Annotated in this window: 88 protein-coding genes and 2 pseudogenes (1 of these 90 running past the window's edge); 27 read left to right on the top strand and 63 right to left on the bottom strand. The window is 70.3% G+C overall.

Features of this window, described 5'->3' with window-relative positions; all coding sequences use genetic code 11:
* Positions 1–153: 153 nt before the first annotated feature.
* From ACZ5CR_RS29615 to ACZ5CR_RS29650, 8 genes and pseudogenes are all read right to left on the bottom strand, one after another.
* Entirely contained in the window at positions 154–606 is a 453-nt protein-coding gene (locus tag ACZ5CR_RS29615; RefSeq protein WP_356253883.1) for a cupin domain-containing protein, read from the bottom strand.
* Positions 607–711: 105 nt separating this feature from the next.
* Positions 712–1,977 carry an MFS transporter gene (locus tag ACZ5CR_RS29620; RefSeq protein ID WP_468862899.1) on the bottom strand — a complete coding sequence of 422 codons (1,266 nt, stop codon included), beginning with the start codon at positions 1,975–1,977 and terminating at the stop codon, positions 712–714.
* A gap of 8 nt (positions 1,978–1,985) precedes the next feature.
* A complete protein-coding gene (locus tag ACZ5CR_RS29625; protein ID WP_468862901.1) occupies positions 1,986–3,338 on the bottom strand; it encodes an ATP-grasp domain-containing protein in 1,353 nt (450 codons plus the stop codon).
* Positions 3,335–4,708 (bottom strand): ATP-grasp domain-containing protein, encoded by a 1,374-nt coding sequence (locus tag ACZ5CR_RS29630; RefSeq protein WP_468862902.1) that lies wholly within the window; start codon positions 4,706–4,708, stop codon positions 3,335–3,337. Before ACZ5CR_RS29630 ends, ACZ5CR_RS29625 begins: the two co-directional genes overlap by 4 nt.
* Positions 4,705–6,000, bottom strand: a complete 1,296-nt coding sequence (locus ACZ5CR_RS29635; protein ID WP_468863208.1) for a cysteine synthase — start codon at positions 5,998–6,000, stop codon at positions 4,705–4,707. Before ACZ5CR_RS29635 ends, ACZ5CR_RS29630 begins: the two co-directional genes overlap by 4 nt.
* 54 nt (positions 6,001–6,054) lie before the next feature.
* A pseudogene (locus ACZ5CR_RS29640) lies at positions 6,055–6,942 on the bottom strand (ATP-grasp domain-containing protein); the annotation flags it as partial.
* Between the two features lie 109 nt (positions 6,943–7,051).
* Positions 7,052–7,660, bottom strand: coding sequence for a serine O-acetyltransferase EpsC (gene epsC / locus ACZ5CR_RS29645; RefSeq protein WP_468862904.1), 609 nt, complete (start codon positions 7,658–7,660; stop codon positions 7,052–7,054).
* Positions 7,661–7,673: 13 nt separating this feature from the next.
* Positions 7,674–11,714 (bottom strand): amino acid adenylation domain-containing protein, encoded by a 4,041-nt coding sequence (locus ACZ5CR_RS29650; protein ID WP_468862906.1) that lies wholly within the window; start codon positions 11,712–11,714, stop codon positions 7,674–7,676.
* Positions 11,715–12,928: 1,214 nt separating this feature from the next.
* On the opposite strand from ACZ5CR_RS29650, the gene ACZ5CR_RS29655 reads away from it, so the two are divergent.
* Positions 12,929–13,591: a phosphatase PAP2 family protein gene (locus ACZ5CR_RS29655; RefSeq protein WP_468862908.1), complete on the top strand. Its 663-nt coding sequence runs from the start codon at positions 12,929–12,931 to the stop codon at positions 13,589–13,591.
* Positions 13,592–13,628: 37 nt separating this feature from the next.
* Here the strand turns inward: ACZ5CR_RS29655 and ACZ5CR_RS29660 are convergent, their stop codons facing one another.
* The 22 genes from ACZ5CR_RS29660 to ACZ5CR_RS29765 form a co-directional block, all read right to left on the bottom strand.
* Complete coding sequence (locus ACZ5CR_RS29660) at positions 13,629–14,933, bottom strand: glutamate-1-semialdehyde 2,1-aminomutase (RefSeq protein WP_468863210.1); 1,305 nt, start codon at positions 14,931–14,933, stop codon at positions 13,629–13,631.
* 46 nt (positions 14,934–14,979) lie between these two features.
* Positions 14,980–15,531 (bottom strand): dTDP-4-dehydrorhamnose 3,5-epimerase, encoded by a 552-nt coding sequence (gene rfbC, locus ACZ5CR_RS29665; protein WP_468862911.1) that lies wholly within the window; start codon positions 15,529–15,531, stop codon positions 14,980–14,982.
* Positions 15,528–16,784, bottom strand: coding sequence for a polysaccharide pyruvyl transferase family protein (locus ACZ5CR_RS29670; RefSeq protein WP_468862912.1), 1,257 nt, complete (start codon positions 16,782–16,784; stop codon positions 15,528–15,530). The genes rfbC and ACZ5CR_RS29670 overlap by 4 nt, the downstream gene beginning before the upstream one ends.
* The gene (locus ACZ5CR_RS29675; protein ID WP_468862914.1) at positions 16,781–17,764 is read right to left on the bottom strand and encodes a glycosyltransferase family 2 protein; all 984 of its coding nucleotides are present in this window, start codon (positions 17,762–17,764) and stop codon (positions 16,781–16,783) included. Before ACZ5CR_RS29675 ends, ACZ5CR_RS29670 begins: the two co-directional genes overlap by 4 nt.
* Positions 17,761–19,044, bottom strand: coding sequence for a hypothetical protein (locus ACZ5CR_RS29680; RefSeq protein WP_468862917.1), 1,284 nt, complete (start codon positions 19,042–19,044; stop codon positions 17,761–17,763). The genes ACZ5CR_RS29675 and ACZ5CR_RS29680 overlap by 4 nt, the downstream gene beginning before the upstream one ends.
* Positions 19,041–20,315 (bottom strand): DUF4910 domain-containing protein, encoded by a 1,275-nt coding sequence (locus tag ACZ5CR_RS29685; protein WP_468862919.1) that lies wholly within the window; start codon positions 20,313–20,315, stop codon positions 19,041–19,043. Before ACZ5CR_RS29685 ends, ACZ5CR_RS29680 begins: the two co-directional genes overlap by 4 nt.
* Positions 20,312–21,337 carry an NAD-dependent epimerase/dehydratase family protein gene (locus ACZ5CR_RS29690; RefSeq protein ID WP_468862921.1) on the bottom strand — a complete coding sequence of 342 codons (1,026 nt, stop codon included), beginning with the start codon at positions 21,335–21,337 and terminating at the stop codon, positions 20,312–20,314. Before ACZ5CR_RS29690 ends, ACZ5CR_RS29685 begins: the two co-directional genes overlap by 4 nt.
* 3 nt (positions 21,338–21,340) lie before the next feature.
* Positions 21,341–22,003, bottom strand: a complete 663-nt coding sequence (locus ACZ5CR_RS29695; RefSeq protein WP_468862924.1) for a PIG-L deacetylase family protein — start codon at positions 22,001–22,003, stop codon at positions 21,341–21,343.
* Positions 22,000–22,794, bottom strand: coding sequence for a sugar phosphate nucleotidyltransferase (locus ACZ5CR_RS29700; RefSeq protein ID WP_468862926.1), 795 nt, complete (start codon positions 22,792–22,794; stop codon positions 22,000–22,002). Before ACZ5CR_RS29700 ends, ACZ5CR_RS29695 begins: the two co-directional genes overlap by 4 nt.
* Positions 22,791–24,041 (bottom strand): class I SAM-dependent methyltransferase, encoded by a 1,251-nt coding sequence (locus tag ACZ5CR_RS29705; protein WP_468862929.1) that lies wholly within the window; start codon positions 24,039–24,041, stop codon positions 22,791–22,793. Before ACZ5CR_RS29705 ends, ACZ5CR_RS29700 begins: the two co-directional genes overlap by 4 nt.
* Positions 24,038–25,315, bottom strand: coding sequence for a glycosyltransferase (locus ACZ5CR_RS29710; protein WP_468862932.1), 1,278 nt, complete (start codon positions 25,313–25,315; stop codon positions 24,038–24,040). Before ACZ5CR_RS29710 ends, ACZ5CR_RS29705 begins: the two co-directional genes overlap by 4 nt.
* A 7-nt stretch (positions 25,316–25,322) precedes the next feature.
* The gene (locus ACZ5CR_RS29715; protein WP_468862934.1) at positions 25,323–26,624 is read right to left on the bottom strand and encodes an O-antigen ligase family protein; all 1,302 of its coding nucleotides are present in this window, start codon (positions 26,622–26,624) and stop codon (positions 25,323–25,325) included.
* 1 nt (position 26,625) lies between these two features.
* Complete coding sequence (locus ACZ5CR_RS29720) at positions 26,626–28,149, bottom strand: right-handed parallel beta-helix repeat-containing protein (protein WP_468862936.1); 1,524 nt, start codon at positions 28,147–28,149, stop codon at positions 26,626–26,628.
* 11 nt (positions 28,150–28,160) lie between these two features.
* The gene (locus ACZ5CR_RS29725) at positions 28,161–30,131 is read right to left on the bottom strand and encodes an alginate lyase family protein (RefSeq protein ID WP_468862939.1); all 1,971 of its coding nucleotides are present in this window, start codon (positions 30,129–30,131) and stop codon (positions 28,161–28,163) included.
* A complete protein-coding gene (locus ACZ5CR_RS29730; protein WP_468862942.1) occupies positions 30,131–32,335 on the bottom strand; it encodes a bi-domain-containing oxidoreductase in 2,205 nt (734 codons plus the stop codon). Before ACZ5CR_RS29730 ends, ACZ5CR_RS29725 begins: the two co-directional genes overlap by 1 nt.
* A gap of 58 nt (positions 32,336–32,393) precedes the next feature.
* Positions 32,394–34,322, bottom strand: a complete 1,929-nt coding sequence (asnB, locus tag ACZ5CR_RS29735; protein WP_468862944.1) for an asparagine synthase (glutamine-hydrolyzing) — start codon at positions 34,320–34,322, stop codon at positions 32,394–32,396.
* 3 nt (positions 34,323–34,325) lie between these two features.
* Positions 34,326–35,852 carry a Wzz/FepE/Etk N-terminal domain-containing protein gene (locus ACZ5CR_RS29740; protein WP_468862947.1) on the bottom strand — a complete coding sequence of 509 codons (1,527 nt, stop codon included), beginning with the start codon at positions 35,850–35,852 and terminating at the stop codon, positions 34,326–34,328.
* Complete coding sequence (locus ACZ5CR_RS29745; RefSeq protein WP_468862950.1) at positions 35,849–37,243, bottom strand: YveK family protein; 1,395 nt, start codon at positions 37,241–37,243, stop codon at positions 35,849–35,851. The genes ACZ5CR_RS29740 and ACZ5CR_RS29745 overlap by 4 nt, the downstream gene beginning before the upstream one ends.
* Positions 37,240–38,505, bottom strand: a complete 1,266-nt coding sequence (locus ACZ5CR_RS29750) for a glycosyltransferase family 4 protein (RefSeq protein ID WP_468862953.1) — start codon at positions 38,503–38,505, stop codon at positions 37,240–37,242. Before ACZ5CR_RS29750 ends, ACZ5CR_RS29745 begins: the two co-directional genes overlap by 4 nt.
* Entirely contained in the window at positions 38,495–39,811 is a 1,317-nt protein-coding gene (locus ACZ5CR_RS29755; protein ID WP_468862955.1) for a nucleotide sugar dehydrogenase, read from the bottom strand. The genes ACZ5CR_RS29750 and ACZ5CR_RS29755 overlap by 11 nt, the downstream gene beginning before the upstream one ends.
* Positions 39,812–39,884: 73 nt before the next feature.
* On the bottom strand, positions 39,885–41,357 hold the full coding sequence (locus tag ACZ5CR_RS29760) for a sugar transferase (protein ID WP_468862957.1): 1,473 nt from the start codon (positions 41,355–41,357) through the stop codon (positions 39,885–39,887).
* A gap of 676 nt (positions 41,358–42,033) precedes the next feature.
* Positions 42,034–43,563, bottom strand: a complete 1,530-nt coding sequence (locus ACZ5CR_RS29765) for a CoA transferase (protein WP_468862960.1) — start codon at positions 43,561–43,563, stop codon at positions 42,034–42,036.
* Between the two features lie 861 nt (positions 43,564–44,424).
* On the opposite strand from ACZ5CR_RS29765, the gene ACZ5CR_RS29770 reads away from it, so the two are divergent.
* Positions 44,425–45,489, top strand: coding sequence for an LLM class flavin-dependent oxidoreductase (locus ACZ5CR_RS29770; RefSeq protein WP_468862962.1), 1,065 nt, complete (start codon positions 44,425–44,427; stop codon positions 45,487–45,489).
* Positions 45,490–45,523: 34 nt separating this feature from the next.
* Here ACZ5CR_RS29770 and ACZ5CR_RS29775 read toward each other — a convergent pair whose 3' ends face one another.
* Entirely contained in the window at positions 45,524–46,714 is a 1,191-nt protein-coding gene (locus ACZ5CR_RS29775) for an MFS transporter (protein ID WP_468862965.1), read from the bottom strand.
* A 176-nt stretch (positions 46,715–46,890) separates the two neighbouring features.
* Here ACZ5CR_RS29775 and ACZ5CR_RS29780 point away from each other — a divergent pair, with 176 nt between their 5' ends.
* On the top strand, positions 46,891–48,123 hold the full coding sequence (locus tag ACZ5CR_RS29780) for an ROK family protein (protein ID WP_468862967.1): 1,233 nt from the start codon (positions 46,891–46,893) through the stop codon (positions 48,121–48,123).
* Here the strand turns inward: ACZ5CR_RS29780 and ACZ5CR_RS29785 are convergent.
* Together ACZ5CR_RS29785 and ACZ5CR_RS29790 are read right to left on the bottom strand one after the other, a co-directional pair.
* Positions 48,120–49,364, bottom strand: coding sequence for an MFS transporter (locus ACZ5CR_RS29785; RefSeq protein WP_468862969.1), 1,245 nt, complete (start codon positions 49,362–49,364; stop codon positions 48,120–48,122). The two genes, ACZ5CR_RS29780 and ACZ5CR_RS29785, sit on opposite strands and share 4 nt — an antisense overlap.
* 271 nt (positions 49,365–49,635) lie before the next feature.
* On the bottom strand, positions 49,636–50,232 hold the full coding sequence (locus ACZ5CR_RS29790; RefSeq protein ID WP_468862971.1) for a TetR/AcrR family transcriptional regulator: 597 nt from the start codon (positions 50,230–50,232) through the stop codon (positions 49,636–49,638).
* Between the two features lie 227 nt (positions 50,233–50,459).
* Between ACZ5CR_RS29790 and ACZ5CR_RS29795 the strand changes: the two genes are divergently transcribed.
* Entirely contained in the window at positions 50,460–50,729 is a 270-nt protein-coding gene (locus ACZ5CR_RS29795) for an alpha/beta fold hydrolase (RefSeq protein WP_468862973.1), read from the top strand.
* 82 nt (positions 50,730–50,811) lie between these two features.
* On the opposite strand, the gene ACZ5CR_RS29800 is transcribed toward ACZ5CR_RS29795, so the two are convergent.
* From ACZ5CR_RS29800 to ACZ5CR_RS29815, 4 genes are all read right to left on the bottom strand, one after another.
* Positions 50,812–51,768, bottom strand: coding sequence for a phosphotriesterase family protein (locus ACZ5CR_RS29800; RefSeq protein ID WP_468862975.1), 957 nt, complete (start codon positions 51,766–51,768; stop codon positions 50,812–50,814).
* Entirely contained in the window at positions 51,765–52,367 is a 603-nt protein-coding gene (locus ACZ5CR_RS29805; RefSeq protein ID WP_468862977.1) for a DUF4865 family protein, read from the bottom strand. Before ACZ5CR_RS29805 ends, ACZ5CR_RS29800 begins: the two co-directional genes overlap by 4 nt.
* 19 nt (positions 52,368–52,386) lie before the next feature.
* Positions 52,387–52,785: a (R)-mandelonitrile lyase gene (locus ACZ5CR_RS29810; protein ID WP_468862979.1), complete on the bottom strand. Its 399-nt coding sequence runs from the start codon at positions 52,783–52,785 to the stop codon at positions 52,387–52,389.
* A 68-nt stretch (positions 52,786–52,853) separates the two neighbouring features.
* Positions 52,854–53,426, bottom strand: a complete 573-nt coding sequence (locus ACZ5CR_RS29815) for a TetR/AcrR family transcriptional regulator (protein ID WP_468862982.1) — start codon at positions 53,424–53,426, stop codon at positions 52,854–52,856.
* Positions 53,427–53,693: 267 nt separating this feature from the next.
* Here ACZ5CR_RS29815 and ACZ5CR_RS29820 point away from each other — a divergent pair, with 267 nt between their 5' ends.
* From ACZ5CR_RS29820 to ACZ5CR_RS29830, 3 genes are read left to right on the top strand one after another with little or no spacing between them, the layout of a single operon-like run.
* Complete coding sequence (locus ACZ5CR_RS29820; RefSeq protein WP_468862984.1) at positions 53,694–54,002, top strand: SHOCT domain-containing protein; 309 nt, start codon at positions 53,694–53,696, stop codon at positions 54,000–54,002.
* Complete coding sequence (locus ACZ5CR_RS29825; RefSeq protein ID WP_468862987.1) at positions 53,999–54,811, top strand: ABC transporter ATP-binding protein; 813 nt, start codon at positions 53,999–54,001, stop codon at positions 54,809–54,811. The genes ACZ5CR_RS29820 and ACZ5CR_RS29825 overlap by 4 nt, the downstream gene beginning before the upstream one ends.
* 5 nt (positions 54,812–54,816) lie before the next feature.
* Positions 54,817–57,378 carry an ABC transporter permease gene (locus ACZ5CR_RS29830; RefSeq protein WP_468863213.1) on the top strand — a complete coding sequence of 854 codons (2,562 nt, stop codon included), beginning with the start codon at positions 54,817–54,819 and terminating at the stop codon, positions 57,376–57,378.
* A gap of 38 nt (positions 57,379–57,416) precedes the next feature.
* On the opposite strand, the gene ACZ5CR_RS29835 is transcribed toward ACZ5CR_RS29830, so the two are convergent.
* Together ACZ5CR_RS29835 and ACZ5CR_RS29840 are read right to left on the bottom strand one after the other, a co-directional pair.
* Positions 57,417–57,956, bottom strand: coding sequence for an ATP-binding protein (locus tag ACZ5CR_RS29835; RefSeq protein ID WP_468862989.1), 540 nt, complete (start codon positions 57,954–57,956; stop codon positions 57,417–57,419).
* Positions 57,957–58,158: 202 nt separating this feature from the next.
* On the bottom strand, positions 58,159–58,488 hold the full coding sequence (locus ACZ5CR_RS29840; protein WP_468862991.1) for a hypothetical protein: 330 nt from the start codon (positions 58,486–58,488) through the stop codon (positions 58,159–58,161).
* 330 nt (positions 58,489–58,818) lie between these two features.
* On the opposite strand from ACZ5CR_RS29840, the gene cds1 reads away from it, so the two are divergent.
* Positions 58,819–59,913, top strand: coding sequence for an L-cysteine desulfhydrase Cds1 (gene cds1, locus ACZ5CR_RS29845; RefSeq protein WP_468863215.1), 1,095 nt, complete (start codon positions 58,819–58,821; stop codon positions 59,911–59,913).
* Between the two features lie 24 nt (positions 59,914–59,937).
* Here the strand turns inward: cds1 and ACZ5CR_RS29850 are convergent, their stop codons facing one another.
* Positions 59,938–60,417: an SRPBCC family protein gene (locus ACZ5CR_RS29850; RefSeq protein WP_468862993.1), complete on the bottom strand. Its 480-nt coding sequence runs from the start codon at positions 60,415–60,417 to the stop codon at positions 59,938–59,940.
* Between the two features lie 64 nt (positions 60,418–60,481).
* Positions 60,482–61,375, bottom strand: a complete 894-nt coding sequence (locus ACZ5CR_RS29855) for a DeoR/GlpR family DNA-binding transcription regulator (protein ID WP_468862994.1) — start codon at positions 61,373–61,375, stop codon at positions 60,482–60,484.
* 227 nt (positions 61,376–61,602) lie between these two features.
* Between ACZ5CR_RS29855 and ACZ5CR_RS29860 the strand changes: the two genes are divergently transcribed.
* Entirely contained in the window at positions 61,603–64,002 is a 2,400-nt protein-coding gene (locus ACZ5CR_RS29860) for a hypothetical protein (RefSeq protein WP_468862996.1), read from the top strand.
* Here the strand turns inward: ACZ5CR_RS29860 and ACZ5CR_RS29865 are convergent.
* From ACZ5CR_RS29865 to ACZ5CR_RS29880, 4 genes are all read right to left on the bottom strand, one after another.
* Positions 63,962–66,379: a right-handed parallel beta-helix repeat-containing protein gene (locus ACZ5CR_RS29865; RefSeq protein ID WP_468862998.1), complete on the bottom strand. Its 2,418-nt coding sequence runs from the start codon at positions 66,377–66,379 to the stop codon at positions 63,962–63,964. The two genes, ACZ5CR_RS29860 and ACZ5CR_RS29865, sit on opposite strands and share 41 nt — an antisense overlap.
* Positions 66,380–66,553: 174 nt before the next feature.
* Complete coding sequence (locus ACZ5CR_RS29870) at positions 66,554–67,159, bottom strand: Rv1733c family protein (RefSeq protein WP_468863001.1); 606 nt, start codon at positions 67,157–67,159, stop codon at positions 66,554–66,556.
* Between the two features lie 151 nt (positions 67,160–67,310).
* A complete protein-coding gene (locus tag ACZ5CR_RS29875) occupies positions 67,311–68,135 on the bottom strand; it encodes an MOSC domain-containing protein (protein WP_468863004.1) in 825 nt (274 codons plus the stop codon).
* 46 nt (positions 68,136–68,181) lie between these two features.
* Complete coding sequence (locus ACZ5CR_RS29880; protein WP_468863007.1) at positions 68,182–68,613, bottom strand: DUF6643 family protein; 432 nt, start codon at positions 68,611–68,613, stop codon at positions 68,182–68,184.
* 306 nt (positions 68,614–68,919) lie between these two features.
* On the opposite strand from ACZ5CR_RS29880, the gene ACZ5CR_RS29885 reads away from it, so the two are divergent.
* Positions 68,920–70,242: a TerD family protein gene (locus ACZ5CR_RS29885; protein WP_468863009.1), complete on the top strand. Its 1,323-nt coding sequence runs from the start codon at positions 68,920–68,922 to the stop codon at positions 70,240–70,242.
* Between the two features lies 1 nt (position 70,243).
* Here the strand turns inward: ACZ5CR_RS29885 and ACZ5CR_RS29890 are convergent, their stop codons facing one another.
* Entirely contained in the window at positions 70,244–71,419 is a 1,176-nt protein-coding gene (locus tag ACZ5CR_RS29890; RefSeq protein WP_468863011.1) for a glycosyltransferase, read from the bottom strand.
* A 58-nt stretch (positions 71,420–71,477) separates the two neighbouring features.
* Between ACZ5CR_RS29890 and ACZ5CR_RS29895 the strand changes: the two genes are divergently transcribed.
* Together ACZ5CR_RS29895 and ACZ5CR_RS29900 are read left to right on the top strand one after the other, a co-directional pair.
* A complete protein-coding gene (locus tag ACZ5CR_RS29895) occupies positions 71,478–72,263 on the top strand; it encodes a glutamate racemase (RefSeq protein ID WP_468863014.1) in 786 nt (261 codons plus the stop codon).
* Positions 72,264–72,343: 80 nt separating this feature from the next.
* On the top strand, positions 72,344–72,898 hold the full coding sequence (locus ACZ5CR_RS29900) for a hypothetical protein (RefSeq protein ID WP_453523392.1): 555 nt from the start codon (positions 72,344–72,346) through the stop codon (positions 72,896–72,898).
* Here the strand turns inward: ACZ5CR_RS29900 and ACZ5CR_RS29905 are convergent.
* Positions 72,855–73,922 carry an O-antigen ligase family protein gene (locus tag ACZ5CR_RS29905; protein ID WP_468863017.1) on the bottom strand — a complete coding sequence of 356 codons (1,068 nt, stop codon included), beginning with the start codon at positions 73,920–73,922 and terminating at the stop codon, positions 72,855–72,857. The genes ACZ5CR_RS29900 and ACZ5CR_RS29905 overlap by 44 nt on opposite strands.
* A gap of 256 nt (positions 73,923–74,178) precedes the next feature.
* Here ACZ5CR_RS29905 and lnt point away from each other — a divergent pair, with 256 nt between their 5' ends.
* A complete protein-coding gene (lnt, locus tag ACZ5CR_RS29910; protein WP_468863019.1) occupies positions 74,179–75,786 on the top strand; it encodes an apolipoprotein N-acyltransferase in 1,608 nt (535 codons plus the stop codon).
* Positions 75,787–75,796: 10 nt separating this feature from the next.
* Positions 75,797–76,270, top strand: coding sequence for an NUDIX hydrolase (locus ACZ5CR_RS29915; RefSeq protein WP_468863021.1), 474 nt, complete (start codon positions 75,797–75,799; stop codon positions 76,268–76,270).
* A 9-nt stretch (positions 76,271–76,279) separates the two neighbouring features.
* Here ACZ5CR_RS29915 and ACZ5CR_RS29920 read toward each other — a convergent pair whose 3' ends face one another.
* Genes ACZ5CR_RS29920 through ACZ5CR_RS29930 form a run of 3 tightly spaced genes read right to left on the bottom strand, consistent with a single transcriptional unit; the run spans position 76,280 to position 80,920 of the window.
* Positions 76,280–77,842 carry a GMC family oxidoreductase gene (locus tag ACZ5CR_RS29920; RefSeq protein WP_468863024.1) on the bottom strand — a complete coding sequence of 521 codons (1,563 nt, stop codon included), beginning with the start codon at positions 77,840–77,842 and terminating at the stop codon, positions 76,280–76,282.
* A gap of 22 nt (positions 77,843–77,864) precedes the next feature.
* On the bottom strand, positions 77,865–79,454 hold the full coding sequence (locus tag ACZ5CR_RS29925; protein ID WP_468863027.1) for an APC family permease: 1,590 nt from the start codon (positions 79,452–79,454) through the stop codon (positions 77,865–77,867).
* A complete protein-coding gene (locus tag ACZ5CR_RS29930) occupies positions 79,451–80,920 on the bottom strand; it encodes an aldehyde dehydrogenase family protein (RefSeq protein ID WP_468863030.1) in 1,470 nt (489 codons plus the stop codon). Before ACZ5CR_RS29930 ends, ACZ5CR_RS29925 begins: the two co-directional genes overlap by 4 nt.
* 182 nt (positions 80,921–81,102) lie before the next feature.
* Between ACZ5CR_RS29930 and ACZ5CR_RS29935 the strand changes: the two genes are divergently transcribed.
* Positions 81,103–82,290, top strand: a complete 1,188-nt coding sequence (locus ACZ5CR_RS29935; RefSeq protein WP_468863033.1) for a methyltransferase — start codon at positions 81,103–81,105, stop codon at positions 82,288–82,290.
* Between the two features lie 31 nt (positions 82,291–82,321).
* Here the strand turns inward: ACZ5CR_RS29935 and ACZ5CR_RS29940 are convergent, their stop codons facing one another.
* Entirely contained in the window at positions 82,322–83,152 is an 831-nt protein-coding gene (locus ACZ5CR_RS29940; RefSeq protein ID WP_468863036.1) for an oxidoreductase, read from the bottom strand.
* A 108-nt stretch (positions 83,153–83,260) separates the two neighbouring features.
* On the opposite strand from ACZ5CR_RS29940, the gene ACZ5CR_RS29945 reads away from it, so the two are divergent.
* Together ACZ5CR_RS29945 and ACZ5CR_RS29950 are read left to right on the top strand one after the other, a co-directional pair.
* Complete coding sequence (locus ACZ5CR_RS29945) at positions 83,261–84,202, top strand: LysR family transcriptional regulator (RefSeq protein ID WP_468863038.1); 942 nt, start codon at positions 83,261–83,263, stop codon at positions 84,200–84,202.
* Positions 84,203–84,413: 211 nt separating this feature from the next.
* The gene (locus tag ACZ5CR_RS29950) at positions 84,414–85,514 is read left to right on the top strand and encodes a glycoside hydrolase family 43 protein (RefSeq protein WP_468863040.1); all 1,101 of its coding nucleotides are present in this window, start codon (positions 84,414–84,416) and stop codon (positions 85,512–85,514) included.
* Position 85,515: 1 nt separating this feature from the next.
* On the opposite strand, the gene ACZ5CR_RS29955 is transcribed toward ACZ5CR_RS29950, so the two are convergent.
* The 5 genes from ACZ5CR_RS29955 to ACZ5CR_RS29975 all read right to left on the bottom strand — a co-directional run bounded on the left by ACZ5CR_RS29955 (position 85,516) and on the right by ACZ5CR_RS29975 (position 91,083).
* Positions 85,516–86,817 carry an FAD-binding protein gene (locus ACZ5CR_RS29955; protein ID WP_468863042.1) on the bottom strand — a complete coding sequence of 434 codons (1,302 nt, stop codon included), beginning with the start codon at positions 86,815–86,817 and terminating at the stop codon, positions 85,516–85,518.
* A gap of 87 nt (positions 86,818–86,904) precedes the next feature.
* Positions 86,905–87,936 (bottom strand): LacI family DNA-binding transcriptional regulator, encoded by a 1,032-nt coding sequence (locus tag ACZ5CR_RS29960; RefSeq protein WP_468863044.1) that lies wholly within the window; start codon positions 87,934–87,936, stop codon positions 86,905–86,907.
* Positions 87,933–88,838 (bottom strand): carbohydrate ABC transporter permease, encoded by a 906-nt coding sequence (locus tag ACZ5CR_RS29965; protein WP_468863046.1) that lies wholly within the window; start codon positions 88,836–88,838, stop codon positions 87,933–87,935. Before ACZ5CR_RS29965 ends, ACZ5CR_RS29960 begins: the two co-directional genes overlap by 4 nt.
* Positions 88,835–89,767, bottom strand: coding sequence for a carbohydrate ABC transporter permease (locus ACZ5CR_RS29970; RefSeq protein ID WP_468863048.1), 933 nt, complete (start codon positions 89,765–89,767; stop codon positions 88,835–88,837). The genes ACZ5CR_RS29965 and ACZ5CR_RS29970 overlap by 4 nt, the downstream gene beginning before the upstream one ends.
* On the bottom strand, positions 89,764–91,083 hold the full coding sequence (locus tag ACZ5CR_RS29975; protein ID WP_468863051.1) for an ABC transporter substrate-binding protein: 1,320 nt from the start codon (positions 91,081–91,083) through the stop codon (positions 89,764–89,766). The genes ACZ5CR_RS29970 and ACZ5CR_RS29975 overlap by 4 nt, the downstream gene beginning before the upstream one ends.
* Before the next feature lie 188 nt (positions 91,084–91,271).
* On the opposite strand from ACZ5CR_RS29975, the gene ACZ5CR_RS29980 reads away from it, so the two are divergent.
* Together ACZ5CR_RS29980 and ACZ5CR_RS29985 are read left to right on the top strand one after the other, a co-directional pair.
* A complete protein-coding gene (locus ACZ5CR_RS29980; RefSeq protein ID WP_468863054.1) occupies positions 91,272–93,293 on the top strand; it encodes a beta-galactosidase in 2,022 nt (673 codons plus the stop codon).
* A gap of 252 nt (positions 93,294–93,545) precedes the next feature.
* Positions 93,546–95,123 carry a glycosyl hydrolase 53 family protein gene (locus ACZ5CR_RS29985; RefSeq protein ID WP_468863056.1) on the top strand — a complete coding sequence of 526 codons (1,578 nt, stop codon included), beginning with the start codon at positions 93,546–93,548 and terminating at the stop codon, positions 95,121–95,123.
* 34 nt (positions 95,124–95,157) lie between these two features.
* Here ACZ5CR_RS29985 and ACZ5CR_RS29990 read toward each other — a convergent pair whose 3' ends face one another.
* Positions 95,158–96,351: a pyridoxal phosphate-dependent aminotransferase gene (locus ACZ5CR_RS29990; protein ID WP_468863058.1), complete on the bottom strand. Its 1,194-nt coding sequence runs from the start codon at positions 96,349–96,351 to the stop codon at positions 95,158–95,160.
* A 144-nt stretch (positions 96,352–96,495) separates the two neighbouring features.
* On the opposite strand from ACZ5CR_RS29990, the gene ACZ5CR_RS29995 reads away from it, so the two are divergent.
* Positions 96,496–97,152: a ThuA domain-containing protein gene (locus ACZ5CR_RS29995; RefSeq protein ID WP_468863060.1), complete on the top strand. Its 657-nt coding sequence runs from the start codon at positions 96,496–96,498 to the stop codon at positions 97,150–97,152.
* Between the two features lie 74 nt (positions 97,153–97,226).
* On the opposite strand, the gene ACZ5CR_RS30000 is transcribed toward ACZ5CR_RS29995, so the two are convergent.
* From ACZ5CR_RS30000 to ACZ5CR_RS30010, 3 genes are all read right to left on the bottom strand, one after another.
* The gene (locus ACZ5CR_RS30000) at positions 97,227–97,724 is read right to left on the bottom strand and encodes a peptidylprolyl isomerase (RefSeq protein ID WP_468863062.1); all 498 of its coding nucleotides are present in this window, start codon (positions 97,722–97,724) and stop codon (positions 97,227–97,229) included.
* Positions 97,725–97,841: 117 nt separating this feature from the next.
* Positions 97,842–98,996, bottom strand: a complete 1,155-nt coding sequence (locus ACZ5CR_RS30005; RefSeq protein WP_468863064.1) for a right-handed parallel beta-helix repeat-containing protein — start codon at positions 98,994–98,996, stop codon at positions 97,842–97,844.
* Between the two features lie 189 nt (positions 98,997–99,185).
* A complete protein-coding gene (locus ACZ5CR_RS30010; protein ID WP_468863066.1) occupies positions 99,186–101,669 on the bottom strand; it encodes an alpha-L-arabinofuranosidase C-terminal domain-containing protein in 2,484 nt (827 codons plus the stop codon).
* Positions 101,670–101,933: 264 nt separating this feature from the next.
* Between ACZ5CR_RS30010 and ACZ5CR_RS30015 the strand changes: the two genes are divergently transcribed.
* From ACZ5CR_RS30015 to arfA, 4 genes are read left to right on the top strand one after another with little or no spacing between them, the layout of a single operon-like run.
* Positions 101,934–103,286: an extracellular solute-binding protein gene (locus ACZ5CR_RS30015; RefSeq protein WP_468863069.1), complete on the top strand. Its 1,353-nt coding sequence runs from the start codon at positions 101,934–101,936 to the stop codon at positions 103,284–103,286.
* Positions 103,287–103,291: 5 nt separating this feature from the next.
* Complete coding sequence (locus tag ACZ5CR_RS30020) at positions 103,292–104,230, top strand: carbohydrate ABC transporter permease (protein WP_468863218.1); 939 nt, start codon at positions 103,292–103,294, stop codon at positions 104,228–104,230.
* Positions 104,227–105,099: a carbohydrate ABC transporter permease gene (locus ACZ5CR_RS30025; protein WP_468863071.1), complete on the top strand. Its 873-nt coding sequence runs from the start codon at positions 104,227–104,229 to the stop codon at positions 105,097–105,099. Before ACZ5CR_RS30020 ends, ACZ5CR_RS30025 begins: the two co-directional genes overlap by 4 nt.
* A gap of 35 nt (positions 105,100–105,134) precedes the next feature.
* Positions 105,135–106,652: an arabinosylfuranosidase ArfA gene (gene arfA / locus ACZ5CR_RS30030; protein WP_468863074.1), complete on the top strand. Its 1,518-nt coding sequence runs from the start codon at positions 105,135–105,137 to the stop codon at positions 106,650–106,652.
* Between the two features lie 17 nt (positions 106,653–106,669).
* On the opposite strand, the gene ACZ5CR_RS30035 is transcribed toward arfA, so the two are convergent.
* The 3 genes from ACZ5CR_RS30035 to ACZ5CR_RS30045 all read right to left on the bottom strand — a co-directional run bounded on the left by ACZ5CR_RS30035 (position 106,670) and on the right by ACZ5CR_RS30045 (position 110,350).
* Positions 106,670–107,665, bottom strand: coding sequence for an arabinan endo-1,5-alpha-L-arabinosidase (locus ACZ5CR_RS30035; protein WP_468863076.1), 996 nt, complete (start codon positions 107,663–107,665; stop codon positions 106,670–106,672).
* Between the two features lie 111 nt (positions 107,666–107,776).
* The gene (locus ACZ5CR_RS30040) at positions 107,777–109,156 is read right to left on the bottom strand and encodes a glycoside hydrolase family 6 protein (protein WP_468863078.1); all 1,380 of its coding nucleotides are present in this window, start codon (positions 109,154–109,156) and stop codon (positions 107,777–107,779) included.
* A 57-nt stretch (positions 109,157–109,213) separates the two neighbouring features.
* Positions 109,214–110,350 carry a glycoside hydrolase family 5 protein gene (locus ACZ5CR_RS30045; protein ID WP_468863081.1) on the bottom strand — a complete coding sequence of 379 codons (1,137 nt, stop codon included), beginning with the start codon at positions 110,348–110,350 and terminating at the stop codon, positions 109,214–109,216.
* A 488-nt stretch (positions 110,351–110,838) separates the two neighbouring features.
* Here ACZ5CR_RS30045 and ACZ5CR_RS30050 point away from each other — a divergent pair.
* The 3 genes and pseudogenes from ACZ5CR_RS30050 to ACZ5CR_RS30060 form a co-directional block, all read left to right on the top strand.
* Positions 110,839–112,722 (top strand): annotated as a pseudogene (locus ACZ5CR_RS30050) (glycoside hydrolase family 48 protein); the annotation flags it as partial.
* The gene (locus ACZ5CR_RS30055) at positions 112,719–115,049 is read left to right on the top strand and encodes a xyloglucanase (protein WP_468863083.1); all 2,331 of its coding nucleotides are present in this window, start codon (positions 112,719–112,721) and stop codon (positions 115,047–115,049) included. The pseudogene ACZ5CR_RS30050 and the gene ACZ5CR_RS30055, both read left to right, overlap by 4 nt.
* A 128-nt stretch (positions 115,050–115,177) precedes the next feature.
* A protein-coding gene (locus tag ACZ5CR_RS30060; protein WP_468863085.1) for a LacI family DNA-binding transcriptional regulator crosses the window boundary here: on the top strand, positions 115,178–115,343 show its 5' end (the start). Its footprint extends 848 nt past the window's final position; the window shows 166 of its 1,014 coding nt (coding positions 1–166); the start codon lies at positions 115,178–115,180; its stop codon lies beyond the right edge, outside the window.

A 115,343-nucleotide genomic window follows, 5' to 3' on the forward strand; every position in this document is an offset into this window, starting at 1 on the left:
TCCATTCCCCCGCCCACCCAGCCGCGGTGGGCGCGGAGTTTTCGTGGCCCTCCATGCACCGAAAAAGACCCGCACCCCCCCCCCCCCCCCCCTCCCGCCCCCCCCCCCCCCCCCCCCCCCCCCCCCCCACCACCGCCGCGTAGGCTCGCGGCGTCAGACCATGAACTGGTCGTACTTCGCCATGTGCTCCCGCAGTTCCTCCATGCTGGGGTTGCGCCCGTTCGCCGTCAGGCGTCCCAGGCCGCGGAAGTAGTCCTCGCGGTCGTAGATCGGGTAGAACATGATCAGCAGGGTGGCGTCCTCGGTGCCCCGGTTGGTGAAGCCGTGCGGCTCACCCTTGGGGACGTACGCGAACGCGCCCGGCTCACCGACCACCTTGCGGTCGCCGATGGTGAACTCGATCTCGCCCTTGACCACGTAGAACATCTCGGTGGACTGCTTGTGTATGTGAGGGGCTGCGCCCTTCGCCTCCGGAGCCATGTGGTGCTCGAAGAAGCCGAACTCCCCGTTGGAGTCGGGCGTGGTGAGCTTCAGGTACGTCCTCTTCGTGTCGCGGATGTCGACGTACTCGCCTTCACCGGCGGGGACGTACAGCGGAACGGACATTTTTCTCTCCTCGGATGAAGTTCAAAGGGTGATGTTCAAGAGGCGAAGTTTGAGAGGTGATGTTCGAGTGGACGACCCGCCCACCGGTCAGGTGGACGGGGGCGATCACGCGGCCTCGGCCAGGGCCGGGTCCTGCTGCGGGCGGCTGTTCGCCCGTGACTGCGCCCACCGGCCGATGACGGGCGCCGCGAGACCGCAGACGGCGAACAGGGCGGCCAGGACGACCCATCCGGTGGTGCCGGTCGTCACGACCACGCCGATCAGGACCGGCGCCGCGATCTGCTGGACGGCCACGCCGAGCCAGAAGACCGAGAGATAGACGCCCTCCTGGCCGGGCGCGGCGAGCAGATACGACCCGCCCCAGCCGCCCGCCGACTGGAACAGTTCCCCGCCGGTCAGCGCGACCATGGCGAGCAGCAGTACGACGACGCCCAGCACGACGGGCGGCTTCGGCGCCGCGACGAGCAGCAGGCAGCAGGCCGCGAGGGAGATGCCCGCCCGCACAAGCCCCCGCGCCGAGCCTGCGATGGTGTCGGTCCCCCGACTCGCGCGTACCTGCAGGGCCACCGCGAGCACGGTGTTGACCGCCACCAGCGGCGAGATCACCGCGGCCGGGACCTCGGTGTGCTCGACGATCCACAGCGGGATGCCGATGCTCAGCAGCGTCATGTGCATGGTGAGCACCGCGTTGATCCCGGTGAACGACAGGAACGGGCCGTCCCGCAGCGCGTCGACCGAGAAGCGGCGCCGCAGGCTCTTCGCCGGGGTGCTGAGCACCGGCAGCCGGTGGGCCAGGGTCGCGAGCACGGCGAACGAGGCGGCGTTGAGCAGCAGTATCGCCCCGTAACCGACCCGGGTGTCGATCAGCAGACCGACACCGCCAAGCAGGGCGCCGACGGTGAAGCCGACGTTGCGCAGCGACCGCAGGACCGCGACCACCCTGACCCGGTCGTCGGTCGCCGTCACCTGCCCGACCAGGGCCTGTTCCATCGGTGCCGCCGCCTTGTCGACCAGGCCGAGCAGGCACACCACCGTCAGGAACTGCCACAGATTCTGGACGAACGGGTAGAGCACGAAGCAGGCGCAGCGCCACAGGCTCACCCCGACGAGGACCTTCTTCGGGCCGATCCGGTCGGCGAGGACGCCGATCGGGACCGCCGTGATCAGCGCGATCGCGGCGGACAGGGCCAGGCCGAGACCGAGAGCGCCCACCGACAGATGGACGGACCGGGTGATGAAGGGCACGGAGACGGCCAGGAAGGCACCGGTGCCGACGGCGTCGATCATCGCCATCACGGACAGTCGTATGCCGACCGGCCCTCCGGGGACGGACCCGCGCCAGCCGCGGACGCGCTGCCACAGAACAGACATCAGCTTCCTCAATCCGTGGTGGGGCGAGACTCTGTGGTGGGGCGAGACTCTGTGGTGGGACGGGCAGCCGTGGTGGGGCGGGGACCCGTGGTGATGCGGATGGCGGCGTCCGCGTCCAGGACGCGTCGGCTCGCGGTCTCTGCGTCAGGACCGGTCGCGATGACGTGCCCGGCGCGGTCCCAGGAGGACGCCCAGGGCCGGACCTCCTGGCCGGTCTCGACATCGACCTCCACGGCCCGGACACCGGGCAGGGCCCCCGCCGTGTCCGTCCCGGCGACCTCCGTCACGGTGCCCGGCTCGGCGGCCAGGAACCGGATCGCCGAGGTCAGCCGTGCGGTACGGGGCAGGCTGACCGGACGGTCGGCCAGCAGGTCGATGAGGGTCAGCCTGATCCGCGTGCCGTAGGCGAGGTCGTTCAGGTCGATCAAGTAGTCACCTGGGCAGCGTCCCGCGCATTCCACGAGGGCGGGACCGGACTCGGTCAGGATCCACTCGGCGTGCAGGATCCCGGTGCGGTAGCCGGTCGCCGCGACGAGCGCCCGCATCGCCGTCTCGAACGCGGCCCGCGTCTCCTGGCCGAGCGGAGCGGGCAGCAGATGACCCACCTCCACCGGGTACGGCCCGGGTATCACCGTCTTGGCCGTGATGTTGTGGAAGATGATCTCGCCTTGTCGCACAAGCGCTTCGACGCTGTACTCGGGCCCCCGCAGGCGCTCCTCGGCCAGGAAGCGCCACGTGAGGCGCCGGTCGGGCACCTGCTCGTACTCGGCGGCGCAGGAGGTGCGCTCCCACGCCCGCGCCGCGGTGACCGCGTCGACCGAGTCGAGGAGCTGTACGCCCACGCTGGCCTGGCGGTTGGCCGGCTTGACCACGACGGGGCCGTCACCGGCGAAGTCGAGGATGTCCCCGGGCCCGTGCACCTCGCGCCAGCGCGGTCCGCGTACGCCACCGGCGTCGCAGACCTCACGTAGCCGCACCTTGTCCCGCAGCGCCTGCGCGGCCTGTTCGGTCGCGCCCGGAAGGCCGAGCTTCTCGGCAAGGGCGGCCGCCGCCGGCACCGCGTACTCCAGGCCGGGTACGACCGCGGCCACCGGGCGCTCGGCCTCCAGCTCGGCCGCGAGATCGAGGGCCCCGGCCGACTGCTGGTAGTGCGCGGGGACGATCCGGTCCAGGCAGCCGAAGCGTCCCGCCGCGTCCCGCAGTTCCCGCTTGCGGATGATGTCGGGCTCCTCGATCACCACGACGGACCTCTCTGGAACACTCCCGTCGATGGCGCGCAAGTAGGCCGCGTTGTAGCCGACGAACACCACCTGCGCGTCCGTGCCGGGGGCGGCCGTGGCGGCCACCTCTTGGTGTGTCATGGCGACCTCCTGGCCGTCGGTGAGGAGTACTGCACGGTCGGTGCCTCTCTGCGAGGCGGTGGAGTCGTAACGGACTGCACTGGCAACGGGGTGGGCGGCATCCCGGCCCGGCCGTCCGCTCGTACGGGCGTCCCGTCGATGACGAGCTCGATGGCGGCGAGCGCCTCGGCGCACCGGCTCCGGGCCTGATCGGGCGTGGCGCCGGAGACGATGACGTGCCCGTGCCTGCCCTTGGAGTCGCGGACCTCCGGCACGGTGTCACCGGGACGAAGACGCAGGGTCAACTCGTCGACGTACGACAGCCTTTGCGCCTTCTCCAGGCCACGGCAGCCGTCGACGCGGCCGGGCGGGAAGGTGAAGAAGCGCACGGCCGCCGTCGCCGTCGGCTCGGGCAGATCGACCGGTGCGCCCGCCAGGCCTGCGAAGATCGCCTGCTCGATGTCGAGGCCGCAGGCCAGCTCGACGAGCCGCGGTATCCGGTCGCCGCCGAGCCTGGCCTGCGACTCGACGATGCGCGGGCCGCGCGCCGTCCAGATCACCTCGGTGTGCGCGGGGCCGAAGCGGTACCCGCACAAGGTGAGGAACCGGACGGTCAGTTCCTCGATGGCGTGCCTACGGTCCTGGGGCAGTGGCGCCGGGTGGACGTGCCCCACCTCCACGAACAGCGGCGGTGCTCCCAGCAACTTCTCGGTGATGCCGACGACTTGGTGCCTGCCGCCCCGGCTCAGCGTCTCCACGCTGTACTCGGGACCGCGCAGATACTCCTCGACCAGGAACGGGCCGTCATAGCCGTACCCGTCGACGAGCTCCGTCCAGGCCGCCCGGTCCTGCGCCTCCTGCCACAGGAACACGCCCCGGCTGCCGGCGAGCGCGACCGGCTTGACGACGGCAGGGCGGCCGATCCGCTCGACCGCGGCCGGTACTTCGAGCCGGGTCGGTGCCGCTTCGAAGGCCACCGGGGAGAGCCCGTGCCGTGCGAGCAGGTCCCGCATCGCGTGCTTGTCGGCGAGGAGACGGATCGCCGCCGCCGGGTTGACCTCGGCGCGCAGGTCCTCGGCGACCTCGTGGGCGGCGACCATCGTCTCCTCCCTGCCGATGTGGTAGATCACCGAGGCGCGGTGCTCCAGGGCCACCTCGCGGATGGTGCGCCGCAGCAGCTCCGGCTCCTGGAAGTCCGCCGTCACGAACAGATCCGCCAGGTCGCGTACGTCGTCGAGATAGTCCGGCGTCTCCAGGCGCGGATCCCAGATCGCGCCGACCCAGAACCCCTCGGCCTGCGCCTTCTGTACGAACTGGCGGTAGGGCATCACCATCAGCAGGCGCGGCCGGTCGTCGGCGGGCAGCTCAGCGGCGGGCGCGGGCGCCGTCATCGGGCACCGCCCGACACCACTGGCTCAGGCTCCGGCGCGGTCTCGCGGCCGAGCAGGCTCAGATACCGCTCGCCGGTGTCGGGCAGCAGGGTCACGATGCGTCGGCCCCGGTACTGCGGACGGGCGGCCAGGACGGCGGACGCGTGGACGACCGCGCCGCCCGAGACACCGGCCATCAGACCGACGTTCCGCGCGAGCCGCCGGGTGGTGTCCATGGCATCCGTGTCGGAGACGGTGATCACCTCGTCGATGAGGCTCTGTTGTGTGGTCGGCGCGATGAAGCCGCCGTTGAAGCCCGGGATGCCGTGCGTGCCGGGTTTGCCGCCGGACAGCAGTGGCGAGCCCGCCGGTTCCACCGCCACGATCCGCACGGCGGGGTGGCTCTCGCGCAGATAGCGCCCCGCGCCACTGAGCGTTCCGCCGGTTCCCACTCCGCAGACGAACACGTCGATCCGCCCACCGGCGTCGTTCCAGATCTCGGGTCCCGTCGTCTCGTAGTGAGCCCGCGTGTTGTCCGGGTTGTCGTGCTGGCGGCAGAACCACGACCCGGGGGTCCGCCGGTGGAGTTCCTCGGCCTTGTCGACCGCCGCCTGATAGCCGCCGGAGTGCGGGGTCCGCACCACTTCGGCGCCGAGCGAGCGCAGCATCGCCACCCGTTCCCGGGTCGCGTTGTCCGGCAGCACGATGACGCAGCGGTAGCCGCGGTTCGCGGCAAGGGCGGCAAGGGAGATTCCGGTGTTGCCCGAGGTCGCCTCGATCACGGTGCCGTCACCCGGGGCGAGAAGCCCCTGCTGCTCGGCGCCGCGCAGCATCGTCAGGGCGGCCCGGTCCTTGCTGCTGGACCAGGGGTTGAACAGCTCGAGCTTCGCCAGTACGTCGGCGTCGGCGGGGGCGCCGTCCACGATCCGGTCCATCGGCAGCCTCAGGAGCGGTGTACCGCCGATCAGATCGGCGAGCGAGTCCGCGACAGGACGCCGGGAGACCGGCTCGGTGCGGATGCCGATCTCCTGGACGGCGGCCTCCGCGGTGCGCGCCGCGAGCTCGGCGGTCTCGGCCACCACGAGCACATGACCGGCGCGGTCGCCGTTGCGGCGCAACTCCCGCACCACGGAACCCGGCTTGGGCTTGACGACGACCTCCTCGACGCCGGGCAGCGCGGCGGCCCGCTGACGGCCGGTGACCGACACCACCCGGCCGGGCCGCGCGGTCAGATAGCGGATGGCGGCGCCGCTGACCGGCCGCTGCGGCAGCACGGGGACCGGCAGCGGCTGGCCGAGGTACTGACGGGCCACCAGTTCGAGGGACTTGATGCCAAGGGCCCGGTCGACCAGGTGGGTGATCTTTCCCCCCGCGGGCCTCGGGTTGATCTCGATGAGCTTGGGCCCTGACGCGGTCACCTTGACCTCGACGTGGGCCATGCCCAGGTCGAACCCGACGGCGCGCAGCGCCTCCACGGCCAGATCACCGCAGGCCCGGACGAGCGGCTCGGGCAGGCTCGAGGGGAAGGTGTGGGCCAGCTCGACGAAGTAGCCGAGGCCGACGACCGACTTGTCGGTCACCCCGAACACCTCGTACCGGTCGCCGTCGGCAAGCACCTCCACACTGACCTCGGGGCCGCTCAGATACTCCTCGACCATCAGCTCGTGGTAGCGGGCCTGGCCACGGGTGTTCTGTGTACGGGACCGGATCAGGGCGACGTGCTCGGCGGCCTGCTCCGCGGTGTCCACCAGGCGGACGTCGGCACTGCTGGTCTCGTCGGCGGGCTTCACCACACAGGGCAGGCCGACCTCCGCCGCGGCCGTCGCCGCTTCCGTCGGCGTGCTCACCGTGCGGAACGCCGGTATGGGGACCCCGAGTTCGGCGCAGCGGCGGCGCATCAGCGCCTTGTTGCGTGCTGTGGCGGCTCCGTCGACGCTGACGGTGGGGAGTCCGAGGTGGACCGCGACCTCGGCGGCCACGACCACGTCGTACTCGGCCAGGGTGAGGAACGCGTCGAAGGGATGCTCGGCTCCGGCCTCGTGCACGTACGGCAGGAGCTCATCGAAGACGTTCGTCTCGCACCGGACGATCTCGTCGACGTAGCGGTCGAAGTAGTCAGGACCGCCGGGTACTTCGAGGTAGCGGTCCAGGTCGCGGGTGAAGAAGGTCACGCGGCAGTCGAGTTCCTTGATGATCTGCAGGCCCTCGAAGCCGGAACCGGAGAGATTGCTCTCCAGGACTCCGACGTGAATCATGTGTTCCTCCGTTGAGGTTCCGGCTCGTGGCCGGGTCGATGGTCAGCGGGATGTGAGTGCACTGCGGGCGGGCGGGCGAGCCGTCGACGGCACCGTTCACCCGCCCCGTTCACCAGCACCCGGAGGTGGCCAGGGTGCGAAGGAGTTGCTCCGACTCCGCGCGCTCCGCGGCCGACAGCGGTACGACGACACCGGCCGCGGGAGCCGTCACGCGGGCCCGGGGCGGCACATCGCCCAGGACGAGCGAACCGGCGCCGATCAGCGCGTCGTCGCCGACGGTGACCGGACCGAGGACGATCGCGTTGGTGCCGAGCACCACCCGGTCGCCGACGACCGGGTGCCGCCGGGCGCCGGGCTCGCGCCGCCCGTCCCGCCACCAGCCGACCGCGCCGAGAGTGACCTGGTGGAAGATCGTGACGTCGTCGCCGATCTCGGCGGTCTCCCCGATGACCACGGCGGCTCCGTGGTCGATGAACACGCGCCGGCCGAGTCGCGCACCCGGGTGGATCTCGATGCCGCCCGTCACCGCGCGCGCCAAGTAGGCGATGAGCCGGGCAAGTTGACGGTGTCCGTGGGTGTAGAGGACGTGTGCCGTGCGGTGGGCCCACAGGGCCGGCAGGGCGGGGTGGAGCAGCGCCTCCGAGCGGGTGTGGATCGACGGGTCCCTCTCGACGATCATGGCGAGGTCCTGACGCACCCTGGTGATCATCTTGCGCATGAGGTACTCCGCCTCAGTAGTTCGGGGTCTTGACGAGATGTCCGGGATCTTCGACGATCTCCGGGATGTAGACCCGCTCGTTCCACACGTCCTGGGTCACGGGTTCGAGGGCGATCGAGACAGCGCCCTCGTCGACCGAGAAAGCGGTCCTGACCGCGCTGGTGATCGCGTCCACCAGGGCCGATATCTGGGTCTCTTCGAGGTTGTCCGGGAAATGCTTGATGTTGACGTGGGGCACTTGGATGACCTTTCGGGTGAGTCGTGCGGCCCGAACGGCGGTGACGAGTTCGTCCACCCCGTTCGCACGCAGCAGCGCGTAGTGGTCGGCCCGCAGCCTGCTGATCCTGGGAGGCGTGCTCGACAGTGCGTGGCCGTGGCCGTGGCCGTGGTCGTGATCGATGAAGGAGTCCTGGTCGCCCGCGGCCCGGAGCACCGTGACCGGCGCGGTGACCCTGTTCCCGGCCAGTTCATGAGGGGCGTACTCGAACAGGAACGTCTGCCGCACCACGCCGACGATCCGGCGCACGAGATCGCGTTCCAGATACTCGAACCGGCCGCGGACGAACGCGATGAAGGACTCCTCGTCGTGCGTCGACGCCAGGCATGCGGCGACCGCCGACGGCTCCAGGTTTCCGGCGAACACGGAGTAGAGGATCGAGACGAAGGTGGGGTCGGTGAAGCCGACCGTCGCCTCGGTGGGCGCTCCCTCACCGGCTTCCACGGGTGGCTTGCCGGGCGCCAGGAGGATCACCTCGTCGACCTGTTCCCCGGCCTGTTCCAGCTGCCGGGCCGCGGCGAAGGCGACCCGGGCCCCGAAGGAGTAGCCCCACAGCGTGTACGGCCCGGTCGGCTGGGCCTGCCGGACGAGCTCGATGTCCTTGGCGACCATTTCGTCGAACGTCGGGTACGCGCTCTCGTCCGGATTGATGCCGTAGGCCTGGACGCCGAGGAACGGCCGGTCAAGGTCGAGTCGACCGGCGAGCAGCCGCAGGCTCATGGGGTAGCCGCCAAGGCCCGGCCAGCAGAAGACCGGCCGACCGCGGTCCGTCCCGCGCAGCCGCACCAGGCGGGAGAGCGCGGTGGTGGGCGCACGGTCGACGAGCCGGGCGAGACCGGCGACGGTCGGCGCGTCGAAGAGCACCTGGAGCGGCAGGGAACTGCCCAGCTCCCGGTTGATCCTGCCGACCAGGTTGACCGCGGTCAGCGAGTGGCCACCGACGGCGAAGAAGTTGTCCCGGATCGAGACCCGCTCCTGACGGAGGACCTTGCGCCACAGGGCGGCGATCGCCTCCTCGGTGGGCGTGCGCGGCGGGACGACCGGCGCGTCGGCGTCGTCCACGGCAGCCTTGTCGAGGTCGCGCAGGGCCTGATGGTCGATCTTGCCGTTGGGCGTGAGGGGGAAGGAGTTCAGGACGGTGACCCGGTTGGGCACCATGTACGGCGGCAGGGATTCGGCGAGGTTGTCCTTGATGATCTCGGCAGGACCCCGCATGTGGACGGAGTCCTCCTTCATGCCTTCACTGAGCCGTTGCTCCGCGCTGACCCGGCCGCCGACGGCGAAGTAGGAGGCCGGGTCCGGGCCACCGGCCGTGTCCGGGCCGGAGCCCAGGATGTCCGCGATGCGCCGGGCCGACGACAGGGGATGGCCCGTCTGTGAGCTGTAGCCGGAGGACATGAGGCCCAGACCGAGGTCGTTCATCTGGAGGCGCTGCAGCTCCCGGCCGAGGTCGACGTAGCGCTGCCACGGATCGGGCGCGCTGCCGATCATGCTGATCCCGAAGCTCGAACGTGCGTAGACCTCCTGGTTGATGGCGATGACGTCCTGCTTGCGGATCAGGCCGTCGGACACCCGCACCAGGTCCCCGTCGTGGTACCGGTACTGGCCCTCGGCCAGATCGGCGATCCGGCCGGGATGAGCCTGCACGTACAGCTCGACCGGGTCGGGCGCGGCCGGGGCGGCGGCCGTCTCCACCTCGTACGTGGCCAGGTGGAAGTCCTCGTCCGGGCAGCGCAGGGCGTGCTTGGTCCCGGGCTCGTCAGCGCGGGCGCCGACGCGGAGCCCGTACTGGGGGAGCACGTGGTCGAACAGGCCCACCATGTGTCCGGATTCGAACCGGAGGACCTCCTGGATGTTGTTCTGGTAGACGGGTTCGATGGCCGACCGGCGCCCGATGAAGTGGACCCGGAGCCTGGGCCCGCCGACGGGCGCGCGGCTGATCAGCGTGAGCCGGTGGTCGATCGGGTGGTAGTAGTAGTGGCCCGCCTCCAGTCCCGCTGTGCCGGACAGTTCCAGGTACAGCTGGGTGGCGTACAGAGAGCCGGGTGAGGCGTACCCGTACTTGGGCAGCAGCCGTTCGGCGCTGGGGAACTGGCCGAAGTGGCGCAGCAGGGAGCCGAGTTCGTCCAGGGTGAGGGTGTCCGGGTCGCGCGGCGCGGCCGATCGCTGTGCCGGTCGGGCGAGCAGGGCCAGGATGTCGTCCCGGGTGACGTGGCCGCCTTCGTAGAACCGGTACGTCTTACGGGCGAACACCGTGCGCCGCTGCCGGGCCGTCGCCGTCCGTCCGGGCAGCTCGACGGAGGAGAGCCCCTCGTCCTGGCGGGTCCCCAGGTTGCCCAACTGCGCTTTGAGCTGGAGCTTGCTCTGCTTGGACTGGTGGTGGGCGCCGTGATTGCCTTGGTCCATCAACGCGGCCCGTTCGGGGTCGAGTTCGACGAAGGCGACGAGATTGGCGCCGGTCCGCGGATCGTCGCGGACCAGTACGGCGGCGGACTTGACCCACTCGTGCTTCTCGACGGATACCTTGACCTCGTCCAGCTCGACGCGGAAGCCGCGCAGTTTGACCTGGCTGTCGGTACGGCCGAGGAACTGCACGGTGCCGTCGTCGTTCCACCGGGCCAGGTCGCCGGTGCGGTAGAGGCGGGTGGAGCGGGAACCGCCGGAGGACGGGCCTGTGACGAACCGTTCGGCGGTCAGTTCGGGGTTGTTCAGGTAGCCGCGGGCCAACTGAGGCCCTGCTATGTACAGTTCCCCGGACTCGCCCTGCGTGACGGCCTGCCGGGCGGTGTCGAGGATGTGGAAGCTCATGCCGCGCACGGGTCGGCCGATGGGGATGTGGTCCGGACCGTGCTGGACGGCCTCGGGGTCCACGAGGTGGGACGAGGCGTTGATGGTGCACTCGCTCGGGCCGTACAGGTTGGTCAGTTCGCAGTCCGGCAGCGCGTCGAGCAGTTCGATCGCCAGGCTCTTGGTGAGCGCTTCACCGCCGCTGAAGACCTGGGTGAGCGAGGTGCAGTCGGAGAGACGTCCGGTGTCGGCGAGCGCCTGCAGCAGGGTCGGCACGCCCTGGAGGGTGGTCACCCGGTTCGCCAGGATCAGGTCGACGAGCCCGCCGGGGTCGGCGTAGACCCCCGGTTCGCTCATCACCACACCGGCGCCACAGGCCGGTGCGAGGATCTCCCACTGGGCCGCGTCGAAACTCAGCGGCGTCTTCTGCAGCACCGTCCTCGTCGGATCGAGACCCTGTTCGTCGGCCAGCCAGCGCATCTGATGGACGATGCTGTGGTGCTCGATCCCGATGCCCTTGGGGTTGCCCGTACTGCCGGAGGTGTAGATGACGTAGGCGAGGTCGTCGCCCTTTACACGCGTCGGGGCTGCCGGTGAACGGGAGCTGCCGATAAGGGTGTTGGACGGGTCGACAGTGACGATCTTCGTCTCCGGTGGTGTCATCGCGGCCAGCCGGGAGGCCAGGGACTCGTCCGTCAGAATGACCTTGGTCTGTGAGTCGGCGACCATGTAGCGCACGCGCTCGTCCGGATACTCGGGCGACAGCGGCAGATAGGCCGCGCCCGCGTGCAGGACTCCCCAGACGCTCACCATGAGGTCGACGGAAGGCGGCATGAAGATGCCGACAGGTTCACCCGTCGCCGTACCGAGGAGCCGCAGGCGGTCCGCCATATTTCCGCTCAGCTCATCGAGCTCCTTAAAGGTCAGTCTCTCCGCGCCGCAGGAGACAGCCGTCCGGTCGGGCTGGGCGAGTACGGCCGCGCGCAGCATGTCTGACAGGGATAATTCCTTGGGCCCCGTGGGTTTCGTCATCATTCTCTGACCTAGAGTCCGTAACCTTTTGAGTGCGTCATTGGAAATGCTTTACTGGAGCATGGCGAAGCCGGTTCGGAAGGGGGTATGCCGAATTGGCAGCCAGGCATCGACCGTCAGACGTCAGCCGTCGACCTAGGCATGGAAATGGCCAGGGAGGGCTGGAAGTGAAAAGGGCGCGACGAAGCAAGGTGCCCGTGTTCCGTCCCGTCCGGGAGCGCTCAGGCTCGTCCGGAAGCGGTCAGGCGCGCATGGCGTACGTGCCACGGATGGCCGTGTCGTACATGTGGTGCGTGACATGCAGGCGAGCGGCCGCCTGCGGCGAAGGGGAATTCGCGACGGTGCGCGATGCCCCCGTCAGTGCTCGGAAGACCTCAGCACCGCGGAACGATGAGCTGGGTCACCTCAAGGAATTTCTCGAACATGCCTTTACAGAACATGCCTTTACACTCTCCCCGTTTTGACTGGCCGGTCTGTGGTCGAACGGTACGGGCCCAAGGGGCCGACCGTGAATGTCTGATACCGGCGAGTCGTCTTTAGTAGGCGCTCACTGTAAATCCTGAGAACGCTCCTTGTAAAACCTCAATTTCGTTGCAGAACTCAGGAGATGGCCTGACTGCATGGTTATGAATGGCCGATCGGCGTCCGGTTTGCGCTCTTTTGGCGAGTGCCGGACGTGCGAGTGCAGGCGAAACGGTCCGCCGTCTTTACAGATGTCAGGTTCCGGAAAGTGGCGGTCATTTGGCTGGAAATAGGGGTTGACTCTTCACCTGGCGCCGTTCTCTCCGGTCACTCTTCACTCAGTACACGCATCAACTACAGGCCTCCCGGGCCCTGTCCGCGGCGAGCGGCGAGCGTTCCCGACACGGCAGCCCGGACGTGCGGTTGGCTGACGGATGGGTGAAGTCCCTGGTGGACGGGCTGTCGGTCAACGAGATGGCTGCCGACCGGGATGAACCCGTGCTCACCCTCAAGTCCCGGCGGTTCCTGCCCAGTTTGCGCCGCCCGGCCACTCACATCGCGCACCTCGTTCAAGCCGACCGGTTAGGGTGGCGGCGGGTGGTATGGCGTCAACGAATCTGACGGGAGGGGTAGGTGCATCGCATCTGCCGGATCGTCCGCGACGGTGTGCGGCGGTCGGCGCACGAGCTCATCGGCCCGGGCGGTGGCGTGTGACCGGTCGGCCGGAGCCCCCGGTGCTGCCCCCGGCGCTGCGCGCGCCGCTCGCGCTGATCGCGGCCCTCGCCACGCTGACGGTCGTCGTGCTCGGGGTCCTGTACGCCGGACACAGCCAGTCCGGCAGGGTGGACAGGTGGGTCGTCCAGCCGACGGCGGACAGTGTGCGGCCGCCGTGGCGGCGCGTGGCTCTTGCCACGGACTTCCTGGGGGAGCCAGCCGGAGCGGCGATTTTGATCCTGGTCGCCGTGGCGGTCTGCCTGTCGCTTCGGCGACCTCGCGCGGCGGTGTTCGTCGTTGCCGGGGTCGGCGTCACCTTGGTGACGGGAACGCTGCTCAAGTCCCTGGTGGGACGCACCATCCACGGCGCCGACAACCTGTCCTACCCGAGCGGGCACACCGCCTTCTTCACCGCGCTCGCCCTCGCGGTGGCCCTGCTCGCAAGCGGCAGGTCCGGCCTCGGCAGGGCGGCCGGTACGTCACTCGTGCTCGGCGCGGCGCTGGTTGCCGGTGCCGCCATGGGATGGGCACAGGTCGCCCTGAGCGCGCACTACCCGACCGACGTCCTCGGCGGCTGGTGCACCGCCCTTGTGGTGGTACCGGCCACCGCGTGGCTGGTCGACCGGGTGGCTGACCCCGGCCGCCGAGAGCGCCACTGACGCGACATCACCTCACCTCACGTCACGTCACCTCACGTCATGCCAAGCGGCGGAACACGGGCTTCACCGGCCGCCCGGCCATCCAGGGAGTGGGGTCACCGGCGTCAAGTGCCTTCCGGTACACGGCACATGCCTGGGACACCACGTCGACGGTGCGGTCGATGTCGGTGTCGTCGAGCGCGCTGCTCACCACGAACGACGGGGCGAGCACCCCGCCGGCGATGAGCTGGCGCAGGAACAGGGTCCGGTACTCCTGCGACGGCTGCCCGTTCTCGTCGAGGGTGGCGAAGACCAGGTTGCTGGCCCGGCCCCGGACGACGATGTGATCGCCGACGCCCATACCGCCCGCGGCCGCACGGACACCGGCGGCCAACCGCTCGCCCAGGGCGTGCAGCCGTGCGGTGACGCCCTCCTCCACATAGGTGGCCTGCACGGCCATCGCGGCTGCCAGGCAATGTGTTTCCGCACCGTGTGTGGTGGACAACAGGAACACCCGGTCGCCGGAGTGCCGAAGCCCGCCCCACTCCATCAGGTCGCGGCGCCCGGCAAGCGCGGAGACGGCGAAGCCGTTGCCCAGCGCCTTGCCGAACGTGGAGAGGTCGGGGACGACGCCGTACAGGCCCTGGGCGCCCGCCTCGGACCAGCGCAGGCCCGTGATCATCTCATCGAAGATCAGTACGCAGCCGTGCCGGTCGGCAAGATCGCGCAGCCCGCTGAGGTAGCCGGGCGGCGGCTCGGTGTGACCGGCGGGTTCGAGGATCAGGCAGGCGACCTCACCCGCGTACCGGGTGAGCAGTTCCTCCGTGGCAGCCAGATCCCCGTAAGGGAACGCCACGGTGAGTTCGGTGGTCGCCGTCGGGATACCGGCGGACATCGGCGTGGTGCCGATGAACCAGTCGTCGACGGAGAAGAAGGGATGGTCGCCGCAGATGGCCACCCGCGGGCGCCCGGTGACGGCGCGGGCGAGTCGTACCGCGGCGGTGGTGACGTCGGAGCCGTTCTTCGCGAACTTCACCATCTCGGCGGTCGGCACCGTGGCCAGGAAGCGTTCGGCGGCCTGGACCTCCACGATGGACGGCCGCACGAAGTTGCTGCCGCGGTCGATTTCCCGCCGCACCGCCTCGACCACGCGGGGGTGGGCGTGGCCGAGGCTCACCGACCGCAGCCCTGACCCGTACTCGATGTAGCGGTTGTCGTCGATGTCCCACACATGGGCACCGCGGCCGTGACTGATGACCGGGGCCAGGTCCTCGGGGTACTGGTCGTCGCCCTTGGCGTACGTGTGCGCGCCCCCGGGGATCATGGCGTGCAGCCGCTCGTTCGCCTTCCGCGACCGGGGCATGAGGAACTCTTCGGTCTCTTCCGTCTCTTCGGTGTCCACGCTGACGTCAGCTCTCTTTCTGCTTCAGGACCTCGGCGAGGCTCGGCGCCTTCCGGTCCCGCTCGGACATCGACATGACCGGCAGCGGCCACGGAATGGCGAGCTCCGGGTCGTCGAAGGCGATCGTCACGTCCTCGGCCGGATCGTGCGGCCGGTCGATGCGGTACGAGGTGTCTGCGGTCTCGGTCAGCGCCTGGAAGCCGTGCGCGCACCCCGCCGGGATGTACAGGGTCACCTGCGTCTCGCCGGACAGCTCGAAGGAGGCCACGTTGCGGTAGGTCGGCGAGTTGGGCCGCAGGTCCACGACGACGTCGAAGACCTTCCCGTACGAGCACCGCACCAGCTTGGCCTCACCGGCTCCGGAGCGCAGGTGCAGGCCGCGCAGCACGCCCCGGGCGGAGCGGGACAGGCTGTCCTGGATGAAGGCGTCCGGGTCGAGGCCCACCGAGCGGACCACGTCGGCGTCGAAGGTGCGGCAGAAGAAGCCGCGTTCGTCGGCGTACGGCGTCGGTTCGAACAGGTACGCCCCGTCGATCGCCGGGACTTCGGTGGCCTTCATCGTGTCTCCCGCAGGGCGTGGGCGTGGGTGGGGTTGCTCGCGGGGACCGCCGGGAACAGAGCCGCGGTCAAGGCGGTGAACTGGTGCTCGAGGCGCCGGACGGCGTCCAGGTTCCGCTCGGCGAGAGTCCGCCGTAACTCCGCCGATCGCTCCTCCAGTTCCCGGAACTGTTCGAGCAGCCGGTCGGCGTCGACCTCGCGGGCCGGGTGGCAGTAGGCGGCAAGACCCATCTGATTCATGAGCGCGTCGCTCTTGGCCGCGTAGCTGAGTGCGAGCGTCGGCGTGCCGACCTTCAGCGCGCAGATCAGGTTGTGATAGCGGGTCGCCACCACGGTGTCGGCGGCCGCCGTCTCCTTCATCAGGTCGGCGAGCGAGGACGCCTCGGCGGCGGTGACCAGCGGCGAGTCCACCGCGTCGAGGATCGCGGCGACCACCGGCGCGTCGCATGCGTCGCCGGTGAGCAGCCGGACCGGCCTGCCGTCCTCGACGAGGGCCCGGACGAAGCGGGTCGTCCCGTCGAGGTAGCGCCGGTGGATCTCCTCGGCCCGGGCGCGGTCGTCGTTGTTGCCGTGGAAGTCCATGACGCCGACGCAGACCGGGCCCGGCGAATCCGAGGGCGTGCTCGCAGTCGGAGGCGGCAGCGTCGGCAGGGCGAAGGCGAGGTCCGGGTAGACCTCGTCGCGCGCGGTGTCCACGCCCATCGCCCGCATCGCGTCGCGGGACAGGGTGTCCCGGTACGACCGGTAGGTGGCGAGCCGCGCCGACCAGCGCACCAGGGCCCGCGTCGGCCGGTCGCTGATCGCGGCGGCGCCGACGCCGACGAGCGCCACCCGGGTGCCGACCAGGCGCCCTGACGCGCAGAGCAGGAACAGCGAGTACGGGAAGCCCCACGGCCGCAGCGGCAGCGTGGCCTCGAGGACGCCCATGCCCGGCACGATCACCACGTCGTGCCGGCGCACCCAGGCAGCGGTGCGGAAGACGTCGATGAGTTTGCCGAGTCCCTTCGCCGCGACCGCTCCTGCCCGCGACGCGGTCCGGTACTCGCCGCGATACCAGTGCAGCCGCGTCGCGGGGATCCGGTACCGGGTCGCGACGGCCTCGGGCCCGCCGCACAGCGCGTCCACGACCGCCTCCGGGTGCGCGGCGCGGAGGTAGCCGAGCACGGCTTCGAGCGACCCGTCATTGCCGAGGTTGCCGGAGCCGAGCAGGCCGAACACGCCGACGCGCACCGGGGTCGCGTCCGCGGACTTCATGCCTGCCTCCCTTCACGGCCCTCATGACCCTCACGGCCCTCACGACCTTCACGTCCGGCGACGAGGGCGTCGACGGAGACAGTGAGCTGGGCCGGGTCGACCGGGGCGCGGTCCTCGACCCGCTCTCCGGCGCCCGGCCGGACCCGGCTGGTCATCCACGCGGCCAGGTGGAGGTAGCACGCGCGCCGGTCGGCCGCGGACAACGGCGCCCGCCGGATCGCCGAGACGAAGCCCAGGACGTACTCGGCGAGCAGCCGGGGCGTCGGGTGCAGCGGGCCCGCCCGGCGCGGGTCCAGGTTGACGGACCGGGAACGCTTGGACGGGTTCGCCCGCTCGGCGCGGGTGGGGTGGTCGCGGCGGAAGTACAGCAGCTCCGGCACCTGGTGGAAGGGCCCGTGCAGACCGATCTCGGCGACGAACGTGCGGTCCGCGTGGTGATAGCTGTCGTGCGGCTTCACCCGGCGCAGCACGTCGGCCCGCATCACCCCGTAGAAGTCGTCGCCGCCGGGCTCGAACAGCATGCTGCGGAAGCGCTTCGGCGCGTGTGGCGAGTCGGTGGTGAGCGTGTACTCGTAAGGGACCGTCACCTTGCCGTCGCCGTCGATGACCGCCTGGTCGGCGTGCGCGAGGATCACCTCCGGACGCTCGTCCAAGGCCTCCACGCAGCGTCGCAGCAGGTCCCGGGCGTACAGGTCGTCGTGCGACGCCCACTTGAACAGCTCGCCGCGGCACTGGGTGAACACGTAGTTGTGGTTCGGCGCGGCGCCGATGTTCCGGGGCAGCCGGATGTACCGGATGCGTGAGTCCCGCGCGGCGTACTTGCGGCAGATCTCCTGGGTCCCGTCGGTCGAGGCGTTGTCGGAGATGACCAGCTCGAAGTCCTCGTACGTCTGGCCGAGCAGGGCGTCGAGCGCCTCGGCGAGGTACTCCTCGCCGTTGTAGACGGGCAGGCCGATGCTCAGCCGGGGTTGGGCGGTCATTGCGTCCTCACTTCGGGGATGGGGTGGTGGTGGCGCTCGCGCAGGGCGGACCGCAGCTGCTGCCACCACACGGCCGAGCTGCAAACGGTCGCGGCGGCGACGCCCCAGGCCGATCCGGCCGTGCCGGCCAGGGCCGCACCGCCGAGCCCGCCGCCGACATAGCAGGCGGAGGCGAACAGTTGACAGCGCAGGCTGCGCCGGGCCGCGGCGAGCGCGCGCAGCCCGGCCGCCGCGCCGGTGCCGAGACCGGCGCCCACGACGCCGAGCGTGGCGGGCAGGATGAGCGCCGAGGCGGAGGGCCAGACGCCGCCGAGCACGAACTCGCCCGCCTGGTCCGGCACGAGGAGCAGCGCCGCGCCCCAGAGCAGGGCGGCGGCGGCCTGTCCGCCGCCAAGGACGAGGCAGAACGTGCCGAGGCGGTGCGGGGCCTGCCGCAGCACCCGTGCCGCCTCCGCGACGGTGACCAGTGAAAGCCCCATCAGTACGGCGAGGAACGGGCCGAGCAGGAGCTCGGCACCCCGCACCGCACCCACCGCACCGACCCCGACGATCGCGCCGAGCCCGTACGCCCGCAGCTGGCTCGCGCCACTGTTGCTGACGTTCTCGACCAGGTACCGGTAGCTGAGGTCGCGGTGCTCGCGAAGCCACGCGCGCGCCCCGCTCAGCTGGGGCCGGATAGCGGACTGGAAGCAGCCGTACACCGCGGCCACCGCGGCGGACGCGCCCCAGGCGAGCACGAACGCGGCCACGCTGCCCACGCGGGCCGCCACCACCATGGCAGGGACGAGCGCGACGCCCCACACGAGGTCGTTGACGAACGCCTTCTTGCCGGTGCCCGCGGCGAAGAACGCGAACCGCCAGGCGTCCTGCAGCAGCAGCGCGGGCAGTACCACGCCGAGGCAGGCGAACGCGGGCCCCACGCGGCCGCCGAGGCCGAGCCCGACCAGCAGACACAGTGCGCCGAGTGCGACACCCACGCCGAGCGCGGCACCCGACGACCGGGCCACCGCCGCGCGCCAGGGCGCGGTCGGTGCGCCGCTGAAGCGCACCACGAGCGGGTCGGTGGCGAGGCCGCGGGAGACGTTGAGCACCACGCCGTAGGTCACCCAGGCCAGGCTGAACACACCGAACGCGGTCACGCCGAGGGAGCGTGCCACGTAGATGCCCACCGCGAAGTTGGTCATGCTGGAGGCCGCCTGGTCGGCAAGGCCCCAGGAGAGGCGGCCGACCATGGCCCGCTTGGCGGTCCGCTTCTCCCCCTCGGCGGCCATCGGCGTCATGCCTTGATCAGTCCGGCGCCCTGCAGGGCGCCGGCCGCGACGGCGACGGTGTCGAAGGGCAGCCCGGACCGCTCGGCGACGTCGAGCAGACTGTGCTTGCCGTCGGAGAGATTGAGCACCCAGAGCATGGCCATCTGCGCCTGCTTCGCGTCGCTGCGTCCGCCGACCGCGTCGTACAACCCGCGTCGCCCCAGCTGTGGTTCGCCGTAGGGACTGAGGTTGAGATAGCTCCGGTTGCGGTCCAGGACGTCGAATGCCTCGCGGCAGACGGCGAGCGTGTCCGCCATCGCCTTAGGGGAGACGAAGTCCGGGTTGTCCGCCGAGGTGTGGTACTCCGGATAGTCGGCGTACGGGGTCCGGCTGAGCGAGCCCACACCGAGATCGAACCCGGGCGAGCAGAACTGCCGCTCGTCGTAGCCGTACGGAGTGAACTCCTTTACGCGGTGCGGGCGTTCGGACGCGGTGAGCACATGCCGCATCACCCGGTCGATCTCCGCGTCGCCGCGCCCGCTCTGTTTGTACGTCAGCTGGCCCGAGTCGCCGGCGCAGGCCAGCACGATGCCGTGCTTGACCTGCTCCACCCGCTCCCTGTTGCGCGCAAGCCAGGTGATCGCCCCGATGGTGCCGGGCGCGAAGATGAACCGGTAGGTGTAGTACGGCGTCTTCTCGGCCAGCTCCCGGGCCAGGAACGTCGCCACCGCGATACCGGCCAGATTGTCGTTGGCCAGCGACGGGTGGCAGACGTGGCAGGAGACGATCACCTCGTCGGGGACCTGCCCGGGGACCACGTGCTCGGCGTAGGTGAGGTGGCCGTCGGCGAGTGTGGAGTCGATACGCACCTCGTACTCGCCGTCCGGCAGCCCGTCCAAGGTCTCCTGGGCCAGGCAGAACCCCCAGTCCGGCTTGTAGTAACTGGTGCGGTACGGCACCCAACTCGGGTGCTCCGGCAGGGTGTACAGGTGATCGCGCAGCTCGGCGAGCGGCATGGTCCGCGACACCGGCACGCTGTAGCCGAGCACGTGCAGGCTGGACGCGGCGAAGTCGACGACACGGTTGCCGTCGGCGTCGGCGACGTACGCGTCACGGATGTTCCACTCCTGCGGCACCGTCCAGTCGAGCACCTGCGTCCCGGTCGGCACCTCGTGCATCCGCAGCGGGACGTACTCGTCGACGATCTTCAGGGTGGCGCGCACACCGTCCCCCGTGATGCTCCGGCACAGCGGGTAGAGACGCTCCACCAGCGCGTGCATCTCCTCGCCCGCCGTGGTCATCGGCGCCACCGCAGGGTGTCGTCGACGGCACCGGCTTCGGACGCCGAACGCAGCACGGCGAGGCGGGTGAAGCGCTGCTCGAAGTCCTCCCGGGTCAGCCCGTGCCTGCGGTAGGCGTCGGCGAGTTCGAGCGCGCCCTGCTTGACCGTCCACTCGCAGTCGAAGCCGGGGATCGCGGCGCGGAACCGGGCGAAGTCCACCCGGTACGACCGTGGGTCGGCGCCGTTCTCCCCGGTGATCCGCACCTTCGCGCCGGACACCGCCTCGGCGACCTGCTCGGCGATCTCGGCGACCGTGACGTTGTTGATCTCGCTGCCGATGTTGAACGCCCGGTCGTGCACGGCTTCGCGCGGCGCGGTCAGCGCGGCGGTGAAGGCCTGTGCGATGTCGGCGGCGTGCACCAGCGGGCGCCAGGGGGTGCCGTCGGAGAGTACGAGCACCTCGCCGGACAGGAGCGCGTGGCCCACCAGGTTGTTCAGGACGATGTCGGCGCGCAGCCGGGGCGAGTAGCCGAAGGCGGTGGCGTTGCGCATGAACACCGGGCTGAAGTCGCCGTCGGCGAGCGCGTGCAGGTCGTCCTCGACCCGCACCTTGGACTCCGCGTACGGAGTCACCGGGCGCAGCGGGGCGTCCTCGGTCACCAGGTCGTCACCGCCGGCGGCCCCGTAGACCGAGCAGGTCGACGCGTACAGGAAGCGCCGTACTCCCGCGTCGTGGGCGAGGCGGGCAAGCCGTACGGACGCGTGGTGGTTGATGTCGTAGGTGAGGTCCGGCGCAAGCGATCCCAGTGGGTCGTTGGAGAGCGCGGCCAGGTGGATCACGGCGTCCACCCCGGCCACGTGTTCGGCCGTGACGTCGCGAAGGTCCACCCGGTGTCCGGACGGGTCCGCGGGCTGCGGGCCAAGGACGCAGTCCGCGAACAGACCGGCGTCGAGACCGACGACTTCGTGCCCGGCGGCGGCGAGGACCGGGGCCATCACGGTGCCCAGATACCCCTGGTGTCCGGTGAGCAGTACGCGCAAGGTTCATTCCCCCAGGTTGGAAGTGTCGAGATTGAGCGTGAGCTTGGTGACGGCGAACGCCTCGGCGTAGCGCGCGTGGCATTCGATCCCGCGGATGCGTGCGAGACCGAGGAAGGCCTCCCGGTCGTACCAGGGCCGGTGCCGCTGCGAGGGGTAGTGCTCCTGCAACAGCCGCACCTTCTGTTCGGCGATCTGAGGCGACAGCGGCTGGTACGACGTCGGACGGCCGAGATCGCCGTCCCACTTGACGATCTCGTAGCCGAGCACGAGGTGGTCGCGGAACGCGGTGGGGATCAGCCGCGCCAGGCCGCGGTGGTCCTGATGCGCGTCATCGGTGCGCGGAGCGAGCACGAGATCCGGGTCGGTCCGAGCACGCAGCTCCTCGACCGCGGCCTTGGCCTCCTCCCACTGCGCGGGCAGTCGGCCGTCCGCCAGCTTGAGGACGGTCAGGCGCAGATCGGCGCCCGGGCAGAAGGCGGTGAGCGCGGCCTGCTCCTCCTGCTCCCGGTCGCTGCCACCGCCGGAGAGCACGAGGGCGTCGACGCGGATGCCCGGGTGCGCCAGGCACATCGTCAGGAGTGTGCCACCCGCACCGATGGCGATGTCGTCGCAGTGGGCGCCCACCGCGACGATCCGTCTCAGGGGTCCGGCCCCGAGCCGGATCACGCCCGCACGCCCACGGTGTCGCGTTCCCACACGGCCCACGGGCGGTCGCCCCGGGTGTAGGCGTCGTCGAGCGCGGCCCGCTCCTTCACGGTGTCGGTCGGCTTCCAGAAACCGCGGTGCTGGTGCGCCACGAGACGGCCCTGCTTGGCCAGTTGGCCGCATCCGTCGGCGACCAGGTCCCCGTTCTCCGGTATGTGGTCGAAGACCTCCTGGCGGAGCACGAAGTAGCCGCCGTTCTCCCACATCGGCAGTTCGCTCACCGGGGTGATGCCGTCCACCAGGCCGTCCTCGCCCAACTCCACGCAGTGGAAGGAGGACTGCGGCGGCACCACCATCATCGACGCGCCGGCATCACGCAGGGCGAACCGGTCGATCATCTGGGGCAGCGGGGCGTCGGTGAGCACGTCGGCGTAGTTGGCGAGGAACATCTCGTCGCCGTCCAGGTGGTGGCGCACCCGGCGCAGCCGCTCCCCGATGGGAGACTCGATGCCGGTCTGCGCGAACGTGATCGTCCAGTCCGAGATGTCGGTGGAGAGCAGCTCGGGCCGCCCGCCCCGCAGCACGAAGTCGTTGGACGTCGTCTCCTCGTAGTTGAGGAAGAAGTCCTTGATGTGATGGGCGCCGTACCCCAGGCACAGGATGAACTCCGTGTGCCCGAAGTGCGCGTAGTAGCGCATGACATGCCAGATCAGCGGACGCGGGCCGACCATCGCCATCGGCTTGGGCACGTCGTCGGCGGCGCCGCTGCGCATCCGCATCCCGTAACCGCCGCAGAACAGTACGACCTTCATGCTGTGCCCTCTCCAGACGTGGCCTCGACAATGCTCAGTTCCGGGATGGGAAAGACAAGACGGCCGCCCCAGTCGTGCACGAAGGACAGCTGCTCGACCAGTTCGGCCCGCAGGTTCCACGGGAGGACGAGGACGTAGTCCGGTCGGTCGGCGGCTATCTGCTCGGGCGGCAGGATCGGGATGCGGGTGCCCGGGGTGAACCTGCCGTGCTTGTAGGGGTTGCGGTCGACCGTGTACGGGAGCAGGTCGGGCCGGATGCCGCAGTGGTTGAGCAGGGTGTTGCCCTTGCCCGGGGCGCCGTAGCCGACGACCGTCTCGCCGCGCTCGGCCGCCTCGATGAGGAACTTGAGGAGGTCCCGGCGCACCTTGGCAACCCGGGCGGAGAACTCGGTGTACCCGGAAAGGTCCTGAAGCCCGGCGGCCTTCTCCCGGTCGAGCACCTCGGCCACCCGCTGGGACGGCTCGCCGGCCACCTCGGCCGGCCGGGCCCACAGCCGGATGGAGCCGCCGTGCGTGGGCAGCAACTCGACGTCCACGAGGGCGAGTCCGCCGCTCGCGAGCGCTCGGGCCGCGGACGCGACCGTGTAGTACTGGAAGTGCTCGTGGTAGATCGTGTCGTACTGGTTCTCCTCGATCAGGGTCAGCAGGTGCTGCACCTCGATGGAGACCCAGCCGTCGTCGGCGACCAGGGCGCGAAGACCCTGGGTGAACCCGACCACGTCGGGGATGTGCGCGTACACGTTGTTGGCCACGACCAGGTCGGCCGGGCCGTGCTCGGCGCGGACGGCCGAGCCGGTGTCGGGGGACAGGAACTCCGTGAGTGTCGGCACACCCGCGTCCCGCGCCGCCGCGCCGACGTTCACCGACGGCTCGACGCCGAGGCAGCGGATCCCCCGGTCCACCACGTGCCTCAGCAGGTATCCGTCGTTGCTCGCGACCTCGACCACGAAGGCGTCGGGGCCAAGACCCACCCGCTGTACGGCGTCGGCGACGAAGGTGCGCGCGTGCTCCACCCAGGACGTCGAGAAGGAGGAGAAGTACGCGTACTCGCTGAACGTCTCCTCCGGCGTGATCAGCGGAGGGATCTGCGCGAGCCAGCAGTCGGTGCAGACCCGAAGGTGCAGCGGGTACGCCGGTTCAGCGTTGTCCAGTTGGTCCGCGGCGAGGAAACTCTCGCACGGCGGGGTCGCCCCCAGATCGACGACGCTCCCCATCGCCGTCGAGCCGCAGAGTCGGCATCGTGTCATCTACTTCCCCCATTTCTGCTCGTGCGGGTGCCCCGCCGCGAGCCAGTGCTTTCTTCCCCTACCGGCGGCGGGCTCTCCCCGCCGCCGGACCGCACCGCGATCGCGGTGCGGTACCCCTCCACCAGGCGCTCGAGACCGACGGCCGGGCTGAAGTCCCGTTCGTAACGGCGCCGGGCCGCCTGGCCCATCTCCTGGTTGCGGGCCGGTTCGGCCGTGATCCGGCGCATGCAGGACGCGAGCGATCCGGGATCGCCCGGCTGGTGCAGAAACCCGGCCACCCCGTCCTCGATGAGTTCGACGAAGGAGCCGTGACCGGCCGCGACAGCCGGGACCCCCGCCGCCATCGCCTCCGCGACCACCAGGCCGAACGTCTCGAGGGCCGTCGAGGGGGCCACCACGGTGACCGCCCGCGCGACGGCCTGCCTGCACTGGGCCGGGTCGAGCAGGCCGACGTACCGCACGTCGTCCCGGCCCGCCGCCCAGGCGGTCACCTCGTCCGCCAGCGGCCCCGCGCCCGCGATCACGAGCGGCACGCCCACACCGCCGTCCGCGGCGAGCGCGTCCCACGCGGTCATGAGCACTCGCACGCCCTTGATCTCCGCGAGTCGGCCGAGGAAGAGCACATGCTCACCCGCGCCCGATCGGCGGGCGTCCGGGTCGGGCACGAAGTTGTGCTTGACCGTGAGGCGCTCGGGTGGCATGCCGGACCGCACCAGGACGTCGCGCTGCGCCGCGGAGATGCAGAAGAAGCGCTCCACGCCGGACCACCACCGCCGCCGGTTGACCGCCTGACTGACCGCGAGCGGCACCGTCGCGAGGCGGGAGCCTCGGTAGCAGCCGTGCCGGACGGCGGGCAGCGCCGTCGCCGACCCGACGCACTCGGTGCACGGCCGACCGTCCCGGTGCAGCGTGCCGGGCAGGCAGACCTGGGTGTAGTTGTGCAGCGTGGCGACGGCGGGCACGTCGGCGTCGGCGCAGGCCGCGAGCACCGCGGGCGACAGGAGCGGGAAGACGTTGTGGACGTGCACCACGTCGGGGCGTGAGGTGCGCAGCCGGGTGGCGAGCTCCGAGCGGACCGCGGGGTTCCACGGCACGAGCAGCGGCACCGCGGCCTTGGACAGGAGGGACCGGGCGGCGATGTCGTCGCTGCGCCGCTCGAACACCTCGACCCGGTGGCCGGCCGCGCGCAGCAGCCCCACCTCCTGGTCGACGACGACGTTCTCCCCGCTCGGCTGCGCCGATGAGTAGCGGTTGTGCACCACAAGGATGTGCATGGTCAGATCACTTCCGGTCCTGGGCCCAGCGCGGGACACGTCGTCGGGGGATGGTGGGCTTCGGCAGGTCCGTGGCCGCGGCGGGGACCGCGAGGAGCGAGGCGGCCAGGGCGAGATGCAGCAGATACGGCGAGGCGTCGCCGAGACCGGCCTCGGTGTACGACGACATCGCGACGTAACTGATCAGGAAGATCGCGCAGGCCCTCGGCAGCGACGGCGGCCGCAGCAGCGCGACGCCGCCGAGCACGATGATGATCAAGGCCACGAGGGCGACGCCGATCAGGCCCTGCTCGTTGTAGACGGCCAGCCAGCTGTTGTCGATCGGAAGGCCGCCGAACGACTTGTCGCCGAGGCCCGCGCCGAACATCTGCTCCGCGGTCGTCCGGGGCGCCGAGAGGAGGGCGTCCCAGACCTTGGCCCGACCGGTGAGACTGCTGAAGTTCTCCTCGCTCTGCCCGCGCAGGAACCATGCCTGCACCGCGGAGGCGAACCCCACCGCGGCCACCACGGCGATCAGCACCGTCCAGGTGAAGAACCGGCGGGCGGCGGCGCTGGTCAGGAGGAGCGAGCCGATCGCCAACGTCAACCCGACGATCAGGCCGAGGGTGGCCGTCCGGGTATGGGTCATCGCGAGCAGCACGAGTGACGGCACGATGACGAGGGCCGCGCTGGACCTGTCGATCCGGCGGCCAAGGACGAGCAGCACGGTGAGGCCGATGATCACCGCGGCGTACTGTCCGATCTGCGGTGGGGTGAGCGGCCACAACGCGCCGACGAGACGTCCGCCGTACAGCTCGGGCATGGCCGCGCCCGGTGAGATGAGCAGGCCGGCGACCACTGACACGAGCACCGCGAAGTACATCCGGATGTGGCTCTGGACGAACGTCAGGCTGCCGTCCCACCACCGGCTGAGCAGCCACAACGTGCCGACGAAGAGAGCGAGGCGGGTGCAGCGGAACAGCGCGCCGAACCCGACGTCCAGGTGCGCGCTGGAGACCACGCTCGGCACCAGGAGCAGGGTGAGCAGGAGCACGAAGGCGCTGGCTCGGATGCGCAGCCGGAGATTGATGGCGAGCGCCAGCGCGAACGCGGCGACCAGCGCGCCCATGGTGACCAACTGGATGAGGGAGCGGGGCAGCGGGACGATGGTCTTCGCCCCGGCGGAGCCGAGCGTGTTGAGGCCAAGGAGGGCCCAGACGATCCCGACGCTCTTCGGCGTGCCGGCCGGGCGCAGTCCGGTGCCGGGCCGCGTGCCCGCCGTGTCCCGTCCGCCGGGCAGCAGCCCAGCGCTCCTGGGAGCCTCGCCCATCTCAACCACCGGCCCGCGGTGAGAAGGTGCTGTCCGCGTCCTGCTCGTACGGCGCGCGCTGCCACTGCCCGGAGTCGAGCACCCGGCTCGGGTCGTGGGCGACGAATTTCCACGCACCGAGATAGACGTTGTCGTGCCAGCGGTTGTGCTGCTTGAGGGTGATCGCCTCAGCCACGCCCTCGCCCTTGTACGGCGACCAGTCCGGATAGGTGCCGTAGTTGCCGAGGACCGCCATGCGGTCGCACCGCTCCGCGCACTTGACGACGGACTTGTCCAGGACGAAGCGGTTGTCGTGGATGTCCACCCGCTGGGTCTTCCACCGGCAGTCGGCCTTGAGCGGCGCCTTGGCGATCGTCGGCTTCGCGCAGCGGTCCTTCTTCTTCACCAGCAACGTGCAGTCACCGGAGGAGGTGTTGGCCGGGCTGTTGCAGAACCGGTCGGCGTTCTCCCACAGGGTGATGCCGTTCCAGTTGTTCTCCAGCACGTTCCGGTATATCTCGATCTTGTCCGTGCGGGCTTTGACCCGCGGTTCGCCGCCGGCCTCGGACACGTAGACGGTCGCGTACGGGAAGGCGTCGTCGCGGTCGGCGGACCTGCGGCCCTCGACCCAGTTGTTCCGCCGGATCGTGTTGTCGCGGACGACCGCGTTGTAGCTGATCTCGTAGATCAGCGCGGCGCCGTCGTTGCCCTCGATCACGTTCTTCTCGATGCGGAAGTCGTTGTTGTTGGTGTCCGCCCACAACCCGGTTCCGCGGTTGTCGTGCACCCAGTTGCCGCGTATGTCGGCGCCGTCGACGGCCCAGAACTTGATGCCCCCGGTGCAGCCGCAGCCCGGCTTCCGCCGCTCCCAGTCGCCGGTGTTGTTGCCCACGATCTCGTTGTTCTCGACGACGAGGCCGCGGATGGAGTTACCGGCCTTGAACGCGTTCATTCCGTACTGCCCGTTGTCGCGCAGGCAGTTCGCGCGGACCCGCTGGTGGGCGCCGGCCATCAGCCCGGCGCCGGAGTTCCGCTGGATCGTCGCGTGCTCGATCACCCACCCGTCGGCCGACTCGTGGTTGACCACGCCCTCGTCCGGCGGCGACACGAAACGCTGCACGGTCAGATAGCTGATGGTGACGTCGGGGGCGGTACCGCTGAACGCGTACGCGTTCTTCTTCCGGCCGTCGAGCACCGCGCCCGGCGCGCCGATGTAGCGGTTGCCCTTCTTGGGGATGACCTGGGCATAGCGGTCCGGGTCGAGCCTGTGCTTGCCCGGTCGCAGCCAGAACGTGGTGTTCGGAGGGCTGCTCTTGGTCTTCGCGGCCAGGTCACCGACCTTCGCGGGATCGACCTTCACCGCGCCCGCCGGCGCCTTCGCGGGACCGGCCGCGGGGTTGGCGCAGACCCGGGCCACGGATCGGGCCGCGGATGTGGACGGCGCGACGGTCGGCTCGGCCCGGTCGCTCGACGCGCTGTCACAGCCGGTCGCCAACAGGGCGAGCGCTACCACGGGCAACGCCCGGTTCCGCCACTTGATCCCCACGCGTCCCCTCCCTAGCCCTGGAACCTGAGTACGGTCGTGAACTCCTCGGAGCCACCGGCGAAACCGGTGCCGACCAGCGTGGTGGCGGGCTCCTTGCGTCCGAAGCCGGGGGAGTACCAGCCGAGCGGCGGGTCACTCTCGCCGCGGTGCGCCCGCCAGTTCAGCTGTCCGGGCAGGTCGAGCACCGCGGAGCGCTCCTCGCCGTCCCGGGTCCAGGTGAGCACGGCCCGGTTTCTCTCCAAAACGGCGGTGATGGCCGGGCCGAGGTGGAACGCCAGGCGCGCGGCCCTGCCGGGGCCGCGCATCTCGTCGACCACCCGCAACTCCTGTGCTGCGGACTCCAGTTCCACCCGGCGGCGGTGCACGGAGTGCTGGTAACCGTCGTGCTCGCCGCACCAGCGGGCCACGCTCTCGTCGGATGCGTCCGCGACCAGGACCCGGCTGCGGGCATGCCGGGTCCACAGGAACGGGCCACCGGAGACGGACTGGTCCCCGTCGTCCAGTTGCAGGGTGTTGTGGCCGAGGGTCGAGCGGAAGTACCGCCGCCACTCGGGCTGCCCGTGGTAGCAGAACGTCCCCGGGTCGGCGAGCACATCGACCCCGTCGTGCCGCACCTCCACGGACAGCGCGTCCGCGTGGGCATGCGCGGCGATGGCCAGGAATCCGTGCGGACCACCGTCGCAGCGGCACCAGATCTCCCCCGGACCGCGCAGGATGGTCATGCCCGCGTCGGCGAAGTGAGCCGGTCGGGTTGCCGGACGGGTCACGGCCGGTGCGGTCCCCTTGTTCGGGTACGGCCGGACGAGCGCGGCAAGCAGCGGGGTGCGCACATCGGCGCCGGTCACCGTCGGCCACCAGGTGAGCCGGCCGAACACGGCGTCCCCGGTGGCAAGGAGCGAGGCCCAGCGGTCGGTGCCCGCGCCGTCCACGATCAGACCGTGCCCGTCGTCCGCGTCCCCTTGGCGCGGCGGCCGCAGGCGGCTGTCCACGATGGCCGCGAGCGCGTCGGTCATCCGCAGCAGCACCAGATGGACGGACGCGGGGACCGGTACTCCGGCGGCATCCGCCTCGGCCACCGCGGCCAGGCCGAGTTCGAGGACAAGTCCGTGATACTCGGTGGCCAGCTCGCGGTTGAGGCCGGAGGGGAAGGTGTTGCTTCGCAGGTGGCGTTCGAGGGAGCGCAGCGCATCGGCCCGCCAGCGCGCCGATGAGGGGAACCACCCGAACGCGCAGGCCGCCGCCAACTGCCCGGCGGCTTCGGCGATGACGTGGTTGTTCGCCGAAGAACCCCGGCTGGGGAACGCGGCGAGCCAGCGCTGGTGGTGCCAGATCTGGTGATGAGCCACCGGGTTGTCCTCGAAGAGACCGGCCGCGCCCGGCCAGCCGTCGAGCAGCCGGCGGATCCACACCCAGGACAGGAGCCGGATGCCCAGCTCGATGCCGCTGATCCAGTGCACGCCGCGCAGCGGTGGGTTGGCCGCCCACCACGACCGCAGGTGTGCGGCCACTCGCTCGGCGTACCGCTCGTCCCCGGTGACCGCGTAAGCGGCGGCGAGCACGGTGAGGTACTGATGCCGGGACGGCTCCCAGATCTGCTTGATGTCCCCGACCGCGTCCTCGTCGCGGTAGGGCACGTCGAAGGCGTAGCCCCACGGCGCCCGGCGCCCGGTCTTCGGGTCGTACCACCAGTCCGGGTCGGCCAGGTCGTCGCGGGCCACCCCGAAGTACTCGGCGTGGCCGTCCATCAGCCGGTCCGCCTCGGCGACGAGGCGCTTCGCGGCGTCCGGTGGCACCGCGGCGAACGTCCCGGCGGGCAGGACCGCGGTGAACCGGGCACCGGTCACGCTCGGGCAGTCGGGCGGCGCCGCCCGCCGCCAGCGCCGCCTGCGCACCGCGTCGCCCACCCGGCCGCCGACCTCCCGCGGTTCCATCCGGGAAAGGCGTCGCAGGTACCAGCCCGGACTCCCCGAGTTCACCGTCATTACGCCCCCGCCAGCGTCACCGGCGCGCCGCCGGCCAGGCCGGTCCGCACGGCGAGGGTGGCCGCCGTGGTGGCGACGAGGGACTCCAGCGGCACCGGCATCGGCCCGCCGGTCCGTACGGCCCTGATGAACGCGGCGAGTTCGGCGTTCTGGCCCTTGTCCCGGGCCTTGGGCAGCCGCGAACTCACCCACCGCTTGCGGCCGTACACCGACGAACGGACGAAGTCGTCGAGCCGCAGCACCTTGCCGTCCGCGACGAGGTCCAGCGTCTCCTTGGGGAATCCGGGCGCGCCGGTGGTGACGTAGCTGATGGTGGCGGTGGAGCCGTCCGGGTAGCGCAGCACGACCTGGAGGTCCTCGTTGCCGGACGTGGCGACCGCGTACACCGAGACCGGGTCGGCGTCGAGCAGCCAGCTCGCCGTGTCGATGAAGTGCCCGCCCTCGCCGGCGAACCGCGAGCCCTCGGTGCCTTGTCGGAGGTACCAGCTGCCGTGCCCGAGCTGGCCCGCGTTGATCAGGTAGCGCAGGCTCGCCGGACCGGTCCGGGCGCCGAACCGCGCCTTGGCCTCCCGCAGCAGCGGCGCGAACCGGCGGTTGAAGCCCACCTGCAGCCGGTCGTTGCCGGACTCCTCCACCGCCGCGAGCACACCGGCGAGATCGTCCTCGGTGAGGGCCAGGGGCTTCTCCACGAACACCGACTTGCCGGCGAGCAGGGCCTTTCGGGTCAGTTCGGCGTGCGAGCTGTGCCGGGTGACCACGAACACCGCGTCGATGGACGCGTCGCCGAGCACGGCGTCGAGATCGGTGGTGGCCCCGGCGAAGCCGAACTTCCGCTGGGCGTTGGCCGCGGACAGCGCCGTCGTGGTGACGACGGTCGACAGCTCGACGCCGTCGCGCTGTGCCAGGTGCGGAAGCAGCATCGACGTCGCGTAGTTTCCCGCGCCGACGAACGCGAGGCGTACCGGCGCCTTGGCGGACCGCGCCGGGGCGGACACCCGGTCGCCGCGTCGCACCGCGGGCACGGCCACCGTCGGGGCGACCGCTTCCTCGGCTTCCCCCGCTTCCCCTGCTTCCGCCGCGTGTTCGGGATAGCGGAACAGTACGGCCACGGCCTTCAAGTCGCCGTCCTTCAGACGCTGGTACGTCTCGACGGCGTCATCGAAGTCGGCGATGTGGGAGACCAGGGGCTCCACGTCGACGCGGCCGCGGGCCGCGAGATCGAGGAAGCACGCCAGGTTGCGGCGCTCGGTCCAGCGCACGTAGCCGATCGGGTAGTCCCGCCCATCGAGCTCGTACTCCGGGTCATAGCGCCCGGGTCCGTACGAACGGGAGAACCGGACGTCGAGCTCCTTCTCGTAGTACGCGTTCCACGGCAGGTCCAGACGGCACTTGCCGATGTCGACGACCCGGCCGCGGTCCCGGCTCAGATGGGCGGCCAGCTCGACGGGCTGGTTGCTGCCGCCGCCCGCGGCCAGGTACACCTGGTCCACACCGTGACCGCCGGTGAGCTCGGCGACGTAACTCTCCACGGCCGCGGAAGCGGGATCGCCGCAGGCCGCGGCGCCCAGGCGCTCGGCGAGCTCGCAGCGCGCCGGGTCGGGGTCGACCCCGACGACGCGGACTCCCGAGGCGGTGAGGAGCTGCGCCACCAGCTGCCCGATCAGCCCGAGGCCGATGACGAGCGCCACCTCTCCGAGCTGTGGCTCTCCCTGGCGGACGCCCTGCATCGCGATCGACCCGACGGTGCCGAAGGCCGCGTGCCGCGGCGCGAGGCCGTCCGGCACCGGGGCGTAGAGGTTCTTCGGCACCCAGTTCAACTCGGCGTGCAACGCGTGCTCATTGCCGGCGCAGGCCACGAGGTCGCCGACCTTCACGTCGTCGATCCCGGTGCCGACCTGCTCGACCACCCCGCACAGCGAGTAGCCGAGCGGCGTGTAGGAGTCCAGCTTGCCCATCACCTTGCGGTAGGTGGCGGGCACCCCGTTGGTGGCCACGCTCTGCATGACCTTGGCCACCTGGTCCGGCCGGGAGCGGGCCTTGCCCACCATCGACATGCCCGCCTCGGACACCTTCATGAGCTCGGTTCCGGTGGAGATCAGCGAGTAGGCGCTGCGGACCAGGACACCGTTCGGCTTGCACCCCGGCACCGGCACGTCGAGCAGCGCCAGTTCGCCGCTCTTGTAGTTCTGCACAACCTGTTTCACCCGAGCTCCTCTTGTTTCCACGCTGTCCACGCCGTTCACGCCATCGCCGTCCACGCCGTCAAGCCGCCTGGCTCTGGCCGGAGCCAGAAGTCGCGCCGCGATACCAGTACTCAAGGGTCAGCACATGCCACAGATGCTTGGAGAAGTCCCGCTGCCCGGCGGCGTCCTCGGCGACCATGCGCGCAAGCGCGTCGCGGCGCAGGATCCCGGAACTGACGAGCACACCGTCGTTCACCACCTCGCGCACAAGGGGTGCCAGATCCCGGCTCATCCAGGCGCGCAGCGGGGCGCTGAACAGACCCTTGGGCCGGTACACGATCTCCCGGGGCAGGATCGAGGTGGCCGCCTCCTTGAGCACGGCCTTGCCCTGCCGTCCTACGATCTTGCGATCGCCGGGCACGGCGAACGCCGCCTTGACCACCTCGACGTCCACGTACGGCACCCGCACCTCGGTCGAAGCGGCCATGCTGGAGCGGTCCGTGTAGGCGAGGTTCAGGCCCGGCAGGAACATCCGGGAGTCGCCGAGGCACATGCGGTTGACGAAGTCGTCGAGTTCGTTGTCCTGGTAGATGTCCGCGTGCTCGGTCAGTACGTCGTCGACCGTCCCGGCCAGGTCCGGATTGACCAGGGCGAGCAGCTCGTCCTGGTCGTACATGGTGTAGCTGCGCCGGAACGCGGTCTCCTCCGGCAGGCCGGCGAAGGAGAGGAACCGCTTCGCGAAGCGCACCGACCGATACCCCCGGCGGGCCGTGGCGACCGGCAGCCGGTCCACGGTCGATGACAGACCACGCCGCAGGGGCCCTGGGATGCGCTGGTAGCGCAGCGCGAGCACGTTGGCCAGGTGCTTGCGGTACCCGGCGAACAGCTCGTCGGCACCCATCCCCGAGAGCATCACCTTGACCCCGGCGTCCCGGGCGGCCGAGCAGATCAGGAAGGTGTTGATCGCGGCGGGGTCGCCGATCGGCTCGTCCAGGCTGTACGTCATCTGGGGCAGCAGGTCGAGCACGTTCGGAGCGATCTCGATCTCACGCAGGTCGATGCCGAACTGCTCGGCCACCTGCCGGGCATAGCGCAGATCGTCCGGCATCGCCTCGAACTTGGCGTCCTCGGGGCGGAATCCGATCGTGTAGGCGGCGATCCCGGGTTGGTGGCGGGCCGCGAGCGCGGTCAGATAGCTGGAGTCGAGGCCGCCGGAGAGGAAGGTCGCCACGGGTACGTCGGAGAGCAGGTGACGCCGGTTCGAATCCTCGACGATGGCCGCCAGGTCCGGCTGTTCGCCGCTGCGGGCGCGCTCCTGGCCCTCGGCGGCGACGTCCCGGAGGTTCCAGTACTGGCCGCGCTCCACCCGGCCGTCGGGCCTGCACCGCAGCCAGCTCCCCGGCGGCAGCTTCTCCGCTTCGCGGAACGCGCAGCGCGAGTCGGGCACCCAGTAGTACAGCAGCGAGGCCACAAGGGCCGCGTGGTCCACCTCGAGGGATCCGCCGGTCACGGCGGCGAGCGCCTTGAGCTCGGAGGCGAACATCAGGCCCGCGCCGCGCCGGAGCAGGAACAGCGGCTTGATGCCGAGCTGGTCGCGGGCGAGCACCAGTTCACCGGTTCGCTCGTCGAAGATCCCGAACGCGAACATGCCGCGCAGCCGGGGCAGGCAGTCGGTGCCCCAGCGCCGCCAGGCCTCCAGGAGCACCTCGGTGTCGGAGGTGCCGCGGAAGCGCACCCCGGTGGCTTCCAGCTCGGCACGCAGCTCGGGCGCGTTGTACAGCTCGCCGTTGTACGTGAGGGCGAGGCCGTCCGAGACCATCGGCTGGGCGCCGGTCTCGGACAGGTCGATGATCGCCAGCCTGCGGTGCCCGAGGTGTACTTCGCCCTCCCCGGTGGAGTGGCCGTAGCGGCCGGCCGCGTCCGGACCGCGGTGAGCGAGGGTTTCGGTGAGCCGGTCGGTCACGACCTTCCCGTCCGGCCATCGGTAAGTGCCTGCGATGCCACACATGTTCTACCGCGCTTCCTGGTCGCTGTCCGGGACTCGTACTGGCCGCGACGGTGGCTCCGTCAGCAGCCGTCCCGTCCCGTCCTGCCGGGCAAGTCGTTCGTTGTGGCCGCGCAGCGCGGTGTGCAGCCCGTCCCACAGGGTGCCGTCGGTCCTGTCCCGCGGATCGGGGTCGACGAGGACCACACCGATCACCGGAACGAGCAGGTCTCCGAGTTGCCGCGCCACGGTGTGCAGCCATGCGGTGCTGCCGTGTCCGGCCCGCACGACGAGCACGGTCTGGGTACCGAGGTCCTGGAGGCCGGTCCACGCCGTGCCGGGCGCGACCGAGCCGACGCCGAGCCGACGCACCTGACGCGGCACGGCCGCGGCACGGTCGACGCTGACCACGTCCGGGCCTCCCGCCTTCCGGCCGCGGTTGACGCGCTCCAGGGCCGGCAGACCATCGACGACGACCACAGGACCCTCCTCCGCCAGCGCCCTGGCGAGGTCCAGGGCGATCACGCTCGTACCGCGCGCACAGCCCAGTTCGAGGAGCGACACCGATTCCGCTGAGCCGCGCACGGTGCGGACCAGGGTCGCGATGAGCCGTTCGCGTTCCGTCCGGGTCCGCCGGGGATGCCACAGCCCCGCCGACCGGTGGGGTGCACGGCGCACCTCCGCGATGACCGAGGCGCCCAGGTTCACCGCGATCTCCCGGCGCAGCACGGGGCGGTCCCTGACCACCGAACCGACGGCGGCCACCGAGAGCCCGATGACGAGCCCGAGGACGAACCCGATCCCGGCGTTCGTGAGTGCGGCCATGGGCAGGGAGTGCTCCACCGCGCGCGGGGCGTCCACGATCTGCGTGCCGGCGATGAGCCGGGGCGCACCCATGCTCGCCTCCTCGGCGCGCTGGTCGAAATCGGCGATGCGTGAGGTGAGTTCGGCCCGGCGGGCGAAGAGCGACTCGATGTTCGCCGACCCCTGCGGGTCGCTCTCCGGCTTTCTTCCGCCGATCGACTCGTTGACCCGGGCGAGGTCGTCCCGCATGCGGTCACGCTGATCGCGCAGGGCCTTGGCCTCCGCCTTCGCGGCGTCCTGCATCCGCCTCACGTGATCCGCGATGAACGCGTCCGCGAGCGCCTTGACCCGGGCCACCGCTTCCTCGTCGCTGTCACCCGTCGCATCGATCTGCAGCAGGTTGTTGGTCAAGGCGGTCCCCCGGTAGTCCGGCATGAAGTCTTCCGGGAGTACCGGGGAGTTGAGAGACTTCAAGGCCTTGTCCGCGATCCGCGTGGTCTGCAACAGCTCCACGTCGGTGCGGATCAGCGTTCCGGTGTCGTTCGGCTGGTCCTCCTGATGTGCGACAAGAACCTTGGCCGCCGCGCTCGGCGGTGCGGGACGCAGGACCGCCACCGCCGCGCCGGCCAGCATCCCCAGTAGCGCCAGGGAGCACCAGAAGCGGCGGCGCCTGCGGATCGCCGCCACGAGTGCCTGAAGGTCGAGGAGCGGAGAGGTTGTTGACGACTCCGCAGTCGTGCTCGTCGTCACACTGAATCTCCTGTCGCGTGGCCGTGAACCGCGAGCGCCGGAGCGGCGTTGTCCGCGGCACGGCCGGTCGACTGCGTCGGACGGGCCCGGACGGCACCGGCGACGACGACGCCGACGACCTCATGCCTGCCGTCCGCGCACGCCCCGGCGATACCGGCGAGCTCTCCGGCGGTCCAGCTGCCCGCGCTGAGCACGACCAGGGCACCGGACTCGGTGTCGCGGTCCGGCATCACCGGCTGGGACACCGAGATGTCCACCACCCGCAGCACGGGGTACCCCCTGCTCGAAGAGCTGGGGGAGGGATCGCTCGTCGCCTCGGCCACGAGCTGTCCGGCGGCCCGGCGGGCGACCTCGTCACCCTCCGGTACGACGACCAGCAGCTGCCGGGCGGCCGGCAGCTGGGTCCGGAGCCGAGCGCACACCCGCCGGTAGCGGATCCGCCTCCCGGCCTCGTCGCCGGACGCCTGCGGGGCCGGTATGTCCCACCGGGTGTCGAGGCCGAGGAAATGGCGGATCCGAGCCCGCGGGCCGCTGTCCTTCGGCCGGTGCGCACGCCGTTCGTCCAGCACGTCGACGGTGCCGATGAGCGCCGAGCCCAGCGCCGCGGCGATCTCCGGTTCGGTGCGCAGTCTGCGATTCGTCCGTGCGGCGGCGAGATGGCCGATGACCGCGAACAGGAAGAACAGCAGCGCCCCGCCGGCGATGAGCTGCATTCTCGTCGGCGGCGCCTCGGCGGTGGGCAGGGCCGCGGGACCCATGACGACCATGCCGCCCTTGTCGCTCCCCGGGTCGGCCTGCTCCAGCTTCTGCATGGCCTCCTCCAGGGAGGTGCGCAACTTCTCGAGCGAGGTACGGGCCTCCACGCTCTCCACGGACTGACCCGGATCGGCCGCGTTGGCCAGGTCGGTGATGCGGCGGTTGGTCTCCGCCACCTTCTTCCGCAGTGCCTCGGGCTTCGTCGTCGCTTCGGGGGCGGCGCTGCCGCTCGCGATCCGTGTGGAGAACGCGACGAATTCCTTGGCCATGCGGTCGGAGAGCTGCTGAGCGCGCTTCGGGGTTTCGGCCGTGCCCGAGATGTTGATGATGTTTCCCTCGGTGGCCTTGGCACTCACCCGGTCGCGCAACTTGGCTCCGCCGCCCGACCAGTTGAGCGTGGCAGCCGTGCGGTCGACCACCTCCGAACTGGTCGCGATCTGCGCCTGGGTCAGCAGCTCGCGCTCCTCCCACTGCCCCGGCAGAAGTACCGATGCCGACGCCGTGTAGCGCGGAGGGAACAGCACCGAGGTGCCGTAGCCGACGAGCGCGCCCACCACCACGAGGGTGGTGAGGAGCCGCCAGCGCCGATGGAGAATACGCCCGACCGTGGCCAGGCGTATCGGGTCCTCGCTCAACGGCGCGGCCTCCTCCCCGTCCGGACCGGGCCACCCGCCGACAGCGCGGTGCGCTCACGGCAGGCGACGGCGTAGGCGGCGAGCAGCGACGCCTGCGAGTTCTGCCAGGAGAGCTGACCGCCGATCCGCTCCTGGCCGATCTTGCCCATCCGGGCCCGCTTCTCCGGATCGTCCAGGAGCAGCGTGATGAGCTCGGCGAACGCGGCCTCGTCGTTGGCGGGCGCGTACACCGCGGCGTCACCGGCGGAGACTCGCGCCTCCTTGAGGTCGAAGGAGACGATCGGCCGGCCCATCGCCATGTACTCGAGGACCTTGTTCATGGTCGACACGTCGTTGAGCGGGTTGCGCGGGTCGGGGGAGAGGCATACGTCCGCGGTGGAGAGGTAGCGCACCAGATCGGCGTCCGGAATGCGCCCGGTGAACTGCACCTGGTCGGAGAGCCCGAGCTGCTCGGACAGCTCCACCATCGCGTCGAAGGCGTCGCCTGAGCCGACGAACACCGCGTGCCAGTCGGTCCGCCCGAGCTCGTCGCGCAGTTTCGCCAGGGCCCGCAAGGCGTAGTCGACACCGTCCTGGGGTCCCATCACGCCGAGGTAGCACAGCAGATGAGGCTTGCCGCGCTTCAACTCCGGCTCGGGCGGCACCGGTTGGAACCGATCGATCTGGGGCGCGCTGCGCACCACGAAGACGTCCTGGGGTCGCTGACCGCCACGGCGTACCGCGACGTCCCGGTAGCTCTCGTTCGTGGCGAGCACGATGTCCGCGGCCCGGTAGGTCATCCGCTCAAGCGCGCACACGGCGCGGTAGAGCAGATCCTCGCCGCGGTCGAACCGGGAGAGGTACAGCTCGGGCACCAGGTCGTGCTGGTCGAAGATGAACCGCGCACCGCGCCGCTTCAGCCACAGCGCCGGCAGGAACAGCAGGTCGGGCGGGTTGCAGGCGTGGACCACGTCGACCGGGCCGACCTTCCGGGCCAGGCGGACCGTGTGCCACAACGCCGATCCGTACTCCCGCAGATAGCCGGCGGGTCCTCCGGTGGCCGCGCGCAACGGGTAGCGGTGGATGGCCACCCCGTCGATCTCCGCCTCCGCCTCCGTGTCCCGCTTACTGCCTTGGGGACAGATGACGTGCACGTTCCAGCCCGCGTCGCGCAGAGTCGTGCACTCCTGCCACACCCGCCGGTCGAACGGCACCGACAGGTTCTCCACCAGGATCAGCGCGCGCCGGTTCGACCGGTCGCCGCCTGTTGCGTTACCAAGCAAGGCCCACGTACCCCGGTTCGGTCCGGCGCGTCTCGGCGTCGGGAAGATGGATGAGGTCGACGATCACCGGTGTCTCGCCATGGGGCAGTGCCGAGAGGACGGCCGGCTCCTTGGTCCCGACCAGGCACACCTCGGAGTGCTGGAGCACCTCGTCGACGGAGTCGGCGAGCAGCTGCGCGAGGTGCGGAAGCCGGGTCTCGATGTACTCGCGGTTCGCGCCGAGCAGCCGGGAGAGGTTCACGTTGGGGTCGTAGATCCGCAGGTCGTACCCCTTGCCGTAGAGCCTCTCCGCCAGCTCTACGAGCGGGCTTTCGCGCAGGTCGTCGGTGCCGGGTTTGAAGGAGAGACCGAACATGCCCACCCGGCGCTTGCCGGTGCGCTCCACCAGCTCCACCGCGCGCTGCAGATGGTCGGCGTTGGAGGGCAGTACGTGGGAGAGGATGGGCACCGAGATGTCGGCCCGCTGCGCCGCGTGGACCAGGCTGCGCAAGTCCTTGGGCAGGCAGGAGCCACCGAAGGCGAAGCCGGGCCGCAGGTACGCGGAGCTGATGTTCAGTTTGCGGTCGGCCAGGAAGACGTCCATCACCTGGTGCGAGTCCACCCCGAGCGCCTGGCACACCGCGCCCAGCTCGTTCGCGAAGCCGATCTTGAGGCCGTGGAACGCGTTGTCCGCGTACTTGATCGCCTCGGCCGTCGGGATCGGCACCCGGAACACCTCGCCGGGCAAGCTGTCGTACAGCGCCGCCACCGCGTCGCCGCTCGCCGGGTCGATCTCGCCGACGACGGTCTTGGGCGGGTCGAAGAAGTCCCGCACGCTCGTGCCCTCGCGCAGGAACTCAGGGTTGACCGCGACTCCGAAGTCCACCCCGGCCGTGCCGCCGACGTGCTTCTCCAGGATCGGCACGAGCAGGTTCAGGCAGGTGCCCGGCAGCATGGTGCTGCGGAACACGACGGTCTGCCGCCCACCCCGCTCGGCCAGCGCGTCGCCTATCTCCTCGGTGACGCGCTCCAAGTACGTGGTGCACAGGCTGCCGTTGGGCTCCGACGGTGTGCCCACGCAGATGAGCGACACCTCACTGTCCATGATCGCCTCGCGGACGTCGCCGGTGGCGCGTAACGCCCCGGTCCGCACGACCTCGGCGATGAGCTCGCCGATCCGCTCCTCGACCACCGGGGCCTTGCCGTCGTTGACCAGGTCGACCTTCACCTGGTTGACGTCCACCCCGATGACCTCGTGGCCCATGCTGGCCAGGCACGCGGCCGACACACAGCCCACGTAGCCGAGCCCGAAAACGCTGACTCTCATGCCCCGTCCCTCCCCCCGGGCAGGCCCTTGCGGCCTGCCTTCGCCGCTTCGGCCGGACGCCGAACTCCGTGCATCAGTAGGCCCCCTGGCCGTAGAGCACCGCACGCAGCGTCTTCCACAAGATCACTGTGTCCAGGGCGAGCGACCAGTCCTCCACGTACCGCAGGTCGAGGCGGACCGCCTCTTCCCACGGCAGGTCGCTGCGTCCGCTGATCTGCCACAGGCCGGTGAGCCCGGGCTTGACGAGGAGACGCCGCCGGATGTCCGGGTCGTACGCGGCCGACTCCTCCGGCAACGGAGGCCGTGGACCGACGAGCGACATCGATCCGATGAGTACGTTGAAAAGCTGCGGGAGCTCGTCGATCGAGTACCGGCGCAGCACTGCTCCCACCCGGGTCACCCGCGGATCCCGGCGGAGCTTGAACAGCAGCCCCGCACCCTCGTTGCGGTCGGCCAGCGCGGCGCGTGCCCCGTCGGCCCCGGCGGCCATGGTGCGGAACTTGAGGATGGTGAACTCGTGGCCGTCCTTGCCGACTCTGCGCTGGCGGTAGAACGCCCCGCCCCGGCTCTCCGCCAGGACGAGCAGCGCGACGAGCACCATCAGCGGCGCGAAGAGCACCAGCAGGATCACCGCGCCCAGACGGTCGACGATCCCTTTGATCGCCCGGCGGCCTCCGGTGAAGGTCGGCATGCTGACCCGCAGGAGCGGGATCCCCAGCACCGCGTCGACGTGCAGCCGCGGTCCCGCGACCTCCATGAGCACGGGGGCCACGATCATCTCGGCGTCGCTGCCTTCGAGGTTCCAGGCAAGGCGCTGCAGGCGGTCCGGTGACCAGTGCGGGTCGGGTGTGAGCGCGACGACGCGGTAGCCGTCGCGGCGTACGTGGCCCGCGACGTCCGTCAGCCGGCCGACGACCGGCACGCCGTCCAGTTGGTCACCGTCGAGCCCGAGTCCGTCCGTCGTGCACACGGCATCCACTTGCCAGCCGAGGTGCGGGAACTTGCGGGTCCGGGAGATCAGGTCCTGCACGGTGGCCAGGCTTCCGGCGGCGAGCACCGGTCGCAGGCACCGGCCTTCCTTCCGCTGTTTGTGCAGCCAAAGACGCAGCAGATACCGCGCGGTCATGGTGACGAGCGCGATCGCGGGGATCGCGACGAAGATCCACAGCTTGATGTTGCGCGAGGTGAGAGCGATCCCGCCGAGCGCCAGTACGACGACCGCCGTGAACAGTGAGCGTCCGAGTCTGCGGAACTCCTCGGCGCCCTGGCCGAGCACGGCCGGAGTCCACGCCCGGCTGACCGCGAGGGCTCCGAGCACGAGAAACTCGGTGCCGAACGCGAGAATCGTCCACTTCTCATGCCAGTTGGCCGCGTCCCGGGCCCCGAAGAAGGTGCCGATCGCCATCACCACAATGGCGGTGGTCACGGTATCGCTGATGATCACGGCGCGGCGATACCGCTGTTCCCAGTTGGTCGCGGGCTGGCCGATCGTCCCTTTCGTCAGACGTGCCGACGGAAATGGGCTCGCTAACTCCCCCTGCTGCACAGAACCCCCCCAGGTCGCCAGTGGATTCGACGTGTTCGCCGAACACTGTTTCGCGGGCGGCCCCCGCCCCCCGCACTGCACTCTTCCCCCACGGGAGGCCCCCGCCTCCGCGCATGACGTACCGGCTACTTCAGCGTTACTCGAACAACCCGCCCTGGCGGCAGCGGACTCGCATGCCCTGCCAGGCCCCCGAGGTGCGCGAGAACCCGTCGAAACCCTCGGGTGTTCCCCACACCCAAGGCCCCCGTTCGGGTTTCAAGAAGTGATCCCCCCACGTCTGGTGCCGGGGACACGATTGCTGGCTTTCCCGACTCCGGACCTATAGATCATCATTCGTCGCTTCATGTCCGAACTGCTGAAGCACGGTCAATTTAGACCATCGGGATCAGCGTGTAGAGGGTCTGTGTGGAATTTGTGCTGAACTGTTGAGACTGGGTCGATCGATCGGTGACGGCGCACGGGTGCCTCGGCGCGTAAGACGTGCCTCGTGAGCTGTGGTGATGGGATTTCTCTGGGCTGTCGGCACCGGCAATTCCAAGGCGTCCAGGCGCTGATAACTAGGCCGGAAACAGGCCATGCAGACCCGTCCAGCAACCCGGACTCCTGCCGCTGTGGTACACGGAGCCTGCGAGCAGGGGAGTCGGCCCGAATGGATGCCCGCGTCCTCGGCTGTCGGTCAGCTGTGGCGGGGGAGCCAGACAGGGGCGCCGCTGCCGCGGGGGACCAGGATGTCGCGGAAGCGGCCGGGGGTCCTGGACATGATCACCTGGTCGGTCACGCCCTGGTAGTGGCCGCAGGGGGTGTCGGCGGTGAAGGTGTCCGGGTCGAGGTAGGCGTGCGGGGAGCCGGGGTCGGGGTTGAGGGCGGTCTCCCGGGCGTAGGCGCGGTCGAAGACGCCGAGGCTGAGGATCCAGGCGGCGATGCGGGTGAGGTTGAGGGTGACGCGGTAGCTGCCGCCGTCGGTGGCGCGGCGCATCAGGGCGGCGAGCGCGCCGGTGGTGGCCAGCCAGGACAGGACGTAGTCGTTGACGACGCTGATGTACGGCAGGCCCGGCGTGCTGGTCGGCCCGGCCGTGACACCGTCCTCGCCCTCCATCAGCATGATGCCGCTGAGCGCCCCGGCGGTCTGGTCGAAGCCGACGCGGTGCGCCCACGGGCCGCTCTCGCCGGCGAGGGAGAGGCTGACGTGGATGATGCCGGGGCGGATCGCCGCGGCCTGTTCGGCACTCAGGCCGATCTTCTCCAGGTAGCCGGGGCGGCGGTTGGCGTAGAAGAGGTCGGCGTCACGCAGCAGTTGGTGGATCCGCGCCTGCCCTTCGGGGCCGTACGGGTCGATGGTCGTGGAACGGACGCCGACGTTGGCGCTGTTGTACGTGGAGTCGTGCTCCAGCTCGCCTGGCCGCCAGATGTTCAGCACGTCCGCACCGTGCTGGGCGAGATCGCGGCCGACACCGGCGCCCGCGATGATGTGGCCCATGCCCAGGGCGCGTACGCCCGAGAGCGGCTGGTCGGCGGCGGAGGTGAGGGGTTCGGGCTCGCTGTCGCCGATCTTCTCGATCTTGATGAGCGGTTCCCCGGCGATGTGCTCGTACGCCGGTTCCCTGAGGAATTCCTCGGTGGTGCGCAGCATGGGCATCACCACGCCGATCTCGTCGCCGGCCTGCTCCAGGTCGGCGGCGTCCCACGTGGCGACCGCGTCCGCCACGGCCTGCTTCTCGGGCCAGGTGCGCAGGAGCTTGTAGACGGCGTTCTTGATCTTCGGGTAGGGGTTGAGCGGCATGACCCAGCGGCCGTCGCGTGTCCGGTAGAAGTCGAAGCCGAGCGGGTTCGCCGGATCCGATGGGGTGCCGCCCGGGAAGCCGTTGAGCAGTTCCCACTTCTTGTCGTAGAAGGGGCAGAGCCGGTGTGGGGCCTTGCGCAGGTCCATGGCGATGTCCTGGCCCTCGCCGCCGCGTTGCCGCCAGAGTGCCGCCAGGGCGACGGACTTGGCGGTCATGCCCAGGGCGGGGACGGCGCCCAGACGCATGATGCTCGGGACGATCGGGTCGCTGCCGATGAAGGTGATCTCTCCGCCGCCGTCCTCGGGCTGGAGTCCGACCGAGCCGAGGACCTCGCGCAGGGCCTGGTGGATGTCGAAGCCCTCGTCGCGGGAGAGCGGGTGGGCGATGGCCTGCTGAATGCGGGCGGTGAGTTCTTCGGCGCTCATGGATGCTGCCGCCTTTGCGTGGTGAGGATGCCGGGAGGAGCTGGACCTGGCAGCGGTCGCGCGGCGCGTCCCGGGACGTCGGCTCAGGCGTCGGAGGTCTCACCGGGGCCCGCGGGGGAGTGAGCTGCTGGCGGCGGAGGCGGGGCGGGACGCGACCGTAATAGTTGTATTGTGCAACACAAGCGTAATCCCGGGCTGCCGGTGACGCAAAATGCGACTCGCGATGCGCGTGTGATGTGTGTGGCGCGTGATGAAGGCTGGCCGAGCGGCGTCGGCTTGTCGGACGCCGAGGACCGGCGGCCCGCCGACACGGGATCGCGTGGCGCCACCGGAGGTCGTGACGGGCGCATGGCAGGCCCATGACGGCGTCGTTGCAACATGGTGGCGCGCGACACATGTGTCTTGAACGGAGTTTGGCGCCGGGATAGCTTCGGCGACATGTGGATCTGCCAGCGGTTCCGGAAGCGACGGGCCATCGATCTGATGCGCGTCGCCACCGCGGTGTGTAGCTGACCACTCCTCGTCCTGCGCGCCCGAACCGGCCCGCTCGACGTCCTGCCGCACCGCTCCGCGCGGGGGTGGCGGCCACGACCGGTGGCGGGCCGGGCACGGTGCTCGGGGCCCGGCTGGTGCAGGAGATCGCGGCAGGACTCGTCAACTCCCGGGTGATCGGCACGCTTCAGGAAGTCGCCCTGGTCCTTTCACGACTGCGAGGCGCCGCGACCGCTCGTCCCCCTCCGATGCCCGCGGCGGCGAACGAGAGCGTCAAGCCCCCCCCAACGCCACTCACCCGGCTGAAACCTTCACCGACCGGCACACCCGCCGCGCCGGTCACCGTCCGCACAGCGATCGGAAGCTTTGATGCGCCCGGAATTCCTCTGGTACATCCCGAACACCGTCCAGGCCGGTCACCGCGGTGACGACACGACATCCGGCTGGGGGTCCATCGAGTACTCGACCGAACTCGCCCGGACGGCGGAGGACCACGGCTGGGGCGGCGCGCTGATCGGCACCGGCTGGGGACGCCCGGACACCTTCACTGTCGCCACCGCCCTGGCCGCGCGCACCACGACGTTCAAGCCCCTGATCGCAGTCCGCCCCGGCTACTGGCAACCCGCTCACTTCGCCGGCGCCGCCGCCACGCTCGACCAGCTCAGCCGCGGCCGCGTCCTGGTCAACATCGTCAGCGGCGTCGACAGCCCGGCCGCCTACGGTGACACCAAGGTCGACCCCACCGCGCGCTATGCCCGCACCCAGGAGTTCCTGCATCTGGTGCGGCGCCTGTGGACCGAGGAGAACGTCACGTTCCAGGGCGAGCACTTCCACGTCACCGGCTCGACGGTCAGCCCGCGCCCCTACGCCGGCGACGAGCGGGCGCACCCGACGCTCTACTTCGGAGGCGCGTCCGAGGCGGCCGAACGCGTCTCGGCGGCAGAGGCCGACGTACAGCTCTTCTGGGGCGAACCGCTTGAGGGAATCGCCGAACGCATCGCACGCCTGAAGACGCTGAGCGAGCAACTGGGGCGCCACCATGACCCGTTGGAGTACGGGCTGCGGATCACCACAGTGGTGCGCGACACCACCGAGGAGGCGTGGCGCGCGGCGGAGGAGAAGGTCGCCAAGATGGCGGCCGACTCCGGCGAGATCGGCACGTGGATGGGCAATCGCAGGACAGCGGTCGGCCAACGGCGGCTCCTCGACCTGGCCGAGCGCGGCGAGGTCCTCGACACCTGCCTCTACACCGCGCCGGGCCGGTTCGGCGGTGGGGGAGCGGGGACCACATGGCTCGTCGGTTCGCCCGACGACGTGGCTGCGGCACTCGACGCCTACCGGGCGCTCGGCGTCACGCACTTCGTGCTGTCCGACACGCCCTACAAGGAGGAGACCCGCCGGATCGGCGACCAACTGCTGCCCAGGCTGCGGTGACACCACATCGCGTGTACGAGAACGGCCATTCTCGCTATCGACGCGTGGTGAGTCCGATCAGCGCGGCGAGGCCTGCCAGTACGGCGACGCTGGTGAGGGCGATGGGGAGGGTGAACCAGTCGGCCATGAAGCCGATGGCGGGCGGTCCGAGGAGCATGCCGCCGTAGCCGAGGGTGGAGGCGGTGGCGACGCCGTTGGGTCCGGCGAGTGCGCCGGCGCGTTCGACGGCGACGGGGAAGATGTTGGCGAGTCCTAGTCCGGTGACGGCGAAGCCGATGAGGGCTAGCCAGACGGTGGGGGCGAGTGCGCCGAGGAGCATGCCGGCGGCGGCGGTGGTGCCGCCGGCGACGAGTATGGGGGTCTGGCCGAGCCGTTCGAGCAGGGTGGTTCCGCTGAGGCGGCCGATGGTCATGGCGAGCGCGAAGCAGGAGTAGCCGGCGGCGGCGATGCCGGGGGTGGCGGCCAGGTCCTGCTCGAGGTGGAGGGCGCCCCAGTCGGCGAGTGCGCCTTCGCCGAAGGCGGTGCACAGGGCGATGAGGCCGAAGACGATCACTATGCGGCGGGTGCGGGGGTCGAGGCGCCGCGGGGTGCTGTCCGCGCCGTCGGCGTCACTCGGTCGCGCGGGCGGTTCGAGGCGCAGGAGTGCGCGTCCCGTGACGGCGGTGACGAGCAGGCCGATCGCGGTGAGGCCGAGCAGGTGGCGGGTGGGGGACAGGGAGCCCGCGATGAGTCCGCCGAGCCCGGCACCGGCCATGCCGCCGAGGCTGAACGCGGCGTGGAAGCTCGGCATGATCGGGCGCCGTAGGGCGGCCACGAGGTCGACGGCTGCGCTGTTCATCGCCACGTTGATCCCGCCGTAGGCGGCTCCGAACACCAGGAGTACGAGCCCGAGCGCGAGTGCCGAATGTGTCAGTGGCGGCAGCGCGATGCTCAGTGCCAGCAGCACCCCGCAGGCCACGGTCACCGGATGGCTGCCGAAGCGGCGGCAGAGGCGTCCGGTGAGCGTCATCGTGATCACGGCACCGGCGGAGACGCCGAGCAGTGCGAGGCCGAGACCGCTCGCCGACGCACCGGTCTGTTCCTTGATGGCGGGGATGCGGACGACCCATCCGGCGAAGACGAAGCCGTCGAGCGCGAAGAAGACAGTGAGCGCGACACGGAGCCGGACAAGGCTCGGGGGAGTGGCCCGCGACGCTGCGGACGTGGTTTTGTTTAGTAGCGGCACAAAATCAGAGTAGAGGTGCGCACCCGTGGCGTACAAGACAGTTCCTGTGAGGCGGCGGTCACCGGTGGGCGGAAGGTTCACGTGGGACGGCAGGGGAAGGGCAGTGAAAGAGCGGTGCACGAGCAGATGACGACTGAACGGCGAGGCGGCGTACGGATCATGGGAGACTCGCCCTCATGAACGGCAAGGCTGCCCCCCGCACCGAGGGGGATCTGTCCACGCGCGCCCGCCTGGAGCGCGGGCGCGGCGCGCTCGGTCCCGCCCTTGAGCTCATCCACACCGGGCGTGCCCCGACCCGTGCCGTGCTCACCTCCGAACTCGGCGTCACCCGCGCCACGGCGGGCGCCGTCGCCGCCGAGCTCGAGGCGCTCGGCCTGATCCGGATCGACGCGAGGCCGAGCGCGCCCGCGGGCTCCCAGGGCCGCCCCTCGCACGGCCTCTCCATCGCGGACGACGGTCCTGTGACGCTTGCCGCGCAGGTGCACTCCGACGGCTTCCGGGCCGCGCTCGTCGGGCTCGGCGGCCGGATCGTCGCCACCGCGCCCGGCTGCGAGACGATCGACGCCGACCCGGCGCAGGTGCTCGGCTCGGTCATCGACGCGGGTGCGCAACTGCTGCGGGAGACCGGCAGGCGGTGCGTGGGCGCGGGCCTCGCGGTGCCGTCGGCCGTCGCCGAACCGGACGGCACCGCGCTCAATCCGCTGCACCTGGCGTGGCCCGCGGGCTCGCAGGTGCGCCAGATCTTCGCCGACTGCGTACGGGACGCGGGCATCACGGGACCGGCGTTCGCCGCCAACGACGTCAACCTCGCGGCCCTTGCCGAGCACCGCCACGGCGCGGGGCGCGGCGCCCGCGATCTGCTGTGCGTGGCGACCGGACACCGGGGGGTGGGCGGCGCGCTCGTCCTCGACGGGCGCCTGCACACGGGCAGTTCGGGCCTCGCGCTCGAGGTCGGCCACCTCACCGTCAATCCGGAGGGCCGCCCCTGCCACTGCGGGAGCCGGGGCTGTCTGGACGTCGAGACGGACCCGCTGGCCTTCCTTACGGCGGCGGGTCGCGAGCCGGGTCCCGAGGGGCTGTTGCAGCAGGCCCGCGAACTGCTCAGCGACGGGGGAGGGGACCCCGCGGTCCGCTCGGCCGCAGAGGAACTGATCGACCGCCTCGGCCTGGGACTCGCGGGCCTGGTGAACATCCTCAACCCGGACCGCATCATCCTCGGCGGCCTGCACCGCGCGCTCCTGGAGGCGGACCCCGAGCGGCTGCGTGCCGTCGTCGCCGACCGGAGCCTGTGGGGGCGCAGCGGCGGCGTACCGATCCTGGCGTGCACGCTGGACCACAACAGCCTGGTGGGAGCCGCCGAGCTGGCCTGGCAGCCGGTGCTCGACGACCCCCTCGGGGTGCTGGGCTAGACGGGGGTGGACTTCTTCGCGGATGCGGAAGCGGATGCGGATACGGGTGCGGATGCCGGGCTCTGAGGATCAACGTCACTCGTGGCGTGGGTGGTTCGGCCGCCGCGCAGCCGCTTCAGGTCGGGCAGCAGCGTGACGAGGCCGAGTGCGGCGAGGACGGCGCCGATCCAGAGCGGCGCCCGAAGCCCGAACGCATCGATGGCGGGTCCGCCGACGGATGTCGCGATGATGATGCCGAGGGTGATGAACGACGAGTGGACGGTGTTGACCAGCGGCCGGGCGTTCCCCGTGCGCTGGACCCGCGTCACCATGGCCGGGTTCATGGTGACCCCGACCAGGCCGATCCCCATCATCAACACCACGGCGGCGAAGCTCAGTTGGGCGAGAACGGCGAAGCCCACGAGGAACGCCAGATTGAGCAGCAGGCCGGTGAGCAGCACCGGGACGGCGTGCTTGTCGGCGAACCGGCCGACGACGGTGTTGCCGACGACGGTGGCCGCTCCGTACGCGATCAGCAGCAGGGGGACGGTGCCGGTGGAGAAACCGGTGACTTCGGTGAGGATCGGGTTGAGGTAGCTGAAGGCGGAGAAAGTGGCGCCGATGACGAAAGTGCTTGTGGTGAGGGTCAGCCAGAGCCGGGGGCTGCGGAAGGCGCCCAGCTCCTGGCGGAGGTCGCCACCGCCATCGTCGGCGCTCTCCACGCGCGGCACCCCGACGAGGGTGGCGATCGCGGCGAGGACGGTCAGACCGGTGATGGCCCAGAACGCGGCCCGCCAGCCCAGGTGTTCACCGATGACGGTGGAGAGCGGCAGGCCGAGGAGCGTGCCCAGCATCAGCCCGTTGAGGGCCACCGCGATGGCCCTGCCCCGCACTTCGGGACGGGCCAGCCGTGCGCACAGCGAGATGGCGACGCCGAAGAAGGCCTGCGATGCGATACCGGTGATGACGCGGGCCACCAGCATGGTGCGGTAGTCCGGGGCGAGGGCGGCGAGGATGTTGCCGGCCAGGAAGATACCGAACAGGGCTATCAGAGCCGACTTCTGACGCATCTTCAGCAGCGCGATGGTGAGGAAGGGACCGCCGAAGGCCATCGCTGCGGCGAAGGCGGTGATCAGGTAGCCGATCTCCGGGATCGTGGCGTCGAGTCCGTCTGCCATCTGCGGCATCAGACCGGCGACCACGAACTCGCTGGTCACCATGGCGAAGATGCCGAGGGCCAGGAGATGGACGGCGCGGGGCATGGGGGCTCCTGTAGGGGTGGGCTAGGGGTGGGCGGCTGGAGGGCACGCTGTGAACTCGGTTACGACTCAGGTTATGAACTGAGCAGTACAAAACGAGGACGTGCGGAGGTCGGTAGGCCTGATGGGGAGTGGCTGCGCTGAGCTTCGCGGTGCGCGGTGTGGTGCGATGCGCTGCGCGGTGCGCTGTGGCGTGGGGAGAGGCCGGGTTGGCCGGTGATCGGTTGGCGAGAATCAGCGCACCGGAAAGTCGGCGGTTCGGCGGTTCGACGGTTCAGCGGTTCAGTGCGTCCAGGGCGGTCTCGGCGATGGCTGTCAGCGTGGCTCGATCGGCACCGCCCTGCGCCGAGATCCGCATGCCGCCGATGATGGCGTTCAGGAAGCGGGCCAGGTCGGTCGCGTCCCGCGTGGAGGTGATGTCGCCACCGCTCTGCCCCGCGCGGATGACGGCACTGATCGCGGCCAGTCGCACCGCGAGGTCACGCGCGAGCATGTCGGCGGCCTCGGGGTCGCGCCCGGCGAGTTCCACGGTCGTGTTGACGGTCAGGCAGCCGATGCTGTGCCCGTCCTCGCGGCACTCGAACTCGGAGTTGACGACTCGGGTGAACAGGGCGCGAATACGCTCCATCGGGGGGCGCTCGGCGTCTTCCAGGATCTCGACCTGGGCGGACGTCATGGAGTCCATGTAGCGGGCCAGGGCTCGCTGGAACAGTTCGTGCTTGCTGCTGAAGGTGTTGTAGATGCTGCTGCGGCCCAGGCCGGTGGCGTGGCACAGATCCTGGGTCGAGGTGGCCTCGTAGCCATTCGCCCAGAAGGCGCGCATCGCCGCGTCCAGGGCCCGTTCCTCGTCGAAGGTTCTCGGTCGGGCCATGTCGGTACGCTACCGGTTTTGGAACGGGCAGTGCAATACGAAAATTCAGAGTTACCTCTTAATGGGCTCTACTAGTAACGTCGATCCTCGATCCTCGATCCTCGAAGCGAGACCGGCGGAACGGATTCCAAGCAGCCGGAGGCACTCAGTGACCGGGCAGTTGGCGGAGAAGTTCGAGACGCCGGACGGTTACGTGAGGTGGGCTTCGTCTGGGGAGGGGGGACCCGGTGGTCCTCCTGCGCGGGCAGACGGGCAGACGGACAGACGGACAGACGGACGAGCTCGAGCCCCTCCTCGGTGAGGTGGACGTGCCGACCCGCATCATCTGGGGCCGTGAAGTCCGCCTGCTGCCAACGGAGTTCGCCGAGTTCTTGCGCACGCGGATCCTGCACGCCGAACTGAACTGGGTGGACGACGCCGGCCACACGATCCAGGGCGACGCACCGGCGCGGCTGCTCGCGCACCTGGAGGCACGCTTGCAGGCCGCACTCGTCTGAGTGGCCCCCGCTCGGTTCAGCTACGGCGGCGAGGGGGCCGATCGAACAACCGACCGGCCCCGTAGCCGATCGGCCCCCGGCCCTACGCCCACTGCACCGCGAACGCCCGCCCCGGATTCACCGTCAGCATCCGCTCCACCACGTCCTTGCCCGCGGCGAGTTCGAGCCGTGGTCGAACTCCGCGCAGCAGGTGCGGGAGCCCGGGGCCGCCGTTCACCGCGCGTGCTCCGGACGTCGTCGTGTCGCCGCCCAGGAGCAGTTGGTCGGCGAAGCCCGCCTTCGCCAGGGTCTGTACGGCTTCCGGCATGCGCCAGTCCGTGGCGTGATGCGCGCGGGAAGGGCCGTCGAAGGCGACGTAGGCGCCGGCTTCGGCGACCTGGTGGTGGATCGCGAGGTCGGGGGATCGGTTCAGATGGCCGATGATCAGGCGGTCGGGCGGTACGTTCAACTCGCCGCACAGCAAGTCGAGTACGTCCAGTGCGCCGGTGCCGAGTTCCAGGTGGACGGCGATGGGCGCGCCCGTCGCGTGGTGGGCCTCGGCTGCCGCGTCCATCGTCCAGCGGGCGTGCGCGTCCAGGCCGTGGAAGCTGCCCGCGACTTTGATCAGCCCGGCCCGAACCCCCGTGTCGGCGATGCCCTCGGTCAACTCCCTGACGAAGAGGTCCGCGAGTCCGTCGGCGCGGAAGCGGTTCAGCAGCTCCGGCGCGTAGTTGGCGGATTGGTGGAGGCCTGTCGCGGCGACGATCCGCACGCCTGACGTCCGGGAGAGCTCGGGCAGTTCCCCCGCGCGGCGTCCCATTCCGTGTGGTGTCCACTGGATCAGGCTCTCGCCGCCGACCGACCGGAAGGCCGCGAGCTCCTGTGTCGCAGAGGTGGCAGAATTCAGTTCCTGACCCGGGAGTTGAGGGCTCGTCAGGAAAAGGTGATCGTGGGCGTCACAGGTTCCGAGGTCCCCGGGGGCGATGTCCCCGAGGACGGTGCGGACCGTCCGGGTCGTATGGACCGCGCTGTCGCTGCGGGAGGTGTCCACTGTGCTCACCACTGCCGACCCTCGGGGAGCAGCGACCGCTCCGGAGCCGATACGTGCAACACCTGGAACACGTCTCCCTGCCCCTCGGGTGATTCGTGGTCCCAGACTGAGAACAGCAGCGCCTCCCACGTGCGCGGGTCGATGGCGGCCGCTGCGTAGATCGCACCTTCCTGGTGCATCAACTCATGTGTCTCGTTGGCCAGTTCCTCTGCCAGGCCGCCCACGCGGGTGGGGGCAGGGACGCGTGTGCGACGCCGTATCGCGGCCTTCGCGGTCTTCGTCGCCCTCGTGGACGCGCCCGCTCCGGCCCCGTCCGCGTACGCCAGACCCGTCCAGTGCTGCACCTCAGGTCTCCCGAAGTCGTCGACGATCCCCTGGAATCCCGGGCCCCAGAGGAAGGAGTTCATTCCCTCGGAGGTGTTCCAGAGGTAGAAGGGCGCGTACTGGTTCACGGGGGATTCGTCGATGCCGCGCTCGCGGATCAGATACGCCTTGGCGCCGAGGCCCGGACAGTCGTCCAGCAGATGGCCTTTGGTCGCCACCCGGTTGCGGATGATCTCCATGTCGTAGTCGGACGGAAGCGTGATCTCGTACTGCATCGCGTGCATGGTGGTTCGCTCCTCGAGCTCAAGCCGCCGGGTACTCGTCCGCGCTCACGTGCGCGTCCCAGTGCGTGGTCGTGCCGTCGTCAGTCGCCTCGACGACCGCCAGATGCGTCATGAAGGTGCGGGGGCCCGCGCCGTGCCAGTGCCATTCGTCCGGCTCGATCCAGACGGTGTCGCCCGCGCGGATCCTCTCCGCCTCGCCGCCCTCGCGCTGTACGAGCCCCTCGCCCTCGAGGACGTGCAGGACCTGGCCGTGCGGGTGGCGATGCCAGGCGGTGTGCGCTCCCGGGGCGAAGTGGACGTTGAACATCCGCAGCCGGGAGGGCGCGGGTGGCGCGGCGATCTCGTCCAGCCACACGGTGCCGGTGAAGTTCGCGGCGGGGCCTGCCTGGGTGTCAGGGCGGTTGCGCGTGATGTGCACTGCTCTTCAAGTCCTTTGCGGAGGTGAGGAAGAGGGAGGCGCGAAGGCTCTCTCGCGGGCGAAGTCTTTTACGCGGGAGGGGTGGTGGCGGCAAACAGGAGCGCGAGCAACCCTTGTACGCCCGCGTCGAAAGCCGCCGGTGACCCCGAAGCCCGGGCCAGTACATAGCCGCCCTGGACCGTCGCGACGACCGTCGCCGCGATCGCCTGGGCGTCGAGCGAGAGCGCGAACTCGCCCCGCTCCCGTCCCTCTTCGACGATCCCGGCGATCCGGTCCCGCAGCCAGTCGAGCGTCTCGGTGACGGGCGCGCGCAGCTCGTCGCTCGCGATGACGTCCGGGTCCATCGTCAGCCGGCCGACCGGGCAGCCGCGCAGTACGTCGCGCTCGCGCAGCAGGTACGCCTCGATGCGTTCGTACGCCGATCCGGTGCCGCCGAGTACGCCCTCGGCCGTGGCGCGCAGCTCGTCCGCCGTGCGCCGGATCGCGGCGAGCGCGAGGTCGGGCTTCCCGGTGAAGTGGTGATACATGCTGCCTTGTCCGGCACCCGCGTGCTGCTGGATCGCCTTGGGGCTCGTGCCGACGTAACCGCGCTCCCACAGCAGTTCGCGGGTGGACTCGATCAGACGCTCCGGGGTGCTCATGAACGTACTGTACATACTAGTAGGTACAGACGTCCAGGCAAGGGCGGCTGCCGGTGCCGAGACCCGGCCCCGACCGACCCCACAGGGAGCAGCCCCGCAGCCCCCACGTACTCCCGGCGTGGTACTCGCACTGCCGCTGGCCGTACGACGACCGGGACCCCCTCGGAGCGCGAGTCTGAATACGTCGCTCAAGACACTGCTCAATACGTCGCTCAAGACACCGCAACACAGCAACACCGCAGAAATCACCCCGAGGAGATGGACACCATGAACACCCTGGCTCACTTCGACGGCGGGCCCGGCCCGTGGATCCTGTTCTTCCCGCTCATCTGGGCCGCCGTCGTGATCGGCGGCATCACCCTCCTGCGCCGCACCGTGTGGCGGGGCCGCCGCACGCCGTGGCAGCGGGGCGGTGCCGAACGGGACGAGCGGAACGTACGCATCGACGAGAAGTCCCCCATCGCCGTGCTCGGCCGTCGCTTCGCCTCCGGCGAGATCGACGAGGACGAGTACTGGCGGCGCCTCTCCGTCCTGAACGAGGAGTTCGGACACACCTCCAAGGGCGGTGCGGCATGACTGTCGCGACCGGACGTGGACACCACGGCACGACCAGCCTCGACGCCGCCCGTGTCACCGAGGCCGTGAAGGTCTACGGCAAGGGCGACACCGCCGTAACGGCCCTGGACGGGGTGAGCGTCGGCTTTCCCGCCGGGCGCTTCACCGCGATCATGGGACCGTCGGGCTCGGGCAAGTCCACCCTGATGCACTGCGCCGCGGGCCTCGACACCCTCACCTCGGGATCCGCCCATATCGGCGACACCGAATTGGGCGCGCTCGACGACCGCCGCCTCACGCTGCTGCGCCGAGACCGTATCGGCTTCGTCTTCCAGGCCTTCAACCTGGTGCCGACGCTGACCGTGGCCGAGAACATCACGCTTCCGATGGACCTGGCCGGGAAGCGCGATGACGGGACGTCGGCCGAGTGGACCGATGCCCTCATCGATGTGGTCGGACTGCGCGACCGCCTTCACCACCGGCCCGCCGAACTCTCCGGCGGACAGCAGCAACGCGTCGCCGTGGCAAGGGCGTTCGCGGGCCGCCCCGACGTCGTCTTCGCCGACGAACCGACCGGCAACCTCGACTCGCGCTCCGGCGAGGAGGTCCTGGGCCTCCTCGGCCGAGCGGTGCGGCAGATGGACCGTACGGTCGTCATGGTCACCCATGACCCGGTGGCCGCCGCCCACGCCGACGAGGTCGTCTTCCTGGCCGACGGCCGCCTGGTGGACCGGATGACGGACCCGACCGCGGACAAGGTCCTCGACCGGCTCAAGGCCTTCGACACGAAGGCCCCGTCCACACCCGGTACCGGGGGAGCGCCGTCATGAGTTCCTTGAGCGCGTCCACCCGCATCAGCCTCTCCTCGCTGCGCGGCCACAAGCGGCGCTTCGCCGGTACGTTCCTGGCGGTCATGCTCGGTGTCGCCTTCCTGGCGGGCACGCTCGTCATGGGCGACACCCTGCGCGGCAGCTTCGACACGATGTTCGGCAACGCGACGAGCGGCACCGACGCCGTCGTCCGCAGCGCCGACTCCCTCACCACCCCCGACGACAGCCAGGGCACCCGGCGGCCCGTCAGGACCTCGCTCGCGGAGAAGATCGAGCGGACCGACGGCGTCGCCGCCGCCGCGCCCGCCATCCAGGGCGCGGGCCAGCTCCTCGGCAAGGACAAGAAGCCCATCGGCGGCGAAGGCCCGCCCACCCTCGCCGGCAACTGGATCGACGACAGCGAGCTGAACGCCTACCAGCTGGCCGAAGGCCGCGCCCCCGCCGAGTCGGGCGAGGTCGTCGTCAACCGTGGCGCCGCCGAAGCCGGTGACCTGAAGATCGGTGACACGACCACGCTGCGCACCCCCGACCCCGTCAAGGTGACGATCGTGGGCCTCGCGACCTTCGGCGGCGAGGACGGCATGGCGCAGACCACCTTCACCGGCATGACCCTGGCCGACGCGGAGAAGTACCTGACGCCGAAGCCCGGCGAGGCCGCGTCCATCCAGGTGCGGGCCGGGCCCGGCGTGAGCGAGCGGCAACTCGTCGACGCACTGAGTCCCGTACTCCCCAGGGGAGTTGAGGCGATCACCGGGGAGGCGTCGGCGGCGGAGAACACCGACAACATCTCCGGCCAGTTCCTGACGCTCTTCACCAGCTTCCTGCTCGTCTTCTCCGGTGTGGCTCTCCTCGTCGCCACCTTCAGCATCCACAACACCTTCGCGATCGTCGTCGCCCAGCGCACCCGCGAGAACGCCCTGCTGCGCGCACTCGGCGCCTCGCGACGGCAAGTCACCGCCTCCACCCTGGTCGAGGCCGCCGTGGTCGCCGTGGTGGCGTCCGCCGCGGGCCTCGCGGGCGGCATCGGGATCGCGGCCGGGCTGCAGGTTCTCTTCCCCGCCATCGGATTCCCCTTCCCCGAGGGCGACCTGGTGGTCAGCGCCCTGTCGATGCTGCTGCCCCTGGCCGTCGGCATCGTGGTCTGCCTGGGCTCCGCCCTGCTGCCCGCCGTCCGCGCCGGGCGCACCGCACCCCTGGCCGCCCTGCGTGAGACGGCGGTCGACCACTCCGGGGCATCGCGCACCCGCGCCATGGTGGGCGCGGGCCTCGCGGTCGCGGCCGTGGGCCTCTCACTCACCGGCGTTCTCGTCAGCCCGTCCGTGTGGTCGGCCGGTGCCGGGGCGGTCCTCGCGCTCGCCGCGTTCGTCGTGCTCGGGCCCGTCGCGTCCTCGCGGGCGGTACGCGTTCTCGGCGGGCCCCTCGACCGGCTGCGCGGCGTCACGGGCGGACTCGCCCGGCGCAACGCCCTGCGCAGCCCCAAACGGACCGCCGCCACCGCGAGCGCCCTGATGATCGGTGTCGCCGTCGTCTCGCTCTTCACGGTCTTCGGCGCCTCGCTGAAGGCGACCATGGACCAGACGGTGAACCGCTCCTTCGCCGGTGACCTGGCCGTCAGTACCCCGGGCTTCGGTGCGGGCGGCAGCGGACTCAGCCCCAAGCTGGCCCCCGCGCTCGCCGAGCGGCCCGAGGTCGCGACCGCGGTCGGACTGGGCAAGGGCGCGGCAGAGGTCGACGGGAAAGGGCGCGCCCTGACCGTCACGGACCCGGCCCCCTTCGCCAAGTCCTTCGACCTCGGCAAGGTCGACGGGTCCCTCGACGGCCTCGGGACGAACGGCATCGCGATCACCCGCACGGAGGCCGGGAAGCAGAACCTGAAGGTCGGCTCCAACGCCGAACTCGCCTTCGCCGACGGCAAGAAGGCCACCTTCACGGTCCGCGCGCTGTACGGCAGGTCGGAACTCGCCGGGGACTACGTCATCACCCGCGAGGCCTGGGCGCCGCACCGCGTGCAGGACGCGGACAGCCTCGTCTCCGTGTCCCTCAAGGACGGCGTGAGTATGGACGACGGCAAGGCCGCGGTCTCCGAGGTCGCGCAGAAATACGGCAATCCCGATGTGCAGACCCGTGATGAGTACGCGCGATCCGCCGCGGGTGGGATAGACATGATGCTGACGCTGGTCTACGCCCTGCTCGCGCTCGCCGTCCTGATCGCCCTGCTCGGCATCGCCAACACGCTGACCCTCGCGATCCACGAACGGACCCGTGAGCTGGGCCTGTTGCGGGCCGTCGGGCAGACCAGGGCGCAGCTGCGGGCCATGGTCCGCTGGGAGTCGGTGCTGGTCGCGGCCTTCGGCACGGCCGGTGGCCTCGCGCTCGGCGGCTTCCTCGGCTGGGTGCTCGTCAAGGCGGCGGACGGCGCGACGAGCAGTGCCTTCGCGTTCGCGGTGCCGCCCGTACAACTGGCGGTGGTCGTCCTGGTGGGCCTGGCGGCGGGAGCCCTCGCGGGTCTGCGTCCGGCACGGCGGGCCGCACGCCTGGACGTGCTGCGTGCCATCGCCACCGAGTGACGTAGGACGCCCGCCCGGCGGAGCCTGTCACCGCCCGGTCAGCCGACAACGGCCGACCGGGCGGGAGCGTGTCCGGGCGCGTGCCCGTCGGCGAGGGACTGCCGCCCGGCGCCGAGTTCCGCGAAAGGGCCCTCCGTGGCCGCGCCGTACGCCGGGAACGTGGACGGCGGCGCGACGGCGGGCGTAGGGGCAGGAAGGGTGAACCAGACGACTTTGCCCGTGTCACCGTGGGGGCGTACCCCCCAGCTCTCGCTGACCGCGGCGACCATGGCGAGCCCGCGGCCACAGGTCGCGAACAGTTCCGCGTCGTGCACCTCGGGAAGGCGGGGGTCGTGGTCGTGCACGGAGACCGTGAGGCGGTCGAGCAGCAGCTCGATCTCCACGGTGCACACCTTGTCCGGCTGTGCGTGCCGGTGCACGTTGGTCAGGAGCTCGGTCACGCCGAGCGCGGCCTGGTCTATCAGGGGATCGAGATGCCAGTAGCGCAACTGCGCCGATACGATTCTGCGGACCTGGCCGATCCGCGACGGCAGGGCCTGGAGCTCTACCGTGCAATACCTGCTTGGCTGGCTGATCACGGGTGCGACTCCCCGAATTGCGGTCCGGAAGAAGGCGACGATCGGATCCAGCAGCGGCCGCGGGGTCTGCCGACTGCTGTCAGTAGCCGGCGGGCTGGTTCGCAGCGTCATCGCCGGTGAACCCAGAGTGATGTGAGACCAGAATGACTCAGGGGGTGCGGGCATGCAACTCGCGCCGCACCTGCCGGGAGCCGGTGGGCTCTCAGACGCGGGCCCTGTGGCCTCCGGCCCTGCTTACCGCGTCGATGAACCTGCGTACCGTGGGTGGCCCCGACTTGCCCGGGGCCGGGTCGTGATCGGCGAGGGTGAGCCGGTAGCGCGTGCCGTTCAGTTCGGCCAGGGCCCGGTCGTCGGCGGCGAACCACGGCTTGCCGGCCCGCACTGTCTGGACCGGAGCGCTGTCGATCTCCCGGCCGTAACTGGTCAGGAGCTCGAACCTGCCGTCGGTGATACGGATTTGACCTGCCCGGGTGAGGGAGCGTAGCCGTCGTCCGATCTGCACGCCTGTGGCCGTGAAATCCGGCTCCGCCATGACGTTCCGCCCCCTTGAGCGATTCGAGTGGTCGTTCGGTACGAGACCGCCGTCCCGTGCGGTGCAGTCTGCACGCACCTGGCGGCGAGCACCAGTGCGTATGAAGACGTGGTCACACATGGACGCCGTCCACCGTCCAGTGTGCCGTGCCTCTGTTTCAGCCTACTGGGCCAGGTGTGCCTTTGAGGGTCTCAAAGGTGTGTTTATGCAGGTGAGAAGCGTGCGCAAGGTGTCTATCATCGAGGCGTCGGGCCCGCTCGGAGCGCGGCCAGGTTGACGCCAAGGAGCCGCGCGGTGAGCACCACACAGCAGGAACAAGCCGATGAGCCGATGACCACGCTCGACGTGGACCGCAGCGACGCGGAGTACCGAGTCTGGCTCAAAGAAGCCGTACGCAAGGTCCAGGCCGACGCCAACCGATCCGCCGACACGCATCTGCTGCGCTTCCCGCTGCCGGAACAGTGGGGCATCGACCTGTATCTCAAGGACGAGTCCACCCACCCGACCGGCAGCCTCAAGCACCGTCTGGCCCGTTCGCTCTTCCTCTACGGACTCTGCAACGGCTGGATCCGGCCGGGGCGGCCGGTCATCGAGGCCTCCAGCGGCTCGACAGCCGTCTCCGAGGCGTACTTCGCCAAGCTGATCGGGGTGCCCTTCATCGCGGTGATGCCCCGCACGACCAGTGCCGAGAAGTGCCGCCTGATCGAATTCCACGGCGGCCGATGTCACTTCGTGGACGACTCGCGCATGATGTACGCCGAATCGGCCGCCCTCGCCGTCGAGACCGGCGGCCACTACATGGACCAGTTCACCTACGCGGAGCGGGCCACGGACTGGCGCGGCAACAACAACATCGCCGAATCGATCTACCAGCAGATGCGGTTGGAGCGCTATCCGGAACCCGCGTGGATCGTCGCCACGGCGGGCACGGGCGGCACGTCGGCGACCATCGCCCGCTACGTCCACTACATGCAGTACGACACCCGGCTCTGCGTCGCCGACCCGGAGAACTCCTGCTTCTTCGACGGCTGGACCCACCACGACCCGGACGCCACCAGCGACTGCGGCTCCCGCATCGAAGGCATCGGCAGGCCCCGGATGGAGCCGAGCTTCGTGCCCGGCGCGATCGACCGCATGATGAAGGTGCCGGACGCGGCGAGCGTCGCCGCCGTACGCGCCCTGGAGCAGGCGATCGGCCGCAAGGCGGGCGGCTCCACCGGAACCGGACTGTGGAGTTCCTTGAAGATCGTCGCCGAGATGGTGGCCGCGGGCCGCACGGGCAGCGTCGTCACGCTCCTCTGTGACCCGGGTGACCGCTATCTGGACAAGTACTACTCGGACGCGTGGCTGGCCGAACAGGGTCTGGACATCACGGGTTACGCGGCTTCGATCGAGACGCTCCTCGCGACCGGCACCTGGACCTAGAACCCCTCAAATCCCCTGTGGGGATCAGGCGTTGGCCGCGGCGAGGCGTCGGTCGAGGGCCGTGACGGCGTCGCGGAACGCCCGCCCAAGACCCGCCCTGCCGAACTTCAGGGCGAAGCGGAAGGGCGCGGCGCCGTCCGCGGCGAAGGTCCACTGCACTCGGGTGCCTGTCCCGGCCGGGGTGAGCCGCCACTCTTCGAGCAGGGCGCGCAGGCCCGGGGCGTTCGACTCGTCGACGCGGTAGGCGTACCGCTGTGCCGGGTCGGCCGCCACGACCGTCTCCCAGAAGCGTGTGCCGCCCTTGAGTCTGACCTCGCGGCCCTTGCCGTCGTCCGTGGGCCGGCACAGGGTGACCGCCGTGAACCACTCGGGCCAGTCGGCCATGTCGTCGGCGAGAGCGCGGTACACCGCCTCCGGGGACGCACTCACCTCACGGGCGAACACCAGACGCAACGGAGCGGATTCGGCGAACTCGAGCCCCACGGGCCTCAGTCGGCGTGCCATCTCACTCAGCCCCCAAGCGGAATCGGGTGGTTGACCGGCCACCGTCACCATAGCTGGCGGACCGTCAGATGTCTGCGGTGCTCCCGGCGTTCTCCGCCCGACCGATGCTCTCGCCGTGTTCGTCCTGTTCGCCCGGTCCCGGCTCCTCGGACTCGCCGGTGACCACCAGGCGCCGCAGATGCTCGGAGATCTCCGCCCGCGCCTCCGCGGGCAGTCCGGCGTCCGTCACGAGCGTGTCGACCTGCTCCAGGGTGGCGAACGAACTGAGGCCCACCGTCCCCCACTTGGTGTGGTCGGCGACCACGATGACCCGCCGCGCCGAGTGCACGAGACGCCGGTTGGTCTCCGCCTCCGCGAGGTTCGGCGTGGACAGACCGGCCTCCGCCGATATGCCGTGCACACCCAGGAAGAGCACGTCGAAGTGCAGCGCGTCGATCGCCTGGTCGGCGACCGGGCCGACCAATGAGTCCGACGGGGTGCGCACGCCGCCCGTGAGTACCACGGTGGCCGCACCCTGACGCCGACCTGAGGTGCGCTGCGCGGAGTGGAAGACGTCAGCGACCCGCACCGAGTTCGTCACCACCGTCAGGTCCGGCACCTCCAGAAGATGGTGGGCCAGCGCGTACGTCGTCGTGCCGCCGGAGAGCGCGATCGCCGTGCCGGGCGTCACCAGGGAGGCCGCGGTGCGCGCGATGTCCTCCTTGGCGTTCAGTTCCAGCCCCGACTTGGCCTCGAACCCCGGCTCGTGCGTGCTCGCCTCGACCACCGGGACGGCGCCGCCGTGCACCTTCTCCAGGACGCCCTGGCGCGCGAGGGCGTCGAGATCGCGGCGGACCGTCATGTCCGACACACCCAGCTTGCGGGTCAGTTCATTGACGCGGACCCCGCCCCGACGGCGTACCTCATCGAGGATCAGGGCGCGGCGCTGCTCCGCGAGGAGGTTCTGATTCTCACTCACGTCCGTCACGGCCCTTCTGCCTCGTCACACCCGTCGCGCCCGTCAAACGCGCTGCCTCATCCTCGCATGCGCCACCGACAGGCGGCCCACCGCCCGAGAGCGCGCGTTCACTCGGAACGGGGAGATTACGTGATGAGGGGTGTGGAGGGGGCCAAGAGCGGAGAGCCTTCTTGCCTGACCAAGCGCATATTCGGGGGAGCACGGCGCACATCGGGGGAAGCGGAACAGTGGCAGCTGACAACAGAGAAGAGACGGCTCTCGAACTCCTCGTCCACGGAGTCGGGGGCAGCACACCCGAGAGGATGTTGGGCGACCCGAGCACCGTCCGGGTCTCCGGCGACGACACGGCGGCCGTTTTCCGCCGTACCGAGGACGCCGACGCGGAGAAGCGTCCGGACGACTACCGGGGCAAGCCGATCCCCGAGGCATACGTCTGGTGCAATCTGACCTCAGGGAACGGCTCGCGGGCCCTGTGGCTGCTGCTCCTTCCGTTCATGGTGGTCAACCTCGCCCACTGGATGCGTCCCACATCGCGGCGCATGAAGAAGACGGTCCGTACGTACGGCCTCCTGGTGCGTCTCATCGGGCTCACCCTCACCGTCCTGCTCGTCGCCGCCGCCTGCGAGGTCGCCATCGACCTGACGGCCTGGCAGTGCGCGGGCACCCCCAAGTGCGCCGCCGAACGCTCCTGGCTCGGCTTCCTCGCGCCCGACGCCTCCGGGCACGGCGGCTGGTGGAGCCAGCCGGGGCGCCGCCTCGCACTCGCCGCGCTGGTGCCCGCCGCGCTCACCGGACTTCTCTGGTACCTCTCGCAGCGCACCTGGAGCGCGTACGAATCCCAGACGCCGCTGCCCCACCAGGCAGACCCGGAGGAGGACGCCGGACGGACCGGCGCACTCGGCAGGCCCGGATTCTGGTACGGGCGCCGTCTTGTGGCCCGCCTCCGGGCCGCGCACACGGCCGCCGGATTCCTGACGGTGGCCGCGGCGGTCGGCACATCGGCCGCGCGCCACGACCGCGGCTCCGGCGGGTCCGCGCTGCTGGACGCCCTCGGCTGGTTCCTCGACGTGACGCTCGTCCTGGGCGGGGTCGTCGTCGTCCTGGTGGTCTGGCGCAGGGGCCGCAGCGAGAACAGACTCGACCAGCACCTCGACGAGAAGCTGATCCGCCGACTGCCCCTGGGCGCGCTCACCCTGCTTGCCTTGACCCTCCTGTACGCCGGATGGTCACGCCCCGACTGGACCTCGGAGGGCAGGCTGCCGGGCAACGCGACCTTCGGCGGCATCGCCCTGGTCCAAGGGCTCCTGGTCGTCGCCCTCGCGGTGGTCGCCCGCGCGCTCTACCGCACGGCCCCCGACCCCCGCACCGCGATGCGGGGCTTCGCCGGACCCGCCGTCGCCATGCTGTCCTGCGCGCTCGGCGGCGTGATGTCGGGAGGCGGCGCCCAGCGCGTCGCCGACTGGCTCGACGGCGCCGGGGCACCCGGCTCCGGCGGCACCATAGACGGCCCGCCCGTGCTCCTCACCTGGCAGGCGTCCGTGATCCCGCCCCTCCTCGTGGTCGTCGCGGCACTCTGCGGCTGGCTCGGCGTCCGCACCTGGCGGCGGGCCCGCCGCGACCGGCCGAACGTGCCGCGCGACTACCCGGGCGAGCCCGAGGACGCGGCACGCAGCCGCCGCATCGCGGGCACGCGCGCGCGGGCAGCCCTCACCGACCGGGCCCCGCTGCTCGTGGGCATCACCTCAGGGGTCACGCTGCTGCTCGGTGCCGGGGCGCTCGTCGGCGCCTGGGTCAGCGAGGAAGTGCCCAGCGAAGCCGCGCAGGGCCTGCCGCTCTTCTTCGAAGGAGCCGCCGAGACCTCGCAGGCACTGGGTTCCTGGCTGATCGGCTTCGGCTTCATACTGTTCGTGACCTGGGGCCGCCGCGCCTATCGCGACCCCTCCGCACGCCGCACCATCGGCATCCTGTGGGACGTCGGCACGTTCTGGCCCCGCGCCGCCCACCCCTTCGCCCCGCCCTGCTACGCCGAGCGCGCGGTCCCCGACCTCACCTGGCGCATGCACACCTGGACCCGCGCGACGCGCGCCACGGGCGGCAGGCTCGTCATCTCAGGACACTCCCAGGGCAGTGTCCTGGCCGCCGCTGCCGCCTGGCAGCTGTGGCCCTCCGTCCGCAAGAGGGTCGCCCTCCTCACGTACGGCTCACCCCTGGAGCGCCTCTACGGCCGCTGGTTCCCGGCACACTTCGGCCCGGCCGCCCTCAGCTCGCTGCACCGCGAGGTCGACTGCTGGCGCAACCTCTACCGCACCACCGACCCGATCGGCGGTCCCGTCCGGGTGGAGCCCGACGGCGACGGACCACGGGTCGACCACGACGCCCTCAAGGACCCCTTGGTCTACGGCCGCACGGAGGCGCACCCGCTGCCCGCACCGATCCTGGGCCACTCCGACTACCAGGCCGACCCGGCCTTCGCCGAGGAGCGCGCCCGGCTGCTCGCCAGGCTCAAGCCCGGCGTGCCCGCCCCGCGCCCACAGACCGCCGAACCCGCCGAGACCGTCACTGACTCCGGAGAGCCCGCCGCGACGGTCACGGCAGCTCGGGCAGATCTTCCGGATACAGCAGGGTGAGGTCGTCCGTGCTGGGCTCCTCGAAGTGGGCGACGCGCCCCGCGTGCCGCTCCACCATCGCCTCGAACGTCTGGCGCGCGGTGCGGCCGTTGCCGAACGCGGGACCCTTCGGAAGCGCCGTGAAGTACTTCAGGAGGGCCTCGCCCGTCCCCGTGTCGAGGCGGTACTCATGCTCCTCGGCCTGCTGCTCGACGATCCGGAGCAGCTCTTCGGGGGCGTAGTCCCCGAAGGTGATGGTCCGTGAGAAGCGCGACGCGACACCGGGGTTCACGGAAAGGAACCGCTCCATCTCCGCCGTGTATCCCGCGACGATCACCACCACCGCCTCGCGGTGGTCCTCCATCAGCTTCACCAGCGTGTCGATGGCCTCCCGGCCGAAGTCGCGCCCGGAGTCCTCGGGCGAGAGCGCGTACGCCTCGTCGATGAACAGCACACCGCCGCGCGCCCGGTCGAACGCCTCCTGCGTGCGGATCGCCGTCGACCCGATGTGCTCGCCCACCAGGTCGACCCGCGACACCTCGACGAGATGCCCGCTCTCCAGGACACCGAGGGACGCCAGGATCTCGCCGTAGAGCCGCGCCACGGTCGTCTTGCCGGTGCCGGGGGAGCCGGTGAACACCAGATGGCGGCGTACGGACGCGGCCTTGAGCCCCGCGAGCAGCCTGCGCCGCCCGACCTCGATCATGTCGGTGAGGGCGCGCACCTCGCGCTTGACGCTGTCCAGGCCGACCAGTGTGTCGAGTTCACCGAGCACGTCCTTCGACGAGCGGGACGGCGGCTCGGGGGCCGTCTTCTTCTCGGCCGCCGGGTCCGTGACGCGCTGCCCGGGGATGGCGCCGAGCAGGCCCACTGACTGCGTGGCCGTCTGCGGGGCGGACTCCTGCGCCGCAGACGCCGCGCTCCGCACCCCGCCGCTCTCGTCGCTGGTGCAGTCCTCGACGAGCGGCCCGTCCTCGGCGAACTCGAAGCCGCCGCGCGCACACCGCTCGGTGCGGCACTTCTTCAGCGTCGTACGACATCCGTCGATGATGTGGAAGCCGTACCCGCCGCTGTCGGTCACCCGGCAGCCCTGCAGGCTGCCGCGGCCGCCCGCCGAGACGTAGAAGCCGGCCTCCGCGGGCGAAGTGACCGTGCAGCGCTCGATGGTGGGGTCGGCGCCCTTGGTGACGATGACGCCGGTCTGTACGCCGTCGACCGTGCAGTTGGCCAGGGTGCCGCCGCTGCCGTGGTCGCGGAACCACGCGCCGGTCGCGGCCTCGCGGATGCGGCAGTCGTCCAGCTGCGCCGTCGCGCCGTCGCTCACGGACACCGCCGTGTTGCGCACCTGGGAGAGGTCGCTGTCGACGACGTCGGCGCGCGAGCCGCGGTCCAGGACGAACAGCGCGTCCGGTACGTCGTGCACCCGGCAGGACTCCAGAACGGCCGTCGCGCCGTCGCTGACCCACACCGCGGGGTAGTCGCCCGTGCTGTCGTGGATCTCGCACTGGTTGGCGTCCACGCGGGTGCCCGGGTCCCACACCGAAAGGCCGTTGCGCCCGAACTGGCGCACGGTGGAACGCGTCAGGGTGAGGACCGAGCGGGAACGCAGGTCGATCGCGTTCTCCGGGATGTCGTGGATCCGGCAGTCGGCGAGCGTGAGCACGGCGTCCGTGTCGAGCGTGACGCCGTCCGACGTCGTGCGGTGCACGTCGCAGTCCGTCAGATGCGCCGCGGCACGCGCGGTGATCTGCACGCCCGAGCCCTTGACCTCGTACACCTCGCAGCCGATCGCCTCGAGTCCCGAGTGCTCACCGGTCACCGAGAGCCCCGCGCCGGACGCGTGATGCACCCGGCAGCGCTCCAGACGGGGGTGCGCGCCGCCGCGCACGGCGATGCCCGACTGCCCGGCCGAGACGATCTCGCACTCCTCGAAGACACCGCCCCCGCCGTCGAGCACGGCGATGCCGATGCCGCCGGGGTTGTCGACCGTGCAGCGCCGCACGGTCGGGCGCGCTCCGCCGCGCACCTCTATGCCGGCCGCGGAACGCGTCACCACGCGCACGTCGACGAGTTCGGGCGCCCCGTCCTCGACGAGCAGCGCGGGCGCCGCCGAGTCCTGCCCCTCGACGTGCAGGTCCTGCACCACGGCGGACGCCCGGACGGTGAGCGGCACCCCGTCGGAGGGCGCGATGCGCACGGAGCCGGGGGAGCCCTCGGGGCCGCGCAGCGTCACCGCCCGCTGGACGATGAGGTTCTCGCGGTACGTGCCGGGGGCGATGGTGAGCACGTCCCCGTCGCTCGCGGCCTCCAAGGCGGCAGCGAGCGACGCGTAGTCGCCCGTGCGGCGCCGCCATCGCGAGGTACCGGTGTGCGTCACCTGGACCGTGCCCTGTGCCATGGAGTTGCTCTGCCCCCACCTGGTCGTACGCGGGACCTCACGACCTCGCGCAAGGCGCCGAAGAGTTCGGCCGGTCCACCGTAGCGCGCGCGGCGAGGGCGAGTTGACCCGATCGCCAGGCTCTCACCTGGTCATCGCCGGTCTCTCACCGGCTCCGGAGGCGGGATCGGCGGCTCAGGAGCCCGTGCCGGTCCGTCCCCAGTCCGGCCCCGCCTTGTCCCAGGCCTGGTCCCAGCGGTCGTAGCGACGCAGGACGATCCGCCAGACGACCAGTCGCCTCGCCCCCTCGACGAGTCCGGCGGCCGCGAGCGCGACGCCGAATCCGGCAAGGGTCGCGTGCGTGGCCGCGGTCGCGCCGTCCAGCGGGCGGCCGACCACCTGGCCGTGCTCGTCCGTCCAGAGCCGGAAGTGGTCGCCCCGGTCGGGGGACCGGAGGTCGGCGAGCACCGCGCCGGAGTGCCTCGTGCCGTCCGGAGCCGTCCACCGGGCGAGCACACGGCTGTGTCTGTCACGCGCGGACGACGTCTCGGGATCGGGGTCGACCGGGGGGCTCGCGAGCTTCTTGACCACGGTCCCGGCCACTTCGTGACGCATTTCGTGCTGCTCCCGCACCGACTGCCGCAGGGCGTCCTGCGTCAGTCCGCCGATCGCGAATCCGGCAAGCGGCGCCGCCACGGCGATGAGCAGCACGGCCACGCACGCCACCCAGGCCTCGACGAGGTCGGTCTTCCTGCGCAGCGGATTGTGCCGCCAGCGCCAGAGCCCGACGAGTGCTCGCACAGTCCTGCACCCCTTTCCGCGTCCGTCTTCACCACGAACGGCACGGCCCACGCGTCGGCGGGAAGAAGAGAGAGGGACATCACCCTTCTCCTTCCCACCCAACCACACTCAACGACTGGGCCCGGCCTTCGAGTTCCCCGAGCCGGGGCCTTCAATCGAGGACGGTGAACGGGTCACCGATCCGGACCGATCCGGTCGTTTCCGGCACCAGATTCTGGCCGAAGACCAGCTGGTCACCGAAGCGGCGGTGCTTGGCGAGCGTCCGCAGCGGCTCCTTGCCGCGCTCCGCGCTGTGCTGGTCGGTGGTGGTCACGACGCAGCGACCGCACGTCTTGGCGACCCGGAAGGCGACGTCGCCGATCGCGACGCGCGACCAGTCGTCCTCGGCCCAGGGCGCCGTCCCGTCCACGACCACATTCGGCCGGAAACGGTTCATCGGGAGCGGCCCCTCGTCGGAGTGATCACCCTGCGCGATGAGCGAGTTCAGGGCATCGAGGGAGGAGAGCGTGGTCAGAAGCAGCGGATACCCGTCGGCGAAGGAGACGGTCTCACCGTCCTTGGCGTACGCGGGATCGACGGGCCGCCGGGTCGCGGGGTCGTCGAGGTGGACGAGCCGGACGTCCGTGTCGAGATAGGCGCTGAACCAGGTGTGCGCCGCCGCGTCGGCGGGCTCGGCCTCGACCTTGTCCTTCCAGATCTCCACCGTGACGGTCTCGCCGGAGGGCGGCACGGCGACCGTCAGCGGTTCTTGGCCGGGCGCGGACATGCGTATGCCGCCGCCGGGCAGGAGCTCGGCGGCAGCCAACGCGAGCCGCGGATGCGGCCGTTGCGTGATGACCCGTCCCTCGCCGTCGATCAGCACCCACCGCCGGTCACCCGCGAGTCCCCAGGGCTCGACGACGGCCTCACGCGGAGCGTGTCCCCCGACCGCCTTGAGCGGGTAGTAGTGGATCGAGTGCAGCGCTGGATTCGGCATACGGTCATCCTGCCAGCAGCCACTGACAGGAACCCGTGCGGGCGAATCAGTAGCCGCGGTAAGGGCGGTTGTACGGATCCTCGTACGTCGCCGGGGCAGGGCGGGGCGACGCGGGGCGCATGGCCTCGTAGCCCGTTCCGGCCGGGGGGCGCTGTTGCTGCTGTTGCTGCTGGGGCCCCGGGTAGCCGCGCGGCGGTGAAGGCTGCTGCGGGATGTACGGCGCGGGCGCCTGCTGCAGCGGCGCGGGCTGCTGCGCGTAGCCGTACGCGGGGTTCTGGTGCGACGGGGCGGCAGGCAGCGCGGCGATCGGGGCGGGGAGCGCGGGCAGGTGACTACCCGTGTCGTACGCGGAAGGGACCCGGATCGGAGCGATCTGAGGAGTACCCCGCTCGGCGACAAGGGAGTCGTAGATCGGAGTGTCCGGGAAGGACGGCGCGGAATAGTAACCGCCGCCATAGGTGGAGCGGGGGGAGGTCATGACACATAAGTTAAGCCCTTGATGTGCTGGTTGGGGAGACCGATAAGAGGGTTGTTTTACGCGTCGGTAGTGACTCGGCTTCCCCAATCTGAGCGAACTTGGGAGAAATCGGTCGCAAGGCGGCGTATGAATCGTGTAAAAGCCGCGCTCCGTCCGGGTTACCGGTGGTTGACGCGTGGTTGACGCGGAGGCCGCGCGAGGGGTGTCGGCGGTGGGCGTGGGCGGTGGGGCGTGGGCCTCTCGGCGGTCCGGGTAATAGGTTGGTCATGAACGGGACGGCGGCCCGGCCGGACGTGGCCACTTGCGATGGGGGCGGACATGACAATGCCTAAAGGTTCGAATGTTCCTGTGCCGGCACCTGCCGTGCGCGTCGAGTTGGGGTGGACCGCGGGAGCCGGGGTGCCGGACACCGACGCGTCGGCTCTGTTGCTGGCCGCTTCCGGGAAGGTCCGCTCGGACGACGACTTCATCTTCTACAACCAGGCGGTCCACTCCTCGGGCGCGGTGCGCCACGAGGGCAAGAAGACCGAGGGCGGCCGGGTGAGCGACGCGCTCGTGGTGGACCTCGCGCGCGTGGAGCCCGCCATCGAGACCGTGGTGCTCGCGGCCTCGACGGACGGCGGCGCCTTCGGACAGGTTCCCGGGCTCTTCATCCGGGTCGTCGACGCGGCGAACGGCGCCGAGATCGCGCGCTACGACAGCGAGGACGCGACCGTGGAGACGGCGTTCGTCCTCGGCGAGCTCTACCGCCGCCAGGGCGCGTGGAAGTTCCGCGCCGTCGGACAGGGCTACAGCAGCGGTCTTGAGGGGCTGGCCACGGACTACGGGATCTCGGTGGACGAGCCGCAGCAGGCGGCGCCGCCCGCACCGGCCGCGGTGCGGCCCCCCGCGGCCCCGGCCCCAGCAGTTCCGGCGGCTCCGGCGCCGTCCGTCCAGGCCCCGCCGCCCCCGCCCCCGCAGGCTCCCGCTGCCGCGCCCGCCGCCCAGCCGGTGCGGCTGTCCAAGGTCACGCTCACCAAGGACGCGCCGTCCGTCTCGCTGACCAAGCAGGGCGGCACATCCGGGGCGATGCGCGTGAACCTCAACTGGGAGGTGCGCAAGCAGTTCAAGGGCTGGGCCAGCAAGCTCGGCCGGGCCGTGGCGATGCACGCGGACCTCGACCTGGACCTGTGCGCCCTGTACGAACTGGCCGATGGCCGCAAGGGCGTCGTCCAGGCCCTCGGCAACGCCTTCGGTTCGCTCGACCAGCCCCCGTACCTGCTGCTCGATGGCGACGACCGCACCGGCGCCGTGGCCAGCGGCGAGAACCTCACGGTCAACCTCGACCACATCAAGGACTTCAAGCGCATCGTCATCTTCGTGACGATCTACGAAGGCGCGCGCAGCTTCGCCGACCTGAACGCCACAGTGACCCTGCAGCCGCAGCACGGCGCCTCCATCGACTTCTCGCTCGACGAGTGCACGGTGCCCTCCACGGTCTGCGCGCTCGCGCTGCTGACGAACAACAACGGCGATCTCTTCGTCCAGCGAGAGGCCCGCTACCTGGTGCCCGAGCGCGGCGTGAGCCCGCAGCGCACCATCGACTACGCGTACGGCTGGGGCATGAACTGGACGCCCGGCAAGAAGTGATTCAGCGCTGCTCGGGAGCGGGATCGGGGCGGGCGTACGTCCGCCCCTTCCACGCCGCTCCGCGCCCTCTGTAGTGCTGCACCGCCGAATCCACCGTCATGAGGAGGTAGAGGAACGCGGTGAACGGCAGGAGGGGAGCGAGCCAGAGCGTCTGCCGGTAGTAGCGCAGCATCGGGATGTACGTCGCCGTCATCACGAGCCACGCGAGCCCACCGAGCAGGGCGGGTGCCGCGTGCCCGGTGGCCAGGCCGACGGCCAGCGCGACCGGGGGCGCCAGATAGATCAGGGCGAGCCCCAGGACCGTACCGAGCAGGACCAGGGGGTTGTGCCGCAGTTGGGCATAGGCGCTGCGCGAGACCATCCGCCATAGGTCGCCGAGCCCGGGGTAGGGGCGCACGCTGTCGACGCGCTCCGCGAGCCCCAGCCAGATGTGGCCGCCCGAGCGCTTCACCGCCCTGGCGAGCGACACGTCGTCGATCACCGCTTGCCGGATGGAGTCCGGGATCCCCGCGCGTTCGACGGCCTCCGCGCTCACCAGGACACATCCACCGGCGGCCGCGGCCGTGCGCGAGCCCTTCTCGGCGATCCACCGGAACGGATAGAGCTGCGCGAAGAAGTACACGAACGCCGGGACGACGAGCCGCTCCCACATGCTCGCGACCCGCAGCCGCGCCATCAGCGAGACAAGGTCGAAACCGGCCGTCTCCGCCGCCGCGACCAACTCCCGCAGACTGTCCGGCTCATGGGCGATGTCCGCGTCGGTCAGGAGCAGATACCGGGGGCCACGCGCGCGTGCCAGGCCGATGCCGTGCCGTACGGCCCAGAGCTTGCCGGTCCAGCCCGGCGGCGGCTCACCCGGTGAACCGACGGTCAGCGGCAAACCGCCGTACCGGTCGGCCAGCGCGCGGGCCAGCTGCCCCGTGCCGTCCGAACTCCCGTCGTCGACAAGGAAGATCTCGGCCTGCCCCGGGTAGTCCTGGGCCAGCAGCGAGGGGAGGCTGTCGGGCAGCACGGCGGCCTCGTCACGGGCGGGGACGACGACGCAGACCGAGGGCCAGGTGTCCGGTTCGCGGCGTGTCGGCAGACGCAGGTCCGTGCGCCAGAAGAAGCCTTGTCCCCACAGCAGCCACAGCCAGGCGGCAAGCGATCCGGCGGCGGTCCATACAACGGCGCTCATCCGCCGCAGTCTGCCCCACGGCACGGGGCGCGGGAGGCCGATCGACTATGGTGACCGGGTGAAGATCGCGCTCATAGACTCGGGTATCGGCCTGCTCCCCGCCGCGGTGGCGGTACGTCGTCTGCGGCCGGACGCCGATCTCGTCCTCTCGTCGGACCCCGACGGACTGCCCTGGGGCCCGCGCTCGGCCGAGGACGTCATCCAGCGCTCGCTCGCCATCGCCGAGGCGGCCGCCGCGCACCGTCCCGACGCGCTGATCGTGGCCTGCAACACCTCGTCCGTGCACGCCCTGCCCGCCCTGCGCGCCCGGTTCGAACCCGACCTGCCCGTCATCGGGACCGTACCGGCGATCAAGCCGGCCGCGGCGGGCGGCGGCCCCATCGCCATCTGGGCCACTCCCGCCACCACCGGCAGCCCCTACCAGCGCGGCCTCATCGAAGAGTTCGCCGGCGGCGTCGGCGTCACCGAGGTGCCCTGCCCCGGCCTCGCGGACGCCGTGCAGTACGCCGACGAGGCCGCCATCGACAGGGCGGTCGCCGCCGCGGCGGCCCTCACCCCGCGCGATGTAAGCGCCGTCGTCCTGGGCTGCACCCATTACGAACTGGTCGGAGAGCGCATCCGCGCGGCCCTCCAGCAGCCCGGTCTTGCGCCCCTCGTCCTGCACGGCTCCGCCGGAGCGGTCGCCGCCCAGGCGCTGCGCAGGACCGGCGACCTCTCCGGCCCGGGAACCGGCACGGAAGGCGGCCTGACGGTGATCCTGAGCGGTCGCGACGCCGAGCTGCCCGTCGCCGCCCACACGTACGCCGAAGGAAGGCTGCTCGCGGCGGTCAGCCCCGCGCGCTGAGTCCGCGGGACACCCACCCCGGAGCAGTGACGCTCTGCGACGCGATGCCTTCCCAGCGGAACGTGAGTAGTCTCTGACGCATGAGGGACCACACTCACGGTGAGCGGGGCAGCACAGCCGACGCCCCGCCGGAAGTCTGGACCGGTAGTGCGACCAACCGCGTGCAGTGGCTGCTGGCGCTCGCCGGTGCCCTCTGCCTGGCACTGGGCATCGAGCTGGCCGTCGACAACATGTGGACGTCCGGCATCGCGGCCCTGGCCATGGCTGTCGTGGGGTGCGTCGCCGCCGGACTGTTGATCCTGTTCGGCACCCTCGCCTTCGTCCATGTCGCCGTGAAGGTCGACAAGGACTCCCTGGAAGTGCGCTGCGGTCACATGGGCCTGCCGCGCCGCCGCATCCTGCTCTCCCACGTGGTGGGCGCCGACTTCGCGCAGGCCGTCAGCCCCAGGCAGTGGGGCGGCTGGGGCTACCGCTCGCGGCCCGAGCTCGGTACCGCCGTCGTGGTCAGGCGTGGCGAGGGCCTGGTGCTCAGCCTGGGCGACGGCCGCAAGTTCACGGTCACCGTCGACGACGCCGAGGCGGCCGTAAAGATCATCCGGGATCGGCTGTCCCTGGCGAAGCGCCCGGCGGCCTGACCGGCGCCGGTTCGTCGCCCAGCGGTCGCGCCGTGGCGATGCCCGCGAGGTAGCCCGCGCCCGTGGTCACCGCCGTGACGCTCAGCGCGTTGCCGACCGAGGCGACGGCGGCGAGGGCCGTCAGGGCCGCGCCCGCCGAAAGCACGACCTGGGTGGAGCGCGGCGAGCGGTACAGGGCGTACAGAAGCCAGCAGAACACCGCCGCGAGCAGGACCACGCCCGCCAGGCCCTGCTCGGCCGCCTGCTGCAACGGCGCCGAATGGGGTCTGCCGTCCGTGAGGAGATTCTCGGCCACCGTGGGACTGGAGTCCGCGAACCGGCCGGGGCCCACGCCGAGCACCGGTTCCCGGTCCACGAGTGCGAGCGCGTCGTGCCACAGCTCGACCCGGTGCCCGTCGAGCTGGCCCTCCAGGGACGCGCTCAGCCCCTCCGGAAGTACGTCATCGGCGATCGCCCAGGTCAGACCGGTCACCACCGCCGTGGCCAGGGCGAGACCGACGAGACCGACGACCCTGCCCCGCATCAGAGTGGTCGCCAGCGAACAGAGCAGGATCCCGGTGCACGCGACGACACCGGCCATCGAGCCGAGCACCACGGCGGCCACCACGATGCCCACGGCGAGCAGGCGCATCGCGAGCCGCGTCGAGGGCCCGCGAGCCGCCCATGCCGCCGTGCAGGCGGCCCCCGACGCCAGGATCAGGAGCGCGGCCGCGGCGCCGGTGTGGCCAAGGGGCGCCGCGGCGACGGGACCCGGTGAGAGGTGCGGGGCCGCCGTCGCGAGACCGATTCCGGCCAGTGCGCCGGCACAGGGCGCGGCGACCGGCAGGAGCGCCCCGCAGATCCGCCCGCCCGCGTACCCCGCGGCCACGGCGAGCACCGCGAGGAGCACGCCCTCGGGCTGACCGCCGTGCATTCCGGCGCTGATCAAGGTCCAGGCGGCGCACACGCCGAGCAGCGCGACGCCTGTCGCGTCTGACGCGCTGCGCCGTTCGTACGCCCCCGGTGGCTCGGCCGTCGCGGCCATCCCCGTTGTCCCCACCCCGTCGCCCCCCGCTGTGTGACGGGCCCTGAACGCTGTGGCTCGATCCGGCCGCAGGTCAGGGACTTGGGCACACCGTAGTCGCTGAAGTGTGAGATGTGGACGTCTTGCGCAGGAACGATCCGTCAATCGCCGGGACATCGCCTGGACATCACCGGGGCATCACCGGGACGGAGCCTCCGGCGGCGGGCAGGCACGACCGTCCTGTCCGTGTCCACGTGACGCGCCGTACACTCCCCGAGTGACCGCCACCACCACCTCCGTAGACGAGTCGGAGCAGCTCGGACCGCGTCCCGCGCCCCCCTCGCGCAAGGCCCGCGTCCTGCGAGCGCTCGTCCCGGCCGCCGCGGCGGCACTCTCCGGAGTGCTCCTGTACATCAGCTTTCCGCCACGCACCTTGTGGTGGCTCGCCCTGCCCGCCTTCGCGGTGTTCGCCTGGTGCCTGCACGGCCGCAGCTGGAAGGCGGGCCTCGGGCTCGGCTACCTCTTCGGCCTCGGCTTCCTCCTGCCGCTCCTGGTGTGGACCGGGGTGGAGGTCGGCCCGGGGCCCTGGCTGGCGCTCGCCGCCATCGAGGCGATGTTCGTCGCCCTCGTGGGAGCGGGCATCACCGTCGTCTCGCGGCTGCCCGGCTATCCGTTCTGGGCGGCTGCCCTCTGGACCGCCGGTGAGGCGGCACGCGCGCGCGTGCCGTTCAGCGGATTCCCCTGGGGGAAGATCGCCTTCGGGCAGGCGGACGGCGTCTTCCTGCCGCTGGCCGCGCTCGGCGGCACTCCCGTCCTCGGGTTCGCGGTCGTCCTGTGCGGCTTCGGCCTGTACGAGATCGTCCGTCAGGTACGCGACGCGCGCGGCACCGGCGTCGTACGCCGCGGCGCGGCGGCAGCGGCCCTGCTCAGCGTGCTCGTCCCGGTCGTCGGCGCCTTCGCCGCGCGTCCGCTGGTCAGCGACGACGCCGAGGACGGCACCGCGACCGTCGCGGCCATCCAGGGCGACGTCCCGCAGGCGGGCCTGGCGTTCAACGCCCAGCGTCGTGCGGTGCTCGACCACCATGTGCGCGAGACCGAACGGCTCGCGGACCGGGTGAAGGCGGGCAAGGCGAAGCAGCCGGACTTCGTCCTGTGGCCGGAGAACTCCTCCGACATCGACCCGTTCACCAACCCGGACGCCCACGCGGCGATCGAGCGCGCGGTCAAGGCGATCGGCGCCCCCATCTCGGTGGGCGGAGTCGTCGAGACCAAGGACGGCAAGCTCTTCAACGAGCAGATCCTGTGGGACCCGAAGAAGGGCCCCACGGACACCTACGACAAGCGGCAGATCCAGCCCTTCGGCGAGTACATCCCGCTGCGTTCCGTCGTCGGCTTCTTCAGCAGCGACGTCGGCATGGTGCGCCAGGACTTCAGCCGCGGCACGAAGCCCGGCGTCTTCACCATGGCGGGCACGAAGGTGGGCCTCGCCACCTGCTACGAAGCCGCCTTCGACTGGGCCGTGCGCGACACCGTCACGCACGGCGCGCAGCTGATCTCGGTGCCCAGCAACAACGCCACGTTCGACCGCAGCGAGATGACGTACCAGCAGCTGGCCATGTCGCGGATCCGCGCCGTCGAGCACAGCCGCACCGTCACCGTCCCGGTGACCAGCGGCGTCAGCGCGATCATCATGCCGGACGGCAGGGTCTCCCAGAAGACGCAGTGGTTCACCGCCGACTCGCTCGTCGAGGAGGTGCCGCTGCGTTCCTCGCAGACCCCGGCCACCCGGCTCGGCGTCTGGCCCGAGGGCCTCCTCGTACTGATCGCAGCCGGTGGTCTCGCCTCGGCGGTGACGGGCGCCGTACGGGCCAGGCGCGCCCGTTAGGGTCGACCGTATGGCTACACCTGACTTCATCCACACGATCCGGGCCGACGCCGGCCACCAGCTGTTGTGGCTCCCCGGGGTCACCGCCATCGTCTTCGACGACGAGGGCAGAGTGCTCCTGGGCCGCCGCTCCGACAACGGCAAGTGGTCGGTCATCGGCGGCATGCCGGACCCGGGGGAGCAGCCCGCCGCGTGTGCCGTGCGCGAGGTGTTCGAGGAGACCGCGGTGCACTGCGTGCCCGAGCGCGTGGTGCTCGTCGAGGCCCTGGAGCCGGTGACGTACCCCAACGGCGACACCTGCCAGTTCATGGACATCACCCTGCGCTGCCGTGCCGTCGGCGGCGAGGCCAGGGTCAACGACGACGAGTCGCTCGACGTGGGCTGGTTCGCGCTTGACCAGCTGCCCGACCTGCACGAGTTCGGCCTCTTCCGGATCAAGCAGGCCATGGCGGAGGAGCAGCCGACGTGGTTCGACCGGACGTGACCTCGCCGCTCAGGTCGCCTTGAGCATGTCCGCGCACTTCTCGCCGATCATCATCGTCGTGATGCACGGGTTGACCGCGGGCAGGAACGGCATGACCGACGCGTCGGCGACGCGCAGGCCGGTGACGCCCTTGACGCGCAGCTGAGGGTCGAGCGGCGAGTCCGCGTCGTCCGTCGCGCCCATCCGTACGGTGCCCGCCGGGTGGTAGACGGTGTTGTGGGTCTGACGGATGTAGGCGAACAGCTCGTCGTCGGTCGTGGCGTCCGGGCCCGGAGCGAGTTCGGCGCCCGCCCAGCCCGCCATCGGGGCCTGCGCCGCGATCTCACGGGCGAGCCGGAGGCCGTACGTCATCACGCGGATGTCGTGGTCGTCGGTGAAGTAGCGCGGGTCGACCTTCGGCTTGTCCCGGAAGTCGCGGGTGCGCAGCCGCACCGTGCCCATGGAGCGGGCCCGGGTGACGTTCGGGGTGAGGCAGAAGGCGTTGTCGGTGGTCGGATAGCCGCGCCGGTAGGTGTTCATGTCGAAGGGCACCGAGCCGTAGTGGAACATCAGGTCCGGGCGGTCGAGGCCCGGTTCGGTGTCCGCGAAGATGCCGATCTCCCACCACTGGGTGGAGGAGGTGACCATCGGCTGTTTCGCCTCCCACATGATCACGCCCTCGGGGTGGTCCTGGAGGTGGGCGCCGACTCCGGGGGAGTCCACCCGCACGTCCACGCCGCACTCCCGCAGATGCCCGGCGGGTCCGATGCCCGACAGCATCAGGAGTTTCGGCGAGTCGATGGCCCCGCAGGAGACGATCACCTCGCGGCGCGCCGTGACGCTGGCGCTGTGAACGGTGTCGGGCTCCAGGTACTCGACACCCGTACAGCGCTGCCCCTCGTCGAAAAGGAGCCGCTTGGCCTGCAGCCCCGTGCGCACCTCGAGGTTGGGCCGCTTGCCGAGGATCGGGTGCAGATACGACACCGAGGCGGACGAACGGGTGCCGTCCGGGCGGGAGTTGATCTGGAACCAGTGGGCGCCGCGCTTCACCGTCGTGCCGGTGTTGAACGGAGTGGTCGGGATGCCCGCCGCCGCGCACGCCTCCAACAGGGCTGATCCGCACGGGTCGTTGGGCGGGACGCTCATGATGTTCACCGGGCCCGAGCGGCCGTGGTGGTCGCCGGGCGCGTCGTTGGTCTCCAGGCGCTGGTAGAGGGGGAAGCAGTCCGCGGCGCTCCAGCCCGTACAGCCCAGGGAGCCCCACTCGTCGAGGTCCTCGGACGGGGCCCAGAAGGCGATGCAGGAGTTGTGCGACGAGCAGCCGCCGAGCACCTTGGCGCGGGCGTGCCGCATGAAGCTGTTGCCGTTCTCCTGCGGCTCCACCGGATAGTCCCAGTCGTAACCGGACTCCAACAGGGCCATCCACTTGGTCAGTTGGAGGATGTTGTCGTCGCCGACGTCCGAGGGCCCTGCCTCAAGGACGCAGACGGTGACGTCCGGGTCCTCGGTCAGCCGCGCGGCGACGACGGCGCCTGCCGTGCCGCCGCCGACCACCACATAGTCGAACTCGGCCTTGGGGCTCTGAGCGGGCATGGTGACTCCAGATCAGCGGGGTTCAGGGGGCGGCAGGGGGAGACGGGGGTGTCGTGGGGTCCTTGACCTCCTCGAAGCGGTGCTCGGCGAGCACGCCCGCCTTGTGCCGCTGCACGAACCAGTAGTAGGCGAAGCCGCCGCACGCGACGATGCCGATGAAGAGGAACGCGCCCCAGCGCAGGTACCAGTGCTGAGGTCCGGTCGCGTTGTAGACCTCCGCGCGGGGCCAGGCCAGGTTGAGGGACATGGCCGCGCCCCAGAGCACGGCGAGGACGTTGATCGGAAGACCGAACTTGCCGAGCGAGAACTTGCCCTCCGCCGGCTGCCACTGGCCGCGCAGCCGCCTGATCAGCATCGGCAGGGTGACCAGCAGATAGGCCAGGTAGATCATGATGATCGCGATGCTCGTGATCACGGAGAAGATCTGCGGCTGGTTGATGTTGATGACCAGGATGCCGACGCCGACGAGCCCGATGATGATCGCGGGCAGCACGGGAGTCTGGAAGCGCGGGCTGACCTTGGCGAGCAGCGAGGACGCGGGCAGGCAGCCGTCGCGGGCCATGGCGAACGCGAGGCGGATACCCGCGGCCTGCACCGCGAGTTCGCAGACGGTGATGGCGATGACCACGCACCACAGCACGATCTCGCCGATCGTGGAGCCGAGCGTGCTCAGCACCACGTACTGCAAGCCGTCGACGGACAGTTGCTTCGCGTGCAGATCCGGCACGGCCAGGAGCGCGAACAGCAGGATGAGCCCGCCGATGAGGAAGGAGAAGACGAGCGCCCGCAGGATCGCCCGTGGGGCGTTGCGGCTCGGGTCGAGGGACTCCTCGCCCAGCGAGGAGGCGGTGTCGAAGCCGTACATCACGTACGCCGATGCCAGCGACGCCGTCAGGAACGCCCCGAAGTAGCCGAGGTTCTGGCCCTTGCCGAGACCGCCGGTCTCCGTGATGGCGCTGGGGCCGCGGGTGATGTGGGCGGCGAGCAGCACGATCAGGACGACGGCGGCGATCAGCTCGATCAGTACGCCGGCGGAGTTGATCCGGGCCATCAGCTTGACGCCGAACGCGTTGACCAGCGTGGTGAACAGGATGAGGACCGAGCCGAGCAGCACGGCGTTCTTCGCCGCGTCGGTCGTCCCGCTGCCGTCCCCGACGAACTGGAACACGTCGGAGATCTGCGGCAGCGTGATCTGGTACGCGAGGGCGACCGCCGCCAGGGACACCATGGTGGCCGTCAGCATCATCCAGCCGCCGAGCCAGCCGACGTGCTTGCCGCCGAGCTGCTTGCCCCAGTTGTAGACGGACCCCGCTACGGGGAAGCGGGCGGCGAGCTCGCAGAAGCAGAGGGCCACCATCAGCTGGCCCAGGAAGACCATCGGCCAGGACCACCAGTAGGCGGGGCCGCCGAAGCTGACGCCGAAGTAGAAGAGCTGGAAGGTGCCGGTCAGGATCGAGATGTAGCTGATCCCGGCCGCGAAGGTGTGGAAGTTGCCCAGGGTCCGCTTGAGTTCGGGACGGTAACCGAGCTCGCCGAGCGCGTCGTCGTCGTCCTGGTGCTGACGCCGGGCGGCGTCGGCGGCATCGGCGCCCTTGCCGGGATCCGTACTCATTCGAACCACCTCTGCGGTGTCGCTGCCAGGTTGCGCCAGATGTGCTTGGCCTCCTGGTACTCGGCAAGTCCTGCCGGTCCCAGTTCGCGGCCGAAGCCGGACTGCTTCATGCCGCCCCACTCCGCCTGCGGCACGTAGGGGTGGAAGTCGTTGATCCAGACGGTTCCGGCGCGCATCCGGGCCGCCACGCGCTGGCCCTTGCCGGTGTCCTGCGTCCAGACGGCGCCCGCGAGTCCGTAGACGGTGTCGTTGGCGAGCCCGATCGCCTCGTCCTCGGTCCTGAACCGCTCGACGGTGAGCACCGGGCCGAACGACTCGTCGGTGACCACGGACATGCCCGGGGTGCACTCGTCGAGCACGGTCGGCGGGTAGTAGTAGCCGTCCCTCAGCGCCGGGTCGTCGGGGCGCGCGCCGCCGCAGCGAAGGACCGCGCCCTCGGCGATGCCTGCCGCCACGTACGCCTCGACCTTGTCGCGGTGCGCGGCGGAGATCAGCGGACCCGTGCGGGCGTTGTCGTCGAAGGGCCCGCCGAGCCGGATCCGCCGTGCGCGCTCGACCACTTCGTCCACGAACCTGTCGTGCAGTCCGTCCTCGACCAGGAGCCGTGCACCGGCCGAACAGACCTGGCCCGAGTGCAGGAAGATCGCCATCAGGGCGTAGTCGACCGCTGTGTCGAAGTCGGCGTCGGCGAAGACGATGTTCGGATTCTTGCCGCCGAGCTCCAGGGCGACCTTCTTCACCGTGGGGGCCGCGGCGGCCATGATGCGCCGCCCGGTGACGAGCCCGCCGGTGAACGACACCATGTCGACCCGCGGGTCCTCGCTGAGCGGCGCGCCCGCGGTGGGGCCCGCGCCGAGGATCAGGTTGGCGACGCCGGCGGGCAGCCCGGCCTCGGTGAGCAGCCGCATCAGGATGATGCAGGTGTGCGGCGTCAGCTCGCTGGGCTTGAGGACGAAGGTGTTGCCCGCGCCGAGCGCGGGGGCGACCTTCCAGGCGGTCTGAAGGAGCGGATAGTTCCACGGAGTGATCAGGGCGCACACCCCGACCGGCTCGTGCACCACCCGGCTGTCCACCTCCGAGCTGCCCGCGTCGACGACACGGTCGGTGCCGCCAGCCGCCGTCAGGTTGCCGAAGTAGCGGAAACAGTTCGCGATGTCGTCCATGTCGTACTCGCTCTCCACGAGCCGCTTCCCGGTGTCCAGGGATTCGGCGCGGGCGAGTGTGTCCTTGTCGCGTTCGAGGAGGTCGGCGACGCGCAGCAGCAGGCGGCCGCGTTCGGCCGCCGGGGTGCCGGGCCACGGCCCGCGGTCGAAAGCCTCACGCGCCGCGGCGATCGCCGCGGCCGCGTCCTTGGGCCCGGCTTCGTCGACGGTCGCGACCAGGGTGTTGTCCGCGGGGCAGCGGATCTCCCGTACCTGCCCGTCCTGGGCAGTGGTCCATGTTCCGCCGATGAAAAGCTCCGGCATGACGGCTCCTCGGGGGTGGAATGCGCGGGTGCTCCACGAAAGGACGCTAAGGAGAGCGGGCCGCACGCGCACCGCAAGAGCCGCTATTCGGCGCATTCACCTCTTCCGCCCCGGTCGCGGCCCCGCGGGATCCGGCGCCCTCGAAGACCGTCCGCCCCGCACTCCGTTAGCCTGAGGGCACGATGAACCAGCTGAGCACGTCATGGGGCGCGTACGACCTCACACGATTCCCGGAGGACCCCCGCGACCCGCTGCGCGCCTGGTCCGCAGCCGACGCCTACCTTCTGAGGCATCTCGCGGGTGAGACGGGCGGGACCGGTGAGACGGACGAGGGGGGCAAGCCCGTCGACCTCTCGGGCTCCGTTGTCGTCGTCGGCGATCGCTGGGGCGCGCTGACCACCGTGCTCGCCGGGCATCGGCCGACCCTGATCACCGACTCGTTCCTCGCGGGCGAGGCGACGCGGGCGAACGCGGCACGCGCCGGGTTCGCGCCGGACGCGGTGCGGATCGCGACGACCGTCGACGCGCCGCCGAGCCGGATCGACGTACTCCTGGTCCGCGTGCCGAAGAGCCTCGCGCTCCTGGAGGACCAGCTGCACCGGCTCGCGCCCGCCGTGCACGCGGGCACGGTCGTCGTCGGCACCGGAATGGTCACCGAGATCCACACCTCGACGCTCGACCTGTTCGAGCGGATCATCGGCCCCACCCGGACGTCGCTGGCCCGGCAGAAGGCGCGGCTCATCTTCAGCACGCCGGACCCGGAGCGCGCCGCGGGCCCCAGCCCCTGGCCGCGCAGCTATGTCCTCGATACCGACTCCGGGGCGGGCGCGGGGCTGACCGCCGTCAACCACGCGGGCGTGTTCTGCGCCGAGCGCCTCGACATCGGCACCCGCTTCCTCCTGCAGCACCTGCCGACCGGCAGGGGAGCCGCGCACATCGTGGACCTGGGCTGCGGCAACGGCGTGCTCGGCACGGCCGCCGCCGTCGCGGACCCCGAGGCCACGGTCACCTTCGTCGACGAGTCGTACCCCGCTGTCGCCTCGGCACAGGACACCTTCCGCGCGAACGCCGCCGACTCCACGCGGGCGGAGTTCGTCGCGGGCGACGCCCTGGCGGCCGTACCCGCGGGGACGGTGGACCTCGTCCTGAACAACCCGCCCTTCCACACCCACCAGGCGACCTCCGGTGCGACCGCCTGGCGGATGTTCAGCGGAGCACGCGCCGCGCTGCGCCCCGGCGGCGAGCTGTGGGTCGTCGGCAACCGCCATCTCGACTACCACGTGAAGCTTCGGAAGCTCTTCGGCAACTCCCAAGTCGTCGCGGGGAACCCCAAGTTCGTGGTTCTGCGGGCGGTCAAGCGCGACCGCTGACGTGGCCTCGGGCGATACCTCAGCCGACACCTCAGGCGTCGAAGGCGGTCGCCCGGGTCACCTTCTCCCACGCGGCGATCTCCGTGCGGACCGCGTCGAGGTGACCGATGACCGCGTCCACGGAGTCGTCACCCAGCGGCAGACGCAGCGGAGTGTCGTCGGCGTCGAGCGCGGTGATGATCGCGGCGGCGGCCTTCGCCGGGTCGCCGGGCTGCTCACCGTCGCCGCCCCCGACCATCGTGCGGGTGGCGCCCGCCGTCGACGCGTAGTCCGGGATCTCGACGGGGCTGGCGCTGGTGTTGCCGAACAGGTTGGTGCGGAAGGCGCCCGGTTCCACGACCAGGACCTTGATGCCCAGCGGGCCCACCTCCTGGGCCAGTGCCTCCGACATCCCCTCGAGGGCGAACTTCGTGCCGCTGTACGCGGAGAACCCCGCGAACGACATCTGCCCGCCCATGCTGCTCATCTGCACGATCGCTCCCGAACGCCTCGCCCGCATGTGCGGAAGGACGGCGCGGATCAGCGCGGCGGGGCCGAAGACGTGCACGTCGAACAGGGCACGCAGCTCGGCGTCGGAGTCCTCCTCCAGGGCGCCGACGTGGCTGCGGCCCGCATTGTTCACCAGGACGTCGATGCGGCCGTGCCGGTCGATGACATCGTTCACGGCGGCTTCTATACCGGCCGTGTCGGTCACGTCCAGGGTCAGTGCCTCGACCTGGTCGGGGTGGGCGGCGACAAGGTCGTCCAGGGACGAGGCTTTGCGTGCGGTGGCGACGACCACGCCGCCCGCCGCGACGGCCGCCTCGGTGAACGCCCGGCCGAAGCCGCTGTTCGCGCCTGTCACGAGCCATACCTTCGACATCTTGAACTCCTTTTGAGTGGCGGCCGGGTCATCCGTTCCCGGCCACGTGGATCATCCTGCGGCTGAAACGGTTGGCTCGTCCAAGACTTGACGTGATAGCTGATGGTTATGGACCTTCATGGCAGTGGCGTACACGTACACGGCAGGGACGTGCACAGCAGGGATCTGCGGTACTTCGTCGCGGTGGCGCAGGAGTTGCACTTCACGCGGGCCGCCGAGCGGCTCTTCGTCTCGCAGCCCGCGCTGAGCAAGCAGATACGGGTGCTGGAAAGGCAGTTGGGCGCCGAGCTGTTCGTGCGGGAACATCGCGGCGTGCGGCTCACCTCCGTGGGTTCCGCTCTCCTTCCGCACGCCCGGCAGGTGCTTGAGAGCTGGCAGTCGGGCACGGAAGCGGTGGAGCGGGCGAAGACCGAGGAGCGGGCCACGCTCTTCGTGGGCATGAGTACGAGACCGGCCCGTGGCGGGCTTCTCCCGGCGGTGCGCTCCCGCTTCAGCGAGGCCCACCCGGCGGCCACGATCCGCCTGCGGCAGGTGAGTTGGGAGGATGCGAGCGCGGGCCTCGCGGACGGCACGGCGGATGTGGCCTTCATCTGGCTGCCGCTTCCCGACCTGGAGCGCTATGAGTGGGTGGTGGTCGCTGAGGAGCCGCGTCATGTCGCCCTGCCCGACACGCACCGCCTCGCGGACCTGGACGAGGTCGACTTCGCCGATCTGGCCGACGAACCCTTCCTCGCGCTGCCCGCGGGGGCGGGCGCGCTACGGGACTACTGGTTGGCCCTGGAGGCCCGTGCGGGCCGCCCGCCCCGCATCGGCGCGGAGATCGCCAGTACCGACGAGACGTACGAGGCGCTGGTGGACGGCCGTGGCGTCTGCCTGGTGGCCGCGGGCAACGCACCTCTGATCACCCTCGGCGGCGTCGTCACGCGCCCGGTCCGCGGCATCACGCCGAGCCGGTTCGCCCTGGCCTGGCGCGCGGGCGACGACCGCCGCCCGCTGGTGAGCGCGTACATCAAGGCGTGCGGGGAGGCGCTGGGGCGGGCGGAGCGGTAGCCCGCGGGCGTGTCTCCGCATACTTCTGCGTATCTCCGCGTACCTCTGCGTACCGCGACGCATCTCGTCGCAACCGTTGACCTTGCCTCAACACCCCCTTACCGTTTCGGCGTTCGGAGTATCAAATGCCGTTCGACATCACGAACATACGTCGATGGACGGGGACACTCTCGCCAGGGAGCACCGCCCCGCCCACCAGGGAGCCAGCCGCATGAGCCGCAGCGAAGTGCCCAGCCGTAGAACCGTGTTGCGAGGAAGCCTGGCCGTCGGCGCCCTGGCCGCCGCGCCGACCCTCGCCACGACACCCGCTCACGCCGCGTCCCGGGTCGCCGCCTACCGCAACCCGCTCGTCGAGCAGCGCGCCGACCCGCACATCGGCCGCCACGCCGACGGCCACTACTACTTCACCGCGACCGCCCCCGAGTACGACCGCATCATCCTGCGCCGCTCCCGAACGCTGCGAGGCCTGACGCGGGCGGACGAATCCGTCATCTGGCGGCGGCACACGAGCGGTGACATGGGGGCGCACATCTGGGCGCCGGAACTCCACCACATCAACGGCAAGTGGTACATCTACTTCGCCGCGGCCCCCGCCGACGACGTGTGGAAGATCCGCATCTGGGTCCTGGAGAACACCCATGCCAACCCCCTCAAGGGCAGTTGGACGGAGAAGGGGCAGCTCACCACGGCCTGGGACACCTTCTCGCTCGACGCCACCACCTTCACCCTTCCCCAAGCTCTCAACTCCGTTCGAGCAGGGGAGGCCCCCATCGGCAGCCGCTACCTGGCCTGGGCGCAGTACGAACCCGGCATGGACAACAACACCGGCGTCTTTTTGTCGCGGATGGCGAACCCCTGGACCCTGACAGGACATCAGATACGCCTCACCACACCCGAGTACGACTGGGAGTGCGTCGGCTTCAAGGTGAACGAGGGGCCGTCCGTCATCCAGCGCAACGGCCGTGTCTTCCTCTCGTACTCGGCGTCCGCGACCGACTCCAACTACTGTATGGGGCTGCTCACCGCCGACGCGCGCAGCGACCTCATCGACCCGGCATCCTGGTCCAAGTCGCCGACCCCCGTCTTCACCAGCAACGACACGACCAAGCAGTACGGCCCGGGCCACAACTGCTTCACCGTCGCCGAGGACGGCCGCACCGACGTCCTCGTCTACCACGCACGCCAGTACAAGGACATCGTCGGCGACCCGCTCAACGATCCCAACCGCCACACCCGAATCCAGAAGTTCGGCTGGAAGGCGGACGGAACACCGGACTTCGGCGTTCCCGTCGCCGATGCCGCCGTGTCGTAAGTCAGTCAGCGGGGCGCAGGAAGGGACGTACGAAGGAGCGCACGAACGCGTTTCGGAACTTCCCCCGCGGGTCGTGGCGTTGGGCCAGAGCGGCGAAATCGGCGGCGTGCGGATAGCGGTCGCCGAGATCGGCGGGGTCCGCGCCGAACACCTTGCCCCAGTGCGGCCGGGGCGCGAACGGCGCGAGGCGCTCCTCGACGAGCGCGACCACCGGGAGCACCGTCGCCGCGTCCGGCACCCAGGTGAAGTGGAACGCCACGGTGTCCCGGCCGTGGGCGGGGCTCAGCCACTGGGCGTCGGCGGCGACGGTGCGCACCTCGCAGACCTGGAGGACGGGCGCCACCCGGTCCCTGAGGGCGTCCAGGGCGTGCAGTGCGGCGAGGGCGTGCTCGCGCGGCAGCAGATACTCCGACTGGAGCTCGGCTCCGCTGCTCGGCGTGAACTCCGCCCGGAAATGGGGGAGGCGCTCATGCCACGACCCCGGAACTCCCAGCTGCTCGGTGCAGTTGACGGCCGGCATGCCCGGCACCGGATGCCGGGGCTCGTTCACGGGCGCCGCCCACGGGAAGCCGACGGCGGCGTCGTCGCGCTGCTTGAGCCACACCTGGTTGAAGCGCGGCCCGCGCCAGTCCGTGAACAGACTCACGCTGTACGCCGCCGATGACACCGCCTCGAAGTCGAGCTCCGCCAGGTCGAGTTCACCGAAGACGTGCTGGCTCACCGTGTAGAGCGGCTCCAGGTCGAGGGTGAGGGCGAGGACCACGCCGAGCGCGCCGAGGGAGACCACGGCGCCGTCGAAACCGTCGTCGCCGCGGCTCAGTACACACGTCTCCCCGTCGGCGGTCACCAGCTCCACCGAGCGCACGACCTCCGCGAGGGACTGGTTGCCGTTGCCCGAGCCATGTGTTCCGGTGGCGACCGATCCGGCCACCGAGATGTGCGGCAGCGAGGCCATGTTGGGCAGCGCGAGCCCGTACGAGGCGACCTGCCGGGCGAGTTCGGCGTACCGCACGCCGCCCGCCACACGTACGGTGCGCGCCGTGGTGTCCACGTCGATGGACGGCTCAAGGGCGGCGAGCGACAGCAGGGCGGTGTCCGCGGTGTCGCCGTCCACGTCGGCGATCCGGTTGAAGGAGTGGCCGCTGCCGAGCACCCGCACCTGACGGCTGCCCGCCACGAGGGACCGCAGGGCGTCCTGCGACGCGGGCCGGTGCAGCTCACGGGCCGAGAAGGTGATGTTCCCGGCCCAGTTGGTGACGGCAGCCACGGCACCGTCCTGGCCCGCGGTCACGGCGTCGGTCATGTTCGGATTCCTCCCTCATGGCGGTGGGAGGCCGTCGCAGGCCCTCCCGCTGCCTCGTCCTTGTACGTCAGGCCGGGTCTTGGTACGTCAGGCCGATCCGCGGATCACGAGCTCCGTCGGCAGAATGACCGCGGCCGGGTCCTCACCGCCGATCTGCGCGAGCAGTACCCGCACCATCTCGGCGCTGATGCGGTCCCAGGGCTGGCGGACCGTCGTCAGTTCGGGGCGGGCCGTCAGGGCGGCGGGCGAGTCGTCGAAGCCGCCGACCGCGACGTCCTGCGGGACCCGGCGCTCCGCGCCGTCGAGGGCCGTCAGGACGCCCTGCGCCATGAGGTCCGATGCGACGAACACGGCGTCCAGGTCGGGTGCCCGGGCGAGGAGCCGGGTGGCGGCGGCCTCACCACCGGCCCGGCTGTAGTCGCCGGACGCGATGAGCCGCTCGTCGACCGCGATGCCCTCCTCGGCGAGGACCTCCCGGTAGCCCGCGAGCCGTTCCACACCGCCGGGGGTGTCGAGCGGCCCGGTCACCGTGCCGATGCGGCGCCGCCCGAGGGAGAGGAGATGGCGCACCATGTCGCGGGCGCCGTCCCGGTCGTCCGCGGCGACATAACTCATCTTGGAGGCCTGGCCGATAGGCTTCCCGCACGCCACCAGGGGAACCCCGGCCTCCCGCAGCTCGTCCGCCACGGGGTCGCCGGAGTGGCTGGAGACCAGCAGCACCCCGTCGACATGGCCCGCGGTGATGTAGCGCATGATGCGGCGACGCTCGTCCGGGGTGCCGGCCAGCATCAGGAGCAGCGGGATGTCGTGTGCGGCGAGCGCCTGCGTGCAGCCCCGCAGCAGCACATTGAAGTTGGGGTCCTCGAAGAAGCGCTCCTGCGGTTCGGTGAGGAGGAAGCCCACGGAGTCGGAGCGGCCCGTTATCAGCGAGCGGGCGTGCCGGTTGACGACGTAACCGGTCTTGCGGATGGCCGCGTTGACGGCCTCCTGGGCGGAGGGGCTCACATAGTGTCCGCCGTTGAGGACGCGGGACACCGTGCCGCGCGAGACACCTGCCTCGCGGGCCACGTCGTGGATCGTCGGCGGCCTGCGCCTGCCCCCCGTTGCGTTCATGGTCACGACTTTACGGCTCCGGACAGCAGGTCGAGGCTCCAGAAGCGCTGGATGACCAGGAAGAGGGCGATGAGCGGCACGACGGCCAGGAGCGCGCCGGTGATCACGAGGGTGTAGAGCGCCGGGGTGTTGGAGCCCTGCTCCAGGAGCGTGAACAGGCCGAGCGTGATGGGGAACTTCTCGTCGTCGCTGAGCATGATGTAGGGGAGCAGGAAGTTGTTCCACACCGCCACGAACTGGAACAGGAACACCGTCACCAGGCCCGGCACCATCATCGGAAGCGCGATCCGGGTGAAGATCCGCCACTCGCTCGCACCGTCCATCCGCCCCGCCTCCACGACATCGCCGGGCACGGCCGCGGAGGCGTAGATCCGGGCGAGATACACGCCGTAGGGCGAGAGGACGAGCGGCATGAGGACCGAGGCGTACGAATCGGTGAGATCGGCTTTCGCGAGCAGTAGGTACTGCGGTACGGCCAGGATCACCGGCGGCATCAGGACGCCCGCCATGAGGATGTTGAACACGCTCTCGCGGCCTCGGAAGCGGTAGACCGCGAGGGCGTAGCCGCTGACCGCGGAGACGGCCGTGGACAGGAGTGCGCCGAGACCGGCGTAGAGGGCGGAGTTGCCCATCCAGCGCCAGTAGATGCCGTCGCGGTAGGCGGACAGGTCCGTGACGTTGTCGGCGAAGCCGCTGCCGGGCCAGAACGTGAACGTGGAGAACAGTTCGCGCCCCGACTTGGTGGAGGCGATCACCACCCAGAGCACGGGCAGCAGGCAGTACAGGGCGCCGAGCACGAGGACGGCGGTCGGGAACAGGGCGATGCGGCGGGGCGGTGGCGGGCCCTGTGCGGCGCCGGGGGTGGTGCCCGCGGCGGGCGGGGCCTTGCGGACGGCGAGAGAGCTCATCGGGCCGCCTCCTTCTTGGTGCGGGAGTTCGCGGCGCGCAGGAACCCGAAGGACAGGACGAGCGTGGCGACCGCGATGATCACGGCGGTGGCGGCAGCCGAGTTGATGTCACCCTTGCCGAAGGCGTCCTGGTACACCTTCATCAGCGGACTCCACGTGGTGGAGACGGAGTTGGTGAGCGGCTTGAGAGTGGTGGGCTCGCTGAACACCTGGAGCGTCGCGATGATCGAGAAGAAGAAGGTGAGCACCAGCGAGGGCGCCACCATCGGGATCTTGATCCGCAGCGCGATCTGCAGCTGTGAGCAGCCGTCCAGCTTCGCCGCCTCGTGGACCTCGGCAGGGATGGCCCGCAGCGAGGTGTAGATGACGATCATGTTGAAGCCGGTGCCGCCCCAGACCGCGATGTTGGAGAGCGCGAAATAGAGCGGGCCGCCGTCGAGCAGATCGGGCTGCGGCAGACCCAGTTTGTCGAGGACGAAGAAGAACGGGCTGACGTCCTGGAGGTAGAGGAACCCCCACAGGAGCGCGGCGATGACCCCGGGCACGGCGTACGGCAGGAAGATCGCGAGGCGGGTGAACGGGGTGAGACGCACCCGCTCGGTGTCCAGGAGCAGCGCGAAGAGCAGGGCGAGGCCGAGCATCACCGGGATGACGATGGCGCCGTAGCCGAGCACGCGCAGCGCGCCGTGCAGGAGTTCGGAGTCGGTGAGGGCGTCGGTGTAGTTGCCGATCCCCGCCCACACCTCGTGCCGGGCGTCCTTGCCCAGGCCCAGGCCCTCCACCTCGACCTTGTGCAGGCTGAGCCAGAGCGCGTACCCGATGGGCAGCGCGAAGAAGAGCGCGAACAGCAGGGTGGCGGGGAGCAGGAACGCGTACGGGGCGCGCTTGACCCCGTACGAGGTGCGGCGGCGCGGGCGTGCGGATGTCACGGCGCGACTCCGAAGCCCTGCTTCTTCAGGTCGGCCACGGTGGTGTCCTGCATGGTGTTCAGGGCGCCGCCGAAGTCGGACTTGTTCTTGGCGGCCGAGCCGAAGGCGTCCCTGAACGAGGTGTAGGCGACGTTCACGTTCGGGCCCCAGGCGCCGGGCGCGGCGGTCTTCGCGATCTCGGCGGCCCGCGGGTAGAAGTCCTTCTGGCCGGCGAAGAAGGCCGGGGGCTCGGTGAAGGCGCCGCTGGTCTGGGCGGCGGTGGCGGCAGGGTAGATGCCGCCTTCCTTCGCGAGGGCGTCCAGGGCCTTCGGGTCGGTGTTCAGCCAGGCGGCGAACTTGGCCGCGGCGCCCTTGTGGTCGCTGTCGGTGGTGACGGCGGTCGACGACCCGCCCCAGCTGCCGGTGGTGTTCTCGCCCTTGGACCACTGCGGCAGCGGCGCCATGGCCCACTTGCCCTTGGTGTCGGGCGCGGCCGTGGTGAGGGTCCCGGGGGCCCAGACGGCGCTGACCCAGGCGATCTGCTTGCCGGTGTTCAGGGCTTTGTTCCAGGCTGGGGTGTACATCGGCTGGTTGTCGATGGCGCCTTCCTCGACGAGGCCGCCCCAGAAGTCGGCGACCTTGCGGGTGGCGTCGTCGTCGATGCCGACCTTCCACTTCTCGCCCTTGGTGGTCCACCACTTGGCGCCGGCCTGCTGGGCGAGGCCCGCGAAGAGCCCGGAGTCGTTGGCGGAGAACGTGGTGAGGTCCTTGCCGGAGTCCTTCTTCTTCAGCGCGCGGGCGGTCTGGGCGAACTCCTCCCACGTCGCGGGGACCTTGAGGTCGTACTTCTTGAAGAGGTCCGCGCGGTAGTAGAACATCATCGGCCCCGAGTCCTGCGGCACCGCGTACACCGCGTCGGAGCCGAGCGTCGTCTGCTGCCAGACGCCCTTGGGGAACTCGCCCTTCGCCCGGCCCACTTCACCGGATATGTCGGCGAGCGCGTCGTTGCTGACCAGGGTCGGCAGCGCCTGGTACTCGGCCTGGACCAGGTCGGGGGCCTTCTTGGCCTTGTGGGCGGTGAGGATCTTGGTGACGAGGGTGTCGCCGGACGCCTGCTTCTTGACCGTGACCTTGATCTGTTCCTTCTTGCCGGGGCCCTTGTTCCACAGATCGACGACCTTGTCCATGCCGGGCGTCCAGGCCCAGTACGTCAGGGAGGCGGGGCCCGACTCCGCCTGGCTCTCGTCGTCCGACGAGCCGCACGCGGTGAGGGTGGCGGCGCCGAGGGCGAGGGCGAGCGAAGTGGCGTAGAAGCGGCGGTGCTTCGTGAACGGCATGGATGGTCTCCCCTTACCGGGTGGCTGTGCCGACTGCGTCGAGCGGCCTGCCACGCATCTGTGAGCGTTCACAGTAGAGAAACATCCAGGACACTTGTCAATGGTTGTTGCTGTGCGGTTATGTTGAACTGAGAACCGCGAAAGTGTGTGTGCACGTTCCCAATTGATCGATGACTCGGGAGAGATCCATGCCGGAGAACACCCCCACGGGCCTGACCGGGCTCGCCTTCGGTGGGGACTACAACCCCGAGCAGTGGCCGGAAACCGTCTGGCGCGAGGACGTGGCGCTGATGCGCGAGGCGGGCGTCACGATGGTGAGCGTCGGGATCTTCTCCTGGGCCCTGCTCGAACCGTCACCGGGCGTCTACGAGTTCGACTGGCTCGACCGGATCCTCGACCTCCTGCACGAGAACGGCATCCGCGTCGATCTCGGCACCCCGACGGTCGCGCCGCCCGCCTGGTTCTACCGCGCGCACCCCGATGCCCTGCCCGTCACCGCCGAGGGCGTGCGCTACGAGTTCGGCTCACGCGGCGCCATCTGCCACAGCAACGCCGCCTACCGTGAGGCGTCCTCCGGCATCACCGAGCAACTGGCCCGCCGGTACGGCACGCATCCGGCGCTCGCGATGTGGCACGTCCACAACGAGTTCGGCGTGCCGGTCTCCGCCTGCTACTGCCTGTCGTGCGCCGTCCACTACCGGGGCTGGCTCCAGGCGACGTACGGGAGCGTGGATGCGGTCAACGAGGCGTGGGGCACGACCTTCTGGGGCCAGCGCTACGGCTCCTTCGAAGAGATCGAGCCGCCGCGCGCGACCCCCACGGTCGGCAACCCGGCCCAGGCCCTTGACTACCGCAGGTTCGCCGACGCGACCCTGCGCGAGAACTTCGTGCGGGAACGCGACATCCTGCACCGGCTGGCTCCCGGCGCCCCCGTCACCACCAACTTCATGACCGCGCTCAGCCAGTGCGACTCCTTGGACTACTGGGCCTGGGGCCGCGAGGTCGACCTCGTCACCAACGACCACTATCTGATCACCGACGGCCGCCGTACCCACGTCAACCTCGCCATGTCCGCCGACCTCACCCGCTCCGTCGCGGGCGGCGCACCCTGGCTGCTCCTGGAGCACTCCACGTCCGGCGTCAACTGGCAGCCCCGCAACCCCGCGAAGGCGCCGGGGCAGATGGCCCGCAACTCCCTGGCCCATGTCGCGCGCGGCTCCGAGGGCGCCATGTTCTTCCAGTGGCGGCAGTCGCGGCGCGGCGCGGAGAAGTTCCACTCGGCGATGCTGCCGCACGCCGGGACGGACTCGCGGGTGTGGCGCGAGGTCGTGGAACTCGGTTCCTCAGTGGGGGAGTTGACGTCACTGAAGGGCACGAGGACCGTCGCCGACGTCGCGATGCTGTGGGACTGGCACTCCTGGTGGGCGCAGACACTCCAGTGGCGGCCCAGCGAGGACCACGACGCACGGGAGCGCGCCGACACGTTCTACGAGGCACTCTACGACCGCCACCTCACCGTCGACTTCGCCCACCCGGAGGCCGATCTTTCGGCGTATCCCCTGGTCGTCGTGCCCGCGCTCTATCTGGCGACGGAGGCCGCCGCGCTCAACCTCAAGAACTACGTGGTGCAGGGCGGCACCCTCCTCGTCTCCTACTTCTCCGGCATCGTCGACGAGCACGACGCCGTGCATCCCGGCCCCTGCCCCGGCGCGCTGCGCGACGTGCTCGGCCTGACCGTCGAGGAGTTCTCACCGCTGCTCGACGGGCAGTCGGTGCGCATCACGGGCCCCGACGGCGCCGAACTCACCGCAGACGTATGGACCGAGTTCGTCGTGGAGCGCGGCGCCGATGCCGTGTGGACGTACGCGGACGGCCTGGCGGCGGGGCACCCCGCCGTCACCCGGAACCAACTCGGCGAGGGCACCGCCTGGTACGTCACCACACGACTGACCGCCCGCGATCTCGACACGCTGCTCGCCGCCGCCTGCGCCGACGCGGGCGTCACCGAGCGACCCGAACTCCCGCGTGACGTCGAGGTGGTGACCCGTCGGGGCGACACCGGAACCTACGTCTTCGCCATCAACCACTCCGAGTCCGACGCCAAGGTGCCGCTCGACGCCCACGGCACCGAACTCCTCACCGGCGAGCGCGCCGCGGGCCGCCTGGCGGTGCCCGCGGGCGCGGTACGGGTCGTACGCCTCGACGGCTGACCCGCCCCCCACACGCCGGGCGGGTCCGTGGGGGACCCCACCCGGTCCGGGGGGGGGGGGGGGGGGGGGGGGGGGGGGGGGGGGGGGGGGAGGCGCGGCACCCCGCCCCCCCCCCCCCCCCCCCTTGCGGGTTTGTTTTTGGGGCCCCCCCCTCTGCTGTGTTTCTACCCCCCCCCCTCTTGGCTCCCCCCCCCCACCAACCCCTCACCTCCTCCCCACTCCACGTACCGCGAAGTCGAAGGGACATCGACGATGCACGGAAACGGAACACCCGGAATCGGGATACCGGAAAGAGGCTCGCGCGCCAGCCGCAGAGCCGTCCTGGCGGCGGCGCTCGGCGGCGCGGCCGTCATGGCCCTGCCCGCCCGGTCGGCGAGCGCCGCGTCCACCCTCACCAACGGGGGATTCGAGAGCGGCACCACCGGCTGGAGCGCCTACGGCACCGGCGCCGCCTCCTTCGCGGAGGCGGGTGGCCGTACCGGCGGCCGACGTCTGTCGCACTGGTCGGCGTCGGCGTACAAGGTGGAGACCTGCCAGTACCTCACCGGCCTCACCAACGGCACGTACACGCTCACCGCCTGGGTACGTTCCAGCGGCGGGCAGAACTCTGCCTACCTGGCCCTCAAGAGCGGCTCCGCCGAACAGCGCACCGACCTGCCGCCCACCCCGAACGGCGCGTGGATCCGCCTCGTCACCTCCGTCACGGTGACCGGCAACGCGTGCACCGTCCGCCTGTACTCCGACGCGAACGCGGGGAACTGGGCGAACTTCGACGACATCACGCTCACACCCGGCTCAACAGGCCTGTCCATCAAGGGCGCTGACATCTCCTCACTCAAGAAGAGCGAGGACTTCGGCGACGTCTACCGCACCGGATCGGGCGCCACGGCCGACGCCGTCGCCGTGCTCAAGTCCGCCGGGATGAACTACGCCCGCCTTCGTGTGTGGGTCGACCCGGCCGACGGCTACTGCGACAAGGCCCGCGTCCTTGCCGTGGCCAAGCGCGTCAAGGCGCGGGGCATGAAGCTCCTCGTCGACTTCCACTACTCCGACACCTGGACCGACCCGGGCGCCCAGACGATCCCGTCGGCCTGGCAGGGGCACTCCTACGCCCAGTTGAAGACCGACGTCCACGACCACACGTACGACGTCCTGAACGCGCTCAAGGCCCAGGGCACCACCGCCGACATGGTGCAGATCGGCAACGAGCTGAACGGAGGCATGCTGTGGCCCACAGGATCGACCTCCGACTGGGCGCAGCTTGCCGGACTCCTGACGGCGGGAGCCACGGCCGCGAAGGCCGTGTCGTCGAGCACCCTCGTCGCCCTTCATCTCGCCAACGGCGGCGACAACGCCCTGTACCGCACGTGGTTCGACAACGCGGTCTCCCGCAAGGTGCCCTTCGACGTGATCGGGCTGTCCTTCTACGGCTACTGGCACGGAGCCCTCCGCGACCTCCAGGCCAACATGGACGATCTCGCCGCGCGCTACGCCAAGCCGCTCTACGTCGCCGAGACGGCCTACCCCTTCCGCCTGGACAGCGACGACGGCTGGGAGAACGTCATCGACAAGACCGAGGAACTCGTCGGCGGCTACCCCGCGACCGAGGCGGGCCAGGCGGCCTGGTTCCGCGACATCCAGAGCGTCGTCGAGGCAGTCCCGTCCCGCCGTGGCCTCGGCGTCTTCTGGTGGGACGCCACCTGGACCGCCGTCGAGGGCAACGGCTGGGACCCGACGGACCCCTCGACGGGCAACGCCTGGGAGAATCAGGCGCTCTTCGACTACGACGGAGTGCCGACCGAGGCCATGAGCGGCTTCGCGCACCGATGACCCAGGCCCGGATGGCAGGCCTGGTCGGCATGGATCAGGCCCGCATCACCAGACGGTCCACCGCGGGGTTCCCCGTGCCGTAGGGGACCGGAAGGAGCCCGGCGCCCCCGGTCGCGTACAGCGCCTGTTCGAGACCGCTCACCAGGTGCTGTACGTCGACCGGCGGCCGGACCACCAGGCGCAGGAAGCGGCTGGAGCTGCCGATCTTGTTGCCGCACTCGCGGACCAGGATGCCGTGCTCCGCGAGGAGCCGGTCGCGCAGGACCACTCCGTCGACGCCGTCGGGCAGCCGCACGTACACGAAGTTCCCCTGCGAGGGATAGCTGGTGAGTCCGGGAAGCCGACCGAGGTGCCAGATCATCTCCTGGCGGTCACGGCGCACCTGTCGCAGGCTCAGATCGTAGGCGTGGCGGTGCCGCTTGAGCATGAAGACCACCGTCTCCGCGAAGGAGTTGAGGTTCCACTTCGGCAGCGCGGCGCGCACTCTGCCCGCGAGCCCGGGATTGGCGACGAGATAGCCGAAGCGCACGCCGTGCAGCCCGAAGTTCTTGCCGAGACTGCGCAGCACGATGACATTGGGCCGGAGAACCGCCTCGTCGGCGACGCTCGACTCCGCTCCCGCGTCGGCGAACTCCAGGAACGACTCGTCGACGACGACCAGGTCGAGGTCCTGCAGCGCGTCGAGCAGCGCGAGCACGGAGCGGCGCGGGAGCATGCCTCCGTCCGGGTTGTTGGGGTTGCAGACGACCGCTGTACGAGAACCCCGGGCGCGAACGAAGTCGACGTAGGCCGACGGATCGAGCGCGAACCCGTCGGCCTCCGCAAGCAGGAACATGTCCACGCGCTTGCCGGTCTCCATCGACTGATCGGTCCACCGCCCGAACGTCGGCACGGGCACCGCCAGGGCGTCGCGCACCAGCAAGTGGTCGATCCAGGTGATGAGTTCGGTCGACCCGTTGCCCATGACGACGGTCTGCGGATTGAGCCCGAGCACGGCGCTGAGCTCGGCCGCGATGATGTCAGCGCCGCTCGGGTAGTACGTGAGGATGTCCCGCAGTCGGCCGCCGAGCTCCTCGTACATCTCCGGTGTCGGGAAGTACGGATTGCACGGGATGCAGAAGTCGACGAGCGGCTGTCCGCTGTCCGCCGCCCTGTTCAGCGCGGAGTACGAGGGGGTGTGCGCGGTGGACGCGCGGAAGAGAGCGGTGACGTTGCCCGCGTCTGCCATGGGAGGCCTCCGGGTAGGGGAGGATGGTGTCTCCCGTACATACGTACGCGGGCGCGCGCATGCTCAACCAGTGGGGCGCGAGGGGTGGCAGGGCCGTGCCCGGCGACCGGCGATCTCCGGCGACGGCTTCTACGATCAGGATCCATGAGCCCCCGCCTGCTGATCTACAGCCGAACGACCGCCTACCGGCACGCGTCGATCCCCGCCGGAGTCGCCGCCCTGCGCGAGCTCGCAGCCGGGACCGGCTGCTCCGCCGACGCGACCGAGGATCCGGCCGCCTTCGAGCAGGACCTGTCCGGCTACGCGGCGATCGTCTTCCTCTCCACCAGCGGCGAGGTCCTCACCCCCACCGGACGGGAGGCGCTGCGCGCACACCGGTCGGCGGGCGGCGGCTTCATGGGCGTCCACGCCGCCGCCTGCACCGAGTACGACTGGCCGTACTACGGCGAACTCCTCGGCGCGCGCTTCGCCCGCCATCCCGCCTGCCAGCCCGGCCGCCTGACCGTCGAGGACCACGCGCATCCCGCCACCGCGCACCTCGCCGCCACCTGGGATTTCACCGACGAGTGGTACGACTTCCGGGCCTCGCCCCGGGGAGCGGTGCGGGTCCTGGCCTCCGCCGACGAAGCCTCGTACGAAGGCGGCGGGATGGGCGCCGACCACCCTCTGGTGTGGTGCCACGAGCACGGCGGCGGCCCGATGTTCTACACGGCGCTCGGCCACGCGGACGAGGCGTACGCGGACCCGGACTTCCGCGCCCACCTGCTCGGCGGCCTGCGGTATGCGACCGGACTGGGCTGAAGGGGCGGACCCGGGCATGGGTGAGCCCCCGCCTCACGAGGCGGGGGCTCAGGCCAGGTCCTACCCGCGAGGTCCTAGAGGGTGCCGGAGGCGGAGATGGCGATCTCGGCCTTGGTGGCGCCGGACTGCGAGCCGAAGCTCTCGATCTTCTTGACGAGGGCCAGGCTCTCCTCGTCCGCGACCTCACCGAAGACCACGTGCTTGCCGTCGAGCCAGGTCGTGGCGATCGTGGTGATGAAGAACTGCGAGCCGTTGGTGTTGGGGCCCGCGTTGGCCATCGACAGCTGGCCGGGCTTGGTGTGCTTGAGCTGGAAGTTCTCGTCGGGGAACTTCTCGCCGTAGATGCTCTTGCCGCCCGTGCCGTTGCCGGCGGTGAAGTCGCCGCCCTGGAGCATGAAGTCCGGAATGACGCGGTGGAACTTCGAGCCGGCGTAGCCGAAGCCCTTCTCGCCGGTGGCGAGCGCGCGGAAGTTCTCCGCGGTCTTCGGCACGACGTCGTCGAAGAGGTCGAACGTGATGCGGCCTTCAGGCTGGCCGTCGATGGTGATGTCGAAATAGGCCTTGATTGTCATGGTCCTCATCCTGTCATTGCCCTGTCCCCACCCGCCAACCGAACCCCCGCTGAGCCCTCCGCGAGCCTTCCACGATCTTCCCGCAACCCCGCTGACCAGGCATGATGCCGTCGACACTCAGTTCATGGTCGAGCCGATGCCGGTGCTGCCCGTCGTCAGGAACGTCGTCGCGGGCAGGGCGCCGCCCGTCTGGCGGGCGCCGTACACCGTGGTGGCGTCCGTGGACCGGAAGGCCGGGGTCGCGACACCGCTGTCCCAGTTGTTGCCTGCCGAGACCGTGCCGGAGCCGAGTTTCGCCGGGCCCGTGCCGTTGCCGACGGCGAGGTTGCGGGCCAGGCGGCCCTTGCCCGTCGCGCAGTAGAAGCCGGACTCCTTGTTGGCGTACGCGGTGTTGCGATTGAGATTGATCGCGCCCGGATTGGAGTTCTCGGTGAAGCCGTGGAGCGTGTTGTCCCAGGCCGCGTTGTTGTTCACCAGGTGCGCGGCGCTCGCACCGCCGCCGCCCAGCTTGAACCCGTTGCCGTTGCCCTCCCAGGCGGAGTCGTTCCAGCGGTTCTTGCCGTTGCCGAACGCCCAGGAGTGCTCGACGGTGACGGGGGAGGCGTACTGCCACAGGTCCAGGCCGTCGTCGGCGTTGTTGAACAGACGGGCCCCGGTGATCTTGTTGCCGGTGCCCGAGCCGAACTTCACGGCGAGGCCGTCGGCGTTCTGGCCGTGCGTGGCGGCGTCGTAGTTGCCGTGGCTGTCGAGGTTCCGCACCAGGTTGTCGGTCGTGCCGTCGCCACGCAGGGTGAACCCGGAGTCGCCGTTGTCGGCGGTGACCATGTTCTTGAAGATGCCGCCGACGGACGAGGTGGCGACGAAGCCCTGGGCGGGGGAGTTCTGGAAGGTCAGATTCTGCACCGTCCAGTGATCGCCGTAGATCCCGGCGAGCCAGGAGCCCGCGGCGAGCTTCGAACCGTCGATCTTCACCTTCTCGCTGCCGTACGCGGTGAGTGTGATCCGCGCGGAGGCACTGCCGTCCGCTGTCGACTTCAGGGTCTTGGCCGGGTAGTACGTGCCGCCCCGCACCTGGATCGTGGTCCCCGCCGACGCGTTCGCCACCGCGGACTCCAGGGCCGCGGCGGTCGACACGACGACATCGCTGCTCGCGGCGTCCGCGTCGTCCGGAGCCAGACCCAGACAGAGGCCTCCCGCGCCCGCCGCCACGGCGACGGCGGCGGCGACGGTGATCGTGCGGGTCCTGCGGTGGCGTCCGGTGCCGCTGCTCACAGCAGACGTTCCTCTCCTAGGGGGGTGTGGTGCGGCGGCGGCCCGGGAACCCCTTGCCCTCCGGGCGGCCGCCACCCCCTTGTCCCCGCCGCGCGCCGGAAAGGTTGCCGCGCGGAAGGATCTTTCTCGGTCAGCCTCTCGGCACGGTCGGTCGATCTCTCGGCACATTCAGTAAGCCACTAGGCGCGGTCAGCCGGTCTTGATCCTCATGAAAGTGATCGAATGCGCCGGGAACGTGTACGAGAACGCGTCGGACACGCCCTTGAACGTCGAGGTCACCGGTCTGACCGGCGTCGCGTCCTTCGTGTTCTCCGCGGCCGCTTCCGCGGCGAGCGTGGTCACCTTCGCAGTCCGCCCGACCCGCGTGCCCGATCCGAGGCCGACCTTGGTGCGGGCATCGGAGCCCTGCGCGTTGACGACCTTGACGATGAGGTCACCGTTGGCCTTGTCCCGGGTGACGACCTGGCGGAACGGCTCGGCGGGCTTGTCGTCCGTGAAGGAGCCCCACTTCTCGCCGTCGAGGAAGAGCGTCACCTGGCGGCCGCGCACCTCCACGCGCAGGTCGTAGCTGCGGCCCGTCTCGATGGTCGTCGTGTCCTGGACCATGGTCTGCTTCGCGCCGTCGACGGACTTCTCGACGGCCGACTGGCTGTTGTTCCAGCCGCCCAGGTTCCACCAGTAGTGGTTGCCGGTGTCCTTGACCCCGAAGGCGACCATGAAGCCCTCCTTGCCGGACTTCTTGGTGGCCTTCACGTTCAGGTCGTAGTTCTGCCAGCTCTTGTCGCCCGCCGTGACCAGGGTGTTCTCGGCGGTCTCGTCGGACTGCACGTACGCGCCGTCCTGGACGGCCCAGGCCCCCTTGCCCGCCGCCTTGCTCCACTTGCCGTCACCGCCGGAGAAGTCGTCGGACAGGAGCGTCTCGCCGTCCTCGCCGGTGACCTTCACATCGTCGTACGCGGCGGTGGTCGCCCAGGTGGAAAGGCCGACGGCGCCGGTGATGGGACCGGACGTGGCGGGGGTGCCGGATGCCGTGGACGGCACGACCTCGTCGCCGACGTTGCGCATGAAGAGCTTCTGCGTCTCGTAGTTGGCCGAGCCCCATGACTGGTCGTTGTCGTACCAGATCATGTTCGGCTTCCACTGCACGTAGTCCTCGTTGGCGAGCAGCGGGGCGTACGAGGCGAGCTTGACGACGTCGGCGTTGCGCTCGATGCCGGTCATGAAGGCGGCCTCGGACAGGGCGTTGGAGAACGTGTTGCCCTGCGAGGCGTATTCGCCGAGGAAGACCTTGGGGCCCTCGCGGTCGTAGGAGTCGTAGCGGTCGTTGTTCTCCAGGAACCACCGCGGGCTGTTGTAGTAGTGCTCGTCGACCATGGCGACGTCCGCGTCACGGTTGAGCTGCCAGGCCTTGTCGAAGGTCGAACCGCTGTCGTCGGGGCCGGAGTTGGAGATCACGGTGATGTCCGGGTGCTTCGCCTCGATGGCCGCGCGGAACTCCTTGAAGCGGGCGAAGAACTCCTCGGGAAGGTTCTCCTCGTTGCCGACTTCCAGGTGGGTCAGGTGGAAGGGCGCGGGGTGGCCCATCGCCGCCCGCTTCTTGCCCCACTCGCTCGTCGCCGGGCCGTTGGCGAACTCGATGAGGTCCAGGGTGTCCTGGATGTGCCGCTTGAGGAGTGCCGGGTCGTCGGTGGCCTTGTTCTGGCCGCAGCCGGTCACCAGGGCGGGCACGACGGGCAGCGGCATGGCGCCGGTGTCCTCGGCGAACTGGAAGTACTCGTAGTAGCCGAGGCCGTAACTCTGGTTGTACCCCCAGAAGTTGGCGTTGGTGGCCCGCTCCTCGACGGGCCCGATGGTGTCCTTCCACTGGTAGGAGCGCTTGCGTTGCCAGCCGGACTTCTCGTCGTACCCCTCGTGGGAGCCGGTGTTGACCAGGCAGCCGCCCGGGAAGCGCAGGAAGCCGGGCTTGAGGTCGGCGATCTTCTGGGCGAGGTCCTTGCGCAGGCCGTTCGTACGGCCCTTGTAGGTGTCGCGGGGGAAGAGGGATACCTCGTCGAGCGCGACGGGGGCGTCCGACGCGACCGTGAGCCGGCCGGTCGCGGAGGTGCGTCCCGCGGTGAACGAGGCCTTGTACTTCGCCCAGCCGCCGCGCGCGGTGACCCGGCGCGCCGGGGCGAGGTCGCCGGATGCGTCGCGCAGGCTGAGGGTCAGCGGAGCCTTCTGGGTCCCGCCGGTGCGGGCCCAGACCGAGAAGTCGTAGCGCTTGCCCTTGGCGACCGCGAGGCCGGTGTTGTAACCGGTGTTGGTGACGGATGAACCGCCGCCCAGCGAGAGGTAGGTGCGGTTGCGGGCGTTGAGGCGGCCGTCGTCGTTCAGCACCTCGGCGGAGCCGGACGTCTCCCATGAGGTCAGCGGCTTGTAGGAGGCGTTGTCGGCGGCTGTGTACTCGAAGGAGCGGTTCTGGACGAGCTCGGCGTAGAGGCCGCCGTCCGCCGCCCGGTTGATGTCCTCGTAGAAGACGCCGTACATCGAGTCGTCGATCTTCGCGCCGGTGCGGGTCGGGTCGACGTCGATCGTGTAGTCGGTGGGTTCGGCCGCGGCGGTGGGTCCCGCGGTGAGCGTTCCGGCGAGCAGGGCTCCCAGGGTGAGCCCGAGTCTCCATCGTCTGCGTGCCATGCGTGCCCCAGTCCTCGTGCGAGATGTCGAACGCTGATCAGTAGGTCGAACGGCAACTTAGATATGCGGAGGACGGCCCGTCAACGCATTGCGCAGGAAGTGGCCGAGGTGCGCCCCGGGGTTCGTGATCTCGAACAACTTCCCGCGAAATCACGGGACTTCACTCCCGGCTCTGTCGGAACCGTTGACGCGCCCGGCGTTCAACCTTACGGTCCGTTCGAAGTTGCGAGCAGCATTCGATATATCGGACAGAAGTGAGCCGCAATGTCACCACCCCTCCCGAGCCGACGAGGTGTGCTCGGCTCCATCGGAGCGCTCGCCGTCGCGGGCAGCTTCGGACTCGCCGCCGCGAACCGCAGTGCGTCGGCGATCGCGTCGGACGCGGACGTACGGGTCCGCTACTGGAATCTGTTCTCCGGCGGCGACGGCGCCAACATGATCGCGATGCTTGACGCCTTCCGCGCCGCGCACCCCCAGGTCGACGTCAAGGACTCGACCCTCCAGTGGGGCAACCCGTACTACACCAAGCTCGCCATGGCGGCGTCAGGGAACCGCGCCCCCGACCTCGCGGTGATGCACCTGGGCCGGATCCCCGGCTTCGCGCCCGGACAGCTGCTCGACCCCTGGGACGTGCGGCTGCTCGCCGAGTACGGCGTGCGCGAGGCGGATTTCAACCCGGTCCTCTGGAAGCGCGCCGTGGTCGACGGCAAGCTCTACGGTCTTCCCCTCGACATCCACGCCCAGCTCTGCTTCTACCGCAAGGACGTGTGCGAGAAGGCGGGACTGCTCGGTGCGCACGGTGATCTGGCGAAGGTCACCTCGACCGAGGACTGGTTCACAGCGCTGAAGGCAGCCAAGAAGGCGGTCAAGGGGGACGTCCACACCATCGGCATCAAGGCCGACGAACCGAACTTCTCCTGGTGGTTCTTCCTCTCCTTCTACACCCAGCTCGGCGGCACCTGCCTCAGCGCCGACGGCCGGGACGTCACCCTCGACACCGACAAGGCCACCCAGGTTCTGGAATTTTTGCGGCAGCACCTGACCGACGGCTACTCCACCGCGATCGGCATCGCCGACGGCGAGTCCTTCGTCAACGGCTCCGCCTTCACCTGGGAGGGCAACTGGTCGGTGCCGGTCTTCAACGGCGCGAAACTGAGGTACGGCGCGACCCCGCTGCCGCCCGTCTTCGGCGAACCCGCCACGCACACCGAGTCGCACTGCTTCGTCCTGCCGCACCAGTCGCGGCGCGGCGGCGCCACCAACCAGGGAGCGCACCAACTGGCCGCGTACGTGGTCAAGAACGCCACGGCCTGGGCGCGCGGCGGCCACATCCCCGCTTATCTGCCGACGCTCGACGACAAGAAATACATGTCGCTCAAGCCCCAGTCCGAGTACGTCTCGGCGATGGACCACATGGCGGTCGAACCGCCCGCCTGGTTCGCGGGATCCACCGGGCTCCTGGCCCAGCGCATCGGCCCCGTCATCGCCTCCTCCAACGTCGGCTCCGCCAAGCCGGACGCCACGGCCCGCCGCATGAAGGGCGTACTCGAAAAGCTGGTCGCCATGAAGAACCCGATGGAAGGCCGATCCGCCGCCGAGGGAGGGCCCGCCGCGTGAGCGCCATCGACACCGCGGTCGCACCGGCCGCCGTACGGCCCGCCCCGGTGGCGGACGCCGAATCGCTGCGGACACGCCTCACCCGGCGCTTCCAGCACGGCGGCTGGTTCGTCGCCCCGTTCCTGGTCCTCTTCGCGCTGTTCGTGCTGCTCCCGATCGGCCGCGGCCTGTGGCTGAGCTTCACCGACGCCAACATCTCCGGCACCGGCGAACGCTTCGTGGGTCTCGACAACTACCGCGAGGCCTTCGACAACCCGCTCATGTGGGACTCTCTGGGCCACAGTGCGTACTTCACGCTGCTCGTGGTGCCCTGCATCGTCGTCCTCGCGTTCCTCCTCGCGCTGCTCGCCCACCACATCGAGCGCGCCAAGTGGCTGTGGCGGCTCTGCTTCTTCGCCCCCTTCCTGCTGCCGTCGACGGTCGCGGGCAACCTGTGGCAGTGGCTGTTCAACCCGGGCACCGGAATGATCAACCATGTCTTCGGCCTCGACACGCCCTGGCTGACCCAGAAGTCCACCGCGATGCTCGCCGTCGTGATCACCACCCTGTGGTGGACGGTCGGGTTCAGCTTCCTGCTCTTCCTCGCGGCGCTGCAGAACATCCCGACGCATCTGTACGAGGCCGCCGAGCTCGACGGCGCGGGCGCCTGGCAGCGGCTGGCGCACATCACCCTGCCGATGCTGCGCAACATCACCGGCCTCGTGATCACGCTGCAGATCCTCGCCTCGCTCCAGGTCTTCGACCAGGCCGTGGTGATGCAGGACTTCGGGCCAGGACCTGAGGAAAGCACCCGGACCTTCGTCCAGTACACGCTCGAAGAGGGCTTCACCGCCTACCGCGTGGGCTACGCCTCCGCGATCTCCATCATCTTCTTCGTGCTCATCGCGGCCGTCGCCCTCGGCCGGATGTGGCTCCTGCGCAAGCGTGAGGAGGGCGTGCGATGAGCACGACCGTCGTCGTACGGAAGAACAGCGGCAAGAAGAACAAGAAGAAGTGGACCCCGAGCCAGATCGCGCTCACCGCGCTCGGCGTCCTCGTCTCCGCGCTGTGGATGACGCCGCTCCTGTGGGCCCTGTTCACCTCGCTGAAGTCGGAGACCGAGGCCGTCGAGGTGCCCACCCACTGGGTGCCCCAACAGTGGACGGGCCAGGCGTGGAAGGCGCTCTTCGAGAGCGGCAACATCACCAACTGGTTCGTGAACTCAGCTGTCGTCTCGGTCTGCGTCACCTTCATCGTGGTGTTCGTCAGCGCGCTCGCCGGCTACGGCTTCGCGCGCACCGAGTTCCGGGGCAAGAACGCGCTGCTCGGCCTGGTGATGGCGGGCCTGATGGTGTCGCCCGCCGTGCTCGGCGTCCCGCTCTTCACGACCGTGCAGTCCATGGGGATGGTCGACACCTACTGGGGCATGATCCTGCCGCAGTGCGCGCCCGCCGCGATGGTCTACATCCTCTACAAGTTCTTCCAGTCGATCCCGCACGAGCTGGAGGAGGCCGCGTACATCGACGGGGCCGGACGCTGGCGGGTCTTCTTCACCATCGTGCTGCCGCTGTCCCGGCCCTCGCTCTCCGCCGTCGGGATCTTCACGTTCATCGCGTCCTGGAACAACTTCCTGTGGCCCTACATGGTGACCAACAACCCCGACCTGATGACCATGCCGAACGGCATCGCGACCGTCATGAACTCCTACGGCATCCAGTGGGCGCAGCTCATGGCGGGCGGCCTGATGGCGGGCCTGCCCCTGGTCGTCGTCTTCGTCTTCTTCCAGCGGCAGATCATCAGCGGCGTGGCCCACACGGGCCTGGCCGGTCAGTAAGCCCCCTGCCCAGACGCCCCGTTGAAAGGTTCTCCATGGCCCCCCGCTCCGCCCGCTTCACGCTCGACCCCGCCTTCGCCGTCGGCGACGTCGACCCGCGGCTCTTCGGCTCCTTCGTCGAGCACCTCGGCCGATGCGTCTACACAGGCATCCACGAACCGGGCCACCCCTCGGCCGACGAGGCGGGGCTGCGCACCGACGTGCTCGGCCTGATCCGCGAGCTCGGCGTGACGGCCGTGCGCTACCCCGGCGGGAACTTCGTCTCGGGGTACAAGTGGGAGGACTCCGTCGGCCCCGCCGACGAGCGGCCACGCCGCCTCGACCTGGCCTGGCACTCCACGGAGACCAACCGCTTCGGGCTCTCCGAGTACATCGCCTTCCTGCGCAAGATCGGCCCGCAGGCCGAACCGATGATGGCGGTGAACCTCGGCACACGCGGCGTCGAGGAGGCCCTCGACCTCCAGGAGTACGCCAACCACCCCTCCGGCACCGCCCTGTCCGACCTGCGCGCCGCGCACGGCGACAAGAACCCCTTCGGCATCCGCCTGTGGTGCCTGGGCAACGAGATGGACGGTCCGTGGCAGACCGGCCACAAGACCGCCCAGGAGTACGGGCGCCTGGCCGCCGAGACCGCGCGCGCGATGCGCCAGATCGACCCGGACGTCGAGCTGGTCGCCTGCGGCAGCTCCGGTCAGTCCATGGCGACCTTCGCCGAGTGGGAGGCCACGGTACTCGCCGAGACCTACGACCTCGTCGACCACATCTCCCTGCACGCCTACTACGAAGAGACCGACGGCGACCGGGACTCGTTCCTCGCCTCCGCCGTCGACATGGAGTCCTTCATCGAGAACGTCGTCGCCACCTGCGACCACGTGGGCGCCCGACTGAAGTCCAAGAAGAAGATCAACCTCTCGTTCGACGAGTGGAACGTCTGGTACCAGTCCCGGCCTCATCCCGAGGTCGAGGAGAGCCTGCGCGACTGGCCAGAGGCGCCACGCCTCCTGGAGGACAACTACACCGTCACCGACGCGGTCGTCGTCGGCTCGCTCCTGATCGCGCTCCTGCGGCACGCCGACCGGGTGGCCGTCGCGTGCCTGGCCCAGCTGGTCAACGTCATCGCGCCGATCATGACCGAGCCGGGCGGCCCCGCCTGGCGCCAGACGTCCTTCTTCCCCTTCGCGCAGGCCTCGCGGTACGGCCGCGGCCAGGTCCTCGACGTACGCGTGGAGTCGTCCGCGCACGAGACGCGGAAGTTCGGCGAGGTGCCCCTGCTGCACGCGACGGCCGTCCGCGCCGAGGACGGCACCGTCACGGTCTTCGCGGTCAACCGCAGCCAGAGCGAGCCGCTGTCCCTCGAAGTCGCTCTCCAGGAGCTGGAGTTGACCACTGTCATCGAGCACAGTGCGCTGTCCGACGCGGACCCGGACGCCCGCAACACCCTCGCGGAGCCGGAGCGCGTCACCCCGCACGGCGTCAGCGGGAGCGCACTCCAGGACGGCACGTTGAGCGCCGTCCTGGAGCCGCTGTCATGGAACGTGATCCGGCTTGGCTGAGTCCTTGCCGCGGTGGGTCAGTAGGCGACGGGCCATCCGGAGCTCCAGTTCAGGAGGTTGACGCCGAGCTTCGGAGTGCCGTTGTCCTGGCCGTCGTAGTAGTGGTAGACGAGCAGGTCACCGTCGGCGTCCTTCATGACCGACTGGCCGCCGGGGCCGATGTAGCGGCCGTGGCTCTCCTGGATCGGAGTGCCGCCGTTGTTCAGCATGCCGACGCCGTTCTTGTCGACGTACGGCCCGGTGACACTGGAGGAGCGGCCCACCTTGATCTTGTACGTGGAGCTGGTGCCCGCGCAGCACGTGTCGTACGAGGCGAAGAGGTAGTAGTAGCCGCCCCGCTTGACGATGTAGGGCGCCTCGACGGCCTTGGTGCCGGTGGGGCGCGAGGCGAGCGAACGCCGGGCGGTGTCGCCCGCGTACTGCTTGCCCGTCGAGGGGTCGACCCTGATCATCTTGATCCCGGTCCACCAGGAGCCGAAGGACAGCCACCACTTGCCGTCGTCGTCCACGAAGAGATTCGGGTCGATGGCGTTGTAGTCGCTCGACGTGGTGGAGGTGTACACGGCTCCGTAGTCGGTCCAGGAGCCGGGCTCGCCCGTGGTGGAGGCCGCGAGGCCGATGGCCGACTTGTTCGAGCCGAACGACGAGACGGAGTAGTACATCAGGTACTTGCCGCCGTGGTAGGAGATGTCGGGCGCCCAGACGTCACCCGTGGAGTTGTAGTTGCTCCACCAGCCGGGCCGGGTGGGGAAGGCGGAGCCGTCGCGGCCGAAGGTGATCCGGTCGGTGGAGGTGCGCAGTTGCAGGCCGTCGCCGGTCGAATAGAGCAGGTACGTGCCCGACGAGGTGCGGGCCAGGGTCGGGTCGTGCACGACGATGTCGCCGGTGACCTGGCCGGGATTGGGGTAGGCGGTGGCGCTGCTCGGGACGAGGGCGAGCAGGGCGGCGGCGGGCAGCGCGACGAGGGCTCTGCGCCGAAAAGGGGTGGGGATGCGGCTGGGGGTGCGGCTCACTCCGGGCTCCTTGCGTGGTCGGCGCAACTCCCCGTGTCCCTCGGGGAGTTGAGCGGAGGCGGTACGACATGTGGTTGCCGCCCGCCCCCGCGAGGTTGCCGCCCGCGCGTGTTACAGCGCCGGATACGCGTTCTTCAGGAGCTCCTGGAACTGGGCCGAGAACCACTTCCCGGAGATCGGCGCGTTCGCGAGCGCGCCGGACGGGTTGTTGCCGTTGCGGGGGTTGCCCCCGTACGTCGGGTCACACATGCGGTCGAAGCCCTTGCCCTCGTCGTTCGGGATCTCCTTGCTCGACCCGTCGGACTCGCCCGGCGGCTTGATCCACACATAGGCGTCGATGCCCGCCTCCGGGGCGGTCCTCGGCCGCTCGCCGAGACCCGCGCCCGACTGGTTGCACCAGTTGCCGATGTGGATGCGCCGGTCGTAACGGCCGCCCTCCACATAGGTGTTCACGTCCGTGGCGGCGCCGGGGCCCGCGGGCCGCGCGGATCCGCCCCAGCCGTTGCGCGAGGTGTCGATCAGCATGCCGATGTCGGACCTGAAGCCGGAGGAGACGAGCTGGCTCCGGAACGACTGGGCGAAGGAGAGCTCGTCGACGGACCGGTTCCAGTCGACCCACGTGGACTCGCGGACCGACCGGCCGCCCACGGTGTCGCCGATCTTGAAGTTGTTCTCCTTGAGGGCGCTGTAGTTGGCCGTGTTGGTGATGAAGCCGTGCACGTTGTCGACGCTGCCGCCGTCGGCGGTCGCCGCCTGGTACATGACCTGGGCGGACGCGGCGAAGTTGTCGTCCCAGCCGATCCAGCCGTGGTGACCCGCGTCCACGTAGTTGTAGACGTTCGGCACGGCGCCGAGCTTGCGAAGGGCGTAGCCGACGCCCTTCACGTAGTTGCCGTTGGCCTTCATCACGTCACACGCGGGCGTCGCGGTGGGGCGGCCGCCGGTGTTGGTGACCAGGTTGGGCAGCGAGTCGATCTCGACGGTCGTGACGATGCGCAGGTTCGCGTACTTCGCGTCGGCGAGGATCGCGGCGATGGGGTCGATGTAGTCGGTCTGGTACTTGCCGATCTCGGTCGGGCCGAGCTCGCCGTTGGACGCGAGCGCGGCACAGTCCCGGCCGGGCAGGTTGTAGATGACCAACTGGATGACACCCGCGCCCTGCTTGAGCGCCTCGTCCAGGTGGTCGCGCAGGCCCATCGAGTCGCCGGCGCCCTCGATCGCGGCGATCCGGTCCAGCCAGACGGCGGTGGGCTGCTTCGCGATGGCGCTGCCGCCCGGTTCGGCGGCGGCCTTCGACGACCACTCGGGGTTCACATAGGACTTGGCGCCCGCGTACGGATTGTCGACGCGCGCCGCCGCTGCCTGCGCGGTCGTGCTTCCCGCACTGTCGCTCACGGCGAGCGCGGTGCCGCCGGTCGTGGCGAGGACGGTGGCGAGTGCGGCGAGGAAGAGGGCGCGGGATCTGCGGTGCCTGGTGTGTGTGCGGCTCATGGTGGGGGTGATTCCCTTCGGGGGTGGGGGTGGACGGGGCTGTGGGGAGCTGGACGGTCAGCCGGCGAGCGCGGCCAGATGGTCGCGCAGACCAGCGCCGAACGCCGTGGGTGTGCCGTCGTAGGAGCTGATCAGGGAGGGGCCCGACGAGCAGTCCCAGGTGTTCCAGGTCCAGCCGAGATAGGAGGCCCGGTGTGCGTCGAGCCACTTCATGACGGAGTCGATGAAGCCGTGGGAGCAGGTGTTCTCGCCGATCTCGCCCGCCACGAGCGGGACTTTCGCGGCGACCGGGGCGAGCGTGGAATCGAAGCAGCTCGTGGTGGAGCAGGTGTTGAAGTTGTAGACGTGCCAGGCCGCGGCGAGATTGCCCGCCGGGTCCTTCGGCGCGTGCTCCAGCCAGCCGCTGAGATCGTTCGAGTACGCGATGCCTGCCGCGAGCACGAGATTCTTCGCGCCCGTCCCGCGTACCGCGTCGAGCAGGTCCTGCATGCCGGCGACCTCGTAGCCGATCCCGGGGCAGGTGCCGCCGTCCCGCCAGCAGTCCCAGGCCTGCTCGGTGGTGGGCGTCGCACGGTCCGGGTAGGGCTCGTTGAACAGGTCGAGGACGACGGCCGGATCGTCCTTGAAGGTGTTGGCGACCGAGGTCCAGAACTGCGGGGTGTACCGCGCGTTGGGCATCGGTTTCTGGCAGCTGGCGTGCACGTCCGAGCAGCCCGCCGAGTTGCCGGTGTACTGGCCGTGCGACCAGTGCAGTTCGACGATCGGGGTCATGCCGTGGTCCTGGACGCGCCGGACCAGATCCTTGATGGCGGACGTGTAGTTGGCGCCCGCGTAGCGCGGGTCGATGTTGTCGGTTCCCAGCCAGCACTCCTCGTTGAGCGGGATGCGTACGGTGTTGGCCTTCCAGTCCGCGATGGCCTTCACGGAGGCGTCGTCGACGGGGCCGTCGAAGATGCCGTAGCCCTGGACACAGGCGAACTCGCCGCCGGAGCGGTTGACTCCGAGCAGCCGGTGCGTCGCGCCTCGGGCGTCGACGAGCCGGTTGCCGTCGGCGTGCAGCACCGGGGGTGGTGCCGCCACGGCGGGCGCGGCGTCCGCCGTCGGCAAGGCGGAGGGCATCGCGAGTCCGGCGGCGATGAGGACGGCGCCCGCGAGGACGGCCGACGTGCGGAGCGGACGCAGGGATCGGGGCATGAGCGACTCCTCGGATTGAACCGGAATCGCTCCCACTGGTGCCGTGGAAGCTAGCAGGAAGTCGCCGCCGAGAACAGAAAGGTTGGCGGGTTTCTCAGATTCTCCGGATCGCGGCTGTCGAATTCATTCGACAACTCCCTTCCGTGTGACGGCTCTTGACATCGCGGCGATTCGGCTGAATTTTGGGAGCGCTCCCACTGGTGCTCCATCTGGTGCTCCCGCTGGTCCTCCCACTCGTTTCCCGCTGGTCCTCCGACTGTTTTCCGTGCTCCCCGCGCGGAGCCCGCCCCCACCATCGAGCTGTCAGGAGTCATCCCGGCATGTCTGCATTTCCCCATTCCCCCCATTCCCGCGGCTCCGGCCCCTCCAGACCGGAAATCAGCCGCCGCAACCTGCTCACCCTCGGTGCCGGAGTCGCCCTCGCCCCCATCGCCGTGGCGCTCAATCCCGCAGCTCACAGCGCCCAGGCGGCGACCGCGGCCACCGAGTACGAACAGCGGTTCCTCGACCTCTACGCGAAGATCACCGATTCCGCGAACGGCTATTTCTCGCCGGACGGTATTCCGTACCACTCCGTCGAAACCCTCATTGTCGAAGCCCCCGACCACGGGCACGAGACGACATCCGAGGCGTACAGCTATCTGCTCTGGCTGCAAGCCATGTACGGCAAGGTCAGCGGCGACTGGACCCGTTTCAACGCGGCCTGGGAAACCATGGAGAAATTCATGATCCCCACCCATGCCGACCAGCCGACGAACAGTTTCTACAATGCGGCGAAACCAGCCACGTACGCCCCCGAACACGAGCAGCCGTCCCAGTACCCGGCCCGGCTCGACCCCGCGATCCAGGCCGGCGCCGACCCGATCGCCGCCGAGCTGAAGAGCGCGTACGGCACCGACGACATCTACGGCATGCACTGGCTGCAGGACGTCGACAACATCTACGGCTACGGCGGCGGCGCCCCGGGGCCCGTCTACATCAACACCTTCCAGCGCGGCTCCCAGGAGTCGGTCTGGGAGACCGTCCCGCACCCCACCCGCGACGAGTTCGAGCACGGCGGCAAGAACGGCTACCTCGACCTGTTCACCGGCGACGCCTCCTACGCCAAGCAGTGGAAGTACACCAACGCCCCCGACGCCGACGCCCGCGCCGTGCAGGCCGCCTACTGGGCGCACGTCTGGGCCTCCGCCCAGGGCAAGGAGTCCCAGGTCGCGGCGACGGTCGCCAAGGCGGCCAAGATGGGCGACTATCTGCGCTACGCCCTGTTCGACAAGTACTTCAAGACCATCGGCGACTGCACCGACCCCTCCGGCTGCGCGCCGGGCAGCGGCAAGAACAGCTCGCACTATCTGCTGTCCTGGTACTACGCCTGGGGCGGCGCCACCGACACCTCCGCGGGCTGGGCCTGGCGCATCGGATCGAGCCACAGCCACGGCGGCTACCAGAACCCCCTGGCCGCCTTCGCCCTCAGCGCGTACGCCCCGCTGGCCCCCAAGTCGGCCTCGGGCAAGGCGGACTGGACCAAGAGCCTGACCCGGCAGATCGAGTTCTACCGCTGGCTGCAGTCCGCCGAGGGCGCCATCGCGGGCGGAGCCACCAACAGCTGGCAGGGCCACTACGGCGAGCCCCCGGCCGGCACCTCCACCTTCTACGGCATGGCCTACGACGAGAAGCCCGTCTACCACGACCCGCCGTCCAACCAGTGGTTCGGCTTCCAGGCCTGGTCGATGGAGCGCGTCGCCGAGTACCTCCACGAGACCGACGACCCCGCCGCGAAGACCGTCATGGACAAGTGGGTCACGTGGGCCCTGTCCGAGACGAAGATCGCCGCCGACGGCACCTGCACCTTCCCCTCCACGCTGAAGTGGTCCGGGCAGCCCGACACCTGGACCCCGGCGAACCCCGGCGCCAACACGGGACTTCACGTCTCCGTCGTCGACCGCACCAACGACGTGGGCGTGGCCGCCGCCTACGCCAAGACCCTCACGTACTACGCCGCCGCCACCGGCCACACCGCGGCCGCCACCACGGCCAAGGCGCTCCTCGACGGCATGTGGCAGCACTACCAGGACCCGCTGGGCATCGCGGTGCCCGAGACCCGCGCCGACTACAACCGGTTCGACGACGGCGTGTACGTCCCGAACGGCTGGACCGGCACCATGCCCAACGGCGACACCATCGACTCCGGATCCGACTTCACCTCCATCCGCTCCTTCTACCGCGACGACCCCGACTGGCCGAAGGTCGAGGCCTACCTCGCCGGGGGAGCGGCTCCGCAGTTCACCTACCACCGCTTCTGGGCGCAGGCGGACATCGCGCTGGCCATGGGCGCGTACGCCGAGCTCCTCGAACCGGGGCCGGGGTCGAAGTGAGCGCCCGTCCCACGCGGGGCGGGAACGGGAAGCTGCTCGGCGCCCTCTGCCTGATCCCGGGTCTGCTGTTCGTGGCCGCCCCTTCCTCCGGGGCCGACGACGCCCGTGCCGACGGCGTCAAGGAGAAGGCCCCGGCCGCGTCGTACACCTGGAAGAACGTCCGCGTCGACGGCGGCGGCTTCGTCCCCGGCATCGTCTTCAACCGGGCCGAGAAGAACCTCGCGTACGCCCGCACCGACATCGGCGGCGCCTACCGCTGGCAGGAGAAGTCCCGGACCTGGACCCCGCTGCTCGACTCCGTGGGCTGGGACGACTGGGGCCACACCGGGGTCGTCAGCATCGCGTCTGACACCGTCGAACCGAACAAGGTGTACGCCGCTGTCGGCACGTACACCAACGACTGGGACCCCGGCCAGGGCGCCGTCATGCGCTCGGCGGACCGGGGCAGGACCTGGAAGAAGGCCGACCTGCCCTTCAAGCTCGGCGGCAACATGCCGGGCCGTGGCATGGGCGAACGCCTCGCCGTCGACCCGCACGACAACCGCGTCCTGTACCTCGGGGCGCCCAGCGGCCACGGCCTGTGGCGCTCCACCGACTCCGGCGCCACCTGGTCGCAGGTGACCGCGTTCCCCAACCCCGGCGACTACCGGCAGGATCCGGCGGACTCGACCGGCTACGCCTCCGACAACCAGGGCATCGCCTGGGTCACCTTCGACGAGTCCACGGGCGCCTCCGGCTCGCGCACCAAGACCGTCTACGTGGGCGTCGCCGACAAGGAGAACGCCGTCTACCGCTCGACGGACGCGGGCGCCACCTGGACGCGTCTCGCGGGTCAGCCCACAGGACACCTCGCCCACAAGGGCGTACTCGACGCCGAGAACGGCTACCTCTACCTCGCCTACAGCGACAAGGGCGGCCCCTACGACGGCGGCAAGGGCCAGGTGTGGCGGTACGCGACCCGCACCGGCGAGTGGAAGAACATCAGCCCCGCCACCGACGCCGACGCGTACTACGGCTACAGCGGGCTGAGCGTCGACCGGCAGCATCCGGGCACCGTCATGGTCACCGGGTACAGCTCGTGGTTCCCGGACACCCAGATCTTCCGCTCCACCGACAGCGGCGGAAGCTGGACCGGCGCCTGGAGCTACGCCGCCTACCCCGAACGCGCCAACCGCTACACCATGGACGTCTCGTCCGTGCCGTGGCTGTCGTGGGGCGCCAACCCGGCGCCGCCCGAACAGGCCCCGAAACTGGGCTGGATGACCGAGGCCCTGGAGATCGACCCCTTCGACTCCGACCGGATGATGTATGGCACCGGGGCCACCGTCTACGGCACCAGGAACCTCCGGCAATGGGACAGCGGCGGCAAGTTCACCGTCACCCCGATGGTGAAGGGCCTGGAGGAGACCGCCGTCAACGACCTCGCGGCACCGTCCTCCGGAGCGCCGCTGCTCAGCGCGCTCGGCGACATCGGCGGCTTCCGGCACACGGACGTCACCAAGGTGCCGCCCCTGATGTACACCGAGCCCCACTTCACCACCACGACAAGCCTCGACCACGCCGAGTCCGACCCGAACACGGTGGTGCGGGTCGGACAGCTCGACAGCGGGCCGCGCATCGCCTTCTCCCGTGACAACGGCGCCAGCTGGTCGGCGGGCAAGGAGCCTTCGGGCGTCTCCGGCGGCGGTACGGTCGCCGCGTCCGCCGACGGCAGCCGCTTCGTGTGGAGCCCGGACGGCACGGGCGTGCACACCAGCGGAGACCGGGGCGCCACGTGGACGGCGTCCACGGGCATCCCGCAGGGCGCGGTCGTCGAGTCGGACCGGGCGGACCCGAAGACGTTCTACGGCTTCAAGTCCGGGACGTTCTACGTCAGTACGGACGGCGGGGCGACCTTCACCGCGAAGGCGTCCACCGGGTTGCCTGCCGAGGGTGCGGCGCGCTTCAAGGCCGTGCCCGGCTCGAAGGGGGACATCTGGCTGGCGGGCGGAAAGGCCGGGGGGACGTACGGCCTGTGGCACTCGACGGACTCCGGCGCGAGCTTCACCCGCGTCCAGGGCGTCGAGGAGGCCGACACCATCGGCTTCGGCAAGGCCGCGCCCGGCTCGGACCACCAGACGCTCTACACCAGCGCGAAGATCGACGGCGTGCGCGGCATCTTCCGCTCCACCGACGCCGGGGCGAGCTGGGCGCGCGTCAACGACGGCGCCCACCAGTGGGGCTGGACCGGCGCGGCCATCACCGGTGATCCCCGGATCTACGGGCGGGTGTACGTGTCCACGAACGGCCGTGGCATTGTGTACGGGGACGACAACTCCCCAGGCTGACCGAGTCAGTCGAAGCGCTTCGACACGCCTATGGACAGCACATGGGTGTCCCTCTAGGGTCGAGGTGGCCCCAAGTCGAAGCGCTTCGCCGCCGCCTCACGACCTGTCGAACTGTCCGGGAGAGCTGAATGGTCACCCTTGCCGAGGTCGCCCGCCACGCCGGAGTCTCGGCCAGCACGGTGAGCTACGTACTCAGCGGCAAGCGGTCCATCTCCGCCTCCACCAAGGACCGCGTCGAGCGGTCCATCCGCGAACTCGGCTACCACCCGAACGCCGGCGCCCGCGCCCTGGCCA

The sequence above is a fragment of the Streptomyces sp. NPDC031274 genome (assembly GCF_055570235.1).

What these genes read in the sequence shown, in the direction of transcription:
- ACZ5CR_RS29615 (WP_356253883.1), bottom strand. Translation starts at nt 606, where the DNA reads ATGTCCGTTCCGCTGTACGTCCCCGCCGGTGAAGGCGAGTACGTCGAC.
- ACZ5CR_RS29620 (WP_468862899.1), bottom strand. Translation starts at nt 1,977, where the DNA reads ATGTCTGTTCTGTGGCAGCGCGTCCGCGGCTGGCGCGGGTCCGTCCCC.
- ACZ5CR_RS29625 (WP_468862901.1), bottom strand. Translation starts at nt 3,338, where the DNA reads ATGACACACCAAGAGGTGGCCGCCACGGCCGCCCCCGGCACGGACGCG.
- ACZ5CR_RS29630 (WP_468862902.1), bottom strand. Translation starts at nt 4,708, where the DNA reads ATGACGGCGCCCGCGCCCGCCGCTGAGCTGCCCGCCGACGACCGGCCG.
- epsC (WP_468862904.1), bottom strand. Translation starts at nt 7,660, where the DNA reads ATGCGCAAGATGATCACCAGGGTGCGTCAGGACCTCGCCATGATCGTC.
- ACZ5CR_RS29650 (WP_468862906.1), bottom strand. Translation starts at nt 11,714, where the DNA reads ATGCTGCGCGCGGCCGTACTCGCCCAGCCCGACCGGACGGCTGTCTCC.
- ACZ5CR_RS29660 (WP_468863210.1), bottom strand. Translation starts at nt 14,933, where the DNA reads ATGCCCCGGTCGCGGAAGGCGAACGAGCGGCTGCACGCCATGATCCCC.
- rfbC (WP_468862911.1), bottom strand. Translation starts at nt 15,531, where the DNA reads ATGAAGGCCACCGAAGTCCCGGCGATCGACGGGGCGTACCTGTTCGAA.
- ACZ5CR_RS29670 (WP_468862912.1), bottom strand. Translation starts at nt 16,784, where the DNA reads ATGAAGTCCGCGGACGCGACCCCGGTGCGCGTCGGCGTGTTCGGCCTG.
- ACZ5CR_RS29675 (WP_468862914.1), bottom strand. Translation starts at nt 17,764, where the DNA reads ATGACCGCCCAACCCCGGCTGAGCATCGGCCTGCCCGTCTACAACGGC.
- ACZ5CR_RS29680 (WP_468862917.1), bottom strand. Translation starts at nt 19,044, where the DNA reads ATGACGCCGATGGCCGCCGAGGGGGAGAAGCGGACCGCCAAGCGGGCC.
- ACZ5CR_RS29685 (WP_468862919.1), bottom strand. Translation starts at nt 20,315, where the DNA reads ATGACCACGGCGGGCGAGGAGATGCACGCGCTGGTGGAGCGTCTCTAC.
- ACZ5CR_RS29700 (WP_468862926.1), bottom strand. Translation starts at nt 22,794, where the DNA reads ATGAAGGTCGTACTGTTCTGCGGCGGTTACGGGATGCGGATGCGCAGC.
- ACZ5CR_RS29705 (WP_468862929.1), bottom strand. Translation starts at nt 24,041, where the DNA reads ATGACACGATGCCGACTCTGCGGCTCGACGGCGATGGGGAGCGTCGTC.
- ACZ5CR_RS29710 (WP_468862932.1), bottom strand. Translation starts at nt 25,315, where the DNA reads ATGCACATCCTTGTGGTGCACAACCGCTACTCATCGGCGCAGCCGAGC.
- ACZ5CR_RS29715 (WP_468862934.1), bottom strand. Translation starts at nt 26,624, where the DNA reads ATGGGCGAGGCTCCCAGGAGCGCTGGGCTGCTGCCCGGCGGACGGGAC.
- ACZ5CR_RS29725 (WP_468862939.1), bottom strand. Translation starts at nt 30,131, where the DNA reads ATGACGGTGAACTCGGGGAGTCCGGGCTGGTACCTGCGACGCCTTTCC.
- asnB (WP_468862944.1), bottom strand. Translation starts at nt 34,322, where the DNA reads ATGTGTGGCATCGCAGGCACTTACCGATGGCCGGACGGGAAGGTCGTG.
- ACZ5CR_RS29755 (WP_468862955.1), bottom strand. Translation starts at nt 39,811, where the DNA reads ATGAGAGTCAGCGTTTTCGGGCTCGGCTACGTGGGCTGTGTGTCGGCC.
- ACZ5CR_RS29765 (WP_468862960.1), bottom strand. Translation starts at nt 43,563, where the DNA reads ATGAGCGCCGAAGAACTCACCGCCCGCATTCAGCAGGCCATCGCCCAC.
- ACZ5CR_RS29770 (WP_468862962.1), top strand. Translation starts at nt 44,425, where the DNA reads ATGCGCCCGGAATTCCTCTGGTACATCCCGAACACCGTCCAGGCCGGT.
- ACZ5CR_RS29780 (WP_468862967.1), top strand. Translation starts at nt 46,891, where the DNA reads ATGAACGGCAAGGCTGCCCCCCGCACCGAGGGGGATCTGTCCACGCGC.
- ACZ5CR_RS29785 (WP_468862969.1), bottom strand. Translation starts at nt 49,364, where the DNA reads ATGCCCCGCGCCGTCCATCTCCTGGCCCTCGGCATCTTCGCCATGGTG.
- ACZ5CR_RS29790 (WP_468862971.1), bottom strand. Translation starts at nt 50,232, where the DNA reads ATGGCCCGACCGAGAACCTTCGACGAGGAACGGGCCCTGGACGCGGCG.
- ACZ5CR_RS29805 (WP_468862977.1), bottom strand. Translation starts at nt 52,367, where the DNA reads ATGCACGCGATGCAGTACGAGATCACGCTTCCGTCCGACTACGACATG.
- ACZ5CR_RS29815 (WP_468862982.1), bottom strand. Translation starts at nt 53,426, where the DNA reads ATGAGCACCCCGGAGCGTCTGATCGAGTCCACCCGCGAACTGCTGTGG.
- ACZ5CR_RS29820 (WP_468862984.1), top strand. Translation starts at nt 53,694, where the DNA reads ATGAACACCCTGGCTCACTTCGACGGCGGGCCCGGCCCGTGGATCCTG.
- ACZ5CR_RS29825 (WP_468862987.1), top strand. Translation starts at nt 53,999, where the DNA reads ATGACTGTCGCGACCGGACGTGGACACCACGGCACGACCAGCCTCGAC.
- ACZ5CR_RS29840 (WP_468862991.1), bottom strand. Translation starts at nt 58,488, where the DNA reads ATGGCGGAGCCGGATTTCACGGCCACAGGCGTGCAGATCGGACGACGG.
- cds1 (WP_468863215.1), top strand. Translation starts at nt 58,819, where the DNA reads ATGACCACGCTCGACGTGGACCGCAGCGACGCGGAGTACCGAGTCTGG.
- ACZ5CR_RS29850 (WP_468862993.1), bottom strand. Translation starts at nt 60,417, where the DNA reads ATGGCACGCCGACTGAGGCCCGTGGGGCTCGAGTTCGCCGAATCCGCT.
- ACZ5CR_RS29865 (WP_468862998.1), bottom strand. Translation starts at nt 66,379, where the DNA reads ATGGCACAGGGCACGGTCCAGGTGACGCACACCGGTACCTCGCGATGG.
- ACZ5CR_RS29875 (WP_468863004.1), bottom strand. Translation starts at nt 68,135, where the DNA reads ATGCCGAATCCAGCGCTGCACTCGATCCACTACTACCCGCTCAAGGCG.
- ACZ5CR_RS29880 (WP_468863007.1), bottom strand. Translation starts at nt 68,613, where the DNA reads ATGACCTCCCCCCGCTCCACCTATGGCGGCGGTTACTATTCCGCGCCG.
- ACZ5CR_RS29885 (WP_468863009.1), top strand. Translation starts at nt 68,920, where the DNA reads ATGGGGGCGGACATGACAATGCCTAAAGGTTCGAATGTTCCTGTGCCG.
- ACZ5CR_RS29890 (WP_468863011.1), bottom strand. Translation starts at nt 71,419, where the DNA reads ATGAGCGCCGTTGTATGGACCGCCGCCGGATCGCTTGCCGCCTGGCTG.
- ACZ5CR_RS29900 (WP_453523392.1), top strand. Translation starts at nt 72,344, where the DNA reads ATGAGGGACCACACTCACGGTGAGCGGGGCAGCACAGCCGACGCCCCG.
- ACZ5CR_RS29905 (WP_468863017.1), bottom strand. Translation starts at nt 73,922, where the DNA reads ATGGCCGCGACGGCCGAGCCACCGGGGGCGTACGAACGGCGCAGCGCG.
- ACZ5CR_RS29915 (WP_468863021.1), top strand. Translation starts at nt 75,797, where the DNA reads ATGGCTACACCTGACTTCATCCACACGATCCGGGCCGACGCCGGCCAC.
- ACZ5CR_RS29920 (WP_468863024.1), bottom strand. Translation starts at nt 77,842, where the DNA reads ATGCCCGCTCAGAGCCCCAAGGCCGAGTTCGACTATGTGGTGGTCGGC.
- ACZ5CR_RS29925 (WP_468863027.1), bottom strand. Translation starts at nt 79,454, where the DNA reads ATGAGTACGGATCCCGGCAAGGGCGCCGATGCCGCCGACGCCGCCCGG.
- ACZ5CR_RS29930 (WP_468863030.1), bottom strand. Translation starts at nt 80,920, where the DNA reads ATGCCGGAGCTTTTCATCGGCGGAACATGGACCACTGCCCAGGACGGG.
- ACZ5CR_RS29935 (WP_468863033.1), top strand. Translation starts at nt 81,103, where the DNA reads ATGAACCAGCTGAGCACGTCATGGGGCGCGTACGACCTCACACGATTC.
- ACZ5CR_RS29940 (WP_468863036.1), bottom strand. Translation starts at nt 83,152, where the DNA reads ATGTCGAAGGTATGGCTCGTGACAGGCGCGAACAGCGGCTTCGGCCGG.
- ACZ5CR_RS29945 (WP_468863038.1), top strand. Translation starts at nt 83,261, where the DNA reads ATGGACCTTCATGGCAGTGGCGTACACGTACACGGCAGGGACGTGCAC.
- ACZ5CR_RS29950 (WP_468863040.1), top strand. Translation starts at nt 84,414, where the DNA reads ATGAGCCGCAGCGAAGTGCCCAGCCGTAGAACCGTGTTGCGAGGAAGC.
- ACZ5CR_RS29955 (WP_468863042.1), bottom strand. Translation starts at nt 86,817, where the DNA reads ATGACCGACGCCGTGACCGCGGGCCAGGACGGTGCCGTGGCTGCCGTC.
- ACZ5CR_RS29965 (WP_468863046.1), bottom strand. Translation starts at nt 88,838, where the DNA reads ATGAGCTCTCTCGCCGTCCGCAAGGCCCCGCCCGCCGCGGGCACCACC.
- ACZ5CR_RS29975 (WP_468863051.1), bottom strand. Translation starts at nt 91,083, where the DNA reads ATGCCGTTCACGAAGCACCGCCGCTTCTACGCCACTTCGCTCGCCCTC.
- ACZ5CR_RS29980 (WP_468863054.1), top strand. Translation starts at nt 91,272, where the DNA reads ATGCCGGAGAACACCCCCACGGGCCTGACCGGGCTCGCCTTCGGTGGG.
- ACZ5CR_RS29985 (WP_468863056.1), top strand. Translation starts at nt 93,546, where the DNA reads ATGCACGGAAACGGAACACCCGGAATCGGGATACCGGAAAGAGGCTCG.
- ACZ5CR_RS29990 (WP_468863058.1), bottom strand. Translation starts at nt 96,351, where the DNA reads ATGGCAGACGCGGGCAACGTCACCGCTCTCTTCCGCGCGTCCACCGCG.
- ACZ5CR_RS29995 (WP_468863060.1), top strand. Translation starts at nt 96,496, where the DNA reads ATGAGCCCCCGCCTGCTGATCTACAGCCGAACGACCGCCTACCGGCAC.
- ACZ5CR_RS30000 (WP_468863062.1), bottom strand. Translation starts at nt 97,724, where the DNA reads ATGACAATCAAGGCCTATTTCGACATCACCATCGACGGCCAGCCTGAA.
- ACZ5CR_RS30010 (WP_468863066.1), bottom strand. Translation starts at nt 101,669, where the DNA reads ATGGCACGCAGACGATGGAGACTCGGGCTCACCCTGGGAGCCCTGCTC.
- ACZ5CR_RS30015 (WP_468863069.1), top strand. Translation starts at nt 101,934, where the DNA reads ATGTCACCACCCCTCCCGAGCCGACGAGGTGTGCTCGGCTCCATCGGA.
- ACZ5CR_RS30025 (WP_468863071.1), top strand. Translation starts at nt 104,227, where the DNA reads ATGAGCACGACCGTCGTCGTACGGAAGAACAGCGGCAAGAAGAACAAG.
- arfA (WP_468863074.1), top strand. Translation starts at nt 105,135, where the DNA reads ATGGCCCCCCGCTCCGCCCGCTTCACGCTCGACCCCGCCTTCGCCGTC.
- ACZ5CR_RS30040 (WP_468863078.1), bottom strand. Translation starts at nt 109,156, where the DNA reads ATGAGCCGCACACACACCAGGCACCGCAGATCCCGCGCCCTCTTCCTC.
- ACZ5CR_RS30045 (WP_468863081.1), bottom strand. Translation starts at nt 110,350, where the DNA reads ATGCCCCGATCCCTGCGTCCGCTCCGCACGTCGGCCGTCCTCGCGGGC.